We start from the raw sequence: 115343 nt of genomic DNA on the forward strand, positions 1-115343 counted from the left end.
GGACCGAAGACGTCGGCGATCTTGCCTTCATTGACGAAGACGGCGACCTGCGATTCGCGCACATTCAGGATGGCGCCGTTCTGGATCTCGAAATCCTGCATGGGGAAGCGCCAGGCCAGCACGCCGTCCGTCTCTTCGTTCCACTGCAGTACGTCGATAAACTGCTTCTTGATAAAGCTGCCGAGGCTCATGATGGATGTCCTTGAATAAGATAAAGCGGTGTCAGGAAATGCAGGCGGCGTTGATGGCGCCGATCGACAGTGAAATGGCGCCCAGCAGGCCGCCGAAAGCGCTGTTGTTCGATTCGATCTGGTCCTTCGACATGCGCAGCAGGCGCGTGGTGACCACATAGGCGAGCAATTGCACCACCATGGCGCCAAAGGCCCAGGCGAAGAATTGCTGGTAGTCGGCCGTGTGCATCAGGGACGAGGCGATGGTGGCGGAAAAGCCCAGCAGTGCGCCGCCCAGCGACAGGGCCGCCGCCTGATTGCCCTGGCGGATCAGCAGCACTTCGTTATACGGCGTGACGCGCGTGTAGATGATAAAAAAGGCAATCAGCAGCGCGGCGGCCAGTATAAGATGGATCAGATAGTTTAGTGGCGGGCACGGCTTTCCTCGCAATGAGTATTTGATAACGTCAACGCATATTAGAACAAAAAAAGTCCAATGAACAAAAAGATTCTGATTTTGTCCGTCTTCGTGGTCGCCTCCTGCGGCCTCGCGTATGAACTGATCGCCGGCGCCATGTCCAGCTACCTGCTCGGCGACTCGATCCTGCAGTTTTCCACCATCATCGGCTGCTACCTGTTCGCCATGGGGGTGGGCGCTCACTTTTCCAAGTATGTGCGGGACGACGACGTGCTCTCGCGCTTCGTCGACATCGAACTGGCCGTGGGCCTGATCGGCGGCCTGTCGGCCGCCATCCTGTTCATGACGTTTTCGTGGATGGCCGCGCCATTTCGCACCCTATTGTATGTGATGGTGTTCCTGATCGGCGCACTGGTCGGCATGGAAGTGCCGCTGGTGATGCGCGCCCTGAACTCGCGCCAGACGGAATTTTCCGAGCTGGTCAGCCGCGTGCTGACCTTCGATTACCTGGGCGCGCTGGCCGTCTCCCTGCTGTTCCCGCTGGTGCTGTCGCCCTACCTGGGACTGGTGCGCACGGGCTTTTTGTTCGGCATGCTCAACGTGGGCGTGGGCCTGTGGACGATCTGGGTGTTCCGCGCGGAGCTGAAGAACCTCACGGGGCGCTTCCTGCGCGCCTGCGCCGTGATGCTGGTGCTGGTCGTCGGCTTTGCCATGTCCGACCGCATGGTGGCCTGGGGCGAGCACGGCCTGTTCGGCGACCAGATCGTGTATTCCACCACCACGCCCTACCAGCGCCTGGTGATTACGCGCTGGAAGGACGATACGCGCCTGTACATCAATGGCAACCTGCAGTTTTCCTCGCGCGACGAGTACCGCTACCACGAGGCGCTGGTGCACCCCGTGCTCGAAGCGCTGCCGTGGGCACGCCGCGTGCTGGTGCTGGGCGGCGGAGATGGCCTGGCGCTGCGCGAAATCCTCCGTTATCCACAGGTCGAACACGTCACCGTGGTCGACCTCGACCCCGCCATGACGGCCGCTTTTACCACGCGCCCGGAACTGGCAAAGTTAAATAACAACGCGTTCTCGGACAAGCGCGTCACCGTCGTCAATGCTGATGCCGCCGTCTGGCTGCGCAACAATGGCGACATGTTCGACGCGGCCATCGTCGATTTCCCCGACCCGTCCAGCTTCGCGCTCGGCAAGCTGTATTCGGTGCCGTTCTACGACCTGGTGAAAAAGCACCTGGCCGCCAAGGGCCTGATGGTGGTGCAATCGACCTCGCCCTTCTTTGCCCCGCACGCCTATTGGACCATCAATTCGACCCTGCGCGAAGTGGGCATGCGCACCTGGCCTTATCACGCCTATGTGCCCTCGTTCGGCGAATGGGGTTTTATCCTTGCCTCGCCCCAGCTCGATTACGTGCCGCCGACGAAATACCGCCTGCCGATGCGCTACCTGAATGCGGACACCACGCGCGAGATGTTCATCTTCCCGCCCGACATGCAGCCGCTGCCGATGGCGCCGAACCGCTTGAATACCCAGTCGCTCGTGCATGAATTCGAGCAGGACTGGAACCGGGTGATCCGCTGATGCAGCGCCGCTCCTTCATGTTGTGGGCCGCTGGCGGCACGGCGGCGGCCGCAGCCGGCATCGGCAGCATCGCCGCGTATCTGCGCTGGCAGGAAATCACGCCCAAGGTACTGTATCCGGGCCGCAGCGAGGGGCATTATTTGCGCAAGCTGCTGCGCGAGCGCACGGCGCTGCCGCCGCCTACACGCACCTTGAGCACCGACGTGGCCATCCTCGGCTCCGGCATCGCGGGCCTGACGGCCGCCTGGCGCCTGAACAAGCTGGGGCACGGGGACTTTCTCATGATCGATGGCCCGCAGCCGTATGGCAACGCGGCCGGCGGCCACTTCGGCGACCTCGCTTATCCGACCGGTGGTCATTACCTGCCGCTGCCGTCGCCCGAATCGACCCATGTGCGCGAGATCCTGTTCGACCTGGGGATCATCGAGCGCGACCCGCAGGCGGAAAAGCCATATTACGACGAGCGCTACATCCTGCACGCGCCGGAAGAGCGATTGCTGTTCAACGGCCACTGGCAGGACGGCTTCATTCCCACCGAAGGAGTGTCGCCTGCGGAACTGGCGCAGCATGAACGCTTCTTTGCCGAGGTGCGGCGTTTGCGCCAGGCGCATGGCAACGATGGCAAGCGCGTCTTCGTCTTTCCTACCGTGGAGTCGTCGCAAGATCCGGCCTGGCAGGCGCTCGACACCATCACCTTGAAGCAGTGGATGGAGCGCGAAGGCTATACCTCGCCTACCCTGCACTGGTATCTGAACTACTGCTGCCGCGACGATTACGGCACGCGCTACGACCAGGTCTCGGCCTGGGCCGGCCTGCATTACTATTGCAGCCGCTGGGGCCAGGCGGCCAACGCAGGCAATGGCGCCTGGCTGACCTGGCCGGGCGGCATGCAACCGGTCGCCACGGCCATGGAGCAGGCCTCTGGTGTCAAACGTCATGTGGGCACGGTGGTTTCCGTGCAGACGACGGAGCAGGGCGTGGAGGCGCTGTGCCTGGAACTGGTCGATGGCCAGCCGCGCACCTATCTGGTCAAGGCGCGCAAGGCCATCTGCGCCATGCCTTTGTACGTGGCATCGCGCGTGGTGAAGAACATCGCCGAGTATGGCTTTGACGCGAAACGCGATACGCCCGCGTATGCGCCGTGGCTGGTGGCGAATTTTCTACTGAAACGCTTTCCCGAGGAACTGCCGCATGCGCCCCTGTGCTGGGACAACGTGGTGTACCAGGAACCGGGCCTAGGCTACGTCGTCTCGACCCACCAGGATATCCGCGTGCGTCCGCCCGAGAAAACCGTCTTCAGCGCCTACGTGGCCCTGTCCGACCGCACGCCGCAGCAAGCGCGCAAGTGGCTCGACACGGCCAGCCCCGAAGAACTGCTGGCGCTGGCCAGCGTCGATTTAAAGACGGCGTATGGACGCGATTTTGCCAGCTGCGTCGAGCGCGTCGACATCACCGTGCGCGGTCACGCCATGGCGGCGCCCTTGCCGGGATTTCGCAGCAACGCGGGCTTGAAGGCCTTGCGCGAGCACGACGGCGCCATCCTGTTCGCGCATGCGGATTTGTCGGGCTTTTCCGTGTTCGAGGAAGCGGCGTGGTGGGGGGACCGCGCTGCGCGATTAGCCTCCGCATAAAAAAGGCCGGCGCGAACGCCGGCCAGAGCCCCCTAAGGCTCGAACCTGTGCTTCCTTGTTCTTCTCATTTATTTTTATTAATCACGTCGATGAAGACGGCTGCCAGCAGCACCAGGCCCTTGATCACCTGCTGGTAATCGATGCCGATGCCCATGATGGACATGCCGTTGTTCATCACGCCCATGATGAAGGCGCCGATGACGGCTCCCATCACCTTGCCCACGCCGCCCGAGGCCGAGGCGCCGCCGATGAAGCAGGCGGCGATCACGTCCAGCTCGAAGCCCGTGCCCGCCTTCGGCGTGGCCGTGTTCAGGCGCGCCGCGAAGATCAGGCCGGCCAGCGCGGCCAGCATGCCCATGTTGACGAAGGTGTAGAAGCTGACCCGTTCCGTCTTGATGCCGGACAGGCGCGCCGCCTTCTCGTTGCCGCCCACGGCGTACACGCGGCGGCCCAGCACGGTGCGGTTGGTGATGAAGGTGTAGGCGACGATGAGCAGCGACATCACGGCCAGCACGTTGGGGAAACCGCGGTACGACGCCAGCAGGTAGCTGAAATACACCATCACGGCAGCGAACACGCCGTTTTTCAACAGGAAGAACGCGCGCGGCTCGTTTTCCATGCCGTGTTTCAGTTGCTTGGCGCGGCTGCGCAGCGAGGTGACGATCAGTGCCACGGCGGCGATCACGCCCAGCAGCAGCGAGAAGCCGCGCAGGTTGTCGCCGCCGAACGGGTCGGGCAGGAAGCCGGAGCTGAGCATCTGGAAGCCTTCCGGGAAGGGGCCGACCGACTGGCCAGCCAGCAGCGCCAGGGTCAGGCCCTTGAAGACCAGCATACCGGCCAGGGTGACGATGAAGGACGGGATTTTAAAGAAGGCGACGAAATAGCCTTGCGCGCCGCCGATGACGGCACCGGCCAGCAGGCAGAGGATGCTGGCCGCGACAAAGTTCATCTCGTAGTTGACGATCAATACCGCCGCCAGCGCGCCGACGAAGCCGACCACCGAGCCGACCGACAAATCGATATGGCCGGCCACGATGACCATCAGCATGCCCAGCGCCATGATGACGATGTAGCTGTTTTGCAGCACCAGGTTCGTCAGGTTCAGCGGCTGCATCAGGGTGCCGTCCGTCATGTACTGGAAAAAGCCCATGATGACGATCAGCGAGAGCAGCATGCCGTAGTCGCGCATATTGTTTTTCAGGAAGCCGGCATAGCTTTTCGCTTGCGGCGCGGCCGCTGGCGCGCCTGCCGCCGCTCCCGCTGTCAGTTTATTGTCCATTGTTTTCTCCGTGTGTAACGATCGCGCGCATGATGCGTTCCTGCGATGCTTCTGCCGCGCTCAGTTCTGCCGCGAAGCGGCCTTCGTTCATGACATAGATCCGGTCGCACATGCCCAGCAATTCCGGCATTTCCGAGGAAATCATGATGATGCATTTGCCTTCGGCGGCCAGCTCGCTGATGATGCTGTAGATCTCGTACTTGGCGCCCACGTCGATGCCGCGGCTCGGTTCATCGAGGATCAGCACGTCGGGGCGCGAAAACAGCCATTTCGCCAGCACCACTTTCTGCTGGTTGCCGCCGGACAGGTTGACCACCTTCTGCGCCACGCTCGAGCAACGGGTCTTGAGCTTGCGGCGGAACTCCTCGGCCACGCTGAATTCACGCTGCTCGTCGATGACCATGTGCCGCGAAATCGCGTCCAGGTTGGCCAGGCTGGTGTTCTTCTGGATGTCTTCCTCGAGGATCAGGCCCAGGCCCTTGCGGTCTTCCGTGACGTACGCGAGGCCGTGGGCGATCGCCTTGCCGATGGTGCTGACGTCGATTTCCTGGCCATGCTTGAGCACCGTGCCGCTGATGCGCTGGCCGTAGGCGCGCCCGAAGAGGCTCATCGCCAGTTCCGTGCGCCCGGAGCCCATCAAGCCGGCGATGCCGATGATCTCGCCCTTTTTCGCGTGCATATTGATGCCCTTGATGACGGGGCGGTCGGCATGCTCGGGATGGAAGACGCGCCAGTCGCGCACTTCAAAAATGGTCTCGCCGATGGTGGGCGTGCGCGGCGGATAGCGGTCGGCCATCTCGCGACCGACCATCTTTTCGATGATGCGGTCTTCGCTGACGGGCTCCGTGCGGCAGTCGAAACTGTCGACCGTGTTCCCGTCGCGCAGCACCGTGATGGCGTCGGCGACCCGTGAAATTTCATTGAGCTTGTGCGAAATCAGGATCGAGGCGATGCCCTGGGCTTTCAGGCCCAGCAGCAGGTCGAGCAGGGCCGCGCTGTCGCTTTCGTTCAGGCTGGCCGTCGGCTCGTCGAGGATCAAGAGCTTGACGTCCTTGCACAGCGCCTTGGCGATTTCGATCAGCTGCTGCTTGCCCACGCCCAGATTGGTGATCAGGGTGTCGGGGGACTCTTTCAGCCCGACTTTCTGCAGCAGTTCGCGCGTCTTCGCTTGCGCGTATTCCCAGTCGATGACGCCCATGCGGGACGGTTCGTTGCCGAGGAATATATTCTCGGCGATCGACAGCTGGGGCACCAGCGCCAGTTCCTGGTGGATGATGATGATGCCGATTTCTTCGCTGTCCTTGATGCCGCGGAAGTGCCGCGTCTGGCCCAGGTAATCGATGTCGCCCGTATAGCTGCCATGGCCGTAGACGCCGCTCAGCACTTTCATCAGGGTCGATTTGCCGGCGCCGTTTTCGCCGACGATGGCGTGAATCTCGCCGCTGCGTACCCGCAGGTTGACATTGTCGAGCGCAACGACGCCCGGGAATGTTTTGCGTATCCCGCGCATTTCCAGGATAGTGTTCGTCATATAACCTCTCTGGCACGGCCGCGCTGGTGGGCAGCGGTCGTGCGGCAGTCTTGTTCTTGATCGTGCGTGAAGCGAAAGGCCCGGCAGTGCCGGGCCTTCAGTACCTTGGACGCTTATTTCACTTGCGCTTCCGTGTAGTAGCCGCTGCCGGTGACGAGCACCTGCTTCCAGTTCGCCTTGTCGACGGTGACTGGTTTGAGCAGGTAGGACGGCACGACCTTCACGCCGTTGTTATAGGTCTTGGTATCGTTGACGGTCGGCGTCTTGCCGCTCATCATGGCGTCGACCATGTTGGCCGTCACCTTGGCCAGTTCGCGGGTGTCCTTGAACACGGTCGATGCCTGTTCGCCGCGGATGATCGATTTCACCGACGGGATTTCCGCATCCTGGCCCGTGACGACGGGGAACGGTTGTTTCGGCGTGCCGTAGCCGACGCCCTTGAGCGAGGACAGGATGCCGATGCTCAAGCCGTCATACGGCGACAGCACCGCGTCGACGCGCGCATTGCCGTAGTAGGCGCTGAGCAGATTGTCCATGCGCGCCTGCGCCACGGCGCCGTCCCAGCGCAGGGTGGCGACCTTTTCCATGCCCATCTGCTTCGAGCGCACCACCAGCTTGCCGCTGTCGATGTACGGTTTCAGCACCGACAGCGCGCCGTTGTAGAAGAAGTGCGCATTGTTGTCGTCGGCCGAGCCGCCGAACAGTTCGATATTGAACGGGCCCTTGCCTTCCTTGAGTTTCAGCGCCGATTCGATATAGCCCGCTTGCAGCACGCCGACCTGGAAGTTGTCGAAGGTGGCGTAGTAATCGATGTTTTTCGTGCCGCGGATCAGGCGGTCATACGAAATGACCTTGATGCCCTTGTCGGCCGCCTTTTGCAGCACGTTCGACAAGGTGGTGCCGTCGATGGCGGCGATCACCAGCACCTTGGCGCCCTTGGTGATCATGTTTTCCACCTGCGCCAGCTGGTTTGGGATGTGTCGTCGTCGGCAAACTGCAAGTCCGTCTTGTAGCCGCGCTCCTTGAATACCTTGACCATGTTGTCGCCGTCGGCGATCCAGCGCATGGACGATTTGGTCGGCATCGAGATGCCGATCGCGCCCTTGTCGGCGGCGCTTGCCACGGGCATTGCCGCCATGCCGGAGATGGCCAGCGCCAGGCTCGCGGTCAGCATTTTCATTGTTGTTTTCATTTCAGGTCTCCACCGTCTTCGATAGTTGAATGTGCCAGGGCCGTCGTCCAGCGGGCGGGCTCCGTGCGGATGGCCGATTGCAGGCCACGGCTGATACTAGTTTGTCCATCCATCCCTCACCAATCACTTTTTTCGCATTGGCGATATCCAAAACGGTATCGATAAGCCAATTGATGCAATGCGCCATTGCGCCCCTTTGCGCCTGCCGGCAGGGCGGGAACGGGGGCCGGGCGGCGGCTTTTTTTGGTGCGCTGCAATACCAATAATCATCATCCAATTTGGTGATTTTCGTAATTGCGGCGACACAGGGGGGCGCGCAGAATCGCTCCGAACTTGACCAATTGCCTTCTCATCACGACCCTTTGAAAGCTTGCCATGCAGCTGATTTCCCCCGCTTCCCTGTTGCCCGCCGACCTGGCGCAGGCGCTCCTCATCGGCCGCATCTGGCGTGACGGCCCCTGCGTCATCGCCGTGCGCGGCGGCGAGGTGGTCGACATCACGCAGACGATGGCGACGGTGGCCGGGCTGTTCGAGCGCAGCGATGCGCTCGATATCGCCCGCCATGCGCCCGGCATCGCGCTCGGCTCCGTGCAGGCGCTGCTGGCGCAGGCGCTGGCCGCGCCGGCTGGCGAGCCGTTCCTGCTGGCGCCGTGCGACCTGCAGGCCGTCAAGGCCTGCGGTGTGACTTTCGCCGTCAGCCTGCTGGAACGGGTGATCGAGGAACAGGCGGGCGGCGGCGACGCGGCGCGCGCGGCGAGCCTGCGCGCCGCGCTGCAAAACAACCCTCTCGGCAGCGACCTGTCCGCATTGAAACCGGGTTCGGACGCGGCGCAGCGCCTGAAACAGCAGCTGCAGCAGCGCGGCGCCTGGTCGCAATACATGGAAGTGGGCATCGGCCCCGATGCGGAAGTGTTTACCAAGGCACAGCCGATGTCGTCGGTGGGCTGCGGCGCGCAGGTGGGCTTGCTGCCATCGTCCGCCTGGAACAACCCCGAGCCGGAGATCGTCCTGGCCGTCAACAGCCGCGGCGAGGTGCTGGGGGCTTCCCTGGGCAACGACGTCAACCTGCGCGACATCGAAGGGCGCAGCGCCCTCTTGCTGGGCAAGGCCAAGGATAACAACGGCTCCTGCGCCATCGGTCCCTTCATTCGCCTGTTCGACGAACACTACACGCTCGACACCGTGCGCCAGGCGGAAGTGTCGCTGCTGATCGAAGGCGCGGACGACGGCTTTGTGCTCGAAGGTGCCAGCTTCATGCGCGAAATCAGCCGCGACCCGCTCGACCTGGTGCGCCAGACGGCGGGCCAGTACCACCAGTATCCGGACGGCTTCATGCTGTTCCTGGGAACCATGTTCTCGCCCGTGAAGGACCGCGGCGCGCAGGGCGGCGGCTTCACGCACCACCTGGGCGACCGCGTGACGATTGCCAGCGCCGCGCTGGGCGCGCTGGTCAACGAAGTGCAGCGCTGCGACGCGATTGCCCCATGGACGTTTGGCGTGCGCGCGCTGTACCAGAACCTGGGCCAACGCGGCCTGCTTTGATCCGATTATTTTAAAAAGAGAGACACCATGCAGCATGCAACTTACCCCAGCCTGGCAGGCCAGCGCGTCGTCATCACGGGCGGCGGCACCGGCATCGGCGTGGCCATCGTCGAGGCGTTCGCGCGCCAGGGCGCCCACGTCACCTTTCTCGACATCGCCCGCGAGGCGTCGCTGGCGCTGCAGGAAACGCTGGCGCACCTGCCGCAGCCGCCCCTGTTCCGCTATTGCGACCTGACGGACCTGGCAGCCCTGGCCGCCACTTTCGCCGAGATTGAACACAGCACGGGCGCCACGGATATCCTCATCAACAACGCGGCCAATGACGACCGCCATCAGCTGCAGGACGTCACGCCCGCCTACTGGGACGAACGCATCGCCGTCAACCTGCGCCACCAGTATTTCTGCGCCCAGGCAGTGGCGCCGGCCATGCGCGCCAAGGGCAGCGGCGTGATCCTCAACCTGGGCTCGATTTCCTGGCACCTGGCGCAGGCGAACCTGTCGATCTACATGACGGCGAAGGCCGGCATCGAAGGGCTGACGCGCGGTCTGGCGCGCGACCTGGGTGCCGACGGCATCCGCGTCAACTGCATCATTCCCGGCGCCGTGCGCACGCCGCGCCAGGAGCGGCTGTGGCATACACCGGAAGCGGAAGCCGTGATCCTGCAGGGACAATGCCTGCAGACGCGCGTGGAGCCGGAAGACGTGGCGGCGCTGGCGCTGTTCCTCGCGTCGGACAACGCGGCCAAGTGCGCGGGGCGCGAATACTATGTCGACGCAGGCTGGTACGGCGCATGAGTACCCCAGGCAATCGCCAGGCGCGGCGCTTCCGCTCGCAGGACTGGTTCGACAATCCCGAGCACATCGACATGACGGCGCTGTACCTGGAGCGCTTCATGAACTACGGCATTACGGCCGAGGAGCTGCGTTCGGGCCGGCCCATCATCGGCATCGCGCAAAGCGGCAGCGATATCAGCCCCTGCAACCGCATCCACCTGGAACTGGCCCTGCGCGTGCGCGACGGCATCCGCGACGCGGGCGGCATCCCGATGGAATTTCCGCTGCACCCGATCTTCGAGAACTGCCGCCGTCCCACGGCCGCGCTGGACCGTAACCTCGCGTATCTGGGCCTGGTGGAGATTTTGCATGGCTACCCGATCGACGCCGTGGTGCTGACGACGGGCTGCGACAAGACCACGCCGGCGCAATTGATGGCCGCCGCCACGGTGGACATCCCCGCCATCGTGCTGTCGGGCGGCCCTATGCTCGACGGCTGGATGGACGGCGAGCTGGTTGGGTCCGGCGCCGCCATCTGGAAGGGCCGCCGCCAGCTGTCCGCTGGCGTGATCGACAACGACAAATTCCTGCAGATCGCCGCCGCCTCGGCGCCGTCCGCCGGCCACTGCAACACCATGGGCACGGCATCGACCATGAATGCGCTGGCCGAGGCGCTGGGCATGTCCCTGACTGGCTGCTCTGCCATCCCCGCGCCGTACCGCGAACGGGGCCAGATCGCCTATGCAACGGGGCGCCGCATCGTCGGCATGGCGCATGACAACGTGCGCCCGTCAAGCATCCTCACGCGCGAGGCCTTCCTGGACGCGATTATTGTCAACGCGGCCATCGGCGGCTCCACCAACGCCCAGCCGCACCTGATGGCCATGGCGCGCCATGCGGGCGTGGCATTGCACTCGAGCGACTGGATGGCGCACGGCTACGACGTGCCGCTGCTGTTGAACATGCAGCCGGCCGGGAAGTATCTGGGCGAGCGCTTCCACCGCGCCGGCGGCGTGCCTGCCGTGATGTGGGAGCTGCAGCAGGCGGGCCTGCTGCACGCGGACCGCTTGACGGTCACTGGCCAGAGCATGGCGGCCAACTTGCAAGGCCGCGAAAGCGCGGACCGCGAGATGATCCGCCCGTTTGCCGCGCCGCTGAAGGAAAAGGCCGGTTTCATGGCCTTGCAGGGCAACCTGTTCGACTTCGCCATCATGAAGACCAGCGTGATCTCGCCCGCTTTCCGCGAGCGCTACCTGTCGCGCCCCGGCAGCGAGGGCGTGTTCGAGGCGCGTGCCATCGTCTTTGACGGTTCAAGCGACTATCACGCGCGCATCAACGACCCGGCGCTCAATATCGACGACAGCTGCATGCTGGTCATGCGCGGCGCCGGTCCCGTGGGCTGGCCCGGTTCGGCCGAAGTGGTCAACATGCAGCCGCCCGATGCCTTGCTGAAGGCGGGGATCCTGAATTTGCCGACCCTGGGCGACGGGCGCCAGTCGGGCACCTCGGACAGCCCCTCGATCCTGAATGCGTCACCGGAAAGCGCAGTGGGCGGCGGCCTGGCGCTGCTGCGCACGGGCGACATCATCCGCGTGGACTTGAACGGGGGCCAGTGCGACATGCTGGTCGATGCGGCTGAACTGGCGCGCCGCGCCCGGGAACTGCCGCCGCCCGTCAACGACAGCGCCACGCCGTGGCAGGAGCTCTACCGCGCCAGCGTTGGCCAGCTGGAAACGGGCGCCTGCATGGAGCTGGCCCTGAAATACCGCGCCGTGGGCCAGACCCTGCCGCGTCACAACCATTAGCAGCACGTAGGTCGGGTTAGCGCTTCGCACGTAACCCGACGTGATTGTAGAAGTACCCCGCAGTTAAAAAATGTAGTTAAAAAATCCAACAAGGAGACACACAATGAACAAGATCATCAGTGCAGCCATCATGACCGCCATGCTGGCATTGAGAGAGCAGCGCCGCCCTGGCCGATGCGAAAAACCCGAAGATCGGCTTTTCCATCGACGATTTGCGCGTGGAACGCTGGACGCGCGACCGCGATTTCTTCATCGCCGCCGCCGAGAAGCAGGGCGCCAAGGTCTTCGTGCAGTCGGCCGACGCCAGCGAGCAGCGCCAGATTTCGCAAATCGAAAACCTGATCTCGCGCGGCGTGGATGTGCTGGTGATCGTGCCGTTCAACGCCACGGTGCTCAACAATACCGTCAAGGAAGCGAAAAAGGCCGGCATCAAGGTGCTGTCGTATGACCGCCTGATCCTGAACGCCGATATCGATGCGTATATCTCGTTCGACAACGAGAAAGTGGGCGAAATGCAGGCCGAAGGCGTGACCAAGCTGCAGCCGAAGGGCAATTACTATTTGCTGGGCGGTTCGCCGACCGACAACAACGCCAAGATGCTGCGCGAAGGCCAGATGAAGGTGCTCAAACCGTTCATCGACAAGGGCGACATCATGATCGTCGGCCAGCAGTGGGTGAAGGACTGGAGCGCCACCGAAGCGCTGTCCATCGTGGAAAACGCGCTGACGGCCAACGGCAACAAGATCGACGCCATCGTCGCCTCGAACGACGGCACGGCCGGCGGCGCCATCCAGGCCCTGGCCGCGCAAAAACTGGCCGGCAAGGTGCCGGTTTCGGGCCAGGACGCCGACCTGGCGGCGGTCAAACGCGTCATCGCCGGCACGCAATCGATGACCGTCTATAAACCCCTGAAAACCATCGCTTCGGAGGCGGCCAAGCTGGCCGTGCAACTGGCGCGCAACGAAAAGCCGGCCTACAACTCCAGCTATGACAACGGCCTGAAAAAAGTCAGCACGGTGCTGCTCAAACCCACGCCCTTGACCAAGGCGAATGTGAACATTCTCGTCGATGACGGTTTCTATACCAAGGCGCAGCTGGGTAATTAAGTGGTGGTGTCGGGTTACGCGCTGCGCGCTAACCCGACCTACGCCTCCTCCTGGTCAATAAATGTGAGCTCAGATGTCTGAATTTTTGCTTGAAATGAAAGGCATCGTCAAACAGTTTGGCGGTGTCCGCGCGCTTGACGGCATCGACCTGCAGGTGCGGGCCGGTGAGTGCATCGGCCTGTGCGGCGAGAATGGCGCCGGCAAGTCGACCCTGATGAAGGTGCTGTCCGGCGTGTACCCGCACGGCACCTGGGATGGCGAGATCCTGTGGGATGGCCAGCCCCTGCGCGCGCAATCGATCCGCGACACGGAAGACGCGGGCATCATCATCATCCACCAGGAACTGATGCTGGTGCCGCAGCTGTCCGTGGCCGAGAATATCTTCATGGGCCGCGAACTCACCCTGCCCGGCGGGCGCATGCATTACGCGGCCATGTACAAGCGCGCCGACGAGCTGCTGCGCGAACTGAAAATTCCCGAACTGAACGTGGCGCAGCCCGTGATGCATTACGGCGGCGGCCACCAGCAACTGGTGGAAATCGCCAAGGTGGCTCAACAAGAATGCGCGCCTGCTGATACTCGACGAGCCGTCGTCGTCGCTGACGGCGTCGGAAATCGCCGTGCTGCTCGATATCCTGCGCGCCCTGAAGGCCAAGGGCGTCACGTGTATCTATATTTCGCACAAGCTCGATGAGGTGGCGGCCATCTGCGACACCATCGTCGTCATCCGCGACGGCAAGCATATCGCCACCACGCCGATGGCGCAGATGAACGTCGAGCGCATCATCGCGCAGATGGTAGGCCGCGAAATGAGCCAGCTGTATCCGCAGCGCGCAGTGGGGAACAATGCGCCTGCGGCCATCGGCGAAGTGCTGTTCGAGGCGCGCCACGTGAGCTGTATCGATGCCGACAACCCGCAGCGCAAGCGGGTCGACGATGTGTCGTTCACCCTGCGCAAGGGCGAGATCCTCGGCATCGCCGGCCTGGTGGGGGCGGGGCGCACGGAGCTCGTCTCGGCCCTGTTCGGCGCCTACCAGGGGCCGTGCCAGGCCGAAGTGTGGCTCGATGGCCGCCGCATCGACACTTCGTCGCCGCAAAAGGCCATCGCCATGGGCCTGGCCATGGTGCCGGAAGACCGCAAGCATCATGGCATCGTGCCCGACCTCGACGTGGGGCAGAACATCACCCTGGCCGTGCTGGAGCAATTCGCGCGCGCCTCGCGCATCGATGGCGAGGCGGAATTGAAGGCCGTGCGCGGCGAGATCGCGCAGCTGGAACTGAAGGCGGCCAGCCCGTCGCTGCCCATTACGAGCCTGTCGGGCGGCAACCAGCAAAAGGCTGTGCTGGCCAAGATGCTGCTGACGCGCCCGCGCGTGCTGATCCTCGACGAGCCCACGCGCGGCGTCGACGTGGGCGCCAAATATGAAATCTACAAACTGATGCTGGCGCTGGCCGACCAGGGCGTGGCCATCATCATGGTCTCGTCGGAACTGGCCGAAGTGCTGGGCGTGTCCGACCGCGTGCTGGTGATGGGCGAAGGCCGCCTGCGCGGCGACTTTATCAACGATGGCCTGAGCCAGGAAACCGTGCTGGCGGCGGCGCTGGACCAGCGCCCGGCGCCCGCCGTCAACACCGCAAACAAGGAACCCGCAGCATGAAACCGCACAGTATCAAACAGCTGTTCACCCAATACAAGATGCTGGCCCTGCTGATCGCCGTGGCGCTGATCTGGGCCTTTTTTTCGTGGAAAACGCAGGGCAGTTTCCTCACGCCGCGCAACCTGTCGAATTTGCTGCGCCAGATGTCCGTCACCGGCATCCTCGCCTGTGGCATGGTGCTGGTGATTATCGCCGGAGAGATCGACCTGTCGATCGGCTCCCTGCTGGGGCTATTGGGCGGCATCGCCGCCGTGCTGGACGTCACGCAGCACTGGCCGCTGGCGCTGAACCTGATGGCGGTGCTGGGCTGCGGCCTGGTGATCGGCCTCCTGAATGGCTACCTGACGGCGTACCGGGGCATCCCGTCCTTCATCGTCGGCCTGGGCGGCATGCTGGCGTACCGCGGCATCCTGCTGGGCATCACAGGCGGCATCACGATCGCCCCCGTCTCCGAGCCGATGGTCTACCTGGGACAGGGTTACCTGCCCGCCGTGCCGGGCATCGTGCTGGGCATCGGCCTGTTCCTGCTGGCCGCCTTTCTGACGTGGCGCGCGCGCGCCAGCCGCGCCCAGCATGGCTTGCCGCAGACGGCGCCCTGGGCCGACGGCTTGCGCCTGGCCGTCATCGGCGCCGTGCTGTATGCCTTCGTGCAGACCCTGAACGGCTATGAAGGCATCCCGCTGCCCGTGCTGCTGTTGCTGGCGCTGCTGGGACTGTTCAGCTACATCACCAGCCAGACCGTGTTCGGCCGGCGCATCTACGCCGTGGGCAGCAATATGGAAGCGACGCGCCTGTCCGGCATCAACGTCAAGGCCGTCAAGCTGTGGATCTTCGGCATCATGGGCCTGATGTGCGCGCTGGCGGGGCTGATTAACACGGGCCGCCGGCGGCCGGTTCGCCGTCGGCCGGCACTTTCAGCGAACTCGATGCGATTGCCGCCTGCTTCATCGGCGGCACCTCGATGCGCGGCGGTTCGGGCACGGTGTACGGCGCCCTGATCGGCGCGCTGGTGATGGCCAGCCTGGATAACGGCATGTCCATGCTGGACGTGGACACCTACTGGCAGATGATCGTGAAAGGCAGTATTCTGACCCTCGCCGTCTGGGTCGATGTCAGTACAAGGGCGGGACGCCGGTAAAACCGATGCGTGACCGGCAGCCAGGGACGAAAATACGTCCCGGCCGCCACATGGAGGAGACACCAGCATGAAGTTACCGACCGCGCACCGGATCGCGCTGCTGTTTAACGGGAATAAAATCTACGACCGCGACATCATCGCGGGCATCGCCGCCTACCTGAACACCACGCGCGTGTCGTGGGACCTGTTCCTGGAAGAGGATTTCCGCTGCCGCCTGCCCGGCATCGAACGCTGGCAGGGCGACGGCATCATCGCCGATTTCGACGATCCCTCCGTGTGCGCGGCGCTGGCGCACAGCCGCCTGCCCGTGGTGGCCGTGGGCGGTTCGTATGCGCGCGCGGACGATTACCCGGTCGGCATCCCGTACGTGGCGACCGATAATTTCAAGATCGTCAAGCTGGCCTATGAACACCTGGTGGAAGCGGGCTTGAGCCGCTTTGCCTGTTTCAGCCTGCCCGAGGCCGATGTCAACCGCTGGGCGCAGGAGCGCGAAACGGCGTTTTGCGCCCTGATGGAGCGCGACCGCATGAGCGCCGACGTGTACCGGGGCGTGGCCACCAGCGCGCCGTCTTGGGACGAGGCGGTGGAGCAGCAGATCGCCTGGCTCAACAGCCTGGAAAAACCCGTCGGCATCATCGCCGTGAGCGACGCGCGCGCGCGCCAGCTGCTGCAAGCCTGCATGCACGCGGGCATCGCCGTGCCGGAGCAAGTGGCCCTGATCGGCATCGACAATGATCCGCTGGCGCGCATGCTCACGCGCATTCCCTTGAGTTCCGTGATCCAGGGCACGGAGGAAATGGGCCGCACGGCGGCGCATTTGCTGCACCAGATGCTGAACGGCGCGCGCCTGTCCGGCACGCGTATCCTCGTGCCGCCGGCCGGCCTGAACGTGCTCGCCTCCACGCGCCACCAGCCTTTCCAGCATCCGCAGGTGATGCAGGCGCGCCACTTCATCCGCCAGTACGCCTGCCAGGGCATCAAGACGGAGCAGGTGGCCGATTACGTCGGCGTGTCGCGTTCCTCGCTCGAAGCGCACTTCCGCCATGAGCTGGGGCGCAGCGTGCACGACGAGATCCTGCATTTCAAGCTCGATGCGGCCAAGACCCTGCTGGCGCGCGGGCCGGGGCAGGTGGCCGAGGTGGCCGTGCGTTGCGGCTTTACCACGGTGCAGTACATGCACGCCGTCTTCAAGCGCGAACTCGGCTGCACGCCGCGCGAATTCCAGCAGCGCAGCCGGCCGCCGCCAGCGCCCGGGCAGGCGCCATGATGCATCTGCTGCGCAATGCGCGCGGCATGCGCGTGGCCATCGACGCGCACGATGCCAGCGTGCGGGCCTGGTGGGCGCCCGACCGTTATGGCCGCGTGGCCGACGTGCTGAGCGCCGCGCCCCCTGCGGCGCAGTCGTCTGCGGGCTGGCGGTGCGACCCGCCGGACGATGGCCACTTGCGGCTGCATCTGATGCAAGACGGCCTGTCGGTGCGTCTGGCCTACCGGTTTGATGACGATGGCAGCCTGCAGCTCGATTGCGCCGCCACGGCCGATACGGTTTCCCATTTCTCTCTTGCCGCGCCCCGCTTCAATCTGCAGGGACGCCATGCCAGCGTGGGTGATCACGTGCTGTGCCTGGCCGCCGACCGTTACCGGCCTTGGCCCGGCGGCTGCGCGGGCGACGCTGCGCTCGACGTGGCGGGCAGCGCGTTTGACTTCCGCCAGCCGGCGCCGCTCGCGTCGCGCCTGGCCTGGCCCGCGCTGGTGCACTTGCCGGGATTCCGGCATGACTTTTACTGGACGGGCAGCGGCCAGCTGCGCGAAGCGGCGCGGGTTGCGGACCCCGCGTCCGGCCGGGTCCTGCGTTTTTCCAGCACCCAGGACAGCTGCCATCTGTATTCCGATGCGCGCTGTTTTTCCCTGCTGGCGCAGGGCGTGGAAGTGCAGCCGGGACAGGTGAGGCGCTTCAAGCTCGCCTACCGTTTGGGCGTGCAGGATATCGATGCGTTTGACATATCCGAACCGGTATCAATGATGTCAAATAAGTGATTGGTCAGATATGCGGGGCAGTTCTACCATGGGGTAGTTTTTCCCTCATTTATTTTTGTCCTGACCGACGCTGCGAACCTGCCCATGAACATACTCACCATCGATGCCGGTACCACCAATACGCGTACTTTGCTGTGGCGCGGCGGCGCCGTCGTCGCCCAGGCGCAGCTGGAAACGGGCGTGCGCAATACCGCCATCGATGGCCATAACGGCGCGCTGAAACAGGCGCTGCGCGACACCATCGCCAGCGTGCTGGCCAGCGCCGGCATCGCGCCGTCCGCCGTGGACCTGGCGCTCGCTTCGGGCATGATCAGTTCGCCCATGGGGGTGCAGGAAGTGCCGCATTTGCCGGCGCCCGCCGGCCTGGCCCAGCTGGCGCAAGGCATGCAGGCGGTGGACTTGCCCGACGTGCTGGCGCAGCCCCTGTGGCTGATTCCCGGCGTGCGCAACCAGCATGGCGCCGTCGGCTTGCATAACGTCGAGGCGATGGACATGATGCGCGGCGAAGAGACGGAAGTCGTCGCGCTGCTCGAGCGCCTGCAGTTGCGGGGCGCGGCGACCCTGATCATGCCCGGTTCGCATACCAAACTGATCAGCGTGGACGAGCAGCGCCGCATCCTCGGCTGCAGCACCACCATCGCGGGCGAGCTGCTGCAGGCGATCACGCAGCACACCCTGATCAAGCAATCGGTCGATGGCGGTTTTGCCCATACCCTGGTGCCGAAAATGCTGCTGGCCGGCGCGGCCGCGGCGCAAAAAACGGGGCTGGCGCGCGCCTGCTTCAGCGTGCGCACCCTGGGCCAGTTCAGCGCCGTCGAATGCAATGAGCGGGCCAATTTCCTGATGGGCGCGGTCCTCAGCGGCGACCTGCTGGCGCTGCGCAACAGCACCGCCATCCAGATGCGGCCCGATACGCCGCTCGTCATTACCGGCAAACCCATGCTGCGCCAGGCGCTCGGGCTGCTGATCGAGGAACACGGATTTTTTTATGGCAAGCGCATCATCGTCGACGACCAGCAGCAAGACCATCTGGCCGGTCACGGTGCGCTGCTGATCGCCGCCGCGCGCGGCTTGATTTCCCCGCAGGAGACAGTATGAGCAGCAACAAGAACAAGCGTCCCTTGCGTTCGCAAGCGTGGTTTGGCGGCGACGACAAGGACAGTTTCATTCACCGCAGCTGGATGAAGAACCAGGGTTATCCCGGCGACGCTTCGATGGCCGCCCCGTCATCGGCATCTGCAATACCTGGTCCGAACTGACGCCGTGCAATGGCCATTTCCGCGACCTGGCCGAGATGGTCAAGCGCGGCGTGCTCGAAGCGGGCGGCTTTCCCGTCGAATTTCCTGTCATGTCGCTGGGCGAGACGAATCTGCGCCCGACGGCCATGCTGTTCCGTAACCTGGCCAGCATGGATGTCGAGGAATCGATCCGCGCCAACCCCATCGACGGCGTGGTGCTGCTGACGGGCTGCGACAAGACCACCCCGGCCCTGCTGATGGGCGCGGCCAGCGTGGACTTGCCCACCATCGTGCTGTCGGGCGGCCCCATGTTGAACGGGAATTACCGGGGCAAGCCGATCGGCTCGGGCACGGACGTGTGGAAGTTTTCCGAAGACGTGCGCGCCGGGCGCATGACCTCAAACGAATTCAAGCAGGCCGAATCGTGCATGTCGCGTTCCGCCGGCCACTGCATGACCATGGGCACGGCTTCCACCATGGCCAGCATGGTCGAGGCGCTGGGCGTGACCCTGCCCGGCAACGCGGCCATTCCCGCCGTCGATGCGCGCCGCAAGCTGCAGGCGCAGCTGACGGGCCGGCGCATCGTCGACATGGTGCATGAAGACCTGAAACTGTCGCAGATCCTCACGCGCGAAGCGTTTGAAAACGCCATCATGGTCAACGGGGCCATCGGCGGCTCGACCAATGCCGTGATCCATCTGCTGGCCATTGCCGGGCGCATCGGCGTGGACATGCGCCTGGGCGACTGGGACCGCCTGGGCCGCGACATTCCCTGCCTGCTGAACCTGATGCCGTCGGGCCAGTACCTGATGGAAGACTTTTACTATGCGGGCGGCCTGCCCGTGATCATCCGCGACCTGCTGGGCAAATTGCATGGCGGGGCGCTCACCGTCACGGGCGCCAGCATGGCCGTCAACGTGGCCGAGGCGGAAAATTTCAATCCCGAGGTGATCACGCCGCTGGCGCAGCCATTCAAGGACGAGGGCGGCATCGCCATCCTGCAGGGCAACCTGGCCCCGCGCGGCGCCGTCATTAAGCCTTCCGCCGCCTCGCCCAAGCTGATGCAGCACCGTGGCCGCGCCGTCGTCTTCAACAGCATCGAGCACTATAAAAAGCGCGTCGACGATCCCGCGCTCGATATCGATGCCGGCTGCGTGATGGTGCTGCAAAATTGCGGCCCGCAGGGCTATCCGGGCATGGCTGAAGTGGGCAATATGGGATTGCCGAAAAAACTGCTGGAGCAGGGCGTGCGCGACATGGTGCGCATCTCGGACGCGCGCATGAGCGGCACGGCCTATGGCACGGTGGTGCTGCACGTGGCGCCGGAAGCGGCCGTGGGCGGGCCGCTGGCGCTGGTGCGCGACGGTGACATGATAGAACTGGACGTGGCGGGACGGCGCTTGCACCTGGACGTCGACGAGGACGAATTGGCGCGCCGGCGCGCCGAGTGGCGCGCGCCGGAGCCTGCGATGAGGGGCGGCTACCAGTCGATGTACATCAAGCACGTGACGCAGGCCGACGAAGGCGCGGACCTGGATTTCCTCGTCGGCTGCCGGGGTTCGGCCGTGCCGCGCGAATCACACTAAAAAGGAAAAAATGATGGGGACACAGGCCCAATTACTGGTCGATGCGCAGAATTTCCTGGGCGAGGGCGTGCGCTGGTGCGAGCGCAGCGGCCGCGTTTTCTGGACGAATATCGAAGGCTGCCAGCTGCATGCGCTGGTGCTGGCGACGGGCGAACGCCAGCGCTGGGACATGCCCGAGCGCCTGGCGTGCTTCGCGCTGACGGAGCGCGACGACGTGCTGCTGCTGGGCCTCGCTTCGCGCCTGGCGTGGTTTGACGCGCGCAGCGGGGCCGTCACGCCCTTGCACACGGTGGAGGGGGACTTGCCCATGACGCGCCTGAACGATGGCCGCTGCGACCGCCAGGGACGCTTTGTCTTCGGCACGCTCGATGAGCGCCCGTGCCGCGATGCGATCGCCGGTTTCTATCGCCTCAACCTGGACTTGAGCCTGGAGCGCTTGCCGCTGCCGTCCATCGCCATCTCGAACAGCATCTGCTTCAGCGTCGATGGCACGGCCATGTATTTCTGCGACTCGATGAAGAAGGCGATCTACCGCTGGGACGACTACCTGGGGGGCGACGCCAGCCGGGTGCGCGTGTTTGCTGTGCTTGATCCGGGGCCGGGCGCCGCCGATGGCGCCACCATCGATGCGCATGACCACTTGTGGAGCGCGCAGTGGGGGGCGGGCAGAGTATTGCGCTTCGCGCCGGACGGCAGCGTCGAGCGGGCGATCGCCTTGCCCGTCTCGCAGCCCAGCTGCGTGAGCCTGGGCGGCCCGCACTACGACGAATTGTTCGTCACGACGGCCCAGGAAAGCTTGAGCCCAGCCCAGCTGGCGGGCGAACCGCTGGCCGGCGGATTGTTTCATGCGCGCCAGGTGGGCGTGCGCGGTTTGCCGGAAGTGCGCTTGGCGCCCTGCCGGCCTGACAGGAGAGAGCAGATGCAAAAGCACATGGTTTTCAATGGCATTCTGGAGCGGGGCATGGTCGGTATCGTGCGTGCCGACTCGTCCGATGCGGCGCTGCAGATCGCTGAGGCGTGCATCGCCGGCGGCATCACGGCCCTGGAAGTGGCATTTACCACGCCCGACACCCTGGGCGTGCTGCGCACCTTGCGCGAACGCCACGGCCATGACGTGCTGCTGGGCGCGGGCACGGTGCTCGATACGGAGACGGCGCGCGCCGCCATCCTGGCCGGCGCCCAGTTCATCATCTCGCCCAGCGTGAACGTGGAGACCATCGCGCTGTGCCAGCGCTATCAGGTGCTGTCCATGCCGGGGGCGATGACGCCGACGGAGATCGTCACGGCCCTGCAGGCGGGCGCCGACATCGTCAAGGTCTTCCCCGCCGAGATGTTCGGCCCCGCCTACATCAAGGCCCTGCGCGCGCCCCTGCCGCAAGCGCCGCTGATGCCGACGGGCGGCGTGACGGTGGAGAACCTCGACGAATGGTTTGCCAGCGGCGCCGCGGCCGTGGGCATCGGCAGCAGCCTGAGTGGCCCGGGCGCCACGGGAGATTACGCGGCCGTGACGGCGCGTGCGCGCGCATTTGTGGCGAAGATGGCGCTGGTGCGCAGTTCTAGGTCTTCTGGATAGCTCCCTGCGCTGGATAATTCTGCTACGCTAGGCGGGCAATGTCGCACGCCTAACCACGCCCCGAATATGTCCAACATCGCCCGCATCCTGCAAGACAGCCGCATCATCGCCATCGTCGGCATGTCCGACAAGCCCGAACGCGCCAGCCACGAAGTGGCCGACTACCTGCTGCGGCATGGCTACCGCGTATTGCCCGTCAATCCGGCCCTCGCCGGGCGCGACGTGCTGGGACAGCGCGCCTACGCCACCCTGGCGGAAGCTGCGGCGGCCGTCGCGCCGGCGCGCATCGACATCGTTGATTGCTTCCGCAAGGGAAGACATTCTGCCCATCGCCGGGGAAGCAATTGCCGTCAAGGCCGGGTGCCTGTGGCTGCAGCTCGATATCATCAACGAACAGGCGGCGCAACTGGCGCGGGCGGCTGGGCTGGAGGTGGTGATGGACCGTTGCACAAAAATCGAGCACCGCAAGCTGGCGGTGGCGGCATGAAGGCGCGCACGCAGTTTCGCGCCGGCCAGGGCTTCGACCTGAACGAGGAATTCGCCGGCAAGCGCCTGCTGGGCGCCGCCACCAAGGCGGCCAACAAGAAGCTGACGCCGGCCCAGTGCAAGGCCATCGATCGCGAGGAAACCGTGGCCCTGACGGCGCAGATCGCCGAGTGCCAGAGCATGCTGTACGCGCAGCGCAAGAAAAAAGTGCTGCTGGTCCTGCAGGGCATGGATACCTCGGGCAAGGATGGCACGGTCAAGGCCATCTTCAGCAATATCAATCCGATGGGCATTCGCGCCGTGGCCTTCAAGGGCCCCACCGATATCGAACTGGCGCACGATTACCTGTGGCGCGTGCACCAGCACGTGCCGGTGAAGGGCGAGATCGCCATCTTCAACCGCAGCCATTACGAGGATGTGCTGATCACGCGCGTGCAGGACATGATCGACAAGGCCGAATGCCAGCGCCGCTACGCGCAGATCCGCGATTTCGAGCGCATGCTGAGCGAAACGGGCACCGTCATCCTGAAAGTCTTCCTGCATATCTCGAAGGACGAGCAACGGGGACGGTTGCAGGAGCGGCTCGACGATCCCGACCGCCAGTGGAAGTTCGATCCCAACGATATCGCCCAGCGCAAGAAATGGGATGGCTACCAGCGCGCCTATGAAACGGCGATCCGCGAGACGGATGCCGATCATGCGCCGTGGTACGTGGTGCCGTCCAATTCCAAGACGCAGCGCAACCTGGTGGTGGCCTCGCTGCTGCTGGAAACCTTGCAGGGCATGAAGCTGGAATACCCGGCGCCGGACCCGAAACTGTCGTCTTTCAAGGTCGAGTAGTTCCGCGCATCGCCTGCGGAATCGGCCGCGCTGTGGCATAGTATCCCTCGTCGATAATTCAAACCAGACCGGAGATCCATATGCTGCAGTTGAAAGATCCTACCTTGTTGCGTCACCAGGCTTACGTGAATGGAGCCTGGGCGGATGCCGATGGTGGCCAGACGATTAATGTGAGCAATCCCGCCACGGGCGAGCATATCGGCACGGTGCCCCTGATGGGCGCGGCCGAGACGCGCCGCGCCATCGAGGCGGCCAATGCCGCCTGGCCCGCCTGGCGCAAGAAGACGGCCAAAGAGCGCGCGGCCGTGCTGCGCCGCTGGCATGACCTGATCCTGGAAAACGCCGACGACCTGGCGCTGATCATGACTACCGAGCAGGGCAAGCCCCTGCCGGAAGCGAAGGGCGAAGTGCAGTTCGGCGCCTCGTTCATCGAGTGGTTTGCCGAAGAAGGCAAGCGCGTGGCGGGCGATACCCTGCAGTCGCCGTGGCCCGACCGCCGCCTGGTCATCACCAAGGAGCCGATCGGCGTGTGCGCCGCCATCACGCCGTGGAATTTCCCCGCCGCGATGATCACCCGCAAGGTCGGCCCGGCCCTGGCCGCCGGCTGCCCGATGGTCCTCAAACCTGCCGAAGCGACGCCGTTTTCCGCGCTGGCGCTGGCCGTGCTGGCCGAGCGCGCAGGCGTGCCTGCGGGCGTGTTCAGCATCGTCACGGGCGCGCCGAAAGACATCGGCGGCGAAATGACGTCGAATCCCATCGTGCGCAAGCTGACGTTTACGGGCTCGACCCAGGTGGGCCGTCTGCTGGCGGAACAGTGCGCACCGACGATCAAGAAACTGTCGCTGGAACTGGGCGGCAATGCGCCGTTCATCGTCTTCGACGACGCCGACCTGGATGCGGCCGTGGAAGGCGCCATCGCCTCGAAATACCGCAACGCGGGCCAGACTTGCGTCTGCGCCAACCGCCTGTACGTGCAGGACAGCGTGTATGACGCGTTTGCCGAAAAACTGGTGGCCGCCGTGGCCAAGCTGAAGGTCGGCAATGGCATCGAGGCCGGCGTCACGCAGGGCCCGCTGATCGACGCCAAGGCCGTGGCCAAGGTGGAAGAGCACGTGGCCGATGCCTTGGCCAAGGGCGGCCGCCTGCTGGCCGGCGGCAAGCGCCATGCGCTGGGTAACGGCTTCTTCGAGCCGACCATCATCGCCGACGTGACGAACGACATGCGCGTGGCCACCGAGGAAACCTTCGGCCCGCTGGCGCCCCTGTTCCGCTTCAAGACCGATGATGAAGTGATCGGGCTGGCGAACAACACGGAATTCGGTCTGGCCGCCTACTTCTATTCGCGCGACATCGGCCGCATCTGGCGCGTGGCCGAAGGCCTGGAAACGGGCATGGTCGGCGTCAACACGGGCCTGATCTCGAACGAGATCGCGCCCTTCGGCGGCGTCAAGCAATCGGGCCTGGGCCGCGAAGGGTCGACGTATGGTATCGAAGATTATTTAGTCATCAAGTACATCTGCATGGGCGGTATCTGACGCCGTTCAATGTGAGCCGCGGCGCGCAGCCAACCTGTCCAGCATGCCCTTGACCGCTTCCATCTGCGTGCCGCTCTTGCGGTAGAAATCCGGATCGATCGGATTGATGCTGGTATAGCCCCAGAAATCCCAGCAGCCTTTCGGGTTGTACGGATAGACGGGGCTCGGTTCGGCCTGCGGATACAGCACGATGATCTTGTTGGCGTCCGCCACCTGGTTGTAGCCGGTGCTGGTATAGAAACGGTCGCCGATGGCTTGCGTCGTTTGCAGGCAGCCGTGGAACACCACGTGCACGCGGCAGCTTTCGCTGTCGCAGGCTTTCGGGATGTAGGCATAGCCCGTATTGTTCATGCTGGAATACGCGTTCTGGATGAAGCTGCGCTGGTTGAAGGCGATCAGCTTGCCCGTCAGGGTGGTCGACGAGGGCTGCAAGTCCGGGTACAGGTGCTGCAGGATGTCGCGCGCCTGCACGAAGTCGCAGTCGTTGATGAACGGCGAGTCCGTCACGGCGCAGGGCTTGTCCTGATTGTTGTCGGTGATGATGGCATGGCCCGCGCCGACCGTGTCGACGAAGCGGATTTGCGCCGCCGGCGTGCCGGCCAGTTGATAGAACTTTCCTACCTGTTCCACCACCGGCCGCGTCACGGTCTGGTCTTTCGTTCCGCTGAACAGATATACGCGCTGGCGTTTCAGGTTGGCCGTGTCGTCGATGAGACGGGCCTGCGCAAAATCGTTCGCCGCGCGCAGCAATTCGCTGGCCACGGGCGGCGCCACTTGCGAGCTGCCTGGATTCATGCAGGTGGTCAGGGCATTCGTCAGGTAGGGAATATACGGGAAGCGGCCCGGCTGGCCCGAGCAGAAATACGGGCCGCCCGCGATGATGCCGGCGCCGGCGACGGTGGCCGAGTAGGCGACGGCAAACTGCGCCGCCATGAAGCCGCCCGAGGACACAGGCCGGACACCGTGGTCTGGCTCAGGTCGGCCTGGTAGGCAGGCAGGGCGGCAGCGTCCTTGCTCGCGGCGGGTTTGACGGCTTTGGCAGCCGTGGCGGCGTGGGCGCTTGCTGGCGCCAGGATGAGCAGGCTGGCGGCCAGCAGGGGGGTGGGTAATACGGTCAGGTACGGGAAGGGCATGGCAACTCCACAAGGCAAGGGCAGGAAGGCCGAGCATAGGTAAAAAAACTGTGCTTTGGGAAAGTACTGCACTATCGTTGATATCGCTCAAGTTAATGCTGTTGTTGTTCGTCTTGTACGCGTGCGCGGTGTTTGGCATAGAATGGTTTTTTTTCCTTCTCGACCATGGTGCCCTTCATGTCCAAGACCCTTGCCCAGTTGTTTGCGCTGACCACCTTTGCCGCCAGTGCCAGCCTGGCCGTGCCCGCCCATGCCGCCCATGCCGCCCATGCCGCCGAAGCCGCTGTCGCCGCGCCAGCCGCCTGTCCTGCCATTTTTGAAACAGACCTTCAAGCGCTTGCAGGATGAAGCGCCGCAAAACCTGTGCCAGTACGCGGGCAAGGTCGTGCTGGTGGTCAATACCGCCAGTTATTGCGGTTTTACCAATCAGTACGAAGGGCTCGAGGCGCTGTATGCCAAGTACGGCAGCAAGGGCCTGGTGGTGCTGGGCTTCCCGTCGAACGATTTCGGCAAACAGGAGCCGGGCAACAGCAAGGAAATCGCCGATTTCTGCTACAACACCTATGGCGTGAAGTTCCCCATGTTCTCCAAATCGGTGGTTTCCAGCCCCGCGCCGAATCCGCTGTACGTGGACTTGATCAAGCAGACGGGCAAGACGCCGGCCTGGAATTTCCATAAATACCTGATCGACCGCCACGGCAAGGTGGTGGAAAGCTTCCCCAGCAAGGTAACGCCGGACGACAAGAAACTCGTTGGCGCGGTGGAAAAAGCGCTGGCGCTGTAAGGTGCCGACACAAGCAGGCTTGAACGCCTGCTTTTTTTTTTAATGCCGTGCTTGTCGTCTTGCCATCATTGTTCTAAGCTGGTTGTTCGTGTTTGTCAAAACAACCATCAAGGAGATCATCATGGCGTATGTCGATGGATTTGTGGTGCCCGTACCGAAAGCCAAGCTCGATACCTACCTGGCCATGTCGCGTGCTTGCGGCGCCGTCTGGCGCGAATATGGCGCGCAGGAATTTCGCGAATGCGTGGGCGACGATGTCAAGCCGGGCAAGCTGACCTCGTTCCCGCAGGCAGTGGACTTGCAGGATGGCGAAGTAGTGGTGTTTTCCTGGATCGTGTTCGAATCGCGCGCCAAGCGCGATGAAATCAACGACAAGGTCATGAAAGACCCGCGCCTGGCCGAGATGATGGATCCGGCCAAGCTGCCGTTCGATGGCAAGCGGATGATCTATGGCGGCTACGAAATGCGCATTGACGCTTAAAGGATGAGCTTGGCGGGCATCGCCCCGCGCAGCGCATTGCACACGACAATTGCCTCGGCCCGCGCCAGCATGGCGCGTGTGATGACGGTTTCCTGCGCATCCCAGGCAGGATCGGCCAGCATGGTCGTGCGCTGCACGCCGGGCAGCAGGCCGCAGGACAGGGGCGGCGTGTGCCAGCGGCCGTCCAGCTTCACGAAGACATTGCTGCGCCCGCCCTCCGTCAGCTCGCCCCGTTCGTTAAAGAACAGCATGTCGAAGCCGCCTTGCGCTTCGGCAGCGCGCCACGCCGCGTCATAGCGCGCGCGCACGCTGCTCTTGTGGCGCAGGAACAGGTCGTCGGCCACGGTGGCGTCGGGCGCCAGCAGGATGGTGACCGTGTCCGGCAAGGCGGTGAGGGCACCGCTTTGCGTCGTGAACCGGCCATCCTGACGCAGCGCCAGGCGCAGGCGGAAGGGTGCGTCGTCGGGGCGTGCCGCGCAGGCCGCGTGCAGCGCCGCGCGGGCAGCGTCCGCATTCCAGGCAAAACCGAAGTAGGCGCAGGACGCGGCCAGGCGCGCCAGGTGGCGCTCCTGCTGGCGGCAGCCGCCGGCCCGGTTCGCGTACAGGGTCTCGAACAGTTCGAAGTCATTGCCCAGCCCCGTCAGGAAGCGGGCCTTGAGCTGGCACTCCGCAAATTCCTCGCCCGGGTCGCTGTCGAGGACGATGCCGGCGCCCACGCCCATCTCGCCGCGCCGCAGGCCGCCAGGGCCGGCCGGTTGCAAGGCCAGCGTGCGGATCGGCACGGACATGCAAAAGTCGCCCACGGCGTGGGCGGCGCTGGCGGCTGGCGGATCGAACCAGCCGATGGCGCCCGTGTAGATGCCGCGCGGCGCCGGTTCCAGTTCAGCGATGATTTCCATGGTGCGGCGTTTCGGTGCGCCCGTGATCGAGCCGCACGGGTACAAGGCCTGGAAAATGTCGGCCAGACTGGCATCGTCGCGCAAACGCGCCTGCACGGTGGATGTCATTTGCAGCACGCTGCTGTAGCGCGTCACCTGGAACAGGGCCGGCACCTTGACGGAGCCCGTGGCGGCGATGCGGCCGATGTCGTTGCGCAGCAGGTCGACGATCATCAGGTTTTCCGCGCGGTTCTTCGGGTCGCTGGCCAAGGCGGCGGCGCGGCGCGCGTTTTCCTCCGTCTGTTCAGGCGCGGCGGCCGGCGCCGTGCCTTTCATCGGGCGCGCCGTCAGCTCGCCCTGCGCATGGCGCACGAACAGTTCCGGCGACAGCGACAGCAGGGCGCCGCCGTCGGGCAGCATCACCAGCGCGCCGTATGGCACGGGCTGGCGTTCCCGCAGCCGCGCATACAGTGCCAGGGGCGAGCCGAAGGCGTCGAAGCGCAGCCGATACGTATAGTTGACCTGATAGGTGTCGCCAGCCATGATGTAGTCGTGGATGCGCCCCAGCGCGCGCGTGAATTCGGCCTGATCCACGTTCGCGCGGATGCCGGCGATGCCGGCCGGCGTTTCCATCGCCGGCGTACGTGCGGCCAGCCACTGCAGCACCTCGTCCTGCGACAGCTGGGTGCAGTGTTCGAAGACGAGCACCTGCGCCAGCGGCGGCGCATCCGGGCCGGGGGCGCGCAGCGGCATGGCCAGCAAGTGCGCGCCCAGCTCGTAGCTGCACACGCTGACGGCGTACTGGCCGCGTTCCAAGGCCGCTTGCAGCCCTTCGAGCAGGGCCGGCCACTGTTCCCCCTCGCTGCACCGCAGGACTGCCGCCAGGCCCGTGTACAGGCGCGAACCGGCGCCGGGCGTGCTGGCGTCGTCGAGCAGGGCGAAACAGTCGGTATGCATGGGGGCAGCCGCGGCGGTGACCTACCTCAGCAGCATGGCGATTTGCAGCGCCGCTTCCTGGGATGGATTGATCTTGAAGCCGCTCTTGGCGTAGCGGTGCCAGCGTCCGATGACGAAGCTGACGATCAGGGTGGCGCGCGCCGCCACTTCGCTTTCCTTGCCATGGCCTTCGGCGGCGGCCACGCGCAAGGCCTGCTTGAGCGCCAGCTCCACGCGGTCGTAGAACTGGTTCATGCGCACTTGCAGGCGCTCGTCCTCATTGACCAGGGCGTCGCCGATCAGCACGCGCGTCATGCCCGGATTGCTGATGGCGAAATTGAGCAGCATGCCGATGATGTCGCGCGTCTGCGTCATGCCGTCGCTGTGCTTTTCAGCGATCTGGTTGATCAGGCCGAAGACGCTCGACTCGATGAATTCGATCAGCCCTTCGAACATTTGCGCCTTGCTGGCGAAATGGCGGTACAGGGCCGCTTCCGAGACGGCCAGCCTGGCCGCCAGTGCGGCGGTGGTGATCTTTTCGCCTTTCGGCTGCTCCAGCATTGCGGCGAGGGCCTGAAGAATTTGTAGCCTGCGTTGGCCCGGCGGTGTGCTTGCCATATTTTCTCTTGTCGTTAAAAAAAATGCTGCCTTGATGGGGAGGTCCGTCACCGCCGCTAGCGGTGCGGCTTCCGGCGTCAGCCGCAAGCCCAGGAGTCCCCTTCAACGCAGACGGTGAAGGCGGCGTGCCAAATGCCGGACAGATTTTACTTTGACATCGACGTAAGCGGGGCGATTTAACGCCTTGGGCAGCTTCGCCACGCCGATCGGATCGGCCATTTTCAGGTATTGCGTGACCCAGGCCGTGCGCAGGCCCAGTCTTTTTGCGCCCTTCAGGTTGGCGAGGGTGTCTTCCACCAGGATGCAGCGGCCAGGGCGGACCTGGTGCTTGCGCATCAGTTTGCGCAGCATCAGGGTCGATGGCTTGGGCCGCAGCTGGCGGTGCACCTGCATCGCCTCGATGGCAACGTGGTGTGAAAAGTGCCGGCGCAGTCCCAGGTGGCGCATCACGTCGCTCGAATAGCGCAGCGGCGCGTTGGTGAGTAAAATTTTACGGCCAGGCAGGCGTTTGAGTAAAGCCCCCAGCCCCCGTTCGGCGCGTATCATGGCGCGCAAATCGTCGAAGGCGTGCGTCTCGTGTAAAAAATGCGCGGCCTGCACCTGATGGTGCTTGACCATGCCCAGCAAGGTGGCGCCATAGCGGCGCCAGTAAGCCGCGCGCGCTGCATTGACGATGGCGTCGTCGGCCGGCGTCACGCCGTCGCCCAGCACCCGGGCAATATACGTGTTCATATTGGCCGTGATGGTGGGGAAGATGGCGTGCGAGGCATTGTGCAGCGTGTTGTCGAGGTCAAACAGCCAGACCGGCGACGAGCGGTTAAGATGGGACACAGGCACGAGAGTCTTTGCTAGCGAGAGAAGATGAAAAATTCAACAATCAGGAAAACCATGCGACGCCAGATTATAGTGATGTTTTGCGGATTATTCTTGCTGCCGTTGCAGGCGGCCTTCGCCGAGGCGCCACCCGTGGCGCAAAACCGGGGCGCCCTGTTCAAGGTGCAGGACGCGGGCCACACCCTGTATCTGTTCGGTACCATCCACGTGGGCGCGCCCGATTTTTATCCGCTCGAACCGACCGTGACGCAGGCGTTGCTCCAGGCAGGGGCGCTGGCGCTGGAGATCGATCCCGGCGCCGATCCGCGTAAGGCTGTGAGCGCCGTGCTGAAATACGGCATGGAGGCTCCGGGCAGCAAGGTGCCTGCCGACTGCCGCCAGACCTTGGCCCCGCGCCTGGCGCCGCTGTTGCAAAAATACGGCATTCCAGCCGAGTCGGTGGAGCCGATGAAGCCGTGGATGCTGGCCAGCATGCTGGCCATCGGCGAGTTTTCCACCCTCGGCTACCGCTCCGACCTGGCCGTCGACAATTATCTGTCGCAGCAGGCCAAAGCGCGCAAGATCCCTGTGCTGGAACTCGAATCGATGGAAGGCCAGATGGCGCTGTTTGGCGCCATGTCGCCCGGCGACCAGTGCCGCTTCCTGGAAGACGGCGTGGCGTCGATCGAGGACCAGGAACAAAGCCAGGAAGCGCGCGAGATCGCCGATGCCTGGCGCAACGCCGACGCGGCCGCCTTCGACAAGCTGGCGGCAAAGGCAGCGACAGACCCCTCGTTCGCCGCGCAATTCGTGCAAAAGGTGTTGCTGGACGGCCGCAACCCGGCCCTGGCCGACGGCATCGCCAAGCTGCTGGCGCGCGAAAAGCACAGCCTGGCCGCCATCGGCGTGCTGCACCTGGTCGGAGCGAAAAGCGTGCCGGATTTATTGCGTCAGAAGGGCTTGAAGGTCGAGCGGGTGTATTGAAACGCGGAGGCGATGCGGGCGACAGATAGCAGAGCAGATGGAAAAATGTTCAGGGCAAGGCGTACTGACGAAGACAGTATGAATGTACGGCGAGGAAGTACAACGCCGCCATGGGCATTTTTACAGCTGCGGGGAAAGGATACTGGTGCCCTTGACGTGGATCGAACACGTGGCCTCTCCCTTACCAAGGGAGTGCTCTACCACTGAGCTACAAGGGCATAAAAAATCGGCGCTGGGTGAATTGCGCCGAATTATTTTTTAGTGCGAACGGATCATAGTACCAAAAGCCTGCTCGGTCAACACTTCCAGCAATAATGAGTGTGTTCGATGCGGCCATCGATGATGTGCACCGTGTTCACGCCGGACTTGGCGGCGTCGAGCGCGGACGAGATCTTCGGCAGCATGCCGCCCGAGATCGTGCCGTCGGCGAACATCTCGTCAATTTCACGCGCCGACAGGTCGGTCACCAGGTTGCCCTGCTTGTCCTGGACACCGGCGATGTTGGTCATCATGATCAGCTTTTCCGCTTTCAGGATTTCCGCGATCTTGCCAGCTACCACGTCGGCGTTGATGTTGTAGGCCTGGCCATCCTGGCCGAAACCGATCGGCGAAATGATGGGAATGAAGGCGTCGTCCTGCAGCGCCTTGACGACGGCCGGGTTGATCGCGTCGATCTCGCCGACAAAGCCGATGTCGAGGAATTCGCCCGGATGTTCGCGGTCCGGCATCTGCATCTTGCGCGCGCGGATCAAGCCGCCATCCTTGCCCGTCAGGCCCACGGCCTGGCCGCCGTAATGGTTGATCAGCATGACGATATCCTGCTGCACTTCGCCGCCCAGCACCCACTCCACCACTTCCATGGTTTCTTCATCGGTGATGCGCATGCCTTGCACGAAGGTGCCTTGCTTGCCGATTTTTTTCAGCGCGTTGTCGATCTGCGGTCCGCCGCCGTGCACCACGACCGGATTCATGCCGACCAGCTTGAGCAGGATGACGTCGCGCGCGAAGCCGTGTTTCAGGCGTTCGTCCGTCATGGCATTGCCACCGTATTTGATGACGATGGTCTTGCCATGGAAATTGCGGATGTAGGGGAGGGCCTCGGCCAGAATCTGCGCCTTGATTTGCGGCGACACCGCCGTCAAGTCGTCATTCATGTCCAGGTTCAAGTTAGCTAGTTGATTCATGGCGAGTCCGGAAAATAGATTTGTGCGATTTTACAGGGAAGAAGAAAATCCTGGAGGCATTATAGGGCGATCTTGTTGTATTTTCCCTGATGATCCTATAGTCTGGCCCGATATGTTCCCCAGCCAGCCCTTTTACTGCCCGTTACATCTGCGTCGCATTCCGGCGCAGCATGACACACACTTGTCAATTCAAACATAGCCATGAGCCAGTGCAGCCTGTGCGGCGCCACTTTCCAGTGTGGCCAGCTTGACCCGAACGCCAAGGAACCCTGCTGGTGCGTCGCCCTGCCGCCGGCCGTTCCCGTACCCGGCAGCGCTGCCGTGGGCTGCTGGTGTCCCGCCTGCCTGCAAGAGCGCATCGCCACCCTGGCGTCCCCTGCAAAAGCCATAACGTCGGCTAAATAAGTGCTTCGGCATGCAATTGCTTTGCAATAAACCTTGCATTCCGTAGGGGAATACGTTCAGACTTCGATTTTTAAGAATTTCTTATAGGAAAGTTATGCGCTTCAGGGATATCCGCATCGGCGTACGCATCAATGCCGGTTATGCCATTCTGATCGTGCTGATGCTGGTCGTCATCGTCCTGGCGGGTAGCCGCATCTATGCCATCCGCGCCGAGACCGACGATATCCTGCAGCGCGACTGGGTCGCCGCCAAGGCCACCAGCAAGATCCATGGGCTGGCGCGCGAGGCGGCCACGCGCATCGCCAGCCTGCCTGGCCAGAACCGGCTGGCGCTGCGTCGGGCGAATCAGGCGCGCCTGGAAGCGATCAAGCAAGGCATCGATGAGCAGGTGCGCATCCTCGACGGTCTCGATGCGCGGCCCGAAGAACGGCGCCTGCTGGAACAGATGCATCTTGCGCGTGCCGAGTACTATGGCTCGCTCAAGGCGATGTTCGAACTGGTCGAGCGCGGCGAGGATGCCCGCGCGGAGCAGGCCATGCAGACGCAGACCTTGCCGGTGCTGGAAAAAGTGCTGCTGTACGTGGGCCAGCTCGACGACCTGCAGCAGCAACTGATACGCGACAGCGCGGCCAGGATACGCAACGACATCGATACGTCGCTGCTGCTGATGGGCGGCATCGGCCTGGCGGCCCTGCTGACGGGCCTGGCCTTTGCCTGGTCGGCGCGCTCGATCACGCGCCCGCTGGGCGAGGCGGTGGCGATCGCCACGCGCGTGGCCAACGGCGACCTCAGTTCCGTCATCGAAGTGACGTCGCGTGACGAGACGGGCGAATTGCTGCAGGCGCTCAAGGACATGAGCACCAGCCTGGCCGTCGAGCAGGACCTGCGCCATGCCGTCGAAGTGGCCGAGGATGCGACCAAGATGAAGTCGGACTTCTTGGCCAATATGTCGCATGAGATCCGCACGCCGATGAACGGCATCATCGGCATGACCCACCTGGCGCTGCAGACGGAGCTCACGTCAACCCAGCGCAACTACCTGGAGAAGGTGGAATCGGCCTCGAAGAACCTGCTGGCCATCATCGACGACATCCTCGATTTCTCGAAGATCGAGGCCGGCAAGATGGCCTTTGAAAAAGTCGATTTCTTCCTCGAGGACGTGCTGGCGCAGATCGCCGACCTGTCCGTGATGCGCGCGCAGGACAAGGGCCTCGAACTGCTGTTCGACATCGCCCCCGACGTGCCGAACGCCTTGCAGGGCGACCCGCTGCGCCTGGGCCAGGTGCTGATCAACCTGACCAACAACGCCATCAAGTTTACGGACAAGGGCGAGATCGTCGTCACCATCCGCCTGCAGCAGCTGGAAGAACATGCGGCTGTCTTGCGCGTGGACGTGCGCGACACGGGCATCGGCCTGACGCCGCCCCAGCGCAGCAAGTTGTTCCAGGCATTTACCCAGGCCGACACCTCCACCACGCGCCACCATGGCGGCACGGGCCTGGGACTGACCATCAGCAAGCGCCTGGTGGAAATGATGGAAGGCGAGATTGACCTGGTCAGCGAAGCGGGCGTGGGCAGCACCTTTTTCTTCACGGCCCGCTTCGGCCTGGCAGCCGTGCCGCGCGACAGCCTGCTTGCTCCGCAGCGCTTTGAGGGCCTGCGCGTGCTGGTGGTCGACGACAACCCCAGCGCGCGTGAAATCTTCGTCAGCATGCTGACGGCGCTGGGCTTCGAGGCGCGTGCGGTGTTTGGCGGCGTGCTGGCCATCGGCGCCGTGGCGCAGGCGCGCGCCGAGGGGCGCCCGTACGGGCTGGTGCTGATGGACTGGAAAATGCCGGGCATGAACGGCCTCGATACCCTGGCCGGCATCCGTGCCGATGCCGCCGACATCGATGCCACGCCGGCCTGCATCATGGTCACGGCCTTCCATCGCGAAGCGCTGCTGGAAGCGGCGCGCCAGCGGGACTTACCGCTCGACGGCGTATTGAACAAGCCGGTCAGCGCCTCGACCCTGCTTGACCAGATATCGTTCGTGTTTGGCGGCGTGACGGGGCAGAGCCGCAAGACGCAGCGCCAGAGCAGCTATCGCGACGATGAACGCGCCCTGCGCGGCGCCTGGCTGCTGCTGGTGGAGGATAATGAAGTGAACCAGGAAGTGGCGCAGCATATTCTCAACGACGCCGGCATCCGTGTCGACATCGCGGGCAATGGCGCCATCGCGTTGGCGAAGATCGAGAAAAAACGCCTATGACGGCGTGCTGATGGATTGCCAGATGCCGGTAATGGATGGCTACCAGGCCACCCGCAAGCTGCGCCAGGATCCCCGTTATTCCAATTTGCCCGTGATTGCCATGACGGCCAATGCCATGGTCGGCGACAAAGAGAAATGCCTGGACGCCGGCATGAACGATTTCATCGCCAAGCCGATCGATGTGGCGCAGCTGTTCGGCACTCTGGCGCGCTGGATTGCGCCGGCCATGCCGCAGGAAGTGGCGGCGGTGGTGACCCAGCCGGAAGCGGAGCTGCCGGTGATCTCCGGCCTGAAAATGACGGAGGCCATGCGCCGCGTGGGCGGCAATGCCGTTTTGATGCGAAAATTGCTGGACCGTTTTGTGGAAACCCAGTTCGATGCCATGCAGCGCATCGTTGCCGCCATCGAGAACAATCAGCTCGAGACGGCCATCCGGGAAGCGCATACCCTGAAGGGCCTGGCCGGCAATATCGGCGCCGGCGGCCTGGCCGACAGTGCCGCGCGGGTCGAGCATTTGCTCAGCCTGGGCTCGCACGACGGCTTGCCGCAGGCGCTGGCCGCCTGCACGCTGGCGCTCGACGAGCTGGTGCCGAAGATCGTGCTGGCGATGCAGTCGCGCAGCAATGCGGCCGAGGCGGGCGGCGCGCCGGTGGCGCACGTGGCACCGGTGGACCGGATGCGTCTGGAAGCGGGCTTGCGCGAATTGTCGCAGCTGCTGCAGCAGGACGATGCGCAGGCCGTCAAGCACCTGGACGGCATCGGTCCCGTGCTGGTCGCGGCGGGGCAGGCGGAACATGCCCGCCAGTTGAAACGCATGCTGGGGCAATACGATTTCGAAGGTGCGCTGGCGCAGCTGGGCGAGGTGGCCGATGCGCTGGAGCTGACACTGTGACAAGGATAACTATGCAGAGCGAAGGACGGGCATGAAAGCGCCGGCAAGCAAGCCAACCATCCTGGTGGTCGATGACACACCAGACAATATCGACCTGTTGCGCGCGGTGCTGGAAGACGATTACCGCACCAAGATCGCCGTCAATGGCGAGCGTGCCCTGAAGATCGCCGCCGGCAGCGACCAGCCCGACCTGATCCTGCTCGACATCATGATGCCGGGCATGAGCGGCTACGACGTGTGCCGCGCGCTGAAGGCCGATCCCGCCACGGCCGGCATACCCGTCATTTTCGTGACCGCCATGAGCGAAGTGGCCGACGAGCAGCTGGGCCTCGCCCTGGGTGCCGTCGACTACATCACCAAGCCGATTTCGGCGCCCATCGTGCTGGCGCGCATCAGGACGCAACTGGCGATGAAGCAGATGCAGGATTTTTTGCGCGACCAGAACCAGTACCTGGAAACGGAAGTGGAGCGCCGCGTGCAGGAAGTGGCGGCGCTGCAGGACGTCACGATCCACGCCATGGCTTCGCTGGCCGAGACGCGCGACAGCGAGACGGGCAACCATATCCGCCGCACCTCGCACTACCTGAAGCGCTGGCGGAGAAGGTGCGCAGCCTGCCGCGTTTCCGCGATTTTTTGACGGACAAGAATATCGAACTGCTGTTCAAGACGGCACCGCTGCACGATATCGGCAAGGTGGGCATCCCCGACCATATCCTGCTCAAGCCGGGGCGTTTCGAGCCGCACGAAATGGCCATCATGAAAACGCACACCACCTTGGGGCGCGACGCCATCCTGGCGGCCGAGCATGAGCTGGGCATCGAAGTCGATTTCCTCAAGTACGCGAAAGAGATCGCCTACAGCCACCATGAAAAATGGGATGGCAGCGGCTACCCGCAAGGCCTGGCTGGCGAAGCCATCCCGATTTCGGCGCGCCTGATGGCGCTGGCCGACGTGTACGACGCCCTGATCAGCCGGCGCATCTACAAGCAGGGCATGGACCACGCGCAGGCAGTGCAGATCATCGTCGAAGGGCGCGGCACGCATTTCGACGCCGAGATCGTCGACGCCTTCCTGCAGATCCAGGACCAGTTCATCGCCATCTCCAACCGCTATGCCGATGGCGTGTGCGAGATCGCCGACAAGCAGCGGCAGATCGCGCCATACACCGAAAACATCAGCTGACGGTCTTGAAGAAGCGCAGCATCTCGCGGCTGGCGTCCGGCCCTTTGCCGTCCGTATAACTGCCGTTGTTGCTGCCGCCGGACCAGGCATGGCCGGCACCGTGGATGACCCAGTGTTCTCCCAGCGGCGAGCCATCGGCCTGGCTGTGCGTGGTGCGCGTGTAGCGGTGGCCGTTCGGCACGCTGCCGTCGACGGATGCGGCCCTGGCCGCCTTGCCGCCCGCCTGGCTGCGCACGCCCTGGGCGATCAGTTCATCGCCATTGCGCGGGTTGACGGTGGTGTCGCGGTCGCCGTGAAAAACGATGATGGGCACGCCGCCCGCCGGCGCCTTGCGCTGGGCATTGGGCATGGCGCCGCCCTTCATGGCTGCCAGCGCCGACGGCAAGTCCTGCGCCGAAGCGAAGGGGGCAGTCCCGAATGCACGCCGACGGCGGCAAACAGGTCGGGGTACAAGGTGCCGACGATGACGGCCATGGCGCCGCCCGCCGATAGGCCGGCGACGAACACTTCGCGCTCGTTGACCGGGTAGTCGTCGATGACTTGCTGGGCGATGCCGGCGATCAGCGACGGCTCACCCTGGTCGCGCTGCTGGTCGATGGCGTTGAACCAGTTCCAGCAGCGCGAACTGTTGGCGCCCTGCGTTTGCGCCGGGTAGACGACAAAACACTCCTTTTCTTCGGCCAGCGCATTCATTTGCGTGCCGGCGGCGAAATCGTCGGGATTTTGCGTACAGCCGTGCAGCATGACGATCAGCGGCATGGCCTGGCCGTGATAGCTGCTGGGGATATACAGCTTGTACGAACGCGTACCCGCATGGTTGCGGTACACGCCGTCGATGAACTGCGCGCCAGCGGGTATTTCCGCCGGCGTGGCAGCCGGCGCGTTGAAGCCGGGCGGATGGAAATTCGGCAGCTCGAAGCTGGGCATGTCGAAGCTGTGCTGGCCCAGGCCGGCCGGCACGCCCAGGCGCGCCATGAAATCCTGCGCGAAGTCCTGCGCCGCCTGCGCGGGCGTGGGTGGAGCGGCAGGCGCTTCTGGCGCAGCTTCCGTTTGCGGCTGCCCGGCCCGGGCCTGCGCTGGTGCCGGTGGTGGCGCTGGTGGCTGATTAATGTCGCGCATCGGCTGCGGTGGCGGCGCTTGCGTGGCTGCCGCCGGCGGCCTCAGGCCGGCCGCAGACAGCGCCTGCTGGATCGCTTCGGTGGCGGCGGCAGGGCCGCTGCCCATCAGATTACGGGTCGCTGCGCGCATCTGCGCCAGCATGTTGAGAGGTAGTTTCATGACCATCCTTAACGGTGCCGCGCATCGGCCGGGTCATCGCCGCAAACCAATACGCTAGTGAATTCGCCCTGCGAGCGCCGTCTTGACGACGGTGCTGGCGTGCAGGGCACCTAATACGAAAATAGACTCGATGGTGGCCAGTGCCAGTTCCACGGAGACGTCGCTGGCGATGCTGGCCAGTCCCAGCACCTGGATCTGCAGGCGCTGGCCGGCTGCCTGGATCGCTTCCAGGTCGGCGCGCGAATAGTGCTGCATGCCCAATACCAGGCTTTTACGGGCGACGGTCTGTTTCACCACGTCGGCGTGGGTGCCCAGCTGGTTGCGTATGGCCGTACGGATCAGATCCGTGCGGTTGGAATAAAATCCCTCCTGAACCAGCAAATCGATCTGCCCCAGGTCGATCAAGCCGAGGTTGATCGTGATTTTCTCGGATTCCCCAATTTTGGGCTTGCTGTCTTGCTTGGCCATATCTCTCCAAAAACTCCACGTGGCATCCATTTGCCATCTGTATGGATGGTAGTATAGTTGTGTAATATCTCAAGTCAAGCAGGATCTGGCCTGATCGGGGTGTAGGACGGGCACCCGCAGAGTGAGAATGTGTGAAAAATATATTTCCGTAAGAGCGGTTGTTGATCATTGTTTCGCTGGAAAATATATTCACGGAAACATTGCAGGGCGATGCCATCAACTCGCCGGCGCCGTTTCGCGGCATAATGAAAGCCTTCACGTTTACCGATGCCGCTCCATGATGGTCGCTACCCCACCTCCGCCAGCCGTTCCGCTCCCTTTGCCGTCCCCGGTGCCGTCGCCCTGCGTCAGCCTGTGCAAGATGAACCGCAACAGCGGCTTGTGCGAAGGTTGCTTGCGCACGCTCGACGAGATCATCGCCTGGAGCAAGGCCGACGACGACTTCAAGCGCGCCGTCTGGGCCGAATTGCCAGGCCGTGAATCGCTGCTCGATTTCGAGCCCGACTACTGAGTAAGCCCATGCCGCGATCGCCAGCGCTGTTCCCCGATGCCATGCAGGTGTTCGAACGCGGCTGGCTGTCGTCGAACAACATCCTGTTTCAGGGGAAGGATGGCACGGCCCTGATCGACAGCGGCTATGTCACGCATGCGCCGCAAACCCTGGCCCTGCTGCGCCATAGCCTGGCCGGCCGTCCCCTGGACCGCCTGTTCAATACGCACCTGCACTCCGACCATTGCGGCGGCAACGCGCTGCTGCAAGCGCAATACGGCTGCCATACGGCCATACCCGTGTCGGAAGCGGACAAGGTGCGCGCGTGGGATGCCGATGCCCTGAGTTTCCAGGCCACGGGCCAGCAATGCCCGCGCTTCAGCTTTGACGCCACCGTCTCGCCCGGCGACACCTTGACCTTGGCCGACATGGCCTGGCAGGCGCTGGGTGCACCGGGCCACGACCCGCACTCCCTGATTTTTTACTGCGCCGACGAGGGCATCCTCATTTCCGCCGACGCCCTGTGGGAAAACGGCTTTGGCGTGATCTTCCCGGAACTCGATGGCGGCTCCGGCTTTCTGGAAGCGCGCGCCACCTTGGACCTGATCGCCGGGCTGGACGTGCGCGTCGTCATTCCCGGCCACGGGCGGCCCTTCACGGATGCCGCCGGCGCGCTGCAGCGCGCGTATTCTCGTCTCGATTACCTGGCGTCCGACCCCGTGCGCAATGCGCAGAATGCGGTGAAAGTGCTGCTGAAATTCTTGCTGCTGGAACGCCAGCGCATCGCCCTGGCCGCAATACCGGCCCTGCTGCGCGGCATGCCCATCTTCGAGGAGGCCAACCGGCGTTTCCTGCGCCAGGAAGCGGATGCGCTGGCCGAGTGGGCCGTCGCGCAGCTATGCAGGGCTGTAGCGGCGCGTGTCGAGGGTGAGTACTTGCTCAATGATGGCTGAAGCGGGTCTGCGATAAATTCAGCACGATCGTACTTTTTCTGCACTATAATCAACGTTCAGTGTGTCTTTCACGTCCGATCAACTTTCCAGCGAGTCCGCCATGGCATTGCCTGTTGCGTTGCAAAACCTCTCCTTACCCGTTATCGCCTCGCCGATGTTCATCGCCAGCGGCCCGGCCCTTGTCGCGGCGCAGTGCAAGGCCGGCATCGTCGGTTCCTTCCCCCTGCCCTGAACGCGCGTCCCGCCGAATTGCTCGACACGTGGCTGACCGACCTGCAGGCCGAACTGGCCGCCTTCCAGGCCGCCAATCCCGATAAAAAAGTGGGGCCGATCGCCGTCAACCAGATCGTGCACCAGTCGAACGACCGCCTGGCGCACGACGTGGAAGTGTGCGTGAAACACCAGATTCCCATCATCATTTCCTCGCTGCGCGCGCCGCCCAAAGAAATGCTCGACGCCATCCACAGCTATGGCGGCATCGTGCTGCACGACGTGATTTCGATCCGTCACGCGAAAAAGGCGCTGGAAGCGGGCGTCGATGGCTTGATCCTGGTCGCCAGCGGCGCCGGCGGCCATGCGGGCACCCTGTCGCCGTTCGCGCTGGTGGGCGAAGTGCGCAAATTCTTTGACGGTCCGCTGGCGCTGTCGGGCTCCATCGCCACGGGCGACGCCGTGCTGGCCGCACAAGCGATGGGCGCCGACTTTGCCTACATCGGCTCGCGCTGGCTGGCGACCAAGGAGTCGAACGTCAGCGATGGCTACCGCGACGCCATCGTGGATTCAAGCGCGGCGGACATCGTCTACACGAACCTGTTTACGGGCGTGCACGGCAATTACCTGAAAAAATCGATCGAAGCGGCCGGACTCGATCCGGAAGCCTTGCCCGAAGCGGACAAGAGCGCGATGAATTTCGGCTCCGGCAGCGCCAAAGCCTGGCGCGACATCTGGGGCGCGGGCCAGGGCGTGGGCTTGATGGACGACGTGCCCAGCGTGGAAGAGATGGTGGCGCGCCTGAAGGCCGAATACGATGCGGCACGCGCGCGGTTGAAGCTGTAAGCTGGTGGTAGTGTCGGATTACGCGCTGCGCGCTAATCCGACCTACGTCCGACCTGCCGCGTCAACCATGGGTAGGTCGGATTAGGCCAAAGGCCGTAATCCGACAAATCCTTACTCCTGCTTCAAATCCTCAGGCTTGATGGCCCACAAACCCGGCAGGTTGCGCAGTAGCCGTATGCATCCATGCCGAAGCCGACGACGAAGCGGTTCGGGATCACCAGGCCGACGATGTCCGCCTGCACGGGCTTTTTCTTGCCGATGGCCTTGTCGGCGAAGACGGCCAGGATGACTTCCGAGGCGCCCATGTCCAGCAGGCGCTGCTTGACGTGCGCCAGGGTTTCGCCTTCATCGAGGATATCGTCGAGCACGATGACGGTGCGGCCCGCTACGTTCGAGCGGGGGATGACTTTCCACACCACCTCGCCGCCCTTGTCGTCGTCGCCGTAGCGGCTGACGTGGATGTAGTCGAATTCGAGCGGGAAGCTCAGTTGCGGCAGCAGGCTGCCCGTAAACACGACGGCGCCGCCCATCACGCCCAGCACCAGCGGGAATTCCTTGGAATCCGCGGCGTTGAAGCGCGTGTTGAGTACATCGGCCATGCGCGTGATCGACGCCTGCACGGTATCTTGGTCGAACAGCAGTTCCGCGTTCTTGATCAGGTCACGGGCACGGTTGTGATGAAATTCTTGCATGGACTCTTGCATGGCGATGAATGGGGCTGATGGTCAATGCCGGTATTATCCCGCAAATTGGCCTTATTTGTAATCGCGCATGTCGTCGATGATTTTCCCATCCTGCGCCAGACTGCCCACTGCCACCAGCACCACGTCGCCCCGCAGCTTGGTCAATTCGCGGATCGAAGCGACGATCGCTTCCACGCCGCTGGCGTCCGCCGGATCGTCGACTTCGCAATGCAAGGCCATCTCGTCGTTGGCCATGCGCCCCGATACCACCAGCCGCGCCTTCCTGATTTGCGGGTGGCGGCGCGCGATGTCATGCACCTGCGACGGATGCACGAACATGGCGCGCACCTTGGTGGTTTGATCCGCGCGACCCATCCAGCCTTTGATGCGCGTATTCGTGCGGCCGCACGGCGACTCCGGCGCATCGACCAGCTCGGCCGACAGATCGCCCGTGGCAAAGCGGATCAGCGGGTAGTCGGCATTGAAGACGGTGACGACGACTTCGCCCACCTCGCCCGGCGCGACGGGAATGCCGCTGCCCGGATGGACAATCTCGAGCAGCACATTTTCGTCGACGACCATGCCGGGATTGAGCTTGCCATTGCTGGCCGTTTCATAGGCGATGCTGCCGATGTCGGCCGAGGCATAGGTCTGGAACACGTGCGGCACGCCGTTCTCGGCAAACCAGCTGCGCAGGGATTCGGGCAAGGCTTCGGCGCCCATCACGGCCTTGGTGACGCTGCTGATGTCGGCACCCATTTCGCGCGCCTTCTCGATGATCAGTTTTAAGAAGGACGGCGTGCCGATGTAGGTGTCGGGCTTGAGGTCGGCCATCGCCTGCACCTGCATTTCCGTCTGGCCGATGCCGGCCGGGATGACGGTGCAGCCGATGCGCGCGGCGCCCCCTTCGACCATGAAGGCGGCTGGCGTGAAGTGATACGAGAAGCAGTTCTGCAGCAGGCCGCCGGCGCGCACGCCGGCCGCATACATGGGCCGCGCGAAGCGCCACCAGTCGGGGCCGCGGCCTTCCGGATCGAAGATGGGGCCGGGCGAGACGAACACGCGCGACAGGGCCTTTTTCGGCGTCGTGTTCAAGCCGCCGAACGGCAGCTGCGCGTGCTGCAATTGCTTGAGGTCGGACTTGCGCGTCACGGGCAGCTGCGCCAGCGCGGCGCGGCTGGTGATGCCGGCCGCGTTGACGCCGTCGAGGATGCGGGCCCAGCCCGGCGCCTGTTGCGCGCGCGCGATCAGCTGCGGCAGGCCGGCCATCAATTCGCGTTCGCGCGCCTCGGCGGTGCGCGTTTCCAGACTGTCGAGCGTATCGTTCATGTCAGTCATTCTCCATTTGTCAGTGCGTGTTGATCCGCACGCCAGGCCATCAGGACCGCCGTGCGCGTTGCAGCCAAGGGTTTTGATGGATCAGGCCAGCCAGCGCTTGCGGCGGCGGTAGAACTTCATGTCGCGGAAGCTCTTGCGCCCGGCGCCGGAGACGCCCAGGTAAAACTCCTTGACGTCTTCGTTGCTGGCCAGTTCCTGGGCTTGTCCTTCCATCACGACGCGCCCGTTTTCCAGGATGTAGCCGAAGTCGGCGTAGCGTAGCGCCACGTTGGTGTTCTGTTCGGCCAGCAGGAAAGAGACGTTTTCCTGGTGGTTCAGGTCCTTGACGATGCCGAAAATCTCTTCAACGATCTGCGGCGCGATGCCCATCGAGGGCTCGTCCAGTAAAATCATTGACGGCTTGGCCATCAGCGCGCGGCCGATGGCGCACATCTGCTGTTCGCCGCCCGAGGTGTAGCCGGCTTGGCTGGCGCGCCGCGTCTTGAGGCGCGGGAAATAGTGATACACCTTTTCCAGCGCGTCTTTCAGCTCGCCGCGCGACAGGCTGCGCGTATAGGCGCCCGTCAAGAGGTTTTCCTCGATGGTGAGATGGCCGAAACAGTGCCGGCCTTCCATCACCTGCGACAGGCCGCGCTTGACCAGTTCATTCGGCGTCAACTGGTCCACGCGCTCGCCCTTGAACTGGACTTCGCCCTTGGTGACGTCGCCGCGTTCGCCGCGCAGCAGGGTCGAGATGGTCTTCAGGGTGGTCGACTTGCCGGCGCCGTTGGCGCCCAGCAGCGCCACGATCTTGCCTTGCGGCACTTGCAGCGACACGCCCTTCAGGACCAGGATCACGTGGTCGTAGATGACTTCGATATTGTTCACCGACAGGTAGGGCGGCGGCGCGTCCGGCTTGATCGGGGCTTGCGTGGCAGAGTGGGTCATGGCTGCTTCTTTAAAATGTTAAACACGGGACCGGCGTTGGCCGGTCCGGTTCCTCTCGCTACGGCATTACTTCATGCACGCCGGCGTGATCTTTTTCTCTTCGGCGTACTTGCCGGACGATTCCTCGACCAGCTTGCGCACCAGGGCCTTGTCGCCGACGATCCATTTCGGCGTGATGGCGGTCCACTTCTTGCCATCCCACTGCTGCACTTTCACGGCACCCGAGCCTTCATGGTCGTCGCAGCTGGTTTTCACGGTGGGGAACATGCCCAGCGCGCCCACGGCCTTTTGGCGCGCATCGTCGACGTTCAGGTTTTCCAGGCCCCAGCGCATCTGCTCGCCCGTGATCGGTTTTCCCTTGCCGAATTTTTCCTGCGCCGTGCGAATCGCTTCGACCCACAGGATGCCGGCCGTCACGCCGCGCATGTGGTACACGGAGCCGATGCGCGACTGGTCGGACAGGTTGCCCTTGCCGGAGGCGTAGAGTTTTTTGCGGATGTCGTCGAGAACGGGGTAGTTGCCCGGCGTATTAAAACTCATCGCCGTGTAGCCCTTGGCCGCGTCGCCCGATGGAATCGTGTCTTCTTCGGAACCGGCCCACCACACGCCCAGCATCTTGTCGCGCGGGAAGCCGTTGCGCTGCGCCGTCTTGATGGCGACGGAGTTCATCACGCCCCAGCCCCACAGGATCACGTGGTCCGGCTTGGCCTGTCGGATTTGCAGCCATTGCGATTGCTGTTCGCTGCCAGGCGGCGCGACGGGAATCTTGATCAGCTCAAAGCCGTACTGTTTCGACAGCGCTTCAAGCACAGGCAGCGGCTCCTTGCCAAAGGCCGAATCGTGGTACAGGTGCACGATCTTTTTGCCTTTCAGCTTGTCCATGCCGCCATCCTTGTCACCCAGGTATTTGATCATGGCGGCGGCCTGGCTCCAGTAGCTGGAGATCAGCGGATACACGTACGGGAAGACCTTGCCGTTGGCGGCGTCCGAGCGGCCGTAGCCGATCATCGTCATGGGGATCTTGTCCTGCGCCACGCGGTCCAGGATGCCGTAGGCGACACCCGTTGACAGGGTTTCGACCAACGTGGCGCCGCCCTGCTTGGTTTTCAGGCGTTCATAGCATTCGACGCCGCGCGAGGGGTTGTATTCGGTTTCGCACTCTTCCCAGCTGATCTTGACGCCATTCACGCCGCCGGCCTGGTTGACCAGGTTGAAGTAGTCGATGATGCCGCCGTAGAAACCGGAGCCGCCGGCCGCGTACGGTCCCACGCGGTAGGACGGCAGGGCGATGTACTGTTCCTTGTCCTGCGCCTGGGCGCTGCCGGCCATGGTGAGTGCGGCACTGGCGATGGCGGCGGCCAGCATGAGCGATTTGATGTGTTTCATTGTGTGTCTCCTCTTGTTTTATTTGGTATTCAAGTGAACCGACATCGACTGCAAAAACTTAATGGGGGAAAGGCCAGAGTCTCAACTTCTCCTTGGCGATTTGCCACAGCCTGGCCAGGCCGTGCGGTTCGACGATCAGGAAGAAGATGATCAGCGCGCCGAACACCATCAGTTCCAGGTTCGAGGCCACGCTGGTGGGCAGCGACAGGCCGTGCGCGATGGTATTGAGGAAGATGGGCAGCAGCACGATGAAGGCCGCGCCGAGGAAGGAACCTAAAATCGAACCGACACCGCCGATGATGATCATGAACAGGATGCGGAAGGACAGGTCCAGGTTGTAGGCTTCCGGTTCCACCGTGCCCAGGTAGGCATACGCGTACAGCGCGCCGGCCACGCCGCAGTAAAACGAGCTGACGGCAAAGGCCAGCAGCTTGGTGCGCATCAGTCTGAAACCGATCACTTCGGCCGCCATGTCCATGTCGCGCACGGCCATCCACGAACGGCCCACGTTCGAGCGGATCATGTTCTTGGCCAGCAGCGCCATGCTGGCAACAATCGCCAGCACCAGCAGGTATTTGCTTTGCGGCGTGTCGAACTGGTAGCCGAGGATGGTCATCTTTTGCACCGTGATCACGCCCGAGGAGCTGTAGTTGGTCAGGTAGGGGATCTTGGTCAGGCACCAGACGACGAAGAACTGCGTCGCCAGCGTGGAGGCGGCCAGGTAAAAGCCGCGGATGCGCAGCGAGGGCAGGCCGAAGGCGATACCCACCATGGCCGCGCACAGGCCACCGAGGATGAAGGACACCAGCAGCGGCAGCCCGGGCAGCCGCGCCATGAAGTTATACGAGGCAAACGCGCCGACTGCCATGAAGGCGGCCGTGCCCAGCGACAGCTGGCCCGCATAGCCCGTCAGGATGTTCAGACCCAGCGCGGCCAGGGCGAAGATCAGGAAGGGAATCATGATCGCCGACAGGAGATAGGGCGAGGCGAAATACGGCAGGAGGAAGACGGCGGCGAGGAGCGTGGCCGTCAGCGCCAGGCGGTCTTGCCGGATCGGGAAGATCTGGTTGTCGGCCTGGTAGCTGGTCTTGAATTGTCCTGCTTCACGGTAAATCATGGGATGGTCCTTTGCTGGCTGTTTTGGCTGTTGTCGGGTTACGCGCCATGCGCTAACCCGACCTACGATGCTGTTACGGTGGCGTTATATTCGCCGGATGATCTTTTCGCCGAACAGGCCTTCCGGACGCACCAGCAGGAACAGCAAGGCCAGCACATACGGGAACCAGCCTTCGATGCCGCCGCCGACCATGGGGCCGATGTAGACTTCGGCCAGCTTTTCCGAGGCACCGATGATCAGGCCGCCGACGATGGCGCCCGGCACCGAGGTAAAGCCGCCGAGGATCAGCACCGGCAAGGCTTTGAGGGCGACGAAGGTGAGGGCGAACTGCACGCCGTTGCGGGCGCCCCACAGCAAGCCTGCCACCAGAGCCACCAGGCCCGCCACGCCCCAGACCACGGCCCAGATGCGCTGCAAAGGGATACCCACGGCAAGCGCCGCCTGGTGGTCGTCCGCGACCGCGCGCAGGGCGCGGCCCACCTTGGTTTTCGAGAACAGCAATGCCAGGCAAATGACCAGCAGCGCGCAGACGCCGGCGGCCACCATGTCGAATTGCGAAATGTTGATGTCGAAGTGGTCCATCAGGAACTGCATCGGCACGTCTTCGATCGGCAGATCCAGCTTGTGCACCTGCGAGCCCCACATCAGCTGCGCCAGGCCCTCGATGAAGAAGGTCAGGCCGATGGTGGCCATGAAGAGGGTGATTTCCGGCTGGTTGACGAGCGGGCGCAAGACCACCCTTTCAATCGCCATGCCCAGGGCTATCATGGTCACCATCGTCAGCGGGATGGCCAGCCACAGCGACAGGCCGAACTTGTCCATGATGCCGACGCAGGTAAGGGCGGCGAAGAACACCATCGCGCCCTGCGCGAAGTTGAAGACGCCAGAAGCCTTGTAGATCAGGACAAAACCGATCGCCACCAGCGCGTACATGACGCCCGACAGCAGGCCGCCGATCAGCACTTCAAAGAAAAAATTGATATTCATACGGATCCCGGGAATTAATGGCTCGTGCCAAGGTAGGCGTTGATGACATCCTGGTTGCTGCGCACCTCGTCGGGCGTGCCATCGCCGATCTTCTTGCCGTAGTCGAGCACCACCACGCGGTCGCAGATATCCATCACCACGCCCATGTCGTGCTCGATCAGCACGATGGTCGTGCCCAGCTGGTCGTTGACGTCGAGGATGAAGCGGCACATGTCCTGTTTTTCTTCCACGTTCATACCGGCCATCGGTTCGTCCAGCAGCAGAATCTCCGGTTCGGCCACCAGCGCGCGGCCCAGCTCCACGCGCTTTTGCAAGCCGTAGGGCAGGCGCCCCACGGGCGTCTTGCGGATGGCCTGGATTTCCAGAAAGTCGATGATCTCTTCGGCTTTCTTGCGGTGCTCGATTTCCTCGCGCCGTGCCGGACCCCAGTACAGGGCTTGTAAGAGAAAATTCGACTTCATTTTGAGGTTGCGCCCCGTCATGATGTTGTCGAGTACCGTCATGCCCTTGAACAGGGCGATGTTCTGGAAGGTGCGCGCAATGCCGGACTTGGCGGCCTGGTAGCAGTCCATGCCGCGCCGATGTTCGCCCCGGTAGATGATCTCTCCCTGCTGCGGGCGGTACACGCCATTGATCACGTTGAGCATCGAGCTCTTGCCGGCGCCGTTCGGGCCGATGATGGCGCGGATTTCATGCTGTTTCACGTCGAACGAGATGTCGGTCAGCGCTTTCACGCCGCCGAACGACAGCGAGATGTTCTTCAGGTCGAGGATGACGGGACCCGTCTTGCGGGCCGTGCCGAAATGGGCGTCGGGTTCGTTCATTTGCATCGTGCTGTGCTCCATCATGCGGCCAGGCCCTGGGGCCGGTACGTTTTGCTGTCCCAGATCTGCAGGTCGGCGCTGGTCGAGCCAAGGCGGCCATCCTCGAATTTCACCTGGGTCTCGATGTATTGCGTTGTCTTACCCTCATACAGGGCGGAAATGAGCACCGCATATTTTTCGGCGATGAATTTGCGGCGTACCTTGCGCGTGCGCGTCAGTTCGTCGTCGTCCGGGTCGAGTTCCTTGTGCAGCACCAGGAAGCGGTGTACCTGCGTGCGGTCCATCAAGGGGTCGGCCGCCAGTTCCGCGTTGACCTGCTCGATGCAGTCGCGGATCAAGCCGTAGGTCTCGGCGCGCGCCGCCAGGTCCGTGTAGCCGGAATAGGCGATGCCGCGCCGCTCCGACCAGTTGCCCACCGCTTCGATGTCGATGTTGATGAAGGCGCAAACCTGGTCGCGCGCATTGCCGAAGGCCACCACTTCCTTGATGAAGGGGAAGAACTTGAGCTTGTTTTCGATGTAGTTGGGGGCGAACATGGCGCCGCAATTCAGCTTGCCGACGTCGGCCGCGCGGTCGATGATTTTCAGATGGCCTTCGCTGTCGAACACGCCCGCGTCGCCCGTATGGAAGTAGCCGTGATCGTCGATCACTTCGGCGGTGGCGTCAGGGCGCTTGAAGTAGCCGCTCATGGTGGCGGGCGACTTGACCAGCACTTCGCCATTGGCCGCCAGCTTGACTTCCACGCCCGGTGCCGGCAAGCCGACGCTGTCGAACTTGATATTGCCATCCGGTTGCAGGCATACGTAGGCGCAGGTTTCGGTGGAACCGTACAGCTGCTTGAGGTTGACGCCGATCGAACGGTAGAAGCGGAACAGGTCGGGGCCGATGGCGGCGCCGGCCGTATAGGCGACGCGCACGCGCGACAGCCCCAGCACGTTTTTCAGGGGACCGTAGACGAGGATTTCGCCCAGCCTGTAATTGAGGCGGTCCGCCAGCGAGACGGGCTTGCCATCCAAAATCTGCGCGCCGCAGCGTTTGGCGACGTCCATGAAATGGCTGAACATGCGGCGCTTGATGCTGCTGGCGTCTTCCATGCGTATCATCACGCTGGTAAGCATGTTCTCGAACACGCGCGGCGGCGCAAAGTAGCAGGTGGGGCCGATTTCGCGCATGTCGATCATCACCGTATCGCCCGACTCGGGGCAGTTGACGGTGAAACCGGCCACCATGGCCTGCGCCAGCGAGAACAGGCAGTCGCCCACCCACGCCATGGGCAGGTAGGACAGGATATCTTCTTCGTCGGTGAGCTGGTCGAAGGTGACGCCCCCTTCGCCTGCCGCCAGCAGCGCCGTGTGGCTCTGGCACACGCCCTTCGGTTTGCCCGTGGTGCCCGAGGTGTACAGGATCACGGCCGAGTCGTGGCCGGCACCCGCTGCCACGGCCGCCTCGAAGAAGCCCGGATGCTCGCGGTCGTAGGTCCGGCCCAGTGCCTGCAGGGCGGCAAAGGACGTCAGCTCCGGCTGGCGGTAATGGCGCATGCCCCGTTCATCGTCATAGGCGATGTGGGCGACGTGCGGATACAGGGCCTTGAGTTCGAGCAGCTTGTCGACCTGCTCCTGGTCTTCGACGACGGCGTAGCGGATTTCTGCATCCTGCAGCACATAGGCCATGTCGGCGGCCGGCGCATCCTGGTACAGTGGCACGGGCACGCCGCCCAGGCTTTGCGCGGCCAGCATGGCCCAGTACAGGCGGGGACGGTTGTCGCCGATGATGGCCAGGTTCATGCCGCGCCGGAAACCGATGGCGGCCAGGCCGCAGGCAAGCGCGCGCACCTCGTCATTGACCTGGGACCAGGTCCAGGTTTGCCAGATGCCCAGGTGCTTTTCGCGAAAGGCGGGCTTGTCGGATCGTACTGTCCCGTGTTGCAATAAGCGCCGCGGAAAAGTCGGCATTGTTGCTGTGGTATTCGTTTGCACCAGTGTCTCCCTGTTGCTTGTCTCAGGCCCCACCTCGTTGGATGGCGCTCTGTGTTTTTATGTGTAAGGCGTTTGTGCAATGATAGTAGCTTGCGTTAGTTTGCCGAGTTGTCTTTTCGGGGACATTTACCCACTTTTCGATGGTGCATCGCACAATGATCAACCCTGATATCAGCCTCAAGGATGCCGTGCGCGCGGCCAACTGGGCGCAGCTGCTCGACCCCGTTCAACTGGCCAGGGTCGAGGCGGACGTGTTCGAGACTTTCGTGCCGAAAGGCGGTTTTGTCTGCCGCAAGGGCGAACCGGTGGACAACTGGATCGGCGTCATCAGCGGCATGGTGAAAATGAATAATTTTTCCGCCTCCGGCAAGGCCATGACCTTCATCGGCGTGCCGCCCGGCAGCTGGTTCGGCGAAGGTTCATTGCTGAAGAATGAAATCCGCAAATACGACACCATGGCCCTGCGCGACACGCGCGTGGCGCGCCTGCCCGGCGCCACCTTCCACTGGCTGCTGGAAACGAGTTTGCCATTCACGCGCTTTTTGCTGATGCAGCTGAACGAACGCCTGGGCCAGTTCATCGGCATGGTGGAAAACGAACGCTTGCTGGACCTGAACACGCGCGTGGCGCGCTGCCTGGCGTCGATGTTCAACTCGCACTTGTATCCGGGCGTGGAAACCCTGGTGCAACTGTCGCAGGAGGAAATCGGCCTGCTGTCGGGCTCCTCGCGCCAGCGCGCCAACCAGGCCTTGCAGGTGCTGGAAAAAAAGGGTTTATTGCGCCTCGATTACGGCGGCATCCGCGTGCTGGACCTGGAAGGCTTGCGCCGCTACGAGGCCGATGATGCCATCTGAATCCACTCGCGCCGCGGCGCTGCGCGCCCGCCTCGATGGCGGCTTTGTCGAGCATGCGCGTTTCACGGGGCCGCCGGTCGATTTCAGCGACTGGACACCCGAGGAGCTGGGCGCCATCTGGGGTGCGCTGCACCGCGCGGCGGGCTTTGGCCATGACGATCCCGCGCGGCGCGAACTGGCGATGGCGCTATTGGCACAAGCGAGCAGCGTGAAGCTGGCACCGGCGCTGGCAGGTGACATGTTCCTCGACGCGCTGGATGCGGCCCGCGTGCACGACTGGGACTACGCAATCGGCTGCCTGGATTGTCTGCGCGGCGCGCCACCGGAAGGCAGCGCGCAGCTGGCGCTGCGCATCCTGGATGAACCGAAGCACTGGGGCGAACAGCATTTTGCCGCCTGGCTGCTGGCGCAGCTGGCCGGCGGCGACGCCCCGGCCCAGTTCGGGCAGATGATGGAGGAGCGCCATGCGCGCTACCCGATGCCATTGACCTTGCAGGAACTCACCGTACTGCCGCAACTGGCGCGAGCATCCCTGCTGGCGCTGGCCGGCTCGCGCTACAGCGGCCATTGGAGCCGCGACAGTATCGGCGAGGCGGATCCTGCCGAAGTGCTGGCCGATGATGCGGCGTATGTCGCGTTTGCGCGCACGATACTGGAACAGGCGGCGCGCCATATCGCCGCCATCCATGACGGCAGCGTGCCGTATGCGGCCGATGCCGCCTTTGCCACGGCAGACTCGCCCGTGCTGGCGCGTGCCGCGCGGGTGGCGTCCTATCGCGATGATGCCTGGTTCAGGCCCGTGATCGCCGTCTTGCTGCCTTTGGCATGCGTGGCGCCCGGCGCGGCCAAGAGCGCGCCGTCGCAGTCGCTGGCGATGGCGCTGGGCCATGCGGTGGAAACCATCCCCACGCCCGAAAGCCTGCTGGCCCTGCGCGAGGCGCTGGCTCAGGTACGCCATGCGGGCATCCGCAAGAAACTGGAACGCAATCTGAAACCGGCCGAACGGGCGCTGGCCGAACGGCCCGATATCGCCTGGAGGATCGGCATGCCGGGCCCCATGGGCAAGCGGCCAGCCAGGCCATGCTGGCGCGACGCCTGGAAGCGGGCTACGCCAGCGAGGTGTGGTTTGGCCTGGACCAATGGCGTGGCCTGCGCGAGGATGCCGATATCGACGCGGTGGCGCGTGCGCTGGTCTGGCGCACGGGCGATGGGCTGGCCTTTATGCTCGACGGGAAAGGCGCCATCGATGCGCAGGGGCAGCCGGTGGATTTGCCTGCGCAAGGCGAGATCGGCCTGTGGCACCCCTTGCATGGCAGCGGGGAGGAGCGCGCCGCCTGGCAAGCGCTGGTCGCGCAGCGGCGCCTGCGCCAGCCGCTGCGCCAGGTTTATCGCGAAATATATGCACCGCCCGGCGACGGCAGTGCCGCATTTGCCGGCTACCAGCTGTCGCTGCGCACCTTGCTGGGACTGGCGCGCCGCGAAGGCTGGCGCCTGGACTACGATGAAGGCTTGTCGCGCCAGTTCGGCGCCTGGCGCGTATTGCTGCGCCTTGAGGGGCACGTGTATCCGGGGGCGGGCGGCGCCTGCACGTCAAACGGGCTGGCGCCCGCGCAGATGATGCCGATGGCGCCGGTGGCGTATTCGGAAGCGTGCCGCGCGGTGGACCTGCTGGTCAGCGCCAGCGCGCTGGCGCTGGTGGAGGAGGAGCAAAGCGTGGAGCGCGAACAGCGCCTGTTTTACCTGGCCAATCTGGCACCGGGGCCGATGGCGGGCATGCGGCGCGCCGTGCTGGAACAGGTATTCGCGGACCAGATCGAGGACGGCCGCATGGCGCTCGATGCGCGCCACCTGACGGTGGGCGGGCATGCGATCCACTTGAGCACCGGCAGGATCACGAAAGATGGTGCCGGGGTGCTGATCGAGGTGGTAGCGCAGGGGAACAAGCTGGGCGCCGTGCCGTGGTTGCCCTACGATGAGGCGCTGCTGGAAAAAATCGCCGCCGCCGTCGGGGCGCTGCTGGCGCTGCACCGAGTGCAGTCCGGCCGCTAATCGCGGTATCATAGACGCTTCCCGGCACCGCTCCATTTTCGCTCCCATGCAGACACCAGACCAATCCACTCCCGCTTCCCGTTTATCGCAGCTGCGCGACGCCATGCGCGCGCAGCACATCGATGCCCTGATCGTGCCCTCGGCCGACCCGCATTTGTCCGAATACCTGCCGGCCCGCTGGCAGGGCCGCGAGTGGCTGTCGGGCTTTACGGGGTCGGTCGGCACCCTGGTCGTGACGCAGGATTTTGCCGGCGTGTGGACCGATGGCCGCTACTGGGAGCAGGCAGAAACGGAGCTGGCCGGCAGCGGCATCGTCCTGAAGAAAATCCCGTCCGGCGCCAGCGTGCTGTATATCGACTGGCTGGGCGAGACCATGCAGCCGGGGCAGACGGTGGCCGTCGATGGCGCCGTGCTGGGCCTGGCCAATGCGCGCCTGCTGCAGCAGGCGCTGGGCGCGCAAGTGACCCTGCGCACGGATACCGATGTGCTGCAAGCCGTCTGGCCGGATCGTCCGGCCATGCCTGCCGCGCCGGTGTACGAGCATGCGGCCGCGTATCCGGCCCTGTCGCGCAGTGAGAAACTGGCGGCCCTGCGCGCCGGCATGGCGGCGCACGGCGCCAGCCACCACGTCATTTCCACCCTCGACGATATCGCGTATTTGTTCAATCTGCGCGGCGCCGACGTCAATTACAACCCCGTCTTCCTCGCGCATGCGCTGGTGGGCCCCGAGCGCGCCACCCTGTTCGTCGCCGACGGCAAGCTGCCCGCCGCCCTGCGCGCCACGCTGGAGAGCGAAGGTGTGGACGTGGCCGCGTATGACCGTGCCGGCACCGCGCTGGCCGCCTTGCCGGCCGGCGCCAGCCTGCTGCTGGACCCGCGCCGCGTCACGTTCGGTACGCGCCAGGCCGTACCCGGCGGCGTGCGCGTGGTCGAGTCCATCAACCCGACCACCCTGGCCAAGTCGCGCAAGACGGACAGCGAAGCGGCGCACGTGCGCGCCGCCATGGAGCAGGATGGCGCCGCCCTGTGCGAATTTTTCAGCTGGTTGGATCGCACCCTGGCCGACCCGCAGCGCGCGCCGTTGACGGAAATCGGCGTCGACGAGCACCTGACGGCCGCGCGCGCCCGCCGCGCCGGTTTTGTCAGCCCCAGTTTCGGCACCATCGCCGGCTTCAATGCGCATGGCGCCATCATGCATTACCACGCCCATGCGGATTCGGCCGCCACCATCGACGGCGACGGCCTGCTGCTGATCGATTCGGGCGGCCAGTACCTGGGTGGCACCACGGACATCACGCGCGTGGTCCCCGTCGGCACGATCACGGCAGAACACCGGCGCGATTTCACCCTGGTCTTGCGCAGCATGATCGCCCTGTCGCGCGCGCAGTTCCCGCGCGGCGTGAAGTCGCCCATGCTGGACTCGATTGCGCGCGCGCCCCTGTGGGCCGAAGGCATCGATTTCGGCCACGGCACGGGCCATGGCGTGGGCTTTTTCCTGAACGTCCATGAAGGGCCGCAATCGATTTCGCAGTCCGCCATGCCGGAGCCGCAGACGGCCATGGAGATCGGCATGATCACCTCCATCGAACCGGGCATCTACCGGCCCGGCGAGTGGGGCATCCGCATCGAGAACCTGGTGCTGAATGTACCGGCGGGGACGACGCAGTTCGGCGAATTCCTGCGCTTCGAAACCTTGACCCTGTGCCCGATCGATACGCGCTGCGTGGAACGTTCGCTGTTGCGCGACGACGAAGCGGCCTGGCTCAATGACTACCACGCCACCGTGCGCGCGCGCCTGGCGCCGCACCTGGCCGCGCCGGCCGATGCGCCTGCGCTGGCGTGGCTGGAACAGCGCACGGGAGCCATCTGATGCGCTCGACCCGCGCCACCTCCGCCATCGAGCGGCTCAAGGAACGCACCGGCAACCGTCTGTACACGATGGCGCGCACGGGCGATGAACTGTTCTTCCTCACGGAAGGCCCGGGCTTGCCGCCCTTGTGCCCGCCGCTGGAACTGGACGCCTTTGTCGCCTTCGTGAATGGCCTGGGGCCGCAAAAGGCGCGCCGCGTCAGCAAGCTCGACGTGGCGTTTGAAAAGCAGCTGACGAAAAAGCCCCAGGATTAAATGCCGACCATCGACTTCCTGCGCGCCTACTGGTCGCCGGCCGAGCTGGCGACGAATGGCGTGATCCTGCTGAACCTGCTGGGCGCATTGCTGCTGGGCTTGCTGGTGGGTTATGAACGCTCGTATCACGGGCGCGCGGCCGGCATGCGCACCTACAGCCTGGTTTGCATGGCCTCGGCCGCGTTGACCGTGCTGGGCGGCTATCCCGAATTCTGGTACGGCGGCCATGGCGCCATCGTCGGCAGTGATCCCACGCGCGTCATCCAGGGCATCGTCACGGGCGTGGGTTTCCTGGGCGCTGGCGTCATCATGCGCGAGGGCTTCAATATCAGCGGCCTGACGACGGCCGCCTCGATCTGGGCCTCGTCCGTGATCGGCATCATGGTGGGCATCGGCTTTTATCTGTCCGCCATGGGTCTGGCCTTCCTGTGCGCGATGGCGATGATTTTCCTGTCAAAATTGGAGAACTGGCTGCCGTCGCGCCATGCGGTGGCCATCACCATGCGCTTCAAGCAAGGGTTCATTCCGCGCGAAGATGCACTGCGGCGCATGGCGGCCAAGCGCGGCTACGACATCGCCGGCGGCTCGCTGACCATCGGCAGCAGCGACGGCATGCAGGAATGGCGCTTTGTCGCCATCGCACATGGCAAGAACACGGGTGCCAGTCTGTCGGCCATGTCGGCCGAACTGGCCGCCTTCGATGGCATCGCCGGCTTCCAGCTGTCGCATGCACGCAACTGAAAAGGATGGACATGGACGCCCAGGCTCAAAAAGTACTCGATTTCTGGTTCCTGCCGCCGGACCACCCCGGCCACGGCCAGGCGCGCATGGAATGGTTCCGCAAGGATGACGGTTTCGATGCGCTGATACGCGCGCGTTTCGGCGCGCTGATCGATGCCGCCATAGCCGGTGCCTTGGGTGAATGGGATGCGACGCCGCACGGCGCGCTGGCGCGCCTCATCGTGCTCGATCAGTTCACGCGCAATGTGTACCGCGGCACGCCGCGCGCCTTTGCCGGCGACGCCTGGGCGCTGGCGCTGACCGTCGCCATGACGCAGCAGGGACTCGACCAGCAGCTGCCGCCGATGCTGCGCGCCTTCGTGTATTTACCGTTCGAGCATGCGGAAGACCTGGCCATGCAGGCGCGCGCCGTCGAGCTGTTCCAGCGCCTGTCGCAGGCGCAGCCCGGTTTTGACAGCATGCTCGACTACGCCGGGCGCCACCAGGAAGTGATTGCCCGCTTCGGCCGCTTCCCGCACCGCAACGCCATCCTCGGCCGCGCTTCCACTCCGGAAGAAGTGGAATTCCTGCGCCAGCCGGGATCGAGTTTTTAGACAATCATCATGAACATGACATTGAATATCATCGGCGCCGGCCACGTGGGCAAGGTGCTGGGCCGCTTGTTCGCCGGCGTGGACGGCATCGCTGTGCAGGACGTGCTGACGCGCTCGATGGCGTCGGCGCAGGCGGCCGTGGACTTTATGGGCGCCGGCACCCCCGTCGACAGCTATGCGGCCTTGCGGCACGCCGACGTCACCCTGCTGGCCGTGTCGGACGACCAGATCGGCCCGGCCTGCGCGGCGCTGGTGGCCGAGGGACGCCAGGCGGGCGCCATCGTGTTCCACTGCAGCGGCGCGCTGGCGTCCAGCGTGCTGCTGGCGGCCACGCAGGCCGGTGCTTTTGTCGCCAGCGCCCACCCGATCCGCAGCTTCGCCGACCCGCGGCAGGTGGCGGCCACCTTCGACGGCACGTTTTGCGGCGTGGAAGGCGACCCGCTGGCGCTGGCCTTCCTGACGCCGGCCTTGAATGCCATCGGCGCGCGTCCCGTGCCCATCGATCCGGCCGCCAAGACCCTGTATCACGCCGCCGCCGTCTTTGCCAGCAATTACCTGGTGACGGTGCTCGATGCGGCCCTGCGCGCCTACCAGGCGGCAGGCATCCCCGAACCGGTGGCGCGCGAACTGGCGCAGCCGCTGGTGACGGAAGCGGTGGCCAATGTATTCCGCCTGGGCGCCGCGCCCGCGCTGTCCGGCCCCATTGCGCGCGGCGATTCGGCCACCGTGCAACGCCAGCAGCAGGCCGTGCAAGCCTGGGATGCGGCCACGGGCGAGCTGTACCGGGCGCTGGTCGCGCCCACGCAGGACCTGGCCAGGCGCAAGTCCGCGCTTTAGGCGGCGTGCAGGCGGTTGCGGCCCCGCTCCTTGGCCTGGTACAGGGCGCTGTCGGCGCGCGAGAAGAAGGCCGACTCGCTTTCCTCTGGCCGGTACTCGGCCACGCCCAGGCTGATCGTCACGGGCAGTTGCGGCTCGGGCAGGCCGAAATCGTGGCGTTCGACGGCGGCGCGCAGGCTTTCCGCCACCTCGACGGCCTGCGCCAGGCTGCAGTTATTCAGCAGCACCAGGTATTCCTCGCCGCCCCAGCGCGTGATGACATCGCTTTCGCGCACGGTGGCGCGCGCCACGTCCGCCACGCCGCGGATGACCTTGTCGCCCCACAGATGGCCGTGGGTATCGTTGACGCGCTTGAAGAAATCGATGTCGAAGAGGATGGCCGACATGGGTTGCGCATTGCGCTTGGACAATAACATCGCGCGCTGGAACAGCAACTCCAGCGATTGGCGATTCAGCAAGCCCGTCAGCGCATCCGTCGAGGCGATACGCTCGATGCGGCGCTGGTAGCGGTTCACCGTCAGCAGGGTCAGCACGAGTACCAGCAGGGTGACGCCGAAGCTGATGGCCAGGTTGAAGATGAAGACGCGCTGCAGCGACTGCACCTCGTCGCTGACATTCTGCTCGACCACCAGATACCAGCCCAGTTCCGGAATGAAACGCGAGTTGACGAGGATTTGCGCGCGTCCCAGCTGGTAGGACAGGTGCGTCGGTGTGCTCTGGTGGTTGATGATCTGCCCGGCAATGGCGTTTACGCCGGGCAGGCTGCGGATATTGCCGTGCCCGTTGCGCATGCTCTTGCCCGTCAAGACCAGGGTGCCGGCAGCGTCGACAAAATAAATGTTGCGGTGGAAGCGCGCCTGGTAGCGGTCGATGATGTGGCTCATGGTGGCCAGGGTCAGGCCGATGCCGGTAGCGCCGATGAACTGGCCGTCGTAGTCGTAGACGCGGTGGTTGATGAAGATGGTCATGCTGTCGCGGTTGGCCATGTCGACGTCGACATTCGTTTCATAGTCGGTCTGCTCCATGGCGCGCACGCGGTAGTACCAGATGTCGCGCGTTGCCTCCGGGCTGACGGATTTCAGGGTGCCTTCCGCATAGTAATATTTGCTGCTCTTGTCCGAGACGAGAAAGCTGGTGATGGCGCCGTATTTCTTCTTGACCTCGGCCAGGTAGCGCACGATCTGTTCCGGCTTGTTTTCGCCGGCGAGTATCCAGTCGCGCACGAAGGTGTCATGCGCCATCAGCGACGAGATGAAGACGGGGCGCAGCATGTCTTTCTGGATTTCCGAGTAAATGTTGTCGCCCGTCAGCGGCAAGGTCTGGTCGGCGATGCCGTGTTCGATGGCTTGGCGCGAGGCCAGGTAGCTGGCCAGGCTGGTGGCCATGAAGCCCGCCCCCAGGATCAGGGTCAGGAGGATGAGCAGGCGGTACTTGATCGACAGAAGACGCATGGAGACGAGGCAGTGGCAGGCGGGATAGCCATCGTGAGGCAAGCCAAAAGTATGCAACAGGGCGGATATTGGCGCAATGATAACTGGTTTTCTTGATAATTTACGCTGTCGAACGCGACAAGATAACCACGACTTACCAAATAAAAGTGCCGATTTGTCGACAAAGATGCAAATTAGCAATAAGATTTGACGAGGGGAATCATTGCGCACCGCCCCTGTCTTGCCGCCCGTTTCAGGCGCGGGACATTCCGCGCAGGGAGTGTTGCATGTTATTTTTAAGAGTACGTCCGTCAGCAAGGCCCCCGGCATCTACGAGGTCGACATCGCCGCCAAACCACCGGGCAAGACCTTCGGCATTTTTCTCGCCACCGATCCCGACCATCCGCCGCTGGCCTTGCTGGGGCAATTGAAGGCGCTCGGCTTCGAGAACACCTATAGTTCGCCCTACCTGCACAAGGATATGGGCAAAGTGCTGGACCTGCATTTCCAGAAGGATGGCACGGATATCTTCAAGGGCTGGAAAACCGAGGAGTGCACGCACAATCTGGCGGCCATCACGGCGCTGTTCGAGGAGCATGGCATTGCTATCGCCCCACGCGTCATGTCGATGGCGGAAGCCTACGCATAATTTGCTTCAACCCGCCTCCACGCCGATGTGATACAGCGCCCACGGGCAGCTGGCGAACCGTTCGGCCAGGGGCAGGGCCGCCACGGCGGCGATGCGGTCGGCATCGTGGATGGCCCAGAGCGGCCCCAGGCCGCCCAGCGCCATCGGCTGACCGTCCAGGTGGGTGGCGACGATAAAACGCTGTGCGCGCGCCTGCGCCATGGTCAGCGCCGCCGCATAGCCGTCCACGGCGCGCAGCAGCAGCCGCACGGCATCTTCCTCGGGCGCACCCGCCGCCTTCAAGACATCGACCAGCAGCGGCCCGCGCAGGGCGTGTGCCTTGCCGTCGTATTCCAGGGTGGGGTGGATGGTGCGCGCCGGCAAGTTCGCCAGCGCCGCAAAATCGAAGGCCCGCGCGCGCTCAAAGCTGATTTTTTGCTTGTGCATCATCTGGTCGCGCACGGCGTCGAACGGACCCCGGTTCGGTTTATCGATGCTGCCCGTGACGGTCAGCAGGGCCGGGCCGCGCAGGCCGGCGGGCGCCACCCGGGCGATGGCCGGCAGGGTAGTGGCGGCCATGGCGGCGGCGAGAAACTGGCGTTTGTGCATGCACCTCTCCTCTTGACTGAAAATCGCTAATGTCCTTAAGTCTATCTTAAGTTCGCTCAACGGTGCGCATTTTACGGTTATTGTCAGTTTGCAATGTCCGATTACATCTTGTCACAGTTCTTACGGAATGGAGAAAGACGTAGCTTTTTTCGCCTGTTATTGTGTAGTCATCGCACTTCGCTGAACTGCGAATCCAGGCACCATTCACTAATTGAGAGAGAGAACATGATGAAGAAGAAAATCCTGTTTGCAATGATCGCTACTGCTACCGCATTCACCGGCATGAGCGCCGCGCACGCCGAAGGCGCCTATGTGGGTGCCGGCGTCACGGGCAACCGCTACAACTTCGATATTCCTGGCGCCACCAGCGCCGATAATCACAGCGGCTACAAGGCGGGCGCCAAGATCTTCGCCGGTTACGATTTCGACAAAACCTGGGCGGTCGAGGGCGGCTACGCTGATTTCGGCAGCAAGGATTACAGCTATGTCACCGGCGCCGGCAACGGTTCCGTGAAAAGCGATTCGCACGGCTACTACCTGGCCGGCAAGGCCACCATGCCCGTGAGCGACAAGGTCGGCGTGTTCGGCAAGCTCGGCGTGGCCAAGGTCAAGAACAGCTTGAGCGGCACGGGCCTGTCGACTGGCATCAGCGGCAACGACAAGACGGGCGTGTACGCTTCCGTCGGTGCCCAGTACGCGATCAACGAGAAAGTCTCGCTGACGGCGGAAGTGGAACACTTCGGCAAGAGCGCCGACCAGGGCCGCAAGGCAACCGGTTTGGCACTGGGCGCACGCTACAACTTCTAATTTACTGGAAGTTTGCTGAAAAAAAAGGCAGTTACCGCGAGGTAACTGCCTTTTTGCGTTGCCGGACCGAAATTACGTGGTCAAAGGCTTGTAGCGGATACGCTTCGGTTTCGCGCCTTCTTCACCCAGGCGCTTCTTCTTGTCGGCTTCATATTCCTGATAGTTGCCGTCAAAGAAGGTGACCTGCGAATTGCCTTCGAAGGCCAGGATGTGCGTGGCGATACGGTCGAGGAACCAGCGATCATGCGAGATGACCATGACGCTGCCGGCAAATTCCAGCAGGGCGTCTTCCAGCGCGCGCAAGGTTTCCACGTCCAGATCGTTCGACGGTTCATCGAGCAGCAGGACGTTGCCGCCCATCAACAGTGTTTTTGCCAGGTGCAGACGTCCCCGTTCACCGCCGGACAGGTTGCCCACTTGCTTTTGCTGGTCCGAACCCTTGAAGTTGAAGCGGCCCAGGTAGGCGCGCGACGGCATTTCGAAGCGGCCGACCGTCAGCATGTCGGCGCCGCCGGACACATCCTCGAACACGGATTTGTTGTCAGCGAGACTATCGCGGTTCTGGTCGACGATGGACACGCGCGCCGTCTGGCCGATGGCCACTTCGCCGCTGTCCGGTGTTTCCTTGCCGGTGATCATCTTGAACAGGGTCGATTTACCGGCGCCGTTGGGGCCGATGATGCCGACGATGGCGCCTGGCGGTACCGTAAAGCTCAGGTTATCGATCAGCAGGCGGTCGCCGAACGCCTTCGACACGTTCTTGAACTCGATGACTTCATTGCCCAGGCGCTCGGCCACGGGAATGAAGATTTCCTGCGTTTCGTTGCGCTTCTGGTATTCGTGCTCGGACAGCTCGTTGAAGCGGGCCAGACGGGCTTTCGACTTGGCCTGGCGCGCTTTCGGATTCTGGCGCGACCATTCCAGTTCCTTCTGCAGCGCCTTCTGGCGCGCCGATTCCGTCGCTTCTTCCTGCTTCAGGCGGGCTTGCTTCTGGTCCAGCCAGGTCGAGTAGTTACCCTTCCATGGGATGCCGTGGCCGCGGTCCAGCTCCAGGATCCACTCAGCCGCATTGTCGAGGAAGTAGCGGTCATGGGTGATGGCCACCACGGTGCCGGGGAAGCGCAGCAGGAATTGTTCCAGCCAGTCGACCGATTCCGCATCCAGATGGTTGGTCGGTTCGTCGAGCAGCAGCATGTCGGGCTTGGACAGCAACAGCTTGCACAGTGCGACGCGGCGCTTTTCACCGCCGGACAGCACGCCGATGGTGGCGTCCCAAGGCGGCAGGCGCAGCGCGTCGGCGGCCATTTCCAGCTGCAAATTCAGATTGCCGCCGTCGGAGGTCGAGATGATCGCTTCCAGGCGCGCCTGTTCCGTGGCCAGGGCGTCGAAATCGGCGTCTTCCTCGGCATACGCGGCGTACACGGCTTCCAGCTTGGCTTGCGCTTCAAACACTTCGCCCAGGCCCGACTCGACTTCCTGGCGCACGGTTTTTGCCGGGTCCAGCTGTGGTTCCTGCGGCAGGTAGCCGATGTTCAGGCCCGGCATCGGCACGGCTTCGCCCTGGATGTCGGTGTCGATGCCGGCCATGATTTTCAGCAGGGTCGATTTGCCGGAGCCGTTCAGGCCCAGCACGCCGATCTTCGCGCCTGGGAAGAAGGAGAGGGAAATATCTTTCAGAATCTGGCGCTTGGGCGGGACGATTTTGCCCACGCGATTCATGGTGTAGACGTAATTTGCCATTAGAAATCTCGGGTGATATACAAAGACGGACAGGATACGGTAAACGCCCGCTTCCGGCCAGCGCTGTGCGCTGCGGAAACGGCCCCCTGGGTGTCTAGGCGGCGCTGCGCGCGCGGCGGGCCGTCCACAGCCCTTCGGCCGCGTACAGGGCCAGCGCCGTCCAGATGACGAGGAAGCCCAGCATGCGCTCGGGCGTGAACGATTCGTGGAAGACCCATACGCCAATCAGCAACTGGCCCGTGGGGGCGATGTATTGCAACAGCCCCAGCACGGCCAGCGGCAGGCGGCGCGCGCCGGCGGCGAACAGCAGCAGGGGGATGGCCGTGATGGGGCCGGACGCCAGCAGCAGCGCGCGCGTGGCGGTGGAATCCGTATTGACGAAGCCGCTCTGGCCATGCCAGCCCAGCCACAGCATATAGGCCAGTGCCAGGGGAAACAGAATCAGGGTTTCGAACGACAAGCCTTCCAGCGCCCCGAGCGCGGCCGTCTTGCGCAGCAAGCCATAGCCGCCGAAGGTGGCCGCCAGCAGCAGGGCGATCCACGGCACCTGCCCCGCCTGCCAAGTGAGCCAGGCCACGCCGCAGGCGGCCAGGCCGATGGCCAGCCACTGCAGGCGGCGCAGGCGCTCGTGCAGCAGCAAGAAGCCCAGCATGACATTGATCAGGGGCGTAATAAAGTAGCCGAGGCTGGCGTCGACCACGTGGCCGTTGTTGACAGCCCAGATATAGATGAACCAGTTGGCGGATAGCAAGAACGCACTGGCGACGAAGCTGGCCACCACTTTCGGCTGGCCGCGCAAGGCGCCCAGCCAGCTCCACTGGCGGCGCACGGTCAGCACGATGCCCAGGAACAACAGCGACCAGACCATGCGGTGCGCCAGGATTTCCTGCGGCGCTATCTCGCCGATGGCATGGAAATACAGGGGAAACAGGCCCCAGCACAGGAAGGCGAGGGAGGCGTAGAGCATGCCTGGATTCATGATGGGCTTCGCTGGAGAGTAGACAGTCTGTCATTATGTCTGAAAACACCGGGGGCTGCCCGGCGCCGCTGGCGAGGCGTAGAATGGCAACAAATCAATGGCCGCAAGCCCGCGCAGCAAGGCGGAGCGGCACAAAACCACGACTTTGGGGCAGCCCGTAACCATGCAAAAATACTCTTGCTATTTGCTAATACCTATCATATTGTGCGATGCAACAAAACAAAAACGGGTGCAATCTTGACGTCGGAACATAAAAAAAGCGGCCTGGCCGGCTTGACGCTGGCGGCCGTCGGCATCGTTTACGGCGATATCGGCACCAGCCCGCTGTACACCCTGAAGACGGTCTTCGACCCGGCCCACGGCCTGGCGCTCTCGCCCGAGAACCTGCTGGGCATCGTCTCGCTGATTTTCTGGGGCCTGACGCTGATCGTCTCGCTCAAGTACGTGACCCTGGTGCTGCGCGCCGACAACCGCGGCGAGGGCGGCATCATGGCCCTGATGGCGCTGGTGCTGTCGTCCGTCAGCCGCCTGTCGCGCTGGCATTTTCCGCTGATGGTGATCGGCGTCTTCGGCGCCACCCTGTTCTATGGCGACAGCGTGATCACGCCGGCCATTTCCGTGCTGTCGGCGATCGAAGGCCTGGAAGTGGCCACGCCCGCCTTCAGTCCCTACGTGGTGCCGCTGACCATCGCCGTGCTGGTGGGCCTGTATTCCGTGCAGTCGCATGGCACGGCCGGCATCGGCCGCTATTTTGCCCCCGTCATGGTGCTGTGGTTTGCCGCGCTGGCCGGCATGGGCGTGGTCAACATCATCAAGTCGCCCGCCGTCCTGGCCGCACTCAATCCCCTGCACGCGGCGACCTTCCTGATGAATAACGGCTTCGTCGCCTTCGTCGCCTTGGGCGCCGTGGTGCTGGCGCTGACGGGTGCCGAGGCGCTGTACGCCGACATGGGCCATTTCGGTAAGAAACCGATCCGCCTGGCCTGGTTCCTGATCGCCTTCCCCGCGCTGGCGCTGAACTATCTGGGCCAGGGCGGCTTGCTGCTGGCCCATCCCGAAGCCGTCTCGAATCCGTTTTACCAGCAGCTGGGCGCGTGGAGCGTGTATCCGCTGGTGATTTTGTCGACCATGGCTACCGTGATCGCCTCGCAGGCCACCATTTCCGGCACCTTCTCGATGACCAAGCAAGCGATCGCGCTGGGTTTCCTGCCGCGCATGCGCGTGCGCCACACGTCGGAAAGCGAAATCGGGCAGATTTACATCCCCGCCGTGAACTGGCTGCAGCTGGCCGTGGTGCTGCTGGCCGTCGTCGGCTTCGGCTCCTCGGAAAACCTGGCCGCCGCCTATGGCATTGCGGTCACGGCCACCATGCTGTCGACCACCATCCTGACGTTCTTCGTCATCCGCTACCGCTGGAAGATGAACCTGGCCCTGTGCTGGGCCGCCACGGGCTTTTTCCTGATCATCGACATCAACCTGGTGTCGGCGACCGCCTTGAAACTGTTCCACGGCGGCTGGTTCCCGCTGCTGCTGGGTTCGATCGATCTTGTTCATCGTCATGCTGACCTGGAAACGGGGCCGCCAGCTGGTGTTCCAGAACCTGGAAAAGCATGCGATTCCGCTCAACGATTTCCTTTCGTCGCTGTTCATCGCGCCGCCGCTGCGCGTCCCCGGCACGGCCATCTTCCTGCGTGGCGAAACGGATGGCGTGCCGCATGCGCTGCTGCATAACTTGCTGCATAACAAGGTTCTGCACGAGCGCGTGATCTTCCTCACCGTCTTCATGCATGAAGAGCCGTGGGTGGCGCCATCGGAGCGCGTGCGCGTGGTGGAGCTGGGTCACCAGTGCTACCAGGTCAACGTGCATTACGGCTTCAAGGATGAACCGGACATTCCGGCTGCGCTGGCGCAGTGCGCCGAGCAGGGACTCGATTTCGAGATGATGGAAACGTCGTTCTTCATTGCGCGCCAGACCATCATTTCGACGCCGGGCGCCGGCATGATGCCGTGGCGCGAACACCTGTTCGTCACCATGTCGCGCAACGCGCGCACGGCGGCCGACTACTACCAGATTCCGAGCAACCGGGTGATCGAACTGGGCACGCAGGTGGAAATCTAGGCAATGTGGTTGTTGTGCCAATGTTGTATTGGCACACAACCGCCACCGTGCTTACGTCTGCTTACAAATGGGGCACATGACTCCTGTTAAACTCCAGCCCGTACCGGTCCGCACCGTACGGGCCTTAGTCACACACCAATATTTAAAGGGAAACCATGAAATCGGTATTTCAATTGATCGCCACCCTCGCTTGCGCCGTCGCCCTGACCGCTTGCGGTGCCGCCGCCAACACGGAGAAGCCGGTCGTGCTAGACCCGAACACGCAAGTGAAAGAGTTCCTCTTTCCTGACCTGGTGAAAGGCACCGGCACGGTCGCCGCGGCGGGCGATACCTTGACGGTGCTCTACACGGGCTGGCTGTACGACGCGAGCAAGCCGGACGGCAAAGGCGCGCAATTCGACGCGTCCCCTTCTCTCAACGGTTATACGTTTGTCCAGGGTATCGGCAAAAATATCCTGGGCTGGGACCGTGGCCTGGTCGGCATGCAGGTGGGTGGCACGCGCCGCCTGCTCATTCCGTATGAGCTGGGTTATGGCGTGAGCGGCACCCGTGACGCGACGGGTGCGGTGGTGATCCCGCCTTACGCCGGCCTGGTGTTCGACATCACGCTGCGAAAAGTGGATAAAAAGTAAGCACGCGCAGGGCACATGAAAAGGGCGATTCCACGGAATCGCCCTTTTTGCTTTGCTGGCCGGTTTAAGCGGGCGCCAGCTCCTGGAAGTAATACGTGGCGCCGCCCAGGTTGGCCGGCGCGTCATATTGCAGCACTTGCGTGCGGCGCAGCGCCACCGGGGCGCTGAAGGCGGGGCCGTCGTAGACGAAGGTGTGGAATTCGCCGTTTTCGCCGCAGGCATCGACGCCGGGCGGCAAGTCGGCGAGGAAGGCGGCGTCGAACTCGCGCCCGCAAAATTCGCGTGGCAGGTGCTGGCCATTGATGCAGACGACGATGGCCTTGAAGCCGGCGGCGAGAAATTCATCGACCAGCGCGCGCCGCGCTTCGCCCCACAGGGGCAGGTGCGCCGTCAGGCCGGCGCTGGCGCAGACTTTTTCTTCCCAATCGCGGTGCGGCTGCAGGTCGATGTCGCCGAAGATGGCGTGGTGGATACCCTCGTCCTTCGCCGCGCGCAGCATGGCGATGAATTTCTCTTCATAACTGGCCCAGCTGGCGTGATAGCGCTGCAGGCGCGCGCCCAGGCTGGCTGCCTGGGCTTCGAGCAATTCCGGCGGCACGCCGTGCGAGCGCGATTTGCGGCCATCTTCATCCATGGCCGTGATCAACAGCGGCACGTCCAGGCCGGCGTTGCGCGCGCGCCACAGGGCCAGGCAGGAATCCTTGCCGCCGCTCCAGGAAATCAGCGCCGTTGTCATGCCGGTTTCTCCGCGCGCAGCATGTCGACGTGCTGGATGCCGTCTTCGTCGTACGGTGCGCTGACGGTGACAAAGCCGAACGACTGGTAGAAGCGCTCCAGGTACTGCTGCGCGCCGATGCGGATGGCGTGGCCAGGGTGCCGGCGTTCCGCGCGCGCGATGCCTTCCTCCAGCAGCCGCTTGCCGGCGCCGCTGCTGCGCGCTTCGGGCGCCGTCAGCACGCGGCCCAGCGACATTTCCACATACTTGGCGCCCGGCGCCAGCACGCGCAGGTAGGCGGCCAGCCGGCGCTGGCCATCGGCCGTCTGCCAGCCCAGCAAGTGCATCGCCTGCTGGTCATGGCCATCGAGGTCCGGATACAGGCACTGTTGTTCCAGAACAAAGACGCGCTGGCGCAAGGCCAGCACCTGGTACAAATCGTGGGGGCCGAGTTCGTCGAACGTGTTCCATTGCCAGCTGATCATGGGGCATCCTTGATTGAGAGTGGCCGTGATTTTACCGGCTTCACGGCGCCGGCGTGGGATAGCGCTGCGCATACCACTGCTTCAGGTGCTCGATGCAGCGCGTCACGCGGGGCGCCACCAGCTGGCGCGACGGGTAGATGGCGAACAGCGCCAGGCTGGGGCGCTCGATTTCCGGGAACAGCTCGACCAGGGCGCCGCTGGCCAGCTCTTCGCGGCAGACGAAGGTGGGCAGGATGCCGATGCCCAGGCCGCGCAGGATCAGGCTGCGCATGAACAGCGTGTTGTTCGTGCGCACCCAGTTCGGCACCTCGATGTCGCTGTGCGGCCCCGCATGGCGCAGCGGCCAGCGGTTGCCGAACAGGGCGTGGCTGTAGATGAAGCAGCGCTGGCGCGTCAGGTCCGTGGGTTCGGCCAACGGGCCATGGCGCTCCAGGTAGGCGGGCGCGCAGCAGATGTGCAGGCGGTAGTCGTGGATGTGGCGCGCCACGTAGCTTGAATCGGTGAGCGCCGTGGTGACGCGAAAGCCCAGGTCGTAGTTGGCCGCCGCCAGGTCGACGTATTCATCCTTCAGGTCGACGTCCAGCCGCAGCGCGGGCCAGTCGGCCATGAAATCGGCCAGGCCCTCGGCCAGCTCGCCCACGCCCAGCGTCAGCGGCGCATTGATGCGCAGGCGGCCCGTCACGTGTGCCGTGGAGTGGGCCACCATGTCCTCGGCCTGCGCCAGCTCGTCGAGCAGCTTGCGGCAGTGCTCGAGGTAGGCGGCGCCCGTTTCCGTCAGGGCCAGCTGGCGCGTGGTGCGCGTCATCAGGCGCCCGCCCAGTTCCTGCTCCAGCTGGCCGATGCGCCGGCTCACGTACGAGGCCGACAAGTCCAGTTCATCGGCCGCGCGGCGAAAGCTGCCCAGCTCGGCCACGCGGCGAAACAGCTGCATCGCCTGCAATTTATCCATTTCGCTCCATTCGTCGCTTCTATTCAGTCTATTTACGCATCAGTGATCTGCATTATTCATCATTTTTCCGTATTTTGATTCGGAATATGCTGGTGACCTCTCCACAGAAAGGCCACACCATGAAAAAATTACTCATCAGCAGTCTGTTGCTGGCTGCCTTTTCCGGCGCCCAGGCGGCCGAGGTTCTCGTCGTGCTGTCGGACGCGAATCACCTCGATTTGCGCGACGGCAAGGTGTTTTCGACGGGCTTTTATCTGAATGAATTGATGCAGCCCGTGAAAAAGCTGCTCGACGCGGGCCACACGGTGACGTTCGCCACGCCACAGGGCCAGGCGCCGACCCTGGACGCCAGCTCGGATACGGACGCCTATTTTGGCGGCGACGCGGCGGCCCACGCGGCGCACAAGGCCTTGCTCGACCAGCTCGCGCTGACGGTGCCGGGCCGCTCGCCCGTGATCAGCCTGAAGCGGGTGGAACAGATCGGTTATGGCCATTACGCGGCCGTGCTGGTGCCGGGCGGCCACGCGCCCATGCAGGATCTGCTGAAGGATGCCAGCCTGGGCGCCTTGCTGCGCCAGTTCCACGCGGACAACAAACCGACGGCGCTGCTGTGCCATGGCCCCATCGCCCTGCTGTCGGCCCTGCCGCAGGCGCAGGCATTTGCGGCCGCGCTGGAAGCGGGCCGGACACCGGCCAAGCCGGCGGACTGGATCTACAGCGGCTACCGCATGACGGTGATCAGCAATGAGGAAGAGGCGGCGGCGCAGGGCGCCTTGAAGGGCGGATTGATGAAGTTTTATCCGCAGTCGGGCTTGCAGGCGGCCGGTGCGCAATATGTGCAGAACCAGGCGCCGTGGACCAGCAACGTGGTGGTCGACCGCGAATTGATCACGGGACAGAATCCCGCCTCGGCGCCCGCGCTGGCAGACAAGCTGCTGCAGGCGTTGCGCTGAAGCAAAAATCCCCGGCTGCGCCTGGGGGGCGCGGCCGGGGAGGCGCAACGTGTTGCTGCTATTACACGATCGTCAGGGTGACGTCGATGTTGCCGCGCGTGGCGTTCGAGTACGGGCAGACGATGTGGGCGGCGGCGACCAGCGCTTCGGCGGCGGCGCGTTCCATGCCCGGCAGCGAAATCTTCAATTCCACTTCGATGCCGAAGCCCGTGTCAATGGCGCCGATGCCGACATTGCCTTCGATCGACAGGTCCGCCGGCACGGCGATCTTGTCGCGGCCGCCGACGAATTTCATGGCGCCGATGAAGCAGGCCGAGTAGCCGGCGGCGAACAGTTGTTCCGGGTTGGTGCCCACGGCGCCATTTCCGCCCAGTTCCTTCGGCGTGGTCAGCTTGACGTCCAGCACATTGTCGGACGAGACGGCACGGCCTTCGCGGCCTCCGGTGGCGGTGGCTTGCGCGCGGTACAGGACTTGTTTGATCGACATGATGGTTTTCCTTGTGTTGATTAAATAGTTAACGACTAAATAGTGTGCTACTTGTTTCGTGGGCCGCAGCCCCAGGATGTCCGTCTGAAGAAGCAATTCCGGCGTCCATGTGCTCAATATATATCGCGCACTATTTAATTGCAAGCGATTTTATTTCGTGGCGGCGCCTATTTAAGCTTTATTTTCTTGCCTTTGTCCAGTATTGGCCTTCCATCGCATAATGGCCATCGCCGCCGGGGCCGATGGTTATGCTTGGCTCCACTTCACACCCCAGGGAAAAAATCATGACCAGCCTCTTTTTTATTCTCCGTCTCACCTTGGCGACGATGCTCACCTACATCATCGCCACCGCCCTCCTGGTCGAAAACTTCCTGCGCTATATCTTCGGGCACACGGAAGGCTTTTTTGTCATCGTCGGCGCCCTGCTGGCCAGCGCCGTCATCACGAATGCCTTTTCGCATGTGCGCCGGGTGCGCCTGATCGCTGGCGACGTCAATGCGGCTACCCTGTCGAGCCGCCAGCGGCGCCAGATCGAGATCCCGTTCGAGGCGGGCGAGGCATTCGACATGATCGACGCGGCCATCCGCGAATTGCCCGGCAGCGAAGTGGTCGAAAGCGCGCGCGACAGCCTGCAGGTGCAAGCCCGCGTGCGCCGCGCGGCGCCGTACACGGACACGGGCTTGCCCCGCATGCGCGTGCTGGGTTTCCTCGAGCCGCGGCCGAACCAGATCCTCGCCACCGTCACGCCGAATGGCGAAGCGGGCAGCGTAACCCTGATCTGCGAGCCGGCGCGCAATGCCTGGACCGACTGGTTCCTCGTCGACCATGGCAGCAACCTGGAAAACGCGGAAGCGGTGACGCGGGCGATCACCCGCCGGGTGGCGCAGCGCCGCCGCGGCGAGCAGGCCGAAGCGCGCCAGACGGTGACGGAAAAAGAACTCACGGTGGCCAAGCTGAGCCTGTTGCACGCGCAGGTGGAGCCGCACTTCCTGTACAACACCCTGGCCAGCGCCCAGCTGCTCACGCGCAGCGACCCCGTGCGCGCCGACGAGATGCTGGGCAACCTGATCCTGTATTTGCGCCACTCGCTGCCGCGCACGGAGCAAGCCATGTCGACCCTGGGCACGGAGCTGGAACGGGCGCGCGCCTACCTCGACATCCTGAAAATCCGCATGGGCGGGCGCCTGAACCTGCAGATTGAGGTACCGCAATACCTGCGCCAGGTGGAACTGCCGCCGATGATGCTGCAAACGCTGGTGGAAAACGCCATCAAGCATGGCCTGGAGCCGAAAAGCGGCGGCGGCACCATCTGGATCATGGCGCGCAGCGGCAATGGCACGGTGATCGTCACGGTGGCCGATGACGGCAAGGGTTTCAGCGACGACGGCGCCGGCACGGGCATCGGCCTGCGCAATGTGCGCGAACGCCTGCGCCTGATCTATGGCAATGCCGCCGCGTTTGCCATCGTCGCCAATTTCCCCGATGGCGTGACGGCCACCCTCACGGTGCCGGACAGCACGGCGCAAGGAGTGTCGTATGCATCCGCCTGAAATGACGTGCGTCATCGCCGAAGACGAAACCCTGCTGCGCGACGCGCTGGTGGCGATGCTCGGTGAACTGTGGCCGGACCTGCGCATCGTCGCCGCCTGCGACGACGGCGGCACGGCGCTCGAGGCCATCGCCACGCGCAAGCCCGATATCGCCTTCCTCGACATCCGCATGCCGGGCTTGACGGGGCTGGAAGTGGCGGCCGGCGCGCTGGAAGCGAGTCCCGCCACGCAGGTGGTGTTCGTCACGGCCTACGACCAGTACGCGATCGATGCCTTCGATAACGGCGCCGTCGACTATGTATTGAAACCGATTGCCCGCGAGCGCCTGCAGGCGACCCTGCAGCGCCTGCAGGCGCGGGCCGGCAAGGCCCGGGCGGGCGACGGCGCGCTGGCCGGCTTGCTGCAGCAATTGAGCCATGTCTTGCCGGCGGCGGCCAAGTCGCCGCCGCTGGTGTGGCTGACGGCCAGCAGCGGCAAGGATACGCGTTTGATCATGGTGGAAGACATCGCCTATTTTCAATCCGACACCAAGTACACGGCCGTCATGACGGCCGAGGGCGAGGCGCTGCTGCGCAAGCCGATCCGCGAACTGCTCGACGTGCTCGACCCGGCCATTTTCAAGCAGATCCACCGCTCCACCATCGTCAACATGAAGATGGTGGCCTCGGTCACGCGCGACGAGGTGGGCCGCGGCGCCTTGCGCCTCAAAACGCGGCCGGAAACCCTGGCCGTGAGCCAGCCGTTCATGGCCTTGTTCCGGAACATGTAGGCCGGCTTAGTCCGCCGTCTCGAAACCTTCGAGCACATTGACGACATTGATGCCGATTTCCTTTACCGCGTAGCCCCCTTCGAGGATGAAGGCGGTGGGCAGGTTCAGATGCGCGAGGCGCTCGCCCACGCGCAGGTAGTCGCCGCTTTGCAGGGCGAAGTGCGACAGCGGGTCGCCGGCAAAGGTGTCGACACCGAGCGACACCACCAGCGCGTCGGGCGCGTACATCTTGATGCGCAGGCAAGCCGTCTCCAGCGCGGCGAACCAGCTGGCCGTGGTGCTGCCGGCCGGCAGCGGCAGATTGACGTTGTAGCCGAGCCCCGCGCCGCTGCCCGTCTCGTCGGCGTGGCCCAGATAAAACGGGTATTCGCTGCGCGGATCGGCGTGGATCGAGGCGAACAGCACGTCGTCGCGTCCGTAAAAGATGCTTTGCGTGCCGTTGCCGTGGTGGTAATCGATGTCGAGGATGGCGACCTTGCGCGCGCCGTCGTCGAGCAGATGCTGCGCGGCCAGGGCCGCGTTGTTCAGAAAACAGTAGCCGCCAAAGAAATCGCTGCCCGCGTGATGGCCCGGCGGGCGCGTCAGGGCAAACGTGGCCCGCTCGCCCAGGCGCAGCGCATGGGCCGCATTGACGGCGCAGTCGGCGCCCGTCTTGGCCGCCGTCCACGTGCCAGCCGTCAGCGGCGTGCCGTTGTCCATCGAGTACAGGCCCAGCTTGGCCGTGAAGTCGTCCGGTTCGATGTCGCTGCGCAAGGTGCGCACGGGCCACACGGATGGCAAGGCATCCTTGTTGGCGTTATCCGGGTCGAGCGCCAGCCAGTCGTGCCAGGCGTGGCGCAGGAAATGCAGGTAGCGCGGCGTGTGGATGCGTTCCAGCGACGTCAGCGGCACGCCGTGCGGCGTGACGATGCGGCCCAGGTTGCGCCGTCCCAGTTCGGCCACCACCATGTCGGCCCGCTCCGGCGTCTCGAAGCAGGGCACCATGGTGCCGCGAAACATCTCGAAGCGGCCCCGGTGCTGGCCGTGCAATTCATTATAGAAGGTCAGCATCGGGGCGTTTTGCGCAAGGTCAGGTGTGCGAGCACAGGGTGCTGGCGCGGTAGGCGGCGACGAAGTCGTCGAAGCTGCCGGCGGGCGCCGCTTCCATGGCGCGCTGCTCGGCCAGAGAGCTTTCCGCCAGCTGGTCGAAATACGCGCTTTGCCCGGGTGTGGGCGGATGCGCGCGGAACCAGGCGGCGTGGCGTTCGCTCTGGCGCAGACCGAAGGCGGCAAACGAGCCGCCGTTGGCGCGCAGTTCGGCCAAGACCTTCGCCGATGGCGTCGCGTCCGGGTCGGCCAGTTTACGGGCTTGCGCTGCCAGGCTGTCCGCATGCTGCGTGCCGCCCTGGCGCGCGTCGAGCAAGGCCGCCACGGGCGCGATACGCGCCAGCAATTCCTCGCCCCACGCCTGCAAGCCGATCTCTTCGCCGTCGCGGCGCAGGCTCAAGCCCGGCTTGCGGCCTTCCTTGACGGTGCGGGCGAAATTGTGCGTGTAGCAGGCGCTTTGCTCGGCGGAAATAGGCGCGCTGTCGTCGAGCGCGCAGAACAGCAGGAAGGCGTCGAGGAAGCGGCCCGTTTCCAGGCTGATGCCGACCGGTTCGAACGGGTCGACATCCATGCAGCGCACTTCGATGTATTGCACGCCGCGCAGGCACAGGGCCTGGATGGGGCGCTCGCCCGTGCGGATCACGCGTTTCGGGCGGATGGTCGAATAGTACTCATTTTCGATCTGCAGCACGTTGGTGGACAATTGTATCCACTCGCCATCCTTCTTCGTGCCCAGCGCCGCGTACGGCGGATACGGGTCGTTGACGGCGTGCGTGAGGGCGTTGACGTAATCATCGAGGCTGTTTTCGTGCGGACGCAGGCCGGACTGGGCATCGTTCTGGTAGCCGAGGTCGCTCATGCGCAGGCTGGTGGCGTACGGCAGGAACAGGGTGTCGCCGGACAAGGTGTCGAGCTTGTGCGCGCGGCCGCGCAGGAAGCCGGCGGACAGGGCCGGCGAAGCGCCGAACAGGTACATCAAGAGCCAGCTGTAGCGGCGGAAATTGCGGATCGTCGCCAGGTAGCTTTCCGACTGCACGTCTTTCGGCGTGGCGGTTGCGTGCGCCGGGCTGGCGCTGGTGTCCGGATGGCTGGCCAGCACTTGCCACAGCTGCTCGTCGAGCGAATAGTTGTAATGGATGCCGGCGATGCATTGCATGGCTTTGCCGTAGCGCAAGGCCAGGCCGCGCCGGTAGACGTGCTTGAGCATGCCCATGTTCGACGTGCCGTAGTTGGCGATCTCGATATCTTCCTCGGGCGGCAGCTGGCAGGGCATCGACTGGCTCCACAGCAACTCGTCGCCGAGGCGGCTGTAGGCATGGCGGTGCACGGTATCGAGCTTGTCGAGCGTGACGGCGATGTCGGTTTCGGCCGGGGTGATGAATTCGAGCAGCGCTTCGGCGTAGTCGGTGGTGATTTCAGGGTGCGTCAGCGCCGAGCCCAGGGCGGCGGGGTGGGGCGTGGAAGCCAGATGGCCGGCATGGTCGACGCGCAGGGTTTCACGCTCGATGCCGCGCAAGCCGCCCAGCAGCGCGCGGTTGGCATCTTCGGTCAGCAATGCCAGGCGGCGAGTCAACAGGTTGGGCAATTTGAGCTTCCTTTCTTGTGCAGCATATAAATAATTTGTGCTGAGATTAACCGAATTTTGGCAAATGCGTCGGCGCCGGCCCAAAAAACGCCGCGTCGCCAGCGTCCGCCCCGGGCAAGGGGGGCGGCGCTTCGGTCAGGAATTCGCTTGATATTTTAACAAACTGCGGGGGGATCTGGCGCGCCGCCGGGTCAAGCTTTGCGCAGATGGCGCGGTCAGCCCAGGCGGGCGCCGCTGACTCGTTCGATGCCGGCCAGGTCGCGCCAGCTTTGCACTTTGTTGTAGCCGGCAGCGGCCAGCAGCTCGCGCACCTGGGCCGCCTGGTCATAGCCGTGTTCCATCAGCAGCCAGGCGCCCGTCGCCAGGTGGCGCGCCGCGCCGGCAACGATGGTGCGCAGGGCCGACAGGCCATCCGCATGGTCGGTCAGCGCGCCGGCCGGCTCGAAGCGCAGGTCGCCCTCGGCCAGGTGGCGGTCGCCGCTGGCGATGTAGGGGGGATTCGAGACGATCAGGTCGAATTTTTCCGTGCCCAGCGCCTCGAACCAGTCGCTGGCCATGAAGGTGATGTTGACGCCGTTGGCGCTGGCATTGCGGCGCGCCACGGCCAGCGCCGCGCTGCTCACGTCCAGGGCCGTGACGACGGCGTCCGGCCGCGTGTAGGCCAGGGCGACGGCGATGGCGCCGCTGCCCGTGCCCATGTCGAGCACCCGGCCGCCGGGCGGCAGGCGCTCGAGCGCCAGTTCCACCAGCACTTCCGTGTCGGGGCGGGGGATCAGCACGGCCTCGTTGACTTCAAAGGGCAAGCCGAAGAATTCGCGCTGGCCGACGATGTAGGCGATCGGTTCGCCTTGCAGGCGGCGCGCCAGCAAGGCTGACAGACGCTGGATTTCTTCGTTAGTGAGCACTCGCTCCGATTGCGTGATCAGCGAGACGCGCGACAGGCCCAGCGCGTGGCCCAGCAGGATGCGGTTGTCGAGCGGATCGAGCAGCGGACGGATTTGCAGGGCGCCGACAGTGCTGCCGGCGGGTATCAGTGTTTCTGGCATGAATAGTCTATTATTTTTTGCGGCGCAGCAGTGTCCACAGCAGGCCTACGGTAAAAATGGCAAACCAGATGAACGCCCATTGCGGGATGGACAGGCCGAAAAACGGCTCGCCGGCATTTTCGCAGGCGCCATACGATTCAAACATGAAAGGCATGAGTTCGGCCGTGAAAATCTTGTTCAGCGCCGTTTCCACCGGGTCGATGCCGCACGAGAAGCCGGGGTTGGCCAGCACGTACAAATGCTTGGTACCCACGCCCAGGCCGCCCAGGGCCGCCAGCACGCCGATGCCGGCGCCGATTTTCGGGCGGTTGGCGGCGGCGCCCGCCAGGCAGGCGACGCCGATGGCGAGGAACAGGTAGCGCTGGATCACGCACAGCGGGCACGGCGCCATGTTCATGGCATGCTGCAAATACATGGCCACACCCAGCATCAGGAAACACAGGGCGGCGATCGACAGGAGGACGGTGCGTGAATTTTTCATGGGCGACACGGTGAGGTGGATGGAATCGAGCTGGTCATTTTCGCACAAGGGCCGATTTTTATTGCTTAGCCGCTACTTAAACCCTTGATCTGGCTGGGCGCTTTAAAAAGTGTTCAGGGCAAGGCGCAGCGCCGCAGGCAGTACGAATGTACGGCCAGGCGATGCAACGCCGCCATGGACGCTTTTTAATCGCCCAGCGCGGCAAGCAGCTCCGCCTGGTGCTCCGCCGCCAAGGCATTCGTCAGTTCCGTCAAATCCCCATCCATGATGAAATCCAGTTTATATAACGTCAGGTTGATGCGGTGGTCCGTCAGGCGGCCTTGCGGGAAGTTGTACGTGCGGATGCGCTCGCTGCGGTCGCCCGAGCCGATCAGGCTCTTGCGCGTGGCCGCTTCCTTCGACTGCTGTTCGCGCAATTGCACGTCCTTGATGCGCGCGGCCAGCACTTTCATCGCCTGCGCCTTGTTCTTGTGCTGGCTGCGGTCATCCTGGCATTCGACGACGATGCCGGTCGGCAAGTGGGTGATGCGCACGGCCGAATCCGTCTTGTTGATGTGCTGTCCGCCCGCGCCCGAGGCGCGGTAGGTGTCGATGCGCAGGTCGGCCGGGTTGATGTTGACGTCTTCCACTTCATCGGCTTCCGGCATCACGGCCACCGTGCAGGCGGAGGTGTGGATGCGGCCCTGCGTTTCCGTGGCCGGCACGCGCTGCACGCGGTGGCCGCCCGACTCGAATTTCAGCTTCGAATACGCGCCATTGCCGACGATACGCACGATCACCTCGCGGTAGCCGCCCAGGTCGGAGTCCGACGACGACACGAGTTCCACCTGCCAGCGGTTGCGCTCGGCAAAGCGCGTGTACATGCGCAACAAATCGCCGGCGAACAGGGCCGATTCGTCGCCGCCCGTGCCCGCACGAATTTCCAGGAAGATATTGCGCTCGTCGTTGACGTCCTTCGGCAGCAGCATGGTCTGCAGTTCCCGTTCCAGCTGCGCCATGGTGGCTTTCGCCGCCTCGATCTCTTCCTGGGCGAATTCCTTCATGTCCGGATCGGACAGCATCTCTTGCGCTGTCGCAATATCGTTGCCCGCTTCCTGGTAGGAACGGTACAGGGCCACCAGCGGGCCCAGTTCGGCGTGCTCGCGCGTCATCTTGCGGTAGCTGTCCATGTTCGACGTGGCGTCCGGGTGCATCAGCAGTTCGTCGAGTTCGACCAGGCGGTTCGCCAGTTGATCGAGTTTGGCCAGCATGGATGGTTTCATAGCGATTCGCGGTAAAAAGAGTGTAGGGATGATGCAAGCCCGGCAGGCGGGGGCAGGGGGGGCGGCCGCGCGGGCGGCCAGCGGGGCTGCGCTAACGGCGGGGGCGGAACAGTTTCGGCAGCAGGGTGACCAGCTGCTTGCGCTCGTCGCCTTGCGCATGGTGCAGCGCCTGCTGCGGGCCGTGCAGGAACTTGGCCGTCAAGCCTTTCGACAGCGCTTCGAGCACGGCGTCGATGTCGGCACCCTTGGCCAGCATCTTGCGCGCCCGTTCCACTTCCATCAGGCGCAACGATTCGCTGTTTTCATGCAAATGCTGGATGACGGGCACCATGGCGCGGTCGTCGACCCAGCTCATGAACGATTGCACGCGCGTCTCGATGATGGCCTCGGCTTGCGCCACGGCCGCTTGCCGGCTTTCCAGGCCCGTCTGCACGACCTTGCCCAGGTCATCGACCGTGTACAGGAAGACGTCGTTCAAACGGCCCACTTCCGCCTCGATGTCGCGCGGCACGGCCAGGTCGACCATGAACATGGGCTTGTGGCGGCGCGCCTTGATGGCGCGCTCGACCAGGCCCAGGCCCAGCAGCGGCAAGGACGATGCCGTGCACGAGATGACGATGTCGAACTGGTGCAGCTTTTCCGGCAGGTCCGCCAGGCGGATGGCCGTGCCGTTGAAGCGGTGTGCGAGTTCCTCGCCGCGCTCCATGGTGCGGTTGGCAATCGTGATGCTTTTCGGATTTTGTGCGGCAAAGTGGGTGGCGCACAGTTCGATCATTTCGCCGGCGCCGATGAACAGCACATTCTGTTCGGCGATCTTGTCGAAGATGCGTTGCGACAGGCGCACGGCGGCGGCCGCCATGGACACGCTGTGGGCGCCGATTTCCGTGCTGCTGCGCACTTCCTTGGCCACCGAAAAGCTGCGCTGGAACAACTGGTGCAGATACGTGCCCAGGCCGCCCGCCTCGTCGGCCGTGCGGATGGCGTCCTTGATCTGCCCCAGGATCTGCGTTTCGCCCAGCACCATCGAATCGAGCCCGGAGGCGACGCGGAAGGTGTGGCGCACGGCATCGTGCTGCGGCAGCATATACAAGTGGGGGCGCAGCTCGCTGTAGTTGAGCTTGTGGTAGTCGGCCAGGAAATGCGCGCCCGCGTCGAGCGGGTTCGGCACATGGCTGGCCGCATACAGTTCCGTGCGGTTGCAGGTCGAGAGGATGGCCGCTTCGTCGTTGTCGCGCAGATCGATGCGCTGGAACCAGGTACGCGCCGCCATCACCGCCGAACCCAGATGCTCAGGCGCAAACGCCAGCTGTTCGCGGAGCGACACTGGGGCGGTGGTATGGTTGAGACCGACGGCGAGCAGTTGCATTTCAGGGCTGTTGGGATGACTTATGCCGACATTATAACGCTTTTGTGCCCGCGCTTTGAGCAGGTCAGCCGTTTGCCGCCGTTCAGCCGCCCAGTTTTTCCAGACGGTAACCATAACTGTAGACGGGCACGAGGCGGTAGCCGTGTTCCGGTTTCAGCTGCAGCTTGTTGCGCACGCGCGAAACGTGGGTATCCATGGTGCGCGAGGGCAGGGCCGTGTCGCGTTGCCACACGGCTTCGTGGATGTAGGCGCGCGACAGGGGGCGGCCCAGGTTGCGGAAAAACAGCAGCGCCAGGGCGAATTCCTTGTGCGTCACGTCCAGCACTTCGCCATCCTTCAGCAGCCGGCCGGGGCGGGTTTCAAATGTGTAATGACCGAATTGCAAGTTCTCTGCGCCATTCTGGGCCGGGTAGGCCACGCGCAGCAGCGCCTGGGTGCGCAAGGTCAGTTCGCTGCGCCGCAGGGGCTTGATCATGTAGTCGTCGGCCCCTGCCGTCATGCCCGCCACCACGTCGTCCTCGCCGGAACTGTTGGTCATAAACAACACGGGCGCCTTGGGCGCCAGTTTTTCCCGGGCACGGCGCAAGACTTCGGCGCCGTCCAGATCGCTCACATGCCAGTCGAGGATGAGCATGTCGCAACTGTCCTTGCGCAATTGCCCCAGCATTTCCTTGCCACTCTGAAACTCGTGGCAAGCGTGGCCGGCGGCGGTGAGCACCTGGCAGATCAGTTCTGCCTGGCTATGGTCGCTATCGAGTACGGCAATTCGCATAATGGGCTGGAGTGTGTAGCAACAAACAGACGGTCTGCTCTGCTTATCGTAATGTTAAGGAATGCTCAAGTGAAATATAACAGAGATTGCAACTGTGTCCAGTGAAATCGGCAGCGCAAGCCTTTACGTTACACTTGTTCATCTACCCCCTACCAGCGGAGAAGCGGCCATGCCAGACAAGAGCACTACCGATTGGACCCTGATACCGGCCAGTCATGCGGAAATCGAGCAAGTGCGCGAACGTTGCCGGCGCCTGGTGCAGCGGCGCGCCATGATGTCGGCCGGCGCGTCGGCCATTCCCATTCCCGGCATCGACCTGATGTCCGATGTCGGCCTGTTTTCCATGCTGATCAACGATATCAACCACGAATTCGGCCTCACGCCCGAGCAGATCGAGCGCCTGAACCCGCAGTTCAAGATGATGGCCTACCGCGCGGCGGTGGGCATGGGCGGCATGCTGGTGGGAAAGTTGGTGTCGCGCGAACTGATCCTCCACCTGCTCAAGCGCAGTGGCGTCAAGATTGCCACCAAGCAGGTGGCGCGCTTCGTGCCGTTCGCCGGCCAGGCGGTGGCGGCAGCCATCGGCTACGCCGTATTCCGCCAGATCGGCAACCAGCACGTGAACGCCTGCGCCGCGGTGGCGCAGGAATTGCTTACGGTCAGGCCGGAGTAGGTTTTACGCGTCCGGCAGCACCACGTTGACGTCGAGCACCTCCAGGTTGCCCTGGCGGTCCAGCGAGATCTTGATGTCGTCGGCATTCACCTTGGTGTACTTGGAAATGACGGCGATCAATTCCTTGTGCAGGGCGGGCAGGAAGTCCGGACCATCGCGTCCGCTGCGTTCGCGGGCGATGATGATCTGCAGGCGTTCCTTGGCCGCGGTGGCCGTCTTCGGCTTGGGGGGGAACAGGAAAGAAAGCAAGGCCATATCACTTCGCCCCAAAAATGCGCTGGAGTAATCCAGGCTTTTCATAGTTGGTAAAGCGCAACTCGACCTCTTCGCCGAGGAAACGCGAGACCACGTCTTCATAGGCTTGCGCCACGTCCGTGCCCGTGAAATGGATGGCCGGGTTGCCCTGGTTCGAGGCGGCCAGCACTTGTTCCGATTCCGGAATGATGCCCACCAGCGGGATGCGCAGGATTTCCTGCACGTCCTGGTAGGACAGCATTTCATCCGATTCCACGCGTTTCGGCGAGTAGCGGGTGATCAGCAAATGTTCCTTGACGGGCTCGCCGCCCGTCTGCGCGCGGCGCGACTTGGCTTGCAGGATGCCCCAGGATGCGGTCCGAATCGCGCACCGACGACACTTCCGGGTTGGTGACGATGATGGCTTCGTCGGCAAAGGTCAGCGCCATCAGCGCGCCATGTTCGATGCCGGCCGGCGAATCGCAGATGATGAACTCGAAACCCATGTTGATCAGGTCGTTCAACACGCGTTCCACGCCTTCTTCCGACAAGGCATCCTTGTCGCGCGTTTGCGACGCGGGCAGGATGAACAGGTTGTCGCAGTGTTTGTCCTTGATCAAGGCCTGGTTCAGGGTCGCTTCTTTATTGATCACATTGATCAGGTCGTAGACGACGCGGCGCTCGCAACCCATGATCAGGTCGAGGTTGCGCAGGCCCACGTCGAAGTCGAGCACGGCTGTCTTGTGGCCGCGCATGGCCAGGCCAGTGGAAAAACTGGCGCTAGAGGTCGTCTTGCCGACACCGCCCTTGCCGGACGTCACAACAATAATTCTTGCCACAAATAATCCTTTTCAGATATCTCTTGAATTGTGCAGCTTAAGAGCGGTTCACGGGAGTGACCGGATTGACAGAGTGTATATCGATTCTGTCTCCAGCCAAACGAATTTGCGCGGGTCCGCGCGCCATTTCCGGGGGGAAACCATCCTCGAACGTGCGGTACACGCCGGCGATCGAGACCAGTTCCGGTTCCATGGCCAGCGCGAAGATGCGCGCCTGGGGATTGCCCGAGGCGCCGGCCAGCGCGCGGCCGTACAGCGAGGAATACACGTGGATGCTGCCGTCGGCGATGATTTCGGCGCCATTGTTGACGACGGCGGTGATGATCAGGTCGCAGCCGCGCGCGTAAATGCGCTGGCCGGCCCGCACGGGCGTGTCGATCACCATCACTTGCGCTTCGGCGCCCGACTGGGCGGCGGCCGTGGCGGAATCCTTGGGGCCATCCTTGGGCGGCGCATCGTCGCGCGTCTTGCCGCTGTCGAGGCTCAGGCCTTGCGCCAGGATGGCGTCATGCATGTCGGCGGGCGCATTGCGCACGGCCACGGCATTCAAACGGTATTTTTTCAGCAGGGCCACGAGGCCGGCCCAGTCGATGGGCGTGCTGCCAGGCGGCAAATCGGCCACGTCCAGCACGGCCAGGTCGTCCTCGAAAAAATCGGCCACGCCCCCCGTCATGTCGCGCAAGGCGGCATCGAGTGCCTGCGTATCGGCGCTATGCATGATGGCGGAAACGGCAACGACGGTGGAAATCTTGATTTCGATAGGCTTCTGCGACGGGCTTTTGGACATAAACATTTATCAAAGTGAAACTGCGGCAGGCCAGATGTTCCGTACGGCAACAATGGGAGCAGTAAATTTCTTGCATTCTACTGCAAAAAAATCAGCATCAGGGGCCTGGAGTGTGCTATTCCGCAGGGCAACACCTACTTCAGGTCAAAAAAAACGGGCGGCGCCCCGGAAAACCGGTGCGCCGCCCCGAAAGCAGCCCAACATGCGCCCTGACGGCGCTGTTCCTGGCTCAAGCCGCGCGCATCTGGCGCGCCGCCGCCACCATATTTTTCAGGGCCGCCTCCGTTTCCGCCCAGCCCCGCGTCTTCAAGCCGCAGTCCGGGTTCACCCATAAATTGGCTGACGGAATGACCGCGCTGGCTTTTTGCAGCAATTTCACCATGTCGACGGTTGTGGGGATGCGCGGCGAGTGGATGTCGTACACGCCGGGGCCGATTTCGTTCGGATACTGGAACTGGCCAAAGCCCGTCAGCAGCTGCATGTCCGAGCGGCTCGTCTCGATCGTGATGACGTCCGCATCCATGGCGGCGATCTGCGGCAGGATGTCGTTGAACTCGGCGTAGCACATGTGCGTGTGGATCTGCGTCGTGTCCTTGACCACGGAAGCGGCGATGCGGAAGGCGCGCGTGGCCCAGTCCAGGCAGGCGTCCCACTGGCCGCGGCGCAGCGGCAAGCCTTCGCGGATGGCCGGCTCGTCGATCTGGATGATGCCGATGCCTGCCGCTTCCAGGTCTTGCACTTCATCGCGCATGGCCAGGGCGATTTGCAGCGCCGTCGTGGCGCGCGGCTGGTCGTCGCGCGCGAACGACCATTGCAAGAGCGTGACGGGCCCCGTCAGCATGCCTTTCATGGGTTTATCCGTCAGGCTTTGCGCGTGCACCGTCCATGCGACGGTCATGGCGGCCGGGCGCTGCACGTCGCCGTAGATGACGGGCGGCTTGACGCAGCGCGAGCCGTACGATTGCACCCAGCCGTGGCGCGTGAAGGCGAACCCGTCGAGCTGCTCGCCGAAATATTCGACCATGTCCTTGCGTTCCGCTTCGCCATGCACGAGCACGTCCAGGCCCAGCGCTTCCTGGCGTGCCACGGCGTGGGCGATTTCGGCGCGCATCTGCCGTTCATACTCGTCCACGGCCAGTTCGCCCCGTTGATGGCTGGCGCGGGCGGCGCGGATGGCCGCCGTCTGCGGGAAGGAGCCGATGGTCGTCGTCGGGAAGTCGGGCAGGCGCAGGCGCGCGCGCTGCATGGCCTGGCGCTGCGGGAAGCCGGAATCGCGGCGGTCGGCGGTGGGCGACAGCGTCTGCAGGCGCTGCGCGACCGCCGCACGGTGCACGCGGGGGCTGGCGCGGCGGCTGGCGATGGCCCGGCGGGACCTCGCCAGCGCGGTATCGTCGGGATGGCCTTCCAGTGCGTCTTTCAGCAGCGCAAGTTCCGTGAGTTTTTCCGTGGCAAACGCCAGCCAGCTCTTGATGTCGCCATCGAGGTCCGTCTCCGCTTCCAGGCTGAACGGCACGTGCAGCAAGGAGCACGACGGCGCCAGCCACAGCTGGCCGTTGCGTTTGGCCGCCAGCGGCTGCAGCACGGCCAGGGCCGCGTCGAGGTCGGTGCGCCAGATATTGCGCCCGTCGACGATGCCGACCGACAAGACTTTATGCGCGGGCAGCCAGTCCGTCACACTGGTCAGTTCATGCGGCGCGCGGATGCCGTCCACGTGCAGCCCGGCCACGGGCAGGCGGCACGTCAGGCTGAGGTTTTCTTCCAGCGGCGAGAAATACGTGGCCAGCAGGATATTCACGCCCACCTGGTTCAGCTGCCAGTAGGCGCTTTCGAAGGCGCTGCGCCAGGCATTGGGCAAGTCCAGGCCCAGGATCGGTTCGTCGAGCTGCACCCAGGCCACACCTTGTTGTTTCAGGCGGTCGAGCAGGGCGCCGTAGACGGGCAGCAATTGTTCCAGCAGGGCCAGGCGCTCGAAGCCCGGCGTCTTTTCCTTGCCCAGCCACAGGAAGGTGAGGGGGCCGATCAGGGCCGCCTTGACCTCGTGGCCCAGCGCCTGTGCCTCGGCCACTTCCGCCAGCAGGCGCTCGCAGGCCAGAGAAAATTGCGTCTGCGGCGATAATTCGGGCACCAGGTAATGGTAATTGGTGTCAAACCACTTGGTCATTTCCAGCGCGGCTGTGCCTGCGGCGTGCGCATGGTGCGCGTGGCCGCAGCCGGCATGCGCGGCGTGCGCGTCCGCGCCGCGCGCCATGGTGAAATAGCGCGCCAGCGGCGATTTCTCCGGCGTAAAGTTGAAACGCGCCGGTTCGCAGCCCAGCAGCTGTATATGGCTGGCCACCTGGTCGTAGAAGGCGAAGTCGCCCACGGTGACGCAGGCCAGGCCCGCGTCCCTTTGCAGGGCCCAGTGGCGCGCCCGCAGTTGCCGGCCCGTCGCCTCCAGGGCCGCCTCGGAGACCTCGCCGCGCCAGTGGCTTTCCAGCGCCCGTTTCAGTTCGCGCGCGGCGCTGATACGGGGAAAGCCAAGGATGTGGGTACGAATGGTCATGATGTCATCGAGATTTAATGTGAATGCGCTAGAGTGTGCGGCAACTTGGTCTATAATCAAAACGAAACATTTTGCCGAATAACATGAAAATAATTCACGTACAGACGTCATTTCCCCGATGCTAGAAATCCGCCACCTGCGCACCCTGAGTGCCCTGCGTTCTTCCGGCAGCCTGGTGCGCGCCGCGCAACTGCTCAACCTGACCCAGTCGGCGCTGTCGCACCAGATCCGTTTGCTGGAAGAGCGCTACAAGGCGCCCCTGTTCGAGCGCAAGTCGATGCCGATCGCGTTTACGGCCACGGGCAGCCGGCTGCTGGAGCTGGCCGACAAGCTGCTGCCCGAGATCGAGCTGGCCGAGCGCGACGTGGCGCGTTTGTCGCAGGGCGACAAGGGGCAGCTGCGCGTGGCGCTCGAATGCCATACCTGTTTCGACTGGCTCATGCCCGTGATGGATGCGTTCCGCCAGCGCTGGCCGGAAGTGGAGATCGATCTTGTCTCCGGCTTTCACAGCGAACCGGCGGACTTGCTGCGCTCGGGCGAGGCGGACCTGGTCATTGGCTCGCCGTACGGCCCCGATTTCACCGTGTTTCCCCTGTTCCGCTTTGAAATGCTGGTGGTGATGGCGCAGAAGCACCGGCTGCAGGCGCAGCGCCGCCTCGCGGCGAGCGATTTTACGGGCGAGACCCTGATCATCACCTATCCCGTGCCGGAAGAGCGCATCGACCTGATCCGCGAAGTGCTGCGGCCGGCCGGGATCCAGTTTGAACGCCGCACGGCGGAATTGACGGTGGCCGTGCTGCAGCTGGTGGCGAGCCGGCGCGGCATCGCCGCCTTGCCGAACTGGGCCATCAAGAATTACGTCGATTACGATTATGTGGTGGCGCGCCCGGTGGGCGAGCACGGCTTGTGGAGCGACCTGTATGTGTCGGTGCCTGAGCCGTTGCAGGACAAGGCGTATGTGCGCGATTTCGTCAGCGTGATACGCGAACAGTGCGCAGCCTCGCTCGACGGTATCAAGTTGTTGTCCTGATCAACGTTGAATTGGAAACAAACCAACAGCAAAGCTTGATAAATATCAAGGTTCAGCAATGAACCACCGCTTACAGTTGAGTACTGTGCGGCGCAACATGGCGTCGCCTACTCTTTGGGGAGGAACGACATGTTTTCATTTTCCGAACAATGGGCACTGGCCGGCAAGGCCGTGGTGGAAGCACAATTGATCGCTGCGCAAGCGTATGCCCAGGCCGCCGTCGACAGCGGTGCCAGCGTGCTGGACTTGCAGATCGATGCGGCCCGCACGGCGCTGGCTGCCGCTACGGTAGCGGGCAATCAGCTGTTGTCCGTGAAGGACCCGCAAGCGCTGCTGCAACTGTCGCGCACGCAGTCGCAACTGGCCATCGAACGCATCGGTGCATATGGCCGCCAGGCAAAGGATGTTGCTCAAGAAACCCAGGAGAAATTCGACACTGTGACAAAGGGTGAGTTTGCTGCATCGCGTCAAAAATTTGGCGAGCTGTTGCAGGTGGTAAAGCAAACGCCCGTGCCCCTGATTATTCCCTTCAATAATTTTCTAAAAACCACTTTCGGCGGCGCCGATGAAGGGTATGATAAAAATAAAAACACGCGTCCTGCGCGCCAGGCGTAAGCGTTTTGCGGCCCGGCAGCGGCTATCCGCCGCGCCAGGTTGCCCGCCGCCACCGCAAGCAGGCTGTCATCGCCGCCGCCAGCGGTGCGGCGCTGGAACTGCGGCGCATGCCGCGCTAGAATGAAACGCAGCTTGCTGTGTCTTCCCGGATTCACTGGATTCCAATTGGATTCTATTAGCACCTTGACCTTGGCCCTCGTGGCCAGCATATCGGAGAAATAAATGGATGATGTCGTAATCGTGGCCGCCGGCCGTACCGCAGTCGGCAAATTCGGTGGCAGTCTGGCCAAGATTCCTGCGTCCGAACTGGGCGCGCATGTAATCAAGGGCTTGCTGGCACAAACCGGCATCGACCCGAACCTGATCGGCGAAGCGATCCTGGGCCAGGTGCTGACGGCTGCCGTCGGCCAGAACGCCGCGCGCCAGGCCGTCATCAAGGCTGGCTTGCCCAGCTCCATCCCGGCCTTCACCATCAACAAGGTCTGCGGCAGCGGCCTGAAGGCCACGCACCTGGCGGCGCAAGCGATCAAGTGCGGCGACGCCAACATCATCATCATCGCCGGCGGCCAGGAAAACATGAGCGCGTCGCCGCACGCGATGAACGGCTCGCGCGACGGTTTCCGCATGGGCGACTTCAAGATGATCGACACCATGATCGTCGATGGCCTGTGGGACGTGTACAACCAGTACCACATGGGCATCACGGCGGAAAACGTCGCCAAGAAATACGAAGTGACGCGCGCCGAACAGGATGAATTCGCGCTGCAGTCGCAACTGAAGGCGGAAGCGGCGCAAAAGGCGGGCAAGTTCAAGGATGAAATCCTGCCGCTGGAAATCGCCAACAAAAAAGGCACCGTCGTCTTCGACAGCGACGAATACATCAAGCCCGGTTCGACCCTGGAATCGCTGGCCGGCCTGCGCCCCGCGTTCGCCAAGGATGGCACCGTCACGGCCGGCAATGCTTCCGGCCTGAACGATGGCGCCGCCGCCGTCATCATGATGTCCGCTTCGCAAGCGAAGGAACTGGGCTTGAAGCCGCTGGCACGCATCAGGCCTACTCCTCGTCGGGCCTGGACCCGGCCGTCATGGGCATGGGCCCCGTCTCCGCTTCGCGCCTGTGCCTGAAGAAGGCCGGCTGGACGCATGAAGAGCTGGACTTGATGGAAATCAATGAAGCGTTTGCCGCGCAAGCGATTGCCGTCAACAAGGAAATGGGCTGGGATACCAGCAAGATCAACGTGAACGGCGGTGCGATCGCCATCGGCCACCCGATCGGCGCCTCGGGCGCGCGCATCCTGGTCACCCTGATCCACGAAATGATCCGCCGCGACGCCAAGAAAGGCCTGGCCGCATTGTGCATCGGCGGCGGCATGGGCGTCGCTCTGGCAATTGAGCGTGATTAATCGCTGACACCGAACTTGGGCCGTTACGCGCAATGCGTGGCGGCCTGGTACGGTGCGGTACGCCGCCGTCATGCGGCAGTTTTGGATCGCTGTATTTAAATAATTAACTTTTTGGCAATAGAACGACACTGAGGGGATGAAAAATGGCAAGAGTTGCATTGGTAACTGGTGGCATGGGCGGTCTGGGCGAAGCGGTGTGTTTCAAGCTGGCGGCGCTCGGCTATCGCGTGGTGACCACATATTCCCCAGGCAATCCGAAGGTCGCTGACTGGCTGGCGACGACGAAGGACATGGGCTATGACTTCAAGGCGTATCCGTGCGACGTGGCCGACTACGATTCGGCAGCGGCCTGCGTGGCGGCCGTGGAAGCGGAAATCGGTCCTGTCGACGTGCTGGTGAATAACGCCGGCATCACGCGCGACATGACGTTCAAGAAGATGGACAAGCCGAACTGGGATGCCGTGATGGGCACCAACCTTGATTCCGTGTTCAACATGACCAAGCCCGTCTGCGACGGCATGGTGGAACGCGGCTGGGGCCGTATCATCAATATCTCGTCCGTGAATGGCCAGAAGGGTGCCTTCGGCCAGACCAACTATTCGGCCGCGAAAGCCGGCATGCACGGTTTCACCAAGTCGCTGGCGCTGGAAGTGGCGCGCAAGAACGTCACCGTCAACACCATCTCGCCAGGCTACATCGGCACCAAGATGGTCATGGCGATTCCGCAGGAAGTGCTCGACAGCAAAATCATCCCGCAAATTCCGATGGCGCGCCTGGGCAAGCCGGAAGAAGTGGCTGGCCTGGTCGCCTACCTGGCTTCCGATGAGGCAGCGTTCGTCACGGGCGCGAATATCTCGATCAACGGCGGCCAGCACATGTCGTAACCGGTGTTGAGGTAAAACAAAAAGACAGCTGCGGCTGTCTTTTTTTATGCTTGCCAGCAAAACAAGGAGATCGCCGGATTTGCCTTAGAATCAGTATTTCTCCACTGCATCATCTCCATGACCCTAGTTCCCGCCTTGCGCCGCGCCAGCGTGGCCGCCATTCTCTTCCTGGGCGTCAGCGCGGCCCAGGCCAGCGTCGCGTTCCACGTTACGGTGACGACCGAGCGCGTCAACCAGCCTGGCGTGAAAACCAGCCTGCCCGCGCGCGATATTCAGGAAAGCGATGTCGTGCTGGGTCCCCATTACCTGAGCGTGCGCGATGGCAAGCGCTTGTCCGTGCTCGACTTTGCCACGCGCCGCCGCCATGTCATCGATACGGCGGCGTCCACCTACGATACGTATTCGCTGTTCGACGTGGCAGGCTTCCGCCATATCGAGATCGGCCACCGCAAGGGCATGGCCGGCGCGCTTGAGGCTGGCGGCTTGCAAGCTCACGTCACGCCGCCCGTGTACGAGGAGCAAGCGTTGTCCGTGCTCGCTGGCAAGCGGCATGGCGCGCTCGTGCCTCAAGTACTCGACGGCGCCGTGCTGTGGTCGCTTGACGGGCAGCCCCTGCTGCGCCTGGGCATCGCCGGCAGTCCCGTCAGCGGCGACGACGCGACGGCGTTTGCCCAGTTCCTGCGTTACACCTGGGGCGGCCACCCGCTGGTGCTGAAGATGCTGGCCGACGGCAAGCGCATTCCCGCCGCCTTCACCTTGCACTACCAGGAGGTGGGCGGCACGGTGACGCGGCAGTTCCGCATCAGCGCCATGACGGCGGGTGCACCGGCCACCTACACCTTGTCCGCCTACCGGCCCCGTCCGCTGGCGGCCGATGCGTCCCCGCTCGAGCGCGTGCTGGCGCAGGCGGCGCTGCTGCCGCGGCCGGGATCCCAGGCCCACCCTGCGCTGCGGGCCGAAGCGGAAAAACTCTTTGCCGCAGACCAGCCTTTCGACGCTTTCCTGACCATGCTGGAAGATCATTTTTCCACGGGCGAACTGGTCGACAAGCTGTCGCCCCAGCAGATACTAGCCATGCAGGAATGCCAGCCCATCCATGATTTGACGCGGGGATTGCTGGCCAAGGATCAGGACGGTATCGCGGCCGCGCTGGCCAGCGTGCAGGAATTGAGAAAGCAAACGGGGCTGGAGCAGCCCGTCTTGGCCTTGTTCGAGGGGAATTTGCGCGCCAAGCTGGGGCAATGGCCGCAAGCGACGGCCTTGTATCTGCAAGTGCTGCAGGCAAAACCGCAGATGGCGGCCGTGTACCAGGACCTGGGCGACGCCTTGCTGGCGCAATTCGATGCGGCCAATGCCTGGCGCAGCTGGGATGCGGGGCGGGCCATGGCGCCGGCCCTGCGGCAATTTCGCAAGGTCAACGACCTGGAACGCAGCCTGTTGCGCGATTACCCCGCCTTCTTTGCCGGCGGCGCGCCGCCGCTGAAAAGTCAGCCCAGCACCAGCCGCCCGGCCAGCAGCACGAAGACGGTGGGCAGCACGAACTTGCCGTAAGGCGAAGGTTTGCCGCGCAGGCGGCGCGCCAGGCGCGCGGCCAGCACGGCGTACAGGGCGTCGAACAGCAAGCCCACCAGCACCAGGACAGCGCCCAGGCGCAGGTATTGCATGCCGACCTGCTCGCTGCCGGTGACGAATTGCGGCAGGAACATGCTGCAAAACAGCAGTGCCTTCGGATTGAGCAGATTCGTCAGGAAGCCGCGCACCAGGCTGGCGCGGGCGCCGTGCGCCGTGGCGGGGGCGGCCGCTTCCTGCGCCGTTTTGGTGGACAGGGCCGACTGCAGCAGGCGCAGCGCCAGGTACAGCAGGTAGGCGGCGCCCGCCCATTTGACCCACTGCAAGGCTTGCGGATGCGTCACCATCAGCGCCGCCAGGCCCGCGCCCGACAGCGCCACGTGCACGGCGCGCGCGCCGGCGATGCCCAGCGCCGTCACCAGCGCCGTGGCCACGCCGCGCGCGGCGCCCGTCGCCAGCACCAGCGCCATGTCGGGGCCCGGTAATAAAAAGGCGCCGGCCAGTGCCAGCAGGTACATCAGGAAGGTAGAATCGGACATGGCGCAGTTCGGTCACAGGCAAAAAGTAAGGGCGGGAGCAACGGCAGCTTGCCGCATGCTCGCCGGGCCCCATTATGTTCTCGCCGTGATGAAATGTGCTTGCTTTTCCTGCCCTGCATGCCCTAGTATTCGGGTAGATTCCACTCCTATAAAAACAAAAATTAGATGAAAATTTCAGAAGTTAGCCTCGACGCCACCGATTTGCAGATACTCAGGCTGTTGCAGGATGAAGGACGGCTGTCCAACGCGCGCCTGGCCGAGCGCTTGAAGCTGAGCGAAACCCCCGTCTGGCGCCGCCTGCGGCGCCTGGAAGACGAGGGTTTTATTACCGGCTACCAGGCTTTGCTCAACCGCAAGAAGCTGGGCATCGGCCTGGTGGCCTTCGTGCGCGTGGTGTTTGCCAACCATGGCGGCGAGCAGCCGTCGCAGTTCGAGCAAGCCATCGCGACCATTCCCGAGATCTTGTCCTGCCACAATGTAGCGGGCGAAGCCGATTATTTCCTGCAAGTGGTGGCGCGCGACCTGGAAGCGTATGGCGAATTCGTCTCGACCGTGCTGCGCCGCCTGCCCGGCGTGGCGGAAATCCAGTCCAGCCTGTCGATGCGCGAAATCAAGTCGTCGAACCGCCTGCCCCTGCTGCTGGCCTGAGCCGGCGGGCGCACTATAATTGGAACAGTTGCCAGGAATCGTGCCTGGCGCCCTGACCGCCATTCCAAGGACCGCCATGCCCGATTCTTTGTCCCCCCTGTTTCCCGCCCTGACGCCGAACCGGCACGGCATGCTGGCCGTCGATGACGTGCACACCATTTATTGGGAAGAGTGCGGCAACCCCGACGGCATTCCCGTGCTGTTCCTGCATGGCGGCCCGGGCGCGGGCCTGTCGCCGCAGCACCGCCGCTTCTTCGATCCGCAGCGCTACCGCGTGATCCTGTTCGACCAGCGCGGCGCCGGCAAGTCCACGCCGCTGGGCGAATGGCGCAACAACACGACGCAGCTGCTGATCGAGGACATCGAAACGCTGCGCACCCGGTTCGGCATCGCCCAATGGCTGGTGTTTGGCGGTTCCTGGGGCTCGACCCTGGCGCTGGCGTATGGCCAGGCGCATCCGGCAGCCTGCCTCGGATTCGTGCTGCGCGGCATCTTTTTGTGCACGCAGGCGGAAATCGACTGGTTCATCGAAGGCGTGCGCTGGTTTTATCCGGACCTGTACGAGGAATTCGCCGCCCCCATTCCGGCAGAGGAACGGGGCGACCTGCTGGCCGCCTACGTGCAACGCATCCTCAGCAGCGATCCCGCCGTGTACTGGCCCGCCGCGCGCGCCTGGAGCCGCTTCGAAGGCCGCCGCGTGTACCTGATGCCGCAGCCGGAAGATGCGCCGAACGACGCGCTGGACCTGGGCGTGGGCCGGCTCGAATCGCATTACATGGCCAACCTGGGCTTCATGGAGGAAGACCAGCTGATCCGCAACATGGGGCGCATCGCGCATTTGCCGGCCGTTATCGTGCAGGGACGCTACGACGCCATCTGCCCGCCGCTGTCGGCCTACCGTTTGCAGCAAGCCTGGCCTGGTTCCCAGCTGGAAATGATTCCCGACGCGGGCCATGGCGCGCTCGAGCACGGCATCGCTTCGGCGCTGGTGCGCGCCACCGAGCGCTTCGTGCCGGGGCGCGGCTTCGCATGACCTTGCAACGCGCCGGTTGGCAAAGCAGCCAGCCGGCGTGCGCCACCTGCTACACTATGGCCTGTGCTGGCGCCACGGTCGGGCGCCGGTGTGAACCCACGACTTTTTATCCATGAACATACAGATCGGCGACATCGGCCATATCATCCAGCTGGCGATTGCGCCGGTTTTCCTGTTGACCGGTATCGGTACCATGCTGGTGGTGCTGACCAACCGCCTGGGCCGCATCATCGACCGCACGCGCGTGCTGGAAGACCGGCTCGACATCGGCTACAACGATTTCTATATGGATGAGCTAGATACCCTGTATCAGCGTACCCATCTGATCAATTACTCGATTTCGCTCAGCACGGCGTGCGGTTTCTTCGTCTGCGTCATCATCGCCATGCTGTTTTTGGGCGATATTCTGAACCTGACCCTGGATAAATACATCGCGGCCTTCTTTGTGCTGGCCGTGATTTGCCTGATCGGCTTTTTTTATTTATTTACTGCGCGAAATTTACCTGGCTGCCAGGGCCCAGCGCATCCGGCGCCATATCCGCCCGCCCCGCTAGGCGGCGCGCCGGTTTACCCTACTATTGAAGAACGAGTCCCGTATGCACGATTACAAACGTCCCCCCACCCTGCACCGCTACGGCCAGCGCAGCGAACTCGAGCTGGCCTTGAGCCTGGGCCAGTTCCGCCTGATGCCCGCGGGCAATTGTTTGACCCTGAGCTTTTCGCAAGTGTGGGACAAGCAACTGTTCGACCTGTTCGCCCCGGCCGACGCTTGTTTGATCATCCACAATACGGAAGAATTCGGCGAACGCCTGCACCGCGCCGTGCAGCGCACCTTGCCCAGCTGGGCAGGCATCGATGGCCTGGTCGAATACGGCCAGCGCGCCGCGCTGGGCGCCGCCTTCACCAAGACGCGCGCCGAAGCGTTTGAGCAGGAATGGCTGTTCGCCTGGCGCTCGATGCAGCCGCAAGCGAGAGCTGAACCCCGTCACGGTGAAGCTGGGCAGCCTGGAAAACTTCGCGGAAATCCGCGACCGCGATACGTATTTAGCCTGATTTATCGGCGTACTGGCTGTCGATGCGGGTGAGTACGGCCGCCATCATGCGCTCGATATCGCCGCGTATCATGGTCGTGCCCAGCATGCCTGGCACGTAGAAGCCCGGCATCAGCCGGCTGGAAAAGACGATGCGCGTGCCGCCCGTCTCGGGCACGGGATACAGATTCCAGCGCGATTCGTAATGCCGCATGTCGCCCGAGATCAGGGCGATGTCGATGGCCGTGAACGGCGTTTCCGTGGCCCGCACCACCAGGTGAATGGGGTGGTTCATGAACAGGAAGCGCGCCATGCCCTGCTGCTCGATGATGACTTCATTGCCGTTGCGCGACAGCACGCGGCAGGAACTGAGGTCGGGCACGAATTCGCTCATGCGCTCGTAGGTGGTCAGGGTCTTCCACACGGACGCCGGCGGCGCCTGCACGCTGCCGCTGGCATCGACTTCATACATGCGCTGCCCGTCGACCTCGATGCGCTTGACGTCGACCTTCAGCTTGTCCAGGCGTGGCGCCTGCGCCAGCGCGGTCGCGGGGACGGCGCACAGCATCAGCAGGCAGAGGAAGAGTCGCGTCATGCCACCTAGCCTACGGGAAACTCGCGCCCGGCACAAGCTGTACCCATCGCCAGCCTGTGCGACCGGCAATTTAGAACTCCCGGTCTAGAGAAAGTCGCTGCGGCGAGCGGCAATGCTTGTTACCGTACGGCCTGCAACCACCTTACCGGACCGATCACCATGACTGCCTATCCCCATCTGCTGGCCCCGCTCGACCTGGGTTTTACCTCTTTGCGCAACCGCGTCATCATGGGGTCCATGCACACGGGCCTGGAAGATCGTTTTTATCATTATGGCAAGCTTGCCGCGTTTTACCGCGAACGGGCGCGCGGCGGCGTGGGACTGATCGTCACGGGCGGCATCTCGCCGACGGCAACCGGCAAGGCTGGCTGCTGCCGTTCGGCGGCACCTTGAATTTCCTCGGCGACGTGCCCAACCACCGCAAGGTGACGCGCGCCGTGCACGAGGAGGGCGGCAAGATCGTCATGCAGATCCTGCATGCGGGCCGCTATGGCTATCAGCCGTTCGTCGTCTCGGCGTCGGCCAAGAAATCGCCGATTTCGCCGTTCCGCCCCCGTCCCTTGAGCGAGCGGGGCATCGAACGCACCATCTGCGACTACGTGCGCTGCGCGCGCCTGGCGCAAAAGGCCGGCTATGACGGCATCGAAGTGATGGGCAGCGAGGGCTATCTGCTGAACCAGTTCCTGTGCGCGCGCACGAATCTGCGCCAGGACCGCTGGGGCGGCACGATCGGGAACCGCATGCGCCTGCCCGTGGACATCGTGCGCCGCATCCGCGCCGCCGTCGGCCCCAATTTCATTATCATGTACCGCCATTCCCTGCTCGACCTGGTCGAGGGCGGCAATACCTGGGACGATGTGGTGACGGTGGCCAAGGCCCTGGAGCAGGCGGGCGTAACGATTCTCAATACGGGCTTTGGCTGGCATGAAGCAAGAGTCCCCACCATCGTCACCTCGGTGCCGCGCGCCGCGTTTGCTTCCGTGGCGGGCCGGCTGCGCCGTGAAGTCACCATTCCCGTGGTGGCGTCGAACCGCATCAACATGCCGCACGAAGCCAACGCCATCCTGGAGCGGGGCGACTGCGACCTGGTGTCGATGGCACGCCCTTTCCTGGCCGACCCTGACTTTGTCGCCAAGGCCGCTGCCGGGCGCGCGGACGAGATCAACACCTGCATCGGCTGTAACCAGGCATGTCTTGACCACACCTTTGCCAACAAGCGCGCCAGCTGCCTGGTCAACCCGCGCGCCTGCCATGAAACGGAACTGGTCTATGCGAAAAAGGCCGTGCCGCGCCGCGTGGCCGTCGTCGGCGCCGGGCCTGCCGGCTTGTCGGCCGCCACCGTGGCCGCCGAATGCGGGCACGAGGTGACCCTGTTCGACAGCAGCGACAGCGTGGGCGGCCAGTTCAAGGTGGCCATGCAGATACCGGGCAAGGAAGAATTTACGGAAACCATCCGTTATTTTGCCCGCCGCATCGCCTTGTCGAATATCAAGCTGCGCCTGGGCCAGCGCGTCACGCGCGAGCAGTTGCTGGCCGGCGGCTACGACGACGTCATCGTCGCCACCGGCATCAAGGTGCGCCTGCCGGCCATTCCCGGCATCGACCATCCGACGGTGCTGTCCTACCTGGACGTGCTGCAAGCCAGGAAGCCCGTGGGCGCGCGCGTGGCCATCATCGGCGCGGGCGGCATCGGCTTCGACGTGGGCGAGTATTTGCTGCACGACCCGGCGCACCCGCTGCCCCAGCCCGTGGCGACGTGGGCGGGCGAGTGGGGCGTGGACTTGAACGCGGCGACGGGCGGCGGCCTGGTGCCACCCGCCGCACCGCATCCCGTGCGGCAGATTTTCTTGTTGCAGCGCAAGACGTCGAAAGTGGGCGCGGGCCTGGGTAAGACCTCGGGCTGGGTGCACCGCGCGGCGCTGGCGAGAAATGGCGTGGCCATGCTGGCTGGCGTCACCTACGACAGGATCGACGGGCAGGGCTTGCACATCACCGTGGGCGGCGAGCAGCGTCTGCTGGCGGTGGACAACATCGTCATTTGCGCGGGCCAGGACAGCTTGACGGAACTCATGCCGCCCGTCGGCAAGGATGGCAAACCGCTTGCGTCGGGCGGCCCCCGCTTCCATAAAATCGGCGGCGCCGCGCTGGCGGCGGAGCTCGACGCCAAGCGGGCGATACGGGAAGGGGCCGAGTTGGCCGCCAGCCTGTAAAAAGAAAGCCTGCCGGCTGGGTAGCGGGCAGGCTTGCTGGATGGAAAGGGTACCGGCTTAATGCCCGCCATGCCCCTTCTTCGCCGCATCAAAACTCTGCAGCACGTGTTCGGCCATGCCGTTCGCCAGTTCGTGTTCGCCGATGAACACCTTGCCCGCGTTTTCCGCGCGCAACAATTCCGCCTCTTCCTCGCTGTGCGTGCGCACCACCGTCATGATGTTCGGGTTCAGCGCGCGCGCCGTTTCGATCATGGCGCGCACGTGGAAGGTGTCCGGCGTGGCGATGACGAGCATGGTGGCGTGCGTGATGTGCGCCTGGATCAGTACGGCCGGCTCGCCCGCATTGCCGGCCACGGCCGGGATGCCCTGCTTGCGCAGCTGGTCGACGATTTCGCGGTTTTCCTCGGCCACGACAAAGTGGATGCCCCGCTCCATCAGGGCGGCGGCGATGCGCCGGCCCACGCGGCCATAGCCGACGAGCACGATCTGGCCCGACAGCTTTTCCTGCGGCACCGTCATCGGCAGCTCGGCCAGCGGGTCCGTCGTGCGTTCGAACTTGCGGGCGAAGTCGCTGTTGCCGATCACGCGCAGCAGCGGCTTGGCCATGCTGAACACCAGCGGGTTGAGGGCAATCGACAGGATGGCGCCGGCCAGGATCAGGCTTTGGCCTTCCTGCGGCATCAGGCCCAGGGACAGGCCCAGGGCGGCCAGGATGAACGAGAATTCGCCGATCTGCGCCAGGCTGGCCGAGACGATGATGGCCGTTTTCGGCGGATAGCGCAGCACCATCACGAGCAAGAAGGCGGCAATCGACTTGCCGAAGATGATGATGGCGCACACGGCCAGCACCTGCAGCGGCTTGTCGATGAGGATGGTCGGCTCGAACAGCATGCCGACGGAGACGAAGAACAGTACGGCGAACGCGTCGCGCAGGGGCAAGGACTCTTCCGCGGCGCGGTGACTCAGTTCGGATTCGCGCAGCACCATGCCGGCGAAGAAGGCGCCCAGCGCAAACGATACGCCGAACAGCTTGGTCGAGGCGTAGGCGATGCCGACGGCGGCGGCGATCACGCACAGGGTGAACAGTTCGCGCGAGCCGGTGCGCGCCACTTGCCATAGAATCCACGGGAACAGCTTGCGGCCGACCACCAGCATGAAGACGATGAAGCCGGCCACTTGCCCCAGAGTAATGGCCAGGGTTTGCCACAGGCTGGCCGCCTCGGCGCCCGGCGCGACCTTGCCGCCCAGCACACCGGCAAACGCCGGCAGCAGCACCAGCACCAATACGGTGACGAGGTCTTCCACCACCAGCCAGCCGACGGCGATGCGGCCATTGAGCGAGTCGAGGATGCCCCGTTCTTCCAGCGCGCGCAGCAGCACCACGGTGCTGGCCACGGACAGGGCCAGGCCAAACACCAGTCCGCCGCCGAGGCTCCAGCCCCACCAGTGGGCCAGGCCCATGCCCATCGCTGTGGCGACGCCGATCTGCAGGATGGCGCCGGGCAGCGCGATCTTGCGCACGTCCCACAAATCTTCGATGGAAAAGTGCAGGCCGACACCGAACATCATCAGCATCACCCCGATTTCCGCCAATTGCCCGGCTATTTCCGCATCCGCCACAAAACCGGGCGTGGCCGGTCCGATGATGATGATGCCGGCGGCCAGATAGCCGACCAGGGCCGGCAGTTTCAGGCGCGCGGCGATGAAGCCGAAGATGAGGCCGAACCCGAGGGCGGCGGCGATGGTGGTGATCAGGCTGATGTCATGGGGCATGCGTGTGGGGTTCCTTATGGGGACGTGCGGATGGAAAAGATGTTGCTCAGCGACCAAGTATAAACGCATCAAAGGCCCTGCCGGAAAATTTCCTGCGGCTTTATTGCAAAAAACCTGTGCTATATCTTCGTCCAGCTGGAAGCGAACGCCCGCCTATCCGTCACGAACATCGCCTAATTCAGGAATCAGGCGATGTTACACCCATGCGCTCAGAGCTTGCGCACGACCACGCAGCCGATGGAATAGCCGGCGCCGAACGAGCAGATGACCCCGGTGCTGCCGGCGGCCATGTCATCTTGATATTTATGGAAGGCAATGATGGAGCCGGCCGACGAGGTGTTGGCGTAGGTGTCGAGGATCACGGGCGCTTCGTTGGGCTTGCGCGTCGCGGCCCAGGATCAGGCGCGCGATCAGCAGGTTCATGTTCAGGTTGGCCTGGTGCAGCCAGTAGCGGCTCACTTGCGCCACTTCCACGCCGGCCTTGGCCAGGGTCGCCTTGATCATTTCGGCCGCCATCGGGCACACTTCCTTGAAGACCTTGCGCCCTTGCTGGCGGAACAATTTGTCGGCCTTGCCCACGCCGGACTCGTCAAAACGGTTGAGGAAGCCGAAATTGTTGCGGATGGCGTTAGAAAAGCGCGTTTTCAGTTCCGTGCCGATGATCTCGAACTGGTGGCTGGAAACGGCCGTATCTTTCGCTTCGACGATGATGGCCGTGCAGGCGTCGCCGAAAATGAAGTGGCTGTCGCGGTCGCGCCAGTTCAGGTGGCCGCTGGTGATTTCGGGATTCAAGACCAGCACGGCGCGCGCCTGGCCGCTTTGCACGGCGGCCACCGCTTGCTGGATGCCGAAGGTGGCGGACGAGCACGCCACGTTCATGTCAAAACCATAACCATCGATGCCGAGCGCATCCTGCACTTCCACGGCCATGGCCGGGTAGGCGCGCTGCATGTTGCTGCAGGCCACCAGCACCATGTCGATGTCGGCCGGCGTGCGGCCCGCGCGCGCCAGGGCGTCTTTGGCGGCGGCGACGGCCATTTCCGCCTGCAGCGACAATTCGTCATCGCCCCGTTCAGCAATGCGCGACACCATGCGCGCCGGGTCGAGGATGCCTTCCTTTTCCATCACGAAGCGCGACTTGATGCCGGACGCCTTTTCGATGAAGGCCACGCTCGACAGCTCCAGCGCCGTCACTTCGCCCGCGGCGATCGCGCCTGCGTTGTCGGCATTGAACTTTTCCGCGTAGGCATTGAAGCAGGCGACCAGCTCTTCGTTGGAGATCGAAAATGGCGGCGTGTACAGTCCGGTACCGCTGATGACGACTTGTTTCATGGTTAAACTTTCAAATTTGGCAATCGACGTGGCGCCGATAAGTGAAGCAAATTTTACACAAACGGGCTCGACTGTAGAGAGTTTCGTGTTGCGGGGCAGGGGGATGTGTGGCGGAAGATTGATTTTTGTCGCGTGGACGGCTGACCGGGGGGCATGGCGCCCCCCGCTGTGTTGCTGGCGCTGCTGCTTACTTCTGCTGTTCTTTCTTGACGTCGGCCTGCACCACCACCGGTTCGGCCTTGGCCAGCTGGACTGGTAAACCCTTCAGGTGGTTCAGCGCCTGGTGCAATTGGAAATCGTCCTGGCTGCCGAATTCCAGCGGCTTGCGGGTCTTTTCCAGGGCGATGATGCGCAATTGCTCTTCCATCTCGTCGTTGACGGGCGCGGCCTTGGCGCTTTCCTTGTCGCGGTCGTTGCTCAGATGCTTGGTCAGGTCCGCTTCGCGGATGCGCAAGCCGTTCAAGCCGTCGCCGTCCGCATTCTCATCGACCAGCAAGTCGGGCACGATGCCCTTGGCCTGGATCGAGCGGCCGTTCGGCGTGTAGTAGCGGGCCGTCGTCAGCTTGACGGCCGTGTCGGCAGTCAGCTGGCGGATGGTTTGCACGGAACCCTTGCCGAAGGTTTGCGTTCCGATGATGGTGGCGCGCTTGTAATCTTGCAGGGCGCCGGCGACGATTTCGGACGCCGAGGCCGAACCCGTGTTGACGAGCACCACCAGCGGTACTTTCTTGATGGCGGCCGGCAATTTTGCCAGCGCGTCGCCTTCCGAGCGGAACGTATAGTATTCGGCGCGGCCGTAGAACACCTGTTTCGAGTCCGGCAACTGGCCATTCGTCGAGACGATGGCCGCATCTTTCGGCAGAAAGGCGGCCGAGACGCCGATGGCACCCTGCAGCACGCCGCCCGGATCGTTGCGCAGATCCAGCACCATGCCCTTGATGTTCGGGTCTTGCTTGTAGAGCGCCGTGATCTGCGCGGCCATGTCGTCGACGGTCGGTTCCTGGAATTGCGACACGCGCAGCCAGGCGTAGCCGGGCTCGACCATCTTCTTCGCCTTCACGCTCTTTTGATGGATTTCCTCGCGCGTGATGGTGAACGCCAGCGGCTGCGGTTCATCCTTGCGGGCAATGGTCAGCGACACCTTGGTGCCCGGTTCGCCGCGCATGCGCTTGACGTTGTCGTCCAGGCTGACGCCCTTCACGGGCTGGCCGTCCAGACGGGTAATCAGGTCGCCGGCCTTGATGCCGGCGCGGTAGGCGGGCGAATCCTCGATGGGCGAGACGATCCTGATGTAGCCGTCTTCGCTCAGGCCGATTTCGATGCCCAGGCCGACGAACTTGCCTTCCGAGCCTTCGCGCAGCTCGGCGTAGGCTTTCTTGTCCAGGTAGGCGGAATGGGGGTCGAGCGAGGCGACCATGCCGGCAATGGCGTCTTCCAGCAGTTTCTTGTCTTCCACCGGCTCGACGTAATCGGACTTGATCAGGCCAAACACGTCGGCCAGCTGGCGCAGCTCTTCCAGCGGCAGGGGCGGCTCGACGGTCTTTTGCGCCATGGCGGAAAATTGCAGCGACACGGCGACGCCGGCCACCACGCCCAGGCCGATCAAGCCGGTATTTTTGAGTTTGCCCATCATTGCACCTTTGCAGCTAGCGTGTCTTGCACAAGCGCCAGTCCCCGTGGAGCGGCGCTTTGTTGAAAGTATAGACCTGAATCTCTGCCGGCGTGGGCCGGCCGTGGAAAAAGCGTGCCTGGGCTCAGTCTACGCGCGAAAACGGGGCTGCCAGCTTGCCATATGTTGCGGTTTTGTATGCGATGTATGGTTAGTCTTGAGGGGAGTAAGCATTTGTAAGAGTCGAAAAAAAGCGTGTGCCGCGGCCCTATAGTGGACTCGCATTCTCGACCCGAAGTGGTTTTGCCTGCGTCCGCGGACGCAGGCTTTTTTTTATCCACGGGTTCAAGCTCATTTAGACTGGCGCTTCTTCCTTGGCAGCGGATAAAAAAATGTTAACTGATTTGCAGGCACGCGCCGCGCTCACCGCGCGCTGATTGATTGAAAAGTATCTGCAGGGGCGGGATCCTGATGCCGGCCTGCTGATCGACATCGTTCAGGATCCGTCACGGCAAGTGCCGATTCGGGGTGTGCTCGACGATATCGGACAGTTCAATCACACGCAGTTCACGCAACAGGAGCTGGCGCTGATCGACGACCTGCTGTATCTGTATGGATAAACGCGTGAACACACCTTGAGCCTGGCCGAACTGAGCGGCGACTCCCGGGGCAGTCCGGGGGCAATATTGGCCAAAGGGCATGGTCGCGTGCTACATTCCTGCAGCGCCTGGCGCGGCAGGCTATCCGCCCGCAGCTATCCGCCCGGTCTTTTTGACATGCCCCATAAGGACAATCCGTGAATCGCTATCTCTTGAGCAGTCTGACCCTGACCCTGTTGGCTGCGTTTGCCCATGCCGCCGAACCCGCATCCGCCGTGGCCGCCCCGACCGTGGCCCCAAGCGCCGTGCCTGCCGCCGCCGGCGTCGTTTCCGGCATCGACGTGCAGTACATCGACCCCGCCGTGCGCGTGCAGGACGATTTCTTCACCCATTTGAATGGCAAGTGGCTGGCCACGGCCGAGATTCCTGCCGACAAGTCGAGCTGGGGCTCGTTCGCCAAGCTGCGCGATGACACGACGCCGCAATTGCGCGGCATCATCGAAGCCACGCAACAGGACAAGCACAAGAAGGCCGGTTCCGAAGCGCAAAAGATTGCCGACCTGTACGCCAGCTACATGGATGAAGCCAAGCTCGACGCGCTGGGCACGAAGCCGCTGGCCGGTGAACTGAACCGTATCCGCTCGCTGCGCGACAAGAAGGGCGTGCCCGCCATGATCGCCCACCTGAGCCAGGCGGGCGTGTCGACGCCGTACGCCGTCTATGTGGGCCAGGATGCCCGTGCCTCGACGAAATATGCCGCTTACGTGAGCCAGAGCGGCCTGGGCATGCCCGACCGCGACTACTACCTGGAAGCCAAGCAGGTGGGCGTCAAGGAAAAATACCCAGGCGCACGTGGAAAAGATGCTGGCCATGGCGGGCGACAAGAACGCCGCCGCCCGCGCCAAGGCCGTTGTCGCCCTGGAAACATCGCTGGCCGAAGTGCAATGGACCAAGGTCGAGAACCGCGACCCCGTGAAACGCTACAACAAGACCGACATCAATAAGCTGAACGACCTGACCCCGGGCTACGACCTGAAGTCCGGCCTGGCCGCGCTGGGCATCGCCAACAAGGTCGATTACGTCATCGTCAACCAGCCGAGCTACCTGGGCGGCTACGACAAGGTGCTGGCCGCGACCGACCTGGACACCCTGAAAGCGTATTTCGAATGGCAGTTGCTGCGCAGCTACGCCAGCTACCTGTCGAAAAACTTCGTCGACGAGAGCTTTGCCTTCTACGGCACGGTACTGAGCGGCGTGACGGAAAACCAGCCGCGCTGGAAGCGTGGCGTGGGCGCCGTCGAAGGCGTGCTGGGCGAAGCCGTCGGCAAACTGTACGTGGCGCAATATTTCCCGGCAGAACGCAAAGCGCACATGCAGGAACTGGTGAAAAACGTGCTGGCCGCCTACAAGGACAGCATCGACACGCTGGACTGGATGAGCCCGGAAACCAAGAAGGAAGCGCAAGCCAAGCTGGCCAAGTTCACGCCGAAGATCGCGTATCCGAATAAATGGCGCGATTACACGAAGCTGCAAATCGTGCAGGGCGACTTGGTGGGCAACATGATGCGCGCGGCCAATTTCGCTTCCGCGCGCCAGGTGGCCAAGCTGGGCAAGCCGATCGACCGCGAAGAGTGGGGCATGACGCCGCAAACGGTGAATGCCTATTACAGCTCGACGATGAATGAAATCGTCTTCCCCGCGTCCATCCTGCAGCCGCCGTTTTTTGACGCCAACGCGGACGACGCCGTCAACTATGGCGCCATCGGCGCCGTCATCGGCCATGAAATCAGCCACGGTTTCGACGACAAGGGTAGCCAGTCCGATGGCGACGGCAACCTGCGCGACTGGACTGGTGGACCCCGGCCGATCGCAAGAATTTCGCCGCCAAGGCCGATGCGTTGACCAAGCAATACGATGGCTACAGCCCATTGCCTGGCTACCACGTCAACGGCGCGCTGACCCTGGGCGAGAACATCGCCGACAACTCGGGCGTGGCGATCGCTTATAAAGCCTATAAAATCTCGCTGGGCGGCAAGCCGGCGCCCGTGCTGGACGGCCTCACGGGCGACCAGCGCTTCTACATGGGCTTTGGCCAGGTGTGGCGCAGCAAGATGCGCGAAGCGCAGCAGATCGTGCAGATCAAGACCGACCCCCATTCGCCGGGCCAGTACCGCGCCAATGGCACTATGGTCAACCAGCCTGGCTTCTATGAAGCGTTTGGCGTGAAACCGGGCGACAAGATGTATGTTGCCCCGGAAAACCGCGTGATCATCTGGTAATCACGTGCACGTCGTCGTAGAAAACGTACTACTGTAACAACAGAAAAGACCACCTCGCGTGGTCTTTTTTGCATTCTGGCCAAAGTTCTTTCTGTCGTTTCGGCCGGTATGCTACAGTCAAAAACCGGGCCAGAAGCCTTGGGCCTTCTGACCCTTATATTTCACACAATACAATATAGAGGACAACCGTGAATCGTTATTTGTTAAGTGCATTGACCCTGAGTTTGCTGGCCGGCGTGTCCGGCATGGCTGGCGCCGCTGATAGCGCCAAGAAGGCCGCTCCCGCCACCGCCGTCGCGGCCGCCGCATTGACCTCCGGCATCGCCGTCGAATACGTCGACCCTGCCGTGCGCGCGCAGGACGACCTGTTCCAGCACCTGAATGGCAAATGGCTGGCGGAAACCGTGATTCCTGCCGACAAATCGAGCTGGGGCAGCTTTGCCAAGCTGGCCGACGATACACAAACGCAGCTGCGCGGCATCGTCGAAGGCGCTGCCGCCGACAAGGCCCGCGCGGCCGGTTCGAATGCCCAGAAAATCGGTGATTTTTATAACAGCTTCATGGATGAAGCCAAGCTGGAAAGCCTGGGCCTGACGCCCTTGAACGCGGAGCTGGCGAAGATCGCCGCGCTGCAGGACAAGGCGGAGTTGCCTGCCGTGATCGCCCACTTCAGCAAGCTGGGCGTGACCTCGCCGTACGACTTCGGCATCCACCAGGACGCCAAGGATTCCACCAAATACGTGGCCGACATCGTGCAAAGCGGCCTGGGCCTGCCTGACCGCGACTATTACCTGGAAGCAGGCAAGGCCGACACGCGCGCCAAATACCTGGCCCACGTGGAAAAAATGCTCAGCCTGGCCGGCGACGCGAACGCAGCCGCGAATGCGAAAGCCATTGTGGCCCTGGAAACGGAACTGGCCAAGGCACAATGGAGCAATGTGCAGAACCGCGATCCCGTCAAAACCTACAACAAAGTGGAACTGGCGAAACTGGCGGAAGTGGCGCCAGGCTACGACTGGGCCCGCTATCTGAAGGACACGGGCATCGCCGGCAAGGTCAATTATGTGATCGTCAGCCAGCCCAGCTACCTGAAAGGCTTTGCCGAGATCGCCAACAAGACGCCGCTGGAAACGTGGAAAGCGTACTTCCAGTGGCACTTGCTGCACGCCAACGCCGGCTACCTGCCGAAAGCGTATGTCGATGAAAACTTTGCCTTCTATGGCACCACCCTGACGGGCGTGACGGAAATGCGTCCGCGCTGGAAGCGCGGCGTGGGTGCCGTCGAAGGCGCGCTGGGCGAAGCCGTGGGCCAGCTGTACGTCGAGCAATACTTCCCGGCCGAGCGCAAGGTGCGCATGGAAGCGCTGGTGAAAAACCTGATGACGGCCTACAAGCAAAGCATCGACAAGCTCGACTGGATGAGCCCTGTCACCAAGAAACAGGCGCAAATCAAGCTGGCCAAGTTCACCACCAAGATCGGCTATCCGAACAAATGGCGCGATTACTCGGGCCTGACGGTGGCGCCCGACGATTTGATCGGCAACATCCAGCGTTCGCACTTCTCACTACAACCGTGAATTGAACAAGCTGGGCCAGCCCATCGACCGCGACGAGTGGGGCATGACGCCACAGACCGTGAACGCCTATTACAATCCGGAACTGAACGAAATCGTCTTCCCGGCCGCCATTTTGCAAGCACCGTTCTTCGACGCCAATGCGGACGACGCCGTCAACTACGGCGCCATCGGCGGCGTGATCGGCCATGAAATCAGCCACGGCTTCGACGACCAGGGCGCCCAGTACGACGGCGACGGCAATCTGCGCGACTGGTGGACCAAGGCCGACCATAAGAACTTCGCCAAGAAAACCAAGCAACTGGTGGCGCAGTACAACAGCTTCAGCCCCGTCAAGGGCCACTTCGTCAACGGCGAACTGACCCTGGGCGAAAACATCGCCGACAATTCCGGTGTGGCGATCGCGTACAAAGCGTACAAGTTGTCGCTCAATGGCAAGAAAGCGCCCGTCATCGACGGTTTCACGGGCGAACAGCGTTTCTATGCGGGCTTTGCCCAGGTATGGCGCATGAAGATGCGCGAAGCCCAGCAACTGGTCTTGCTGAAAACGGACCCGCACTCGCCAGGCCAGTTCCGCGCCAACGGCACCATGCGCAACCAGCCAGGCTTCTATCAAGCCTTCGACGTGAAGCCGGGCGACAAGATGTATCTGCCACCGAAAGACCGCGTCATCATGTGGTAAGACGGCTGTTCAAGGGCTCAGTTGCCAGCCGCACCGCGCAAGCGGTGCGGTTTTTTTACGTCGTGTGATCTGGCGCAAACTGCGGGCGAAAAAAAACCGCCCCAACGGGCGGTTCCTCGATACTGGTGCTGCGCTGCTTACTTGGCAGGCTCGGCTGCTGGTGCGGCGGCGCCGTCAGCGGCTGCGGCCGGTGCCGGCACTTCCGGTTCCTTGAACTTGCCGCCCGACGCGTTGGCGATATAGACGACGGCGCGCGCCACTTCCACATCGTCGAGGTCGGGATTGCCGCCCTTGGCCGGCATCGCGCGCAAGCCTTCGATCGCGTGTTTCAGAACCGTATCGTAGCCCTGGGCCAGGCGGGCCGACCAGCTGCCCGCATCGCCAAATTTCGGTGCACCGGCCACGCCGGCGCCATGGCACGCCACGCAGGTCGCCGTGTACACGGCTTCGCCGCTTTGCAGCACTTTCGGACCGCTGGCATCCTTGAAGGTAAAGCCGGCGTTGGCCACGGGGCTCAGGCGCTCGGCAATGGCTTCCGGCGACTGGCTGTCCGTCCCGGCGCCCGTCAGTTTTTGCGCCGTGACGAACTGCACCAGCAGGATGATGCCGATGACGGTGACGAGGAAGAAGCCAGCTACGGCGGCAAGCAATTGTTTAGGCGTTTTGATCGCTGATTGTTGTTCGTTATGTGCGTCGCTCATGATGTCCTTAGTCCAGATTTGAAACTGATGGCCGTGTAAGGTAGCATTTTTACATGCTTGTATGTAAACCTTTATGAAACCCACAATTATAGGCACAAAAATTGAGCAGTGACATGCAATTGCCGACGATACGACAGTTTCCGTAGACGTAGGTAAAGAAAAACGGTATCCTTCGCATCACTTCAGAAATTCCCCCTACGCGGCTGTAGCTCAGTGGATAGAGTATTGGCCTCCGAAGCCAAGGGTCGTGGGTTCGATCCCCGCCAGCCGCACCAGACAAACCAAGACCTTGTGTTTTCCTTCCGAGTTCTTGCTGTTCATTGATTAATACTTTACATGGTTAGCCATATTCGTGGATGTACGCGACCTGCGCCATGATGTATCTTTCATGTAGTGATACCTTATTCTTCTATATTCAAACAAAGAGCCACTGCAAATGATCCTCGAGCTACCGCTGGTCGAATCACTGACGGTTGAATTCAAGAGTGACCGTAAGCGCTTACCTGATCGTGAGCTTGTTGAAGCGGTCATTTGCCTTGCGAATGCCGAGGGTGGACAGTTATGGCTAGGAGTAGAGGATGATGGCACCCCGACTGGATTACACGTAGAACGTTTGGAACTGACGGGGCTAGCGGGGCTTATCGCGGCCCGTACATCACCTTCCTTTGCGGTCAATTTCAAGGCTGTCATCGTGGGTGAGGTTCGTGTCGCGTGTATCTTTGTTCCCAAGGCCCATGGTGAGGTAGCAACTACTTCTGGTACTTATCTCCGGCGCCGGATCAAGGCTGATGGACAGCCTGAATGTGTGGCCATGTTGCCGCATGATCGTGCCAGCCGGATCAGCAGCTTTGGTTTGATGGATGCTTCAGCACGAATAGTCGCAGGGGCATCCTTGAGCGATCTCGATCCATTGGAACGCGAGCGCTTGCGTCAGAGCGTGCAGCAATATGGTGGTGACCGTGTGTTGCTGGAACTTGATGATGAAGCGCTTGATGGCGCCTTGGGGCTCACTTCGCGCTTGAGTGATGGCAGCCGGGCACCGACTTTGGCTGGCCTCCTGCTCATTGGCCGGGATACGGCATTGAACGAGTTGGTTCCCACACATGAATTTGCTTTTCAGGTGTTGGCGCGCGAAGCCGTGACGTTTAATGAATTCCGCCGCTTCCCTTTGCTAAAAGCGTTAGATTGGCTGGAAACGAATTTCCGTCCTTATAACCCCGAACGGGAGATTCAAGTTGATCTCTTTCGTGTCCCGGTACCCAAAGTAGATTTTGGTGCCTTTCGAGAGGCTGTTGCAAATGCCTTGGTGCATCGTGATTATCATCGCTTGGGCGCAGTGCATGTTCGTATGGATGATGATGGATTGACGATCAGTAATCCAGGCGGTCTGGTGGATGGCGTCACCTTGGCAAATCTATTAACGACCGAGCCGCGACCGCGCAATCGAGCCTTGGCCGATGCCATGAAACGCATAGGCTTGGTTGAGCGTTCTGGTCGTGGCGTAGATAAAATTTATCGGGGACTGCTACGCTTTGGACGATCCGAGCCAGATTATCGCCGCACTGATAGCACCAACGTTGTTTTGCGTTTGGATACGAGGGATGGGATGAAGCATTCCTGAAGCGTGTGATTGAAGAGGAAGGGCGTCGCGGTGGTGAGTTACCGATAGATAGCCTTATCGCCTTGGCCGCATTGCGTGGTATGAAGCGCATGACAACGGAGGAACTGGCGTTGCATATTCAGCGGGAAGCTGCTCAAGCCAAACGCACACTCGAGGCACTTGTTGAGGCCGGATTGGCACAGGCACATGGTACGGCCCGTGGTCGGACGTACACTTTGGCCGCTGGCTTGTACCGTGCTGAAGGGGATAAAGCCGCTTATACACGGCAAATGGGATTCAGCGGACTTCAGCAGGAGCAAATGGTTTTGAGCTATGTACAGCAACATGGTTCGGTGCGGCGTGCCGAGGTGGCTGAGCTATGCCGCTTGACTTCGCTGCAGGCGAAAAATTTGCTGAAGCGCTTGCGGGAGTCTGGGCAGCTCCTGCAGCGGGGGGAACGCCGTACCGCATATTATGTGCCAAATGATGGAGCGACATCGCTTTGATGGTTTTGGGTTTTTTTGGATATTTTTGGATATTTTTGGACATCTTTGGATATCAGTGTGTGATTTCAGCTGATTGACCTGCACAGTAACCCAAACGACTACCCAGGCCGTTTTGGGTTGATGAGTACTGCGCCCATGTCAATAATGTCTGCACCGCCGCCTCCGACGAGGCCCGATTCTGGCCTGTGACAAGGCACCATCCGTCAGTACCCATCCGTCAGATACCAGGCCCATTCGGCGCCCATCCAGCAATGACTGTCGTTTTCCAGGACGCCCCTGCCGTTGTCGCTTCACACCCTCCAAAGTCCCTCCATCGCCGATATCGAAATTGATATCGAAACTGCGGAAAAATTGATTGGAGAGATTATCGCCCAGCCCCTAAGATAAACGCCGAGCATGCGCACGACATGCAAGCGACATAAAAAATATCAACACAATATCTGGAGATTCATGATGCGCCACGCCACCGGCCCGCTCGCGGCCACTTTCCCTCGTCCATTCACCCTGAAGGCCGCCGTTGCGGCATTGGCCGGTATCGGCTTGCTGAGCTCGGCTTCGGTGTGGGCGCAGGAGGCGGTGGCGGCCGATGCCAGTGCCGAGCCTGCCGCGGAAGTGGCTGTCGTGACCGTCAGCGGCGTGCGCCGCTCGGCGCAAAATTCGCAGCAGATCAAGATGCGCTCGGACCAGGTCATCGATTCCATCGTCGCCGACGACATTGGCAAATTCCCCGACAACAACGTGGCCGAGACCCTGGCGCGCATTTCCGGCATCCAGATCCGCCGCGATTCGGGCGAGGCCAGCGCCGTCATGATCCGCGGCTTGCGCGATGTCACGACCCTGCTCAACGGCCGGGAACTGTTCACCACCACGGGCCGTTACGTCAACCTGGCCGACATTCCCGCCACCATGCTGCAGCGCGTCGACGTGTACAAGTCGCAGGGCGCGGACCAGGTCGAAGGCGGCGTGGCCGGCATCATCGACGTGCGCACCAACCGCCCGTTCGACTTCAAGGATTTCACGGCTAGCGTCAACACGCGCGCCGTCTACAGCGACAAATCGAAAGCCACGGACCCGAACGTCAGCGGCATGGTGGCGAACCGCTGGAAGACGGGCATCGGCGAGGTGGGCGCGCTGCTGGGCTTGTCGCAGCAGCAACACCGCTACCATGAGGAACGCGCTTTCAGTACGGCGCCCGTGGATAAAAGTTTCCTGTCGCCCGGTTTGACGGGGCCGGACCAGGTGGGCTTGCTGCCGATCAAGGGCGACCGCCGCCGCACGACCGCCAATGCCGTGCTGCAATGGCGTCCGAACGCCGACGTCGAACTGTACGCGGAAGGCATGGCCACGCGCTTCCTGCTCGATGCCGAGTCCGATTACTTCGTTGGCTTGCCATGGTGGGGCACGCCCGTGTCGGCAACCAAGATTCCCGGCAGCAACCAGCTGCAAACGCTCACTTCCACCAACGTCAACACCATCATGTCGACGCAGGCGAACAACGAACCAGACGAAGACGCACCAGTTCGCCGTGGGCGGCTTGTGGGAAATCAACCCGGAATGGCGTTTCACGTCGGAAGTAGCCAGCACCAAAAGCACCTATGCCTGGCGCAATCCGATTCTCGACGCCATCACCGTCGTGCCGAACGCCACCATCAATACCAACCAGAACGGCACCCTGCACGTCGATTACACGGGCATCGATCTGCAAGACCCGTCGAACTACTATCTGAAGGGCTTTTTCGACCGCTACGGCGAAGACAAGGGCAGTTCGAACGACCTGCGCGCCGACCTGGCGTACACGCCGAGCGCCGGTGGCTTCTTCAAGGAAATCAGCGTCGGCTTGCGCGGCGTCAAGCGCGAAGCCGAGTCGATCAAGAGCTATGAAGGCAATGCGGAAGCACCGGACGTGTCCGGCGCCGCATTTCCGTTCAGCCGCCAGAGCGTGACCTCGATTCCGGGCCTCAATTGCCTGTCGGAACCGATGTCCAGCGGCGGTCCCCACTATGGCTTGAAGCAGTGGTATACGCCGTGCGCCAGCTTCCTGCTCAATAACACGGGCACGATCCGCCAGGCCGTCACGGGCAGCAGCGCGGCGCGCGCCATGGATCCGGGCTCGTTCTTCAAGGATACGGAAAAGACGTATTCCATCTATGCCAAGGCGAAGATCGCCTTCAAGCTGGGCGCCTACCCCGTCGATGGCACCGTGGGCGTGCGCGTGGTGCGCACGGAGCAAAGCCTGCAAGGCAATACTTCCGAGGATGGCGTGTACACGCCCGTCGTCAGCGACACGGCCAGCACCGACGTGCTGCCGAGCGTGGCCCTGAAAATCAAACTGCGTTCCGACCTGGTCGGCCGCTTCGCCGCGGGCCGCACCATCAGCCGCCCCGGCTTTTCCCAGCTGAACCCGGGCGTGGCCCTCGTCAACTCGACGGAAACGGTGAAGGCGACGGGCGCGGGCGGCAATCCGAACTTGAAACCGGTGACGGGCGACAATGTCGATGCGGCCCTGGAATGGTATTTCGCGCCGGCCGGTTCCGTGACGGCCACCGTGTTTCATCACAAGTTCGACGGCTATATCCAGCAGCGCATTGCCAGCGAAACCATCGGTGGCAAGACCTACGACGTGGACCGCCCCTACAACACGGCTGCCGGCAAGCTGCAGGGCCTGGAAATCGGCTACCAGCAGTTTTATGACCGCTTGCCCGGCATCCTGAGCGGGCTGGGCTTGCAAGCGAATGGCACCTACATGAGCGGCACCACCGACGACGAGACGGGCAGCCATGCCATCACGGGCGTGTCGCGCTACGCCTACAACCTGGTGCTGCTGTACGAAAAAGACGCGTGGTCGGGCCGCCTGGCCTACAACTGGCGCTCGAAATTCATCGACAGCTACAACCAGGGCGGCCCCGGCCTGGATTTGAAAGTGGCGCCGACGGCCCAGCTCGACGGTTCGCTGTCGTACAAGATCAACGAGCAGTTCACCGTGACCCTCGATGGGAATAACTTGCTCGACACCAAGTTCAAGGATTACTGGAACGCGCCGGGCGTGTATGCGCGCGATACGCGCCGTTATGACCGCACGGTCGGCCTGTCTTTACGCTGGAAAATGTAAGTTGGTTACACAGTAAAAAATCAAGGGCGTTGCCATGGTTTCGGCCGGCAGCGCCCCTTGCGTTGCAGTTTGGCAGTCACGCACGATTCATCATCAAAAGAATGGACGGAAAGCATGGAGACGCAAAAATTATCTACCGTTGAAAAGGTCGGCTTCGGCGCCGGCGACATGGCGCTGAATGTCGTCATTTCATCGATGATGCTGATCATCACCTTTTTCTATACCGATATCTATGGCTTGAAAACCACGGATCTTGCCCTGCTGTTCGTGGCCGTGAAAGTCATCGGCGCCATCGCCGACCTGGTCATGGGCCAGATCTCCGACCGCTACAGCTTTGCCTCGGGCCGCTACCGCCCGTATCTGCTGTGGCTGGCCGTGCCGTATGGCGTCAGCGTCTTCTTCGTCTTCAGCACGCCAGAGTGGCAGTATGACGCCAAGCTGATCTGGGCATATTCGACGTATATCTTGATGACCATCATGACGGCGGGTGTCGGCATCCCGTATATTTCCCTGATCAGCGGCCTCACCAGCGACCCGCAGGACCGCCTGTCGGCCAACGGCTACCGCCTGTTCTTCGCCAAGATCGGCGCCTTCATGGTGACCATCGTCGTGCCGGTGCTGTCGCAGCGCTGGGGTGGCGGCAACCCGGCCGTCGGCTACCAGGCAGCCATGGCCGTGATGGCCGTCATGGGCGTGGCCCTGTTCCTGTTCTGCTATTTCTCCACCACCGAGCGCGTCGTGCACGTGGTGGAAAAGCAATCGTTGCTGGCGCAGTTGAAAGTGCTGCTGCGGAACGACCAGTGGCTGGTGCTGTGCGGCGTGTGCGTCACGGGCACCATCGGCTACGTGGTGCGCGGCTCGGTCGCCATTTATTACGCGAAATACTATCTGGGCGGCAGCACGGAAACCGTGGCCGCCTTTTTGACCACGGGCGTGGTGGCCGCCATCCTGGCCATGATCGCCTCGACGTGGATCACCAAGTTTTATTGCAAGGTCAAACTGTTCCGCTACACGCAGATCGGCGTCGCGCTAATCAGCCTGGCCATCTATTTCTTCGTGAAGCCGAGCGATACCGTGCTGGCCTTCGCCCTGTATTTCCTGCTGTCCTTCGTGGTGGACTTGCACGCGCCCGTGTTCTGGTCGGCCATCGCCGAAACCATTGATTATGGTCAAGTCAAGACGGGCAAGCGCGTCTCCGGTTTCGCCTTTGGCGGCATTTCCGTGTGCCAGAAGGCGGGCATGGCGGTGGCAGGCGGCCTGGTGGGCGTGCTGCTCGCGTATTTCGACTACCAGCCCAACCATGAGCAAACGCAATTCGCTCTGAACGGCATCGCCCTGATGCTGTCGGTCATCCCCGGTTTCTTCCACCTGCTGATGGGCTTGCTGATGTTCAAGTACCGCATCAGCGATGACTATTACCGCGGCGTCAAAGTGGAAATGCACAAGCGTGGCTTTGTGGCTGCATGAGGACACCTGAGCTAACCTACTGCGCGTCGGTATAGGCGGCCTGCGATGCTCACCGTACTAGAGTACGGTTGCGCTTCTTAGCCACCTCTTCCTTCCGCTCGCTACGGTTTTCTCAGGTGTTGTAAGGCAAACTAATTTAATCTAATGAAATGATTTGGAGTGCTTATGACTGAAGTCTTGAAACCGCTGATCGAACAGCGCGCCGACCCGCATATCACCCGCCACAGCGACGGCTATTATTACTTTACGGCCTCCGTGCCCCAGTATGACCGCATCGAACTGCGCCGCGCCGACAGCATCGCCGGCCTGGCCGACGCGGAGCAAGTCGCCGTCTGGCACAAGCCGGACACGGGGCCGTACAGCGAACTGGTGTGGGCGCCCGAGCTGCACTTCAACCAGGGCGCCTGGTATGTGTATTTCGCCGCCGCGCCGAGCCGCGAAATCAAGCATAAGCTGTTCCAGCACCGCATGTATGCGATCCGCAACACCAACGCCAACCCGCTGGAAGGCGAGTGGGAATTCATGGGATCGATCGACACGGGCATCGACACCTTTTGCCTGGATGCCACCACTTTTACGCACGACGGCGTGCTGTACTACCTGTGGGCGCAGAAAGATGTCGCCATCGAAGGCAATTCGAACCTGTACATCGCACCGATGGCCACGCCGTGGCAGCTGG

85 protein-coding genes, 2 tRNA genes and 23 pseudogenes (2 of these 110 running past the window's edge) are annotated in these 115343 nt (G+C 63.3%); 62 read left to right on the forward strand and 48 right to left on the reverse strand.

Annotation, left to right across the window (positions count from 1 at the left end; translation table 11 throughout):
- Both ACQVLG_RS08045 and ACQVLG_RS08050 read right to left on the reverse strand, forming a co-directional pair.
- Positions 1-191 carry the start of an SPFH domain-containing protein gene (locus tag ACQVLG_RS08045; RefSeq protein WP_474293852.1) on the reverse strand. 850 nt of this gene lie to the left of the window's left edge, so only the first 191 of its 1041 coding nucleotides appear in the window; its start codon is at positions 189-191; the stop codon falls past the left edge of the window.
- A 31-nt stretch (positions 192-222) separates the two neighbouring features.
- The gene (locus ACQVLG_RS08050) at positions 223-621 is read right to left on the reverse strand and encodes a DUF350 domain-containing protein (RefSeq protein ID WP_474293853.1); all 399 of its coding nucleotides are present in this window, start codon (positions 619-621) and stop codon (positions 223-225) included.
- Between the two features lie 45 nt (positions 622-666).
- Here ACQVLG_RS08050 and ACQVLG_RS08055 point away from each other — a divergent pair, with 45 nt between their 5' ends.
- A complete protein-coding gene (locus ACQVLG_RS08055) occupies positions 667-2178 on the forward strand; it encodes a polyamine aminopropyltransferase (protein WP_474293855.1) in 1512 nt (503 codons plus the stop codon).
- Positions 2178-3809, forward strand: a complete 1632-nt coding sequence (locus tag ACQVLG_RS08060; RefSeq protein WP_230540123.1) for an NAD(P)-binding protein — start codon at positions 2178-2180, stop codon at positions 3807-3809. The genes ACQVLG_RS08055 and ACQVLG_RS08060 overlap by 1 nt, the downstream gene beginning before the upstream one ends.
- A gap of 64 nt (positions 3810-3873) precedes the next feature.
- Here the strand turns inward: ACQVLG_RS08060 and mmsB are convergent, their stop codons facing one another.
- The 3 genes and pseudogenes from mmsB to chvE form a co-directional block, all read right to left on the reverse strand.
- Positions 3874-5088, reverse strand: coding sequence for a multiple monosaccharide ABC transporter permease (mmsB, locus tag ACQVLG_RS08065; RefSeq protein WP_230540124.1), 1215 nt, complete (start codon positions 5086-5088; stop codon positions 3874-3876).
- The gene (gene mmsA, locus ACQVLG_RS08070; protein WP_474293858.1) at positions 5078-6619 is read right to left on the reverse strand and encodes a multiple monosaccharide ABC transporter ATP-binding protein; all 1542 of its coding nucleotides are present in this window, start codon (positions 6617-6619) and stop codon (positions 5078-5080) included. Before mmsA ends, mmsB begins: the two co-directional genes overlap by 11 nt.
- A gap of 113 nt (positions 6620-6732) precedes the next feature.
- Positions 6733-7757: pseudogene (gene chvE / locus ACQVLG_RS08075) on the reverse strand (multiple monosaccharide ABC transporter substrate-binding protein).
- Positions 7758-8186: 429 nt separating this feature from the next.
- On the opposite strand from chvE, the gene ACQVLG_RS08080 reads away from it, so the two are divergent.
- The 14 genes and pseudogenes from ACQVLG_RS08080 (at position 8187) to gabD (ending at position 25129) form a co-directional block, all read left to right on the forward strand.
- Entirely contained in the window at positions 8187-9353 is a 1167-nt protein-coding gene (locus ACQVLG_RS08080; protein ID WP_474293860.1) for a fumarylacetoacetate hydrolase family protein, read from the forward strand.
- Between the two features lie 27 nt (positions 9354-9380).
- Entirely contained in the window at positions 9381-10148 is a 768-nt protein-coding gene (gene xylB, locus ACQVLG_RS08085) for a D-xylose 1-dehydrogenase (RefSeq protein ID WP_230540128.1), read from the forward strand.
- Positions 10145-11932 (forward strand): IlvD/Edd family dehydratase, encoded by a 1788-nt coding sequence (locus ACQVLG_RS08090; RefSeq protein ID WP_474293862.1) that lies wholly within the window; start codon positions 10145-10147, stop codon positions 11930-11932. Before xylB ends, ACQVLG_RS08090 begins: the two co-directional genes overlap by 4 nt.
- A gap of 130 nt (positions 11933-12062) precedes the next feature.
- Positions 12063-13038 (forward strand): annotated as a pseudogene (gene xylF, locus ACQVLG_RS08095) (D-xylose ABC transporter substrate-binding protein).
- 73 nt (positions 13039-13111) lie between these two features.
- A pseudogene (gene xylG, locus ACQVLG_RS08100) lies at positions 13112-14696 on the forward strand (D-xylose ABC transporter ATP-binding protein).
- Positions 14693-15834: pseudogene (locus ACQVLG_RS08105) on the forward strand (sugar ABC transporter permease). The pseudogenes xylG and ACQVLG_RS08105 overlap by 4 nt, the downstream one beginning before the upstream one ends.
- A 67-nt stretch (positions 15835-15901) precedes the next feature.
- Complete coding sequence (locus tag ACQVLG_RS08110; RefSeq protein WP_474293864.1) at positions 15902-17101, forward strand: XylR family transcriptional regulator; 1200 nt, start codon at positions 15902-15904, stop codon at positions 17099-17101.
- Positions 17098-17871: an aldose epimerase family protein gene (locus tag ACQVLG_RS08115; protein WP_230540132.1), complete on the forward strand. Its 774-nt coding sequence runs from the start codon at positions 17098-17100 to the stop codon at positions 17869-17871. The genes ACQVLG_RS08110 and ACQVLG_RS08115 overlap by 4 nt, the downstream gene beginning before the upstream one ends.
- An 84-nt stretch (positions 17872-17955) precedes the next feature.
- Entirely contained in the window at positions 17956-18969 is a 1014-nt protein-coding gene (locus tag ACQVLG_RS08120; RefSeq protein ID WP_230540133.1) for a 2-dehydro-3-deoxygalactonokinase, read from the forward strand.
- Positions 18966-20695, forward strand: a pseudogene (araD, locus tag ACQVLG_RS08125) (L-arabinonate dehydratase). The gene ACQVLG_RS08120 and the pseudogene araD overlap by 4 nt, the downstream one beginning before the upstream one ends.
- A gap of 10 nt (positions 20696-20705) precedes the next feature.
- Positions 20706-22268, forward strand: a complete 1563-nt coding sequence (locus ACQVLG_RS08130) for a bifunctional 2-keto-4-hydroxyglutarate aldolase/2-keto-3-deoxy-6-phosphogluconate aldolase (protein ID WP_474293866.1) — start codon at positions 20706-20708, stop codon at positions 22266-22268.
- A gap of 120 nt (positions 22269-22388) precedes the next feature.
- A pseudogene (locus ACQVLG_RS08135) lies at positions 22389-22755 on the forward strand (CoA-binding protein).
- Positions 22752-23594, forward strand: a complete 843-nt coding sequence (locus ACQVLG_RS08140) for a PPK2 family polyphosphate kinase (protein WP_474293868.1) — start codon at positions 22752-22754, stop codon at positions 23592-23594. The pseudogene ACQVLG_RS08135 and the gene ACQVLG_RS08140 overlap by 4 nt, the downstream one beginning before the upstream one ends.
- Before the next feature lie 80 nt (positions 23595-23674).
- Complete coding sequence (gene gabD, locus ACQVLG_RS08145) at positions 23675-25129, forward strand: NADP-dependent succinate-semialdehyde dehydrogenase (RefSeq protein WP_474293870.1); 1455 nt, start codon at positions 23675-23677, stop codon at positions 25127-25129.
- A gap of 6 nt (positions 25130-25135) precedes the next feature.
- On the opposite strand, the gene ACQVLG_RS08150 is transcribed toward gabD, so the two are convergent.
- The gene (locus ACQVLG_RS08150) at positions 25136-26062 is read right to left on the reverse strand and encodes an extracellular catalytic domain type 2 short-chain-length polyhydroxyalkanoate depolymerase (RefSeq protein WP_474293872.1); all 927 of its coding nucleotides are present in this window, start codon (positions 26060-26062) and stop codon (positions 25136-25138) included.
- A 377-nt stretch (positions 26063-26439) separates the two neighbouring features.
- Here ACQVLG_RS08150 and ACQVLG_RS08155 point away from each other — a divergent pair.
- Both ACQVLG_RS08155 and ACQVLG_RS08160 read left to right on the forward strand, forming a co-directional pair.
- Positions 26440-27046 (forward strand): annotated as a pseudogene (locus ACQVLG_RS08155) (glutathione peroxidase).
- Positions 27047-27167: 121 nt separating this feature from the next.
- The gene (locus tag ACQVLG_RS08160) at positions 27168-27527 is read left to right on the forward strand and encodes a DUF1428 domain-containing protein (RefSeq protein ID WP_230540141.1); all 360 of its coding nucleotides are present in this window, start codon (positions 27168-27170) and stop codon (positions 27525-27527) included.
- On the opposite strand, the gene pabB is transcribed toward ACQVLG_RS08160, so the two are convergent.
- The 3 genes from pabB to ACQVLG_RS08175 all read right to left on the reverse strand — a co-directional run bounded on the left by pabB (position 27524) and on the right by ACQVLG_RS08175 (position 30796).
- Complete coding sequence (pabB, locus tag ACQVLG_RS08165; protein ID WP_474293874.1) at positions 27524-29362, reverse strand: aminodeoxychorismate synthase component I; 1839 nt, start codon at positions 29360-29362, stop codon at positions 27524-27526. The genes ACQVLG_RS08160 and pabB overlap by 4 nt on opposite strands.
- 21 nt (positions 29363-29383) lie before the next feature.
- Complete coding sequence (gene slmA / locus ACQVLG_RS08170) at positions 29384-29959, reverse strand: nucleoid occlusion factor SlmA (RefSeq protein ID WP_474293876.1); 576 nt, start codon at positions 29957-29959, stop codon at positions 29384-29386.
- A gap of 102 nt (positions 29960-30061) precedes the next feature.
- Positions 30062-30796: a pyrimidine 5'-nucleotidase gene (locus ACQVLG_RS08175; protein WP_230540143.1), complete on the reverse strand. Its 735-nt coding sequence runs from the start codon at positions 30794-30796 to the stop codon at positions 30062-30064.
- A gap of 90 nt (positions 30797-30886) precedes the next feature.
- Here ACQVLG_RS08175 and ACQVLG_RS08180 point away from each other — a divergent pair, with 90 nt between their 5' ends.
- The gene (locus ACQVLG_RS08180) at positions 30887-31756 is read left to right on the forward strand and encodes a TraB/GumN family protein (RefSeq protein ID WP_474293878.1); all 870 of its coding nucleotides are present in this window, start codon (positions 30887-30889) and stop codon (positions 31754-31756) included.
- Positions 31757-31899: 143 nt separating this feature from the next.
- Here the strand turns inward: ACQVLG_RS08180 and ACQVLG_RS08185 are convergent.
- Together ACQVLG_RS08185 and argB are read right to left on the reverse strand one after the other, a co-directional pair.
- Positions 31900-31974 (reverse strand) — tRNA-Thr (locus ACQVLG_RS08185).
- Between the two features lie 40 nt (positions 31975-32014).
- Positions 32015-32910: pseudogene (gene argB / locus ACQVLG_RS08190) on the reverse strand (acetylglutamate kinase).
- A gap of 231 nt (positions 32911-33141) precedes the next feature.
- Between argB and ACQVLG_RS08195 the strand changes: the two are divergent.
- From ACQVLG_RS08195 to ACQVLG_RS08210, 4 genes and pseudogenes are all read left to right on the forward strand, one after another.
- Positions 33142-33345, forward strand: a complete 204-nt coding sequence (locus tag ACQVLG_RS08195) for a cysteine-rich CWC family protein (RefSeq protein ID WP_230540145.1) — start codon at positions 33142-33144, stop codon at positions 33343-33345.
- Positions 33346-33439: 94 nt separating this feature from the next.
- Positions 33440-35596 carry an ATP-binding protein gene (locus tag ACQVLG_RS08200; protein WP_474293880.1) on the forward strand — a complete coding sequence of 719 codons (2157 nt, stop codon included), beginning with the start codon at positions 33440-33442 and terminating at the stop codon, positions 35594-35596.
- A gap of 22 nt (positions 35597-35618) precedes the next feature.
- A complete protein-coding gene (locus ACQVLG_RS08205) occupies positions 35619-36488 on the forward strand; it encodes a response regulator (protein ID WP_474293882.1) in 870 nt (289 codons plus the stop codon).
- 31 nt (positions 36489-36519) lie between these two features.
- Positions 36520-37670, forward strand: a pseudogene (locus tag ACQVLG_RS08210) (response regulator).
- On the opposite strand, the pseudogene ACQVLG_RS08215 reads toward ACQVLG_RS08210, so the two are convergent.
- Together ACQVLG_RS08215 and ACQVLG_RS08220 are read right to left on the reverse strand one after the other, a co-directional pair.
- Positions 37663-38918 (reverse strand): annotated as a pseudogene (locus ACQVLG_RS08215) (extracellular catalytic domain type 1 short-chain-length polyhydroxyalkanoate depolymerase). The pseudogenes ACQVLG_RS08210 and ACQVLG_RS08215 overlap by 8 nt on opposite strands.
- 84 nt (positions 38919-39002) lie before the next feature.
- The gene (locus tag ACQVLG_RS08220) at positions 39003-39416 is read right to left on the reverse strand and encodes a CopG family transcriptional regulator (protein WP_034752801.1); all 414 of its coding nucleotides are present in this window, start codon (positions 39414-39416) and stop codon (positions 39003-39005) included.
- A 331-nt stretch (positions 39417-39747) separates the two neighbouring features.
- Here ACQVLG_RS08220 and ACQVLG_RS08225 point away from each other — a divergent pair, with 331 nt between their 5' ends.
- From ACQVLG_RS08225 to ACQVLG_RS08235, 3 genes and pseudogenes are all read left to right on the forward strand, one after another.
- Positions 39748-39927 (forward strand): DUF1289 domain-containing protein, encoded by a 180-nt coding sequence (locus tag ACQVLG_RS08225; RefSeq protein WP_227742078.1) that lies wholly within the window; start codon positions 39748-39750, stop codon positions 39925-39927.
- Between the two features lie 8 nt (positions 39928-39935).
- Positions 39936-40859, forward strand: coding sequence for an MBL fold metallo-hydrolase (locus ACQVLG_RS08230; RefSeq protein WP_474293884.1), 924 nt, complete (start codon positions 39936-39938; stop codon positions 40857-40859).
- A gap of 100 nt (positions 40860-40959) precedes the next feature.
- Positions 40960-41915 (forward strand): annotated as a pseudogene (locus ACQVLG_RS08235) (NAD(P)H-dependent flavin oxidoreductase).
- 111 nt (positions 41916-42026) lie between these two features.
- Here ACQVLG_RS08235 and ACQVLG_RS08240 read toward each other — a convergent pair.
- The 8 genes and pseudogenes from ACQVLG_RS08240 to ACQVLG_RS08275 form a co-directional block, all read right to left on the reverse strand.
- Positions 42027-42607, reverse strand: a pseudogene (locus ACQVLG_RS08240) (hypoxanthine-guanine phosphoribosyltransferase).
- A 63-nt stretch (positions 42608-42670) separates the two neighbouring features.
- Positions 42671-43927 (reverse strand): phenylacetate--CoA ligase family protein, encoded by a 1257-nt coding sequence (locus ACQVLG_RS08245; RefSeq protein WP_474293886.1) that lies wholly within the window; start codon positions 43925-43927, stop codon positions 42671-42673.
- A gap of 90 nt (positions 43928-44017) precedes the next feature.
- On the reverse strand, positions 44018-44863 hold the full coding sequence (locus tag ACQVLG_RS08250) for an ABC transporter ATP-binding protein (protein ID WP_230540152.1): 846 nt from the start codon (positions 44861-44863) through the stop codon (positions 44018-44020).
- Between the two features lie 66 nt (positions 44864-44929).
- Positions 44930-46249 carry an ABC transporter substrate-binding protein gene (locus tag ACQVLG_RS08255; RefSeq protein ID WP_474293889.1) on the reverse strand — a complete coding sequence of 440 codons (1320 nt, stop codon included), beginning with the start codon at positions 46247-46249 and terminating at the stop codon, positions 44930-44932.
- A gap of 58 nt (positions 46250-46307) precedes the next feature.
- Positions 46308-47366: a branched-chain amino acid ABC transporter permease gene (locus ACQVLG_RS08260; RefSeq protein WP_474293891.1), complete on the reverse strand. Its 1059-nt coding sequence runs from the start codon at positions 47364-47366 to the stop codon at positions 46308-46310.
- An 84-nt stretch (positions 47367-47450) separates the two neighbouring features.
- Positions 47451-48347 (reverse strand): branched-chain amino acid ABC transporter permease, encoded by an 897-nt coding sequence (locus tag ACQVLG_RS08265; protein ID WP_230540315.1) that lies wholly within the window; start codon positions 48345-48347, stop codon positions 47451-47453.
- Positions 48348-48367: 20 nt separating this feature from the next.
- Positions 48368-49183, reverse strand: a complete 816-nt coding sequence (locus ACQVLG_RS08270; RefSeq protein WP_230540155.1) for an ABC transporter ATP-binding protein — start codon at positions 49181-49183, stop codon at positions 48368-48370.
- Positions 49184-49197: 14 nt separating this feature from the next.
- Positions 49198-51129: an AMP-binding protein gene (locus ACQVLG_RS08275; protein ID WP_474295584.1), complete on the reverse strand. Its 1932-nt coding sequence runs from the start codon at positions 51127-51129 to the stop codon at positions 49198-49200.
- 179 nt (positions 51130-51308) lie between these two features.
- Here ACQVLG_RS08275 and ACQVLG_RS08280 point away from each other — a divergent pair, with 179 nt between their 5' ends.
- Positions 51309-52007 (forward strand): Crp/Fnr family transcriptional regulator, encoded by a 699-nt coding sequence (locus tag ACQVLG_RS08280; protein WP_077398453.1) that lies wholly within the window; start codon positions 51309-51311, stop codon positions 52005-52007.
- 187 nt (positions 52008-52194) lie between these two features.
- On the opposite strand, the gene ACQVLG_RS08285 is transcribed toward ACQVLG_RS08280, so the two are convergent.
- Positions 52195-52695 (reverse strand): hypothetical protein, encoded by a 501-nt coding sequence (locus ACQVLG_RS08285; protein ID WP_474293894.1) that lies wholly within the window; start codon positions 52693-52695, stop codon positions 52195-52197.
- 83 nt (positions 52696-52778) lie between these two features.
- A complete protein-coding gene (locus ACQVLG_RS08290) occupies positions 52779-52910 on the reverse strand; it encodes a hypothetical protein (RefSeq protein ID WP_474293896.1) in 132 nt (43 codons plus the stop codon).
- A 177-nt stretch (positions 52911-53087) separates the two neighbouring features.
- Between ACQVLG_RS08290 and ACQVLG_RS08295 the strand changes: the two are divergent.
- The 7 genes and pseudogenes from ACQVLG_RS08295 to ACQVLG_RS08325 form a co-directional block, all read left to right on the forward strand.
- Positions 53088-53435, forward strand: a pseudogene (locus tag ACQVLG_RS08295) (DUF4132 domain-containing protein); the annotation flags it as partial.
- Positions 53436-53624: 189 nt separating this feature from the next.
- Complete coding sequence (locus ACQVLG_RS08300) at positions 53625-54056, forward strand: hypothetical protein (protein WP_474295925.1); 432 nt, start codon at positions 53625-53627, stop codon at positions 54054-54056.
- 46 nt (positions 54057-54102) lie between these two features.
- On the forward strand, positions 54103-55926 hold the full coding sequence (locus tag ACQVLG_RS08305) for an aminopeptidase P family protein (RefSeq protein ID WP_474293898.1): 1824 nt from the start codon (positions 54103-54105) through the stop codon (positions 55924-55926).
- Complete coding sequence (locus tag ACQVLG_RS08310; protein WP_046681889.1) at positions 55926-56180, forward strand: hypothetical protein; 255 nt, start codon at positions 55926-55928, stop codon at positions 56178-56180. Before ACQVLG_RS08305 ends, ACQVLG_RS08310 begins: the two co-directional genes overlap by 1 nt.
- The gene (locus ACQVLG_RS08315) at positions 56181-56921 is read left to right on the forward strand and encodes an MgtC/SapB family protein (RefSeq protein WP_230540158.1); all 741 of its coding nucleotides are present in this window, start codon (positions 56181-56183) and stop codon (positions 56919-56921) included.
- Positions 56922-56926: 5 nt separating this feature from the next.
- Entirely contained in the window at positions 56927-57514 is a 588-nt protein-coding gene (locus ACQVLG_RS08320; RefSeq protein ID WP_474293901.1) for a DUF924 family protein, read from the forward strand.
- A 9-nt stretch (positions 57515-57523) separates the two neighbouring features.
- The gene (locus tag ACQVLG_RS08325; protein WP_474293903.1) at positions 57524-58351 is read left to right on the forward strand and encodes a Rossmann-like and DUF2520 domain-containing protein; all 828 of its coding nucleotides are present in this window, start codon (positions 57524-57526) and stop codon (positions 58349-58351) included.
- Here the strand turns inward: ACQVLG_RS08325 and ACQVLG_RS08330 are convergent.
- Positions 58348-59802 carry a sensor domain-containing diguanylate cyclase gene (locus ACQVLG_RS08330; protein WP_474293905.1) on the reverse strand — a complete coding sequence of 485 codons (1455 nt, stop codon included), beginning with the start codon at positions 59800-59802 and terminating at the stop codon, positions 58348-58350. The two genes, ACQVLG_RS08325 and ACQVLG_RS08330, sit on opposite strands and share 4 nt — an antisense overlap.
- Positions 59803-60064: 262 nt before the next feature.
- On the opposite strand from ACQVLG_RS08330, the gene ACQVLG_RS08335 reads away from it, so the two are divergent.
- A complete protein-coding gene (locus tag ACQVLG_RS08335; RefSeq protein WP_474293907.1) occupies positions 60065-60430 on the forward strand; it encodes a hypothetical protein in 366 nt (121 codons plus the stop codon).
- Positions 60431-60436: 6 nt separating this feature from the next.
- Here ACQVLG_RS08335 and ACQVLG_RS08340 read toward each other — a convergent pair whose 3' ends face one another.
- Positions 60437-61018 (reverse strand): putative pterin-binding protein, encoded by a 582-nt coding sequence (locus ACQVLG_RS08340; RefSeq protein ID WP_474293909.1) that lies wholly within the window; start codon positions 61016-61018, stop codon positions 60437-60439.
- Positions 61019-61243: 225 nt separating this feature from the next.
- Here ACQVLG_RS08340 and ACQVLG_RS08345 point away from each other — a divergent pair, with 225 nt between their 5' ends.
- The gene (locus tag ACQVLG_RS08345; protein ID WP_230540164.1) at positions 61244-61825 is read left to right on the forward strand and encodes a porin family protein; all 582 of its coding nucleotides are present in this window, start codon (positions 61244-61246) and stop codon (positions 61823-61825) included.
- Positions 61826-61897: 72 nt separating this feature from the next.
- Here ACQVLG_RS08345 and ettA read toward each other — a convergent pair whose 3' ends face one another.
- Together ettA and rarD are read right to left on the reverse strand one after the other, a co-directional pair.
- Positions 61898-63565 carry an energy-dependent translational throttle protein EttA gene (gene ettA / locus ACQVLG_RS08350; RefSeq protein WP_034752850.1) on the reverse strand — a complete coding sequence of 556 codons (1668 nt, stop codon included), beginning with the start codon at positions 63563-63565 and terminating at the stop codon, positions 61898-61900.
- Positions 63566-63659: 94 nt separating this feature from the next.
- The gene (rarD, locus tag ACQVLG_RS08355; RefSeq protein ID WP_474293912.1) at positions 63660-64544 is read right to left on the reverse strand and encodes an EamA family transporter RarD; all 885 of its coding nucleotides are present in this window, start codon (positions 64542-64544) and stop codon (positions 63660-63662) included.
- Positions 64545-64781: 237 nt separating this feature from the next.
- On the opposite strand from rarD, the pseudogene ACQVLG_RS08360 reads away from it, so the two are divergent.
- A pseudogene (locus tag ACQVLG_RS08360) lies at positions 64782-66663 on the forward strand (potassium transporter Kup).
- Between the two features lie 155 nt (positions 66664-66818).
- Positions 66819-67295, forward strand: coding sequence for an FKBP-type peptidyl-prolyl cis-trans isomerase (locus tag ACQVLG_RS08365; protein ID WP_230540167.1), 477 nt, complete (start codon positions 66819-66821; stop codon positions 67293-67295).
- A 64-nt stretch (positions 67296-67359) separates the two neighbouring features.
- Here ACQVLG_RS08365 and ACQVLG_RS08370 read toward each other — a convergent pair whose 3' ends face one another.
- Genes ACQVLG_RS08370 through ACQVLG_RS08380 form a run of 3 tightly spaced genes read right to left on the reverse strand, consistent with a single transcriptional unit; the run spans position 67360 to position 69444 of the window.
- Positions 67360-68031, reverse strand: a complete 672-nt coding sequence (locus ACQVLG_RS08370; RefSeq protein ID WP_474293914.1) for a Dph6-related ATP pyrophosphatase — start codon at positions 68029-68031, stop codon at positions 67360-67362.
- Positions 68028-68495 (reverse strand): GNAT family N-acetyltransferase, encoded by a 468-nt coding sequence (locus tag ACQVLG_RS08375; protein ID WP_474293916.1) that lies wholly within the window; start codon positions 68493-68495, stop codon positions 68028-68030. The genes ACQVLG_RS08370 and ACQVLG_RS08375 overlap by 4 nt, the downstream gene beginning before the upstream one ends.
- A gap of 40 nt (positions 68496-68535) precedes the next feature.
- The gene (locus tag ACQVLG_RS08380; protein ID WP_474293918.1) at positions 68536-69444 is read right to left on the reverse strand and encodes a LysR family transcriptional regulator; all 909 of its coding nucleotides are present in this window, start codon (positions 69442-69444) and stop codon (positions 68536-68538) included.
- A gap of 119 nt (positions 69445-69563) precedes the next feature.
- Here ACQVLG_RS08380 and ACQVLG_RS08385 point away from each other — a divergent pair, with 119 nt between their 5' ends.
- Positions 69564-70397: a type 1 glutamine amidotransferase domain-containing protein gene (locus tag ACQVLG_RS08385; protein ID WP_474293920.1), complete on the forward strand. Its 834-nt coding sequence runs from the start codon at positions 69564-69566 to the stop codon at positions 70395-70397.
- A gap of 61 nt (positions 70398-70458) precedes the next feature.
- Here ACQVLG_RS08385 and ACQVLG_RS08390 read toward each other — a convergent pair whose 3' ends face one another.
- A complete protein-coding gene (locus tag ACQVLG_RS08390; protein ID WP_099377761.1) occupies positions 70459-70884 on the reverse strand; it encodes an organic hydroperoxide resistance protein in 426 nt (141 codons plus the stop codon).
- Positions 70885-71168: 284 nt separating this feature from the next.
- On the opposite strand from ACQVLG_RS08390, the gene ACQVLG_RS08395 reads away from it, so the two are divergent.
- Entirely contained in the window at positions 71169-72434 is a 1266-nt protein-coding gene (locus ACQVLG_RS08395) for a histidine kinase (protein WP_474293922.1), read from the forward strand.
- Positions 72421-73203: a LytR/AlgR family response regulator transcription factor gene (locus tag ACQVLG_RS08400; protein ID WP_230540173.1), complete on the forward strand. Its 783-nt coding sequence runs from the start codon at positions 72421-72423 to the stop codon at positions 73201-73203. Before ACQVLG_RS08395 ends, ACQVLG_RS08400 begins: the two co-directional genes overlap by 14 nt.
- A 6-nt stretch (positions 73204-73209) precedes the next feature.
- Here the strand turns inward: ACQVLG_RS08400 and ACQVLG_RS08405 are convergent, their stop codons facing one another.
- The 7 genes from ACQVLG_RS08405 to ACQVLG_RS08435 all read right to left on the reverse strand — a co-directional run bounded on the left by ACQVLG_RS08405 (position 73210) and on the right by ACQVLG_RS08435 (position 80801).
- Positions 73210-74253: a histone deacetylase family protein gene (locus tag ACQVLG_RS08405; RefSeq protein ID WP_474293924.1), complete on the reverse strand. Its 1044-nt coding sequence runs from the start codon at positions 74251-74253 to the stop codon at positions 73210-73212.
- Positions 74254-74272: 19 nt separating this feature from the next.
- Complete coding sequence (gene gshA / locus ACQVLG_RS08410; protein ID WP_474293926.1) at positions 74273-75874, reverse strand: glutamate--cysteine ligase; 1602 nt, start codon at positions 75872-75874, stop codon at positions 74273-74275.
- Between the two features lie 215 nt (positions 75875-76089).
- Positions 76090-76920, reverse strand: a complete 831-nt coding sequence (gene prmC / locus ACQVLG_RS08415; RefSeq protein WP_474293928.1) for a peptide chain release factor N(5)-glutamine methyltransferase — start codon at positions 76918-76920, stop codon at positions 76090-76092.
- A 10-nt stretch (positions 76921-76930) separates the two neighbouring features.
- Positions 76931-77401, reverse strand: coding sequence for a disulfide bond formation protein B (locus ACQVLG_RS08420; protein ID WP_474293930.1), 471 nt, complete (start codon positions 77399-77401; stop codon positions 76931-76933).
- A 185-nt stretch (positions 77402-77586) separates the two neighbouring features.
- Positions 77587-78663, reverse strand: a complete 1077-nt coding sequence (gene prfA, locus ACQVLG_RS08425; RefSeq protein WP_152257601.1) for a peptide chain release factor 1 — start codon at positions 78661-78663, stop codon at positions 77587-77589.
- A 91-nt stretch (positions 78664-78754) separates the two neighbouring features.
- Positions 78755-80029 (reverse strand): glutamyl-tRNA reductase, encoded by a 1275-nt coding sequence (gene hemA, locus ACQVLG_RS08430; protein ID WP_230540177.1) that lies wholly within the window; start codon positions 80027-80029, stop codon positions 78755-78757.
- 82 nt (positions 80030-80111) lie between these two features.
- Positions 80112-80801 carry a response regulator transcription factor gene (locus tag ACQVLG_RS08435; protein ID WP_230540178.1) on the reverse strand — a complete coding sequence of 230 codons (690 nt, stop codon included), beginning with the start codon at positions 80799-80801 and terminating at the stop codon, positions 80112-80114.
- Positions 80802-80970: 169 nt separating this feature from the next.
- Here ACQVLG_RS08435 and ACQVLG_RS08440 point away from each other — a divergent pair, with 169 nt between their 5' ends.
- Positions 80971-81474: a YcjF family protein gene (locus tag ACQVLG_RS08440; RefSeq protein WP_230540179.1), complete on the forward strand. Its 504-nt coding sequence runs from the start codon at positions 80971-80973 to the stop codon at positions 81472-81474.
- A gap of 3 nt (positions 81475-81477) precedes the next feature.
- On the opposite strand, the gene minE is transcribed toward ACQVLG_RS08440, so the two are convergent.
- The 4 genes and pseudogenes from minE to metE all read right to left on the reverse strand — a co-directional run bounded on the left by minE (position 81478) and on the right by metE (position 85876).
- Positions 81478-81729, reverse strand: a complete 252-nt coding sequence (gene minE, locus ACQVLG_RS08445; protein ID WP_034752886.1) for a cell division topological specificity factor MinE — start codon at positions 81727-81729, stop codon at positions 81478-81480.
- Position 81730: 1 nt separating this feature from the next.
- Positions 81731-82547, reverse strand: a pseudogene (gene minD / locus ACQVLG_RS08450) (septum site-determining protein MinD).
- Between the two features lie 37 nt (positions 82548-82584).
- Positions 82585-83334, reverse strand: a complete 750-nt coding sequence (gene minC, locus ACQVLG_RS08455; protein WP_230540180.1) for a septum site-determining protein MinC — start codon at positions 83332-83334, stop codon at positions 82585-82587.
- A gap of 229 nt (positions 83335-83563) precedes the next feature.
- Positions 83564-85876, reverse strand: a complete 2313-nt coding sequence (metE, locus tag ACQVLG_RS08460; RefSeq protein WP_474293934.1) for a 5-methyltetrahydropteroyltriglutamate--homocysteine S-methyltransferase — start codon at positions 85874-85876, stop codon at positions 83564-83566.
- A gap of 118 nt (positions 85877-85994) precedes the next feature.
- On the opposite strand from metE, the gene ACQVLG_RS08465 reads away from it, so the two are divergent.
- The 5 genes and pseudogenes from ACQVLG_RS08465 to ACQVLG_RS08485 all read left to right on the forward strand — a co-directional run bounded on the left by ACQVLG_RS08465 (position 85995) and on the right by ACQVLG_RS08485 (position 91359).
- Positions 85995-86906 carry a LysR substrate-binding domain-containing protein gene (locus tag ACQVLG_RS08465; protein ID WP_474293936.1) on the forward strand — a complete coding sequence of 304 codons (912 nt, stop codon included), beginning with the start codon at positions 85995-85997 and terminating at the stop codon, positions 86904-86906.
- Between the two features lie 129 nt (positions 86907-87035).
- Positions 87036-87521, forward strand: a complete 486-nt coding sequence (locus ACQVLG_RS08470; RefSeq protein ID WP_230540183.1) for a phasin family protein — start codon at positions 87036-87038, stop codon at positions 87519-87521.
- A 222-nt stretch (positions 87522-87743) separates the two neighbouring features.
- Positions 87744-88924: pseudogene (locus ACQVLG_RS08475) on the forward strand (acetyl-CoA C-acetyltransferase).
- Between the two features lie 143 nt (positions 88925-89067).
- Positions 89068-89808, forward strand: a complete 741-nt coding sequence (gene phbB, locus ACQVLG_RS08480; protein WP_474293938.1) for an acetoacetyl-CoA reductase — start codon at positions 89068-89070, stop codon at positions 89806-89808.
- Between the two features lie 117 nt (positions 89809-89925).
- Positions 89926-91359: a hypothetical protein gene (locus ACQVLG_RS08485; RefSeq protein WP_474293939.1), complete on the forward strand. Its 1434-nt coding sequence runs from the start codon at positions 89926-89928 to the stop codon at positions 91357-91359.
- On the opposite strand, the gene ACQVLG_RS08490 is transcribed toward ACQVLG_RS08485, so the two are convergent.
- On the reverse strand, positions 91296-91916 hold the full coding sequence (locus ACQVLG_RS08490; protein ID WP_474293941.1) for a LysE family translocator: 621 nt from the start codon (positions 91914-91916) through the stop codon (positions 91296-91298). The two genes, ACQVLG_RS08485 and ACQVLG_RS08490, sit on opposite strands and share 64 nt — an antisense overlap.
- Before the next feature lie 165 nt (positions 91917-92081).
- Here ACQVLG_RS08490 and ACQVLG_RS08495 point away from each other — a divergent pair, with 165 nt between their 5' ends.
- The 4 genes and pseudogenes from ACQVLG_RS08495 (at position 92082) to ACQVLG_RS08510 (ending at position 94650) form a co-directional block, all read left to right on the forward strand.
- On the forward strand, positions 92082-92564 hold the full coding sequence (locus ACQVLG_RS08495; protein ID WP_076564899.1) for an Lrp/AsnC family transcriptional regulator: 483 nt from the start codon (positions 92082-92084) through the stop codon (positions 92562-92564).
- A 76-nt stretch (positions 92565-92640) separates the two neighbouring features.
- A complete protein-coding gene (gene pip, locus ACQVLG_RS08500; RefSeq protein ID WP_474293943.1) occupies positions 92641-93597 on the forward strand; it encodes a prolyl aminopeptidase in 957 nt (318 codons plus the stop codon).
- Positions 93598-93709: 112 nt separating this feature from the next.
- A pseudogene (locus ACQVLG_RS08505) lies at positions 93710-94151 on the forward strand (DUF2721 domain-containing protein).
- A 42-nt stretch (positions 94152-94193) separates the two neighbouring features.
- Positions 94194-94650, forward strand: a pseudogene (locus ACQVLG_RS08510) (hypothetical protein).
- On the opposite strand, the gene ACQVLG_RS08515 reads toward ACQVLG_RS08510, so the two are convergent.
- Entirely contained in the window at positions 94642-95223 is a 582-nt protein-coding gene (locus tag ACQVLG_RS08515) for an SRPBCC family protein (RefSeq protein ID WP_474293945.1), read from the reverse strand. The pseudogene ACQVLG_RS08510 and the gene ACQVLG_RS08515 sit on opposite strands and share 9 nt — an antisense overlap.
- Before the next feature lie 159 nt (positions 95224-95382).
- Between ACQVLG_RS08515 and ACQVLG_RS08520 the strand changes: the two are divergent.
- Positions 95383-97433 (forward strand): annotated as a pseudogene (locus ACQVLG_RS08520) (oxidoreductase).
- A gap of 57 nt (positions 97434-97490) precedes the next feature.
- On the opposite strand, the gene ACQVLG_RS08525 reads toward ACQVLG_RS08520, so the two are convergent.
- The 3 genes and pseudogenes from ACQVLG_RS08525 to ACQVLG_RS08535 all read right to left on the reverse strand — a co-directional run bounded on the left by ACQVLG_RS08525 (position 97491) and on the right by ACQVLG_RS08535 (position 102171).
- The gene (locus tag ACQVLG_RS08525) at positions 97491-99206 is read right to left on the reverse strand and encodes a cation:proton antiporter domain-containing protein (protein WP_474293947.1); all 1716 of its coding nucleotides are present in this window, start codon (positions 99204-99206) and stop codon (positions 97491-97493) included.
- Between the two features lie 209 nt (positions 99207-99415).
- Positions 99416-100538 (reverse strand): annotated as a pseudogene (locus ACQVLG_RS08530) (beta-ketoacyl-ACP synthase III).
- A 187-nt stretch (positions 100539-100725) separates the two neighbouring features.
- Positions 100726-102171, reverse strand: coding sequence for a S41 family peptidase (locus tag ACQVLG_RS08535; protein WP_474293949.1), 1446 nt, complete (start codon positions 102169-102171; stop codon positions 100726-100728).
- 413 nt (positions 102172-102584) lie between these two features.
- Between ACQVLG_RS08535 and ACQVLG_RS08540 the strand changes: the two genes are divergently transcribed.
- From ACQVLG_RS08540 to ACQVLG_RS08550, 3 genes and pseudogenes are all read left to right on the forward strand, one after another.
- Positions 102585-102767, forward strand: coding sequence for a hypothetical protein (locus tag ACQVLG_RS08540; RefSeq protein ID WP_474293951.1), 183 nt, complete (start codon positions 102585-102587; stop codon positions 102765-102767).
- Between the two features lie 176 nt (positions 102768-102943).
- Positions 102944-105025: pseudogene (locus ACQVLG_RS08545) on the forward strand (M13 family metallopeptidase).
- A gap of 188 nt (positions 105026-105213) precedes the next feature.
- Positions 105214-107281, forward strand: a pseudogene (locus tag ACQVLG_RS08550) (M13 family metallopeptidase).
- Positions 107282-107418: 137 nt separating this feature from the next.
- On the opposite strand, the gene ACQVLG_RS08555 reads toward ACQVLG_RS08550, so the two are convergent.
- Positions 107419-107982: a c-type cytochrome gene (locus ACQVLG_RS08555; RefSeq protein ID WP_152251614.1), complete on the reverse strand. Its 564-nt coding sequence runs from the start codon at positions 107980-107982 to the stop codon at positions 107419-107421.
- A 199-nt stretch (positions 107983-108181) separates the two neighbouring features.
- On the opposite strand from ACQVLG_RS08555, the gene ACQVLG_RS08560 reads away from it, so the two are divergent.
- The 7 genes and pseudogenes from ACQVLG_RS08560 to ACQVLG_RS08590 form a co-directional block, all read left to right on the forward strand.
- Positions 108182-108257: transfer RNA gene (locus tag ACQVLG_RS08560), tRNA-Arg, on the forward strand.
- A 161-nt stretch (positions 108258-108418) separates the two neighbouring features.
- Entirely contained in the window at positions 108419-109603 is a 1185-nt protein-coding gene (locus tag ACQVLG_RS08565; protein WP_474293953.1) for an ATP-binding protein, read from the forward strand.
- Positions 109604-109608: 5 nt separating this feature from the next.
- A complete protein-coding gene (locus ACQVLG_RS08570; protein WP_474293955.1) occupies positions 109609-110088 on the forward strand; it encodes a DNA glycosylase AlkZ-like family protein in 480 nt (159 codons plus the stop codon).
- 672 nt (positions 110089-110760) lie between these two features.
- A pseudogene (locus ACQVLG_RS08575) lies at positions 110761-111000 on the forward strand (TonB-dependent receptor plug domain-containing protein); the annotation flags it as partial.
- A 613-nt stretch (positions 111001-111613) separates the two neighbouring features.
- The gene (locus ACQVLG_RS08580; protein WP_474293957.1) at positions 111614-113197 is read left to right on the forward strand and encodes a TonB-dependent receptor; all 1584 of its coding nucleotides are present in this window, start codon (positions 111614-111616) and stop codon (positions 113195-113197) included.
- 114 nt (positions 113198-113311) lie between these two features.
- The gene (locus ACQVLG_RS08585; RefSeq protein WP_474293959.1) at positions 113312-114664 is read left to right on the forward strand and encodes an MFS transporter; all 1353 of its coding nucleotides are present in this window, start codon (positions 113312-113314) and stop codon (positions 114662-114664) included.
- A 165-nt stretch (positions 114665-114829) separates the two neighbouring features.
- Positions 114830-115343, forward strand: the 5' portion of a protein-coding gene (locus ACQVLG_RS08590; protein WP_474293961.1) for a glycoside hydrolase family 43 protein. 434 nt of this gene lie beyond the right edge of the window; 514 of the gene's 948 nt are visible here — the first part of the coding sequence; the start codon lies at positions 114830-114832; its stop codon lies off the right edge, out of view.

The sequence above is a fragment of the Janthinobacterium sp. TPC_1 genome (assembly GCF_056037845.1).

Bases quoted from the DNA above. Each gene is read 5' to 3' on its own strand.
- ACQVLG_RS08420 (WP_474293930.1), bottom strand. From the start codon at position 77,401: ATGAAAAATTCACGCACCGTCCTCCTGTCGATCGCCGCCCTGTGTTTC.
- mmsB (WP_230540124.1), bottom strand. From the start codon at position 5,088: ATGGACAATAAACTGACAGCGGGAGCGGCGGCAGGCGCGCCAGCGGCC.
- ACQVLG_RS08140 (WP_474293868.1), top strand. From the start codon at position 22,752: ATGAAGGCGCGCACGCAGTTTCGCGCCGGCCAGGGCTTCGACCTGAAC.
- ACQVLG_RS08275 (WP_474295584.1), bottom strand. From the start codon at position 51,129: ATGCCGACTTTTCCGCGGCGCTTATTGCAACACGGGACAGTACGATCC.
- minE (WP_034752886.1), bottom strand. From the start codon at position 81,729: ATGGCCTTGCTTTCTTTCCTGTTCCCCCCCAAGCCGAAGACGGCCACC.
- ACQVLG_RS08195 (WP_230540145.1), top strand. From the start codon at position 33,142: ATGAGCCAGTGCAGCCTGTGCGGCGCCACTTTCCAGTGTGGCCAGCTT.
- mmsA (WP_474293858.1), bottom strand. From the start codon at position 6,619: ATGACGAACACTATCCTGGAAATGCGCGGGATACGCAAAACATTCCCG.
- ACQVLG_RS08130 (WP_474293866.1), top strand. From the start codon at position 20,706: ATGATGGGGACACAGGCCCAATTACTGGTCGATGCGCAGAATTTCCTG.
- ACQVLG_RS08260 (WP_474293891.1), bottom strand. From the start codon at position 47,366: ATGATTTACCGTGAAGCAGGACAATTCAAGACCAGCTACCAGGCCGAC.
- ACQVLG_RS08465 (WP_474293936.1), top strand. From the start codon at position 85,995: ATGCTAGAAATCCGCCACCTGCGCACCCTGAGTGCCCTGCGTTCTTCC.
- ACQVLG_RS08585 (WP_474293959.1), top strand. From the start codon at position 113,312: ATGGAGACGCAAAAATTATCTACCGTTGAAAAGGTCGGCTTCGGCGCC.
- ACQVLG_RS08200 (WP_474293880.1), top strand. From the start codon at position 33,440: ATGCGCTTCAGGGATATCCGCATCGGCGTACGCATCAATGCCGGTTAT.
- ACQVLG_RS08090 (WP_474293862.1), top strand. From the start codon at position 10,145: ATGAGTACCCCAGGCAATCGCCAGGCGCGGCGCTTCCGCTCGCAGGAC.
- ACQVLG_RS08120 (WP_230540133.1), top strand. From the start codon at position 17,956: ATGAACATACTCACCATCGATGCCGGTACCACCAATACGCGTACTTTG.
- ACQVLG_RS08330 (WP_474293905.1), bottom strand. From the start codon at position 59,802: ATGCGTCTTCTGTCGATCAAGTACCGCCTGCTCATCCTCCTGACCCTG.
- xylB (WP_230540128.1), top strand. From the start codon at position 9,381: ATGCAGCATGCAACTTACCCCAGCCTGGCAGGCCAGCGCGTCGTCATC.
- ACQVLG_RS08470 (WP_230540183.1), top strand. From the start codon at position 87,036: ATGTTTTCATTTTCCGAACAATGGGCACTGGCCGGCAAGGCCGTGGTG.
- metE (WP_474293934.1), bottom strand. From the start codon at position 85,876: ATGACCATTCGTACCCACATCCTTGGCTTTCCCCGTATCAGCGCCGCG.
- ACQVLG_RS08055 (WP_474293855.1), top strand. From the start codon at position 667: ATGAACAAAAAGATTCTGATTTTGTCCGTCTTCGTGGTCGCCTCCTGC.
- ACQVLG_RS08255 (WP_474293889.1), bottom strand. From the start codon at position 46,249: ATGAAACACATCAAATCGCTCATGCTGGCCGCCGCCATCGCCAGTGCC.
- ACQVLG_RS08535 (WP_474293949.1), bottom strand. From the start codon at position 102,171: ATGATGGGCAAACTCAAAAATACCGGCTTGATCGGCCTGGGCGTGGTG.
- ACQVLG_RS08490 (WP_474293941.1), bottom strand. From the start codon at position 91,916: ATGTCCGATTCTACCTTCCTGATGTACCTGCTGGCACTGGCCGGCGCC.
- pip (WP_474293943.1), top strand. From the start codon at position 92,641: ATGCCCGATTCTTTGTCCCCCCTGTTTCCCGCCCTGACGCCGAACCGG.
- ACQVLG_RS08375 (WP_474293916.1), bottom strand. From the start codon at position 68,495: ATGATCAGCTGGCAATGGAACACGTTCGACGAACTCGGCCCCCACGAT.
- minC (WP_230540180.1), bottom strand. From the start codon at position 83,334: ATGTCCAAAAGCCCGTCGCAGAAGCCTATCGAAATCAAGATTTCCACC.
- ACQVLG_RS08385 (WP_474293920.1), top strand. From the start codon at position 69,564: ATGAAAAAATTACTCATCAGCAGTCTGTTGCTGGCTGCCTTTTCCGGC.
- ACQVLG_RS08245 (WP_474293886.1), bottom strand. From the start codon at position 43,927: ATGAACGATACGCTCGACAGTCTGGAAACGCGCACCGCCGAGGCGCGC.
- rarD (WP_474293912.1), bottom strand. From the start codon at position 64,544: ATGAATCCAGGCATGCTCTACGCCTCCCTCGCCTTCCTGTGCTGGGGC.
- ACQVLG_RS08400 (WP_230540173.1), top strand. From the start codon at position 72,421: ATGCATCCGCCTGAAATGACGTGCGTCATCGCCGAAGACGAAACCCTG.
- ACQVLG_RS08305 (WP_474293898.1), top strand. From the start codon at position 54,103: ATGCAGACACCAGACCAATCCACTCCCGCTTCCCGTTTATCGCAGCTG.
- ACQVLG_RS08300 (WP_474295925.1), top strand. From the start codon at position 53,625: ATGCCGATGGCGCCGGTGGCGTATTCGGAAGCGTGCCGCGCGGTGGAC.
- ACQVLG_RS08435 (WP_230540178.1), bottom strand. From the start codon at position 80,801: ATGCGAATTGCCGTACTCGATAGCGACCATAGCCAGGCAGAACTGATC.
- ACQVLG_RS08485 (WP_474293939.1), top strand. From the start codon at position 89,926: ATGACCCTAGTTCCCGCCTTGCGCCGCGCCAGCGTGGCCGCCATTCTC.
- ACQVLG_RS08315 (WP_230540158.1), top strand. From the start codon at position 56,181: ATGCCGACCATCGACTTCCTGCGCGCCTACTGGTCGCCGGCCGAGCTG.
- ACQVLG_RS08345 (WP_230540164.1), top strand. From the start codon at position 61,244: ATGATGAAGAAGAAAATCCTGTTTGCAATGATCGCTACTGCTACCGCA.
- ACQVLG_RS08395 (WP_474293922.1), top strand. From the start codon at position 71,169: ATGACCAGCCTCTTTTTTATTCTCCGTCTCACCTTGGCGACGATGCTC.
- ACQVLG_RS08160 (WP_230540141.1), top strand. From the start codon at position 27,168: ATGGCGTATGTCGATGGATTTGTGGTGCCCGTACCGAAAGCCAAGCTC.
- slmA (WP_474293876.1), bottom strand. From the start codon at position 29,959: ATGGCAAGCACACCGCCGGGCCAACGCAGGCTACAAATTCTTCAGGCC.
- pabB (WP_474293874.1), bottom strand. From the start codon at position 29,362: ATGCATACCGACTGTTTCGCCCTGCTCGACGACGCCAGCACGCCCGGC.
- ACQVLG_RS08115 (WP_230540132.1), top strand. From the start codon at position 17,098: ATGATGCATCTGCTGCGCAATGCGCGCGGCATGCGCGTGGCCATCGAC.
- ACQVLG_RS08515 (WP_474293945.1), bottom strand. From the start codon at position 95,223: ATGACGCGACTCTTCCTCTGCCTGCTGATGCTGTGCGCCGTCCCCGCG.
- ACQVLG_RS08110 (WP_474293864.1), top strand. From the start codon at position 15,902: ATGAAGTTACCGACCGCGCACCGGATCGCGCTGCTGTTTAACGGGAAT.
- prmC (WP_474293928.1), bottom strand. From the start codon at position 76,920: ATGCCAGAAACACTGATACCCGCCGGCAGCACTGTCGGCGCCCTGCAA.
- ACQVLG_RS08220 (WP_034752801.1), bottom strand. From the start codon at position 39,416: ATGGCCAAGCAAGACAGCAAGCCCAAAATTGGGGAATCCGAGAAAATC.
- ACQVLG_RS08205 (WP_474293882.1), top strand. From the start codon at position 35,619: ATGCCGGTAATGGATGGCTACCAGGCCACCCGCAAGCTGCGCCAGGAT.
- ACQVLG_RS08285 (WP_474293894.1), bottom strand. From the start codon at position 52,695: ATGGATGGCGGCGATATGGCGCGCCGCCTGTTCCAGTATCGTGCGCGC.
- ACQVLG_RS08080 (WP_474293860.1), top strand. From the start codon at position 8,187: ATGCAGCTGATTTCCCCCGCTTCCCTGTTGCCCGCCGACCTGGCGCAG.
- ACQVLG_RS08440 (WP_230540179.1), top strand. From the start codon at position 80,971: ATGCCAGACAAGAGCACTACCGATTGGACCCTGATACCGGCCAGTCAT.
- ACQVLG_RS08060 (WP_230540123.1), top strand. From the start codon at position 2,178: ATGCAGCGCCGCTCCTTCATGTTGTGGGCCGCTGGCGGCACGGCGGCG.
- ACQVLG_RS08380 (WP_474293918.1), bottom strand. From the start codon at position 69,444: ATGGATAAATTGCAGGCGATGCAGCTGTTTCGCCGCGTGGCCGAGCTG.
- ACQVLG_RS08325 (WP_474293903.1), top strand. From the start codon at position 57,524: ATGAACATGACATTGAATATCATCGGCGCCGGCCACGTGGGCAAGGTG.
- phbB (WP_474293938.1), top strand. From the start codon at position 89,068: ATGGCAAGAGTTGCATTGGTAACTGGTGGCATGGGCGGTCTGGGCGAA.
- ACQVLG_RS08365 (WP_230540167.1), top strand. From the start codon at position 66,819: ATGAAATCGGTATTTCAATTGATCGCCACCCTCGCTTGCGCCGTCGCC.
- ACQVLG_RS08250 (WP_230540152.1), bottom strand. From the start codon at position 44,863: ATGACCCACTCTGCCACGCAAGCCCCGATCAAGCCGGACGCGCCGCCG.
- ACQVLG_RS08150 (WP_474293872.1), bottom strand. From the start codon at position 26,062: ATGGCGGCGCAGTTTGCCGTCGCCTACTCGGCCACCGTCGCCGGCGCC.
- prfA (WP_152257601.1), bottom strand. From the start codon at position 78,663: ATGAAACCATCCATGCTGGCCAAACTCGATCAACTGGCGAACCGCCTG.
- ACQVLG_RS08340 (WP_474293909.1), bottom strand. From the start codon at position 61,018: ATGCACAAACGCCAGTTTCTCGCCGCCGCCATGGCCGCCACTACCCTG.
- ACQVLG_RS08270 (WP_230540155.1), bottom strand. From the start codon at position 49,183: ATGCAAATGAACGAACCCGACGCCCATTTCGGCACGGCCCGCAAGACG.
- ACQVLG_RS08495 (WP_076564899.1), top strand. From the start codon at position 92,082: ATGAAAATTTCAGAAGTTAGCCTCGACGCCACCGATTTGCAGATACTC.
- ACQVLG_RS08565 (WP_474293953.1), top strand. From the start codon at position 108,419: ATGATCCTCGAGCTACCGCTGGTCGAATCACTGACGGTTGAATTCAAG.
- ACQVLG_RS08230 (WP_474293884.1), top strand. From the start codon at position 39,936: ATGCCGCGATCGCCAGCGCTGTTCCCCGATGCCATGCAGGTGTTCGAA.
- ACQVLG_RS08320 (WP_474293901.1), top strand. From the start codon at position 56,927: ATGGACATGGACGCCCAGGCTCAAAAAGTACTCGATTTCTGGTTCCTG.
- ACQVLG_RS08390 (WP_099377761.1), bottom strand. From the start codon at position 70,884: ATGTCGATCAAACAAGTCCTGTACCGCGCGCAAGCCACCGCCACCGGA.
- ACQVLG_RS08525 (WP_474293947.1), bottom strand. From the start codon at position 99,206: ATGCCCCATGACATCAGCCTGATCACCACCATCGCCGCCGCCCTCGGG.
- gabD (WP_474293870.1), top strand. From the start codon at position 23,675: ATGCTGCAGTTGAAAGATCCTACCTTGTTGCGTCACCAGGCTTACGTG.
- ACQVLG_RS08310 (WP_046681889.1), top strand. From the start codon at position 55,926: ATGCGCTCGACCCGCGCCACCTCCGCCATCGAGCGGCTCAAGGAACGC.
- ettA (WP_034752850.1), bottom strand. From the start codon at position 63,565: ATGGCAAATTACGTCTACACCATGAATCGCGTGGGCAAAATCGTCCCG.
- ACQVLG_RS08555 (WP_152251614.1), bottom strand. From the start codon at position 107,982: ATGAGCGACGCACATAACGAACAACAATCAGCGATCAAAACGCCTAAA.
- ACQVLG_RS08405 (WP_474293924.1), bottom strand. From the start codon at position 74,253: ATGCTGACCTTCTATAATGAATTGCACGGCCAGCACCGGGGCCGCTTC.
- ACQVLG_RS08370 (WP_474293914.1), bottom strand. From the start codon at position 68,031: ATGACAACGGCGCTGATTTCCTGGAGCGGCGGCAAGGATTCCTGCCTG.
- hemA (WP_230540177.1), bottom strand. From the start codon at position 80,029: ATGCAACTGCTCGCCGTCGGTCTCAACCATACCACCGCCCCAGTGTCG.
- ACQVLG_RS08290 (WP_474293896.1), bottom strand. From the start codon at position 52,910: ATGGTTTCCACCGCATGGCCCAGCGCCATCGCCAGCGACTGCGACGGC.
- ACQVLG_RS08280 (WP_077398453.1), top strand. From the start codon at position 51,309: ATGATCAACCCTGATATCAGCCTCAAGGATGCCGTGCGCGCGGCCAAC.